60 protein-coding genes and 1 tRNA gene (2 of these 61 cut by a window edge) are annotated in these 115,343 nt (G+C 60.6%); 31 read left to right on the plus strand and 30 right to left on the minus strand.

The window, feature by feature from the left end; translation table 11 throughout:
• The 3 genes from mrdA to KRZ98_RS18770 all read left to right on the plus strand — a co-directional run.
• A protein-coding gene (gene mrdA, locus KRZ98_RS18760) for a penicillin-binding protein 2 (RefSeq protein WP_217674951.1) crosses the window boundary here: on the plus strand, positions 1 to 1,279 show its 3' portion. 800 nt of this gene lie to the left of the window's left edge; only the last 1,279 of its 2,079 coding nucleotides appear in the window; the start codon falls outside the window, past its left edge; its stop codon occupies positions 1,277 to 1,279.
• Positions 1,276 to 2,388, plus strand: coding sequence for a rod shape-determining protein RodA (gene rodA / locus KRZ98_RS18765; protein ID WP_217674952.1), 1,113 nt, complete (start codon positions 1,276 to 1,278; stop codon positions 2,386 to 2,388). The genes mrdA and rodA overlap by 4 nt, the downstream gene beginning before the upstream one ends.
• 123 nt (positions 2,389 to 2,511) lie before the next feature.
• Positions 2,512 to 2,587 (plus strand) — tRNA-Lys (locus tag KRZ98_RS18770).
• Between the two features lie 71 nt (positions 2,588 to 2,658).
• On the opposite strand, the gene KRZ98_RS18775 is transcribed toward KRZ98_RS18770, so the two are convergent.
• The 7 genes from KRZ98_RS18775 to KRZ98_RS18805 form a co-directional block, all read right to left on the minus strand.
• Positions 2,659 to 3,738 (minus strand): tyrosine-type recombinase/integrase, encoded by a 1,080-nt coding sequence (locus tag KRZ98_RS18775; protein WP_066764613.1) that lies wholly within the window; start codon positions 3,736 to 3,738, stop codon positions 2,659 to 2,661.
• The gene (locus tag KRZ98_RS18780) at positions 3,722 to 3,928 is read right to left on the minus strand and encodes a hypothetical protein (protein WP_197421498.1); all 207 of its coding nucleotides are present in this window, start codon (positions 3,926 to 3,928) and stop codon (positions 3,722 to 3,724) included. The genes KRZ98_RS18775 and KRZ98_RS18780 overlap by 17 nt, the downstream gene beginning before the upstream one ends.
• Positions 3,929 to 4,275: 347 nt before the next feature.
• On the minus strand, positions 4,276 to 4,812 hold the full coding sequence (locus KRZ98_RS18785; protein ID WP_253204225.1) for a lytic transglycosylase domain-containing protein: 537 nt from the start codon (positions 4,810 to 4,812) through the stop codon (positions 4,276 to 4,278).
• A complete protein-coding gene (locus KRZ98_RS18790) occupies positions 4,809 to 5,279 on the minus strand; it encodes a restriction endonuclease (protein ID WP_231736535.1) in 471 nt (156 codons plus the stop codon). Before KRZ98_RS18790 ends, KRZ98_RS18785 begins: the two co-directional genes overlap by 4 nt.
• Positions 5,280 to 5,395: 116 nt before the next feature.
• Complete coding sequence (gene mobF, locus KRZ98_RS18795) at positions 5,396 to 8,350, minus strand: MobF family relaxase (protein ID WP_066764618.1); 2,955 nt, start codon at positions 8,348 to 8,350, stop codon at positions 5,396 to 5,398.
• Positions 8,347 to 10,437: a type IV secretion system DNA-binding domain-containing protein gene (locus tag KRZ98_RS18800; RefSeq protein ID WP_066764619.1), complete on the minus strand. Its 2,091-nt coding sequence runs from the start codon at positions 10,435 to 10,437 to the stop codon at positions 8,347 to 8,349. The genes mobF and KRZ98_RS18800 overlap by 4 nt, the downstream gene beginning before the upstream one ends.
• Positions 10,434 to 10,733 (minus strand): ribbon-helix-helix protein, CopG family, encoded by a 300-nt coding sequence (locus KRZ98_RS18805; protein WP_066764623.1) that lies wholly within the window; start codon positions 10,731 to 10,733, stop codon positions 10,434 to 10,436. The genes KRZ98_RS18800 and KRZ98_RS18805 overlap by 4 nt, the downstream gene beginning before the upstream one ends.
• 258 nt (positions 10,734 to 10,991) lie before the next feature.
• Here KRZ98_RS18805 and KRZ98_RS18810 point away from each other — a divergent pair, with 258 nt between their 5' ends.
• From KRZ98_RS18810 to KRZ98_RS18825, 4 genes are all read left to right on the plus strand, one after another.
• On the plus strand, positions 10,992 to 11,507 hold the full coding sequence (locus tag KRZ98_RS18810; protein WP_231736537.1) for a helix-turn-helix transcriptional regulator: 516 nt from the start codon (positions 10,992 to 10,994) through the stop codon (positions 11,505 to 11,507).
• Positions 11,508 to 11,568: 61 nt separating this feature from the next.
• Positions 11,569 to 11,895: a hypothetical protein gene (locus KRZ98_RS18815; protein ID WP_066764627.1), complete on the plus strand. Its 327-nt coding sequence runs from the start codon at positions 11,569 to 11,571 to the stop codon at positions 11,893 to 11,895.
• Positions 11,896 to 11,936: 41 nt separating this feature from the next.
• Entirely contained in the window at positions 11,937 to 12,413 is a 477-nt protein-coding gene (locus KRZ98_RS18820; RefSeq protein ID WP_066764634.1) for a hypothetical protein, read from the plus strand.
• 104 nt (positions 12,414 to 12,517) lie between these two features.
• On the plus strand, positions 12,518 to 13,360 hold the full coding sequence (locus KRZ98_RS18825) for a RadC family protein (protein WP_217674953.1): 843 nt from the start codon (positions 12,518 to 12,520) through the stop codon (positions 13,358 to 13,360).
• Positions 13,361 to 13,657: 297 nt separating this feature from the next.
• Here the strand turns inward: KRZ98_RS18825 and KRZ98_RS18830 are convergent, their stop codons facing one another.
• Positions 13,658 to 14,641 (minus strand): radical SAM protein, encoded by a 984-nt coding sequence (locus KRZ98_RS18830; protein ID WP_066768708.1) that lies wholly within the window; start codon positions 14,639 to 14,641, stop codon positions 13,658 to 13,660.
• The gene (locus KRZ98_RS18835) at positions 14,638 to 15,231 is read right to left on the minus strand and encodes a cysteine hydrolase family protein (protein ID WP_066768706.1); all 594 of its coding nucleotides are present in this window, start codon (positions 15,229 to 15,231) and stop codon (positions 14,638 to 14,640) included. Before KRZ98_RS18835 ends, KRZ98_RS18830 begins: the two co-directional genes overlap by 4 nt.
• A 62-nt stretch (positions 15,232 to 15,293) precedes the next feature.
• Here KRZ98_RS18835 and KRZ98_RS18840 point away from each other — a divergent pair, with 62 nt between their 5' ends.
• The 3 genes from KRZ98_RS18840 to KRZ98_RS18850 all read left to right on the plus strand — a co-directional run bounded on the left by KRZ98_RS18840 (position 15,294) and on the right by KRZ98_RS18850 (position 18,328).
• Positions 15,294 to 16,004, plus strand: coding sequence for an NUDIX domain-containing protein (locus KRZ98_RS18840; protein ID WP_066768703.1), 711 nt, complete (start codon positions 15,294 to 15,296; stop codon positions 16,002 to 16,004).
• A gap of 17 nt (positions 16,005 to 16,021) precedes the next feature.
• The gene (gene pncB, locus KRZ98_RS18845; protein WP_066768701.1) at positions 16,022 to 17,326 is read left to right on the plus strand and encodes a nicotinate phosphoribosyltransferase; all 1,305 of its coding nucleotides are present in this window, start codon (positions 16,022 to 16,024) and stop codon (positions 17,324 to 17,326) included.
• 213 nt (positions 17,327 to 17,539) lie between these two features.
• Positions 17,540 to 18,328: an SDR family oxidoreductase gene (locus tag KRZ98_RS18850; protein WP_066768699.1), complete on the plus strand. Its 789-nt coding sequence runs from the start codon at positions 17,540 to 17,542 to the stop codon at positions 18,326 to 18,328.
• A 54-nt stretch (positions 18,329 to 18,382) separates the two neighbouring features.
• On the opposite strand, the gene KRZ98_RS18855 is transcribed toward KRZ98_RS18850, so the two are convergent.
• Positions 18,383 to 18,808 carry a GFA family protein gene (locus KRZ98_RS18855; protein ID WP_082733583.1) on the minus strand — a complete coding sequence of 142 codons (426 nt, stop codon included), beginning with the start codon at positions 18,806 to 18,808 and terminating at the stop codon, positions 18,383 to 18,385.
• A gap of 181 nt (positions 18,809 to 18,989) precedes the next feature.
• Here KRZ98_RS18855 and KRZ98_RS18860 point away from each other — a divergent pair, with 181 nt between their 5' ends.
• A complete protein-coding gene (locus tag KRZ98_RS18860; protein WP_216313459.1) occupies positions 18,990 to 20,429 on the plus strand; it encodes an IS1182 family transposase in 1,440 nt (479 codons plus the stop codon).
• Between the two features lie 480 nt (positions 20,430 to 20,909).
• The gene (locus KRZ98_RS18865) at positions 20,910 to 21,896 is read left to right on the plus strand and encodes an alpha/beta hydrolase (RefSeq protein WP_216313461.1); all 987 of its coding nucleotides are present in this window, start codon (positions 20,910 to 20,912) and stop codon (positions 21,894 to 21,896) included.
• Positions 21,897 to 22,519: 623 nt separating this feature from the next.
• On the opposite strand, the gene KRZ98_RS18870 is transcribed toward KRZ98_RS18865, so the two are convergent.
• The gene (locus KRZ98_RS18870; protein WP_156448141.1) at positions 22,520 to 23,137 is read right to left on the minus strand and encodes a hypothetical protein; all 618 of its coding nucleotides are present in this window, start codon (positions 23,135 to 23,137) and stop codon (positions 22,520 to 22,522) included.
• Between the two features lie 158 nt (positions 23,138 to 23,295).
• Here KRZ98_RS18870 and KRZ98_RS18875 point away from each other — a divergent pair, with 158 nt between their 5' ends.
• Positions 23,296 to 23,907: a hypothetical protein gene (locus KRZ98_RS18875; RefSeq protein ID WP_156448140.1), complete on the plus strand. Its 612-nt coding sequence runs from the start codon at positions 23,296 to 23,298 to the stop codon at positions 23,905 to 23,907.
• A gap of 551 nt (positions 23,908 to 24,458) precedes the next feature.
• Here KRZ98_RS18875 and KRZ98_RS18880 read toward each other — a convergent pair.
• Together KRZ98_RS18880 and KRZ98_RS18885 are read right to left on the minus strand one after the other, a co-directional pair.
• The gene (locus tag KRZ98_RS18880) at positions 24,459 to 25,475 is read right to left on the minus strand and encodes a hypothetical protein (protein WP_066768691.1); all 1,017 of its coding nucleotides are present in this window, start codon (positions 25,473 to 25,475) and stop codon (positions 24,459 to 24,461) included.
• Positions 25,476 to 25,603: 128 nt separating this feature from the next.
• Positions 25,604 to 26,734 (minus strand): MFS transporter, encoded by a 1,131-nt coding sequence (locus KRZ98_RS18885; protein WP_254798695.1) that lies wholly within the window; start codon positions 26,732 to 26,734, stop codon positions 25,604 to 25,606.
• 278 nt (positions 26,735 to 27,012) lie between these two features.
• On the opposite strand from KRZ98_RS18885, the gene KRZ98_RS18890 reads away from it, so the two are divergent.
• On the plus strand, positions 27,013 to 27,525 hold the full coding sequence (locus KRZ98_RS18890) for a hypothetical protein (protein WP_156448139.1): 513 nt from the start codon (positions 27,013 to 27,015) through the stop codon (positions 27,523 to 27,525).
• Between the two features lie 412 nt (positions 27,526 to 27,937).
• Here KRZ98_RS18890 and KRZ98_RS18895 read toward each other — a convergent pair whose 3' ends face one another.
• From KRZ98_RS18895 to KRZ98_RS18935, 9 genes are all read right to left on the minus strand, one after another.
• Positions 27,938 to 29,725, minus strand: a complete 1,788-nt coding sequence (locus tag KRZ98_RS18895) for a hypothetical protein (RefSeq protein ID WP_066768688.1) — start codon at positions 29,723 to 29,725, stop codon at positions 27,938 to 27,940.
• Between the two features lie 235 nt (positions 29,726 to 29,960).
• On the minus strand, positions 29,961 to 32,426 hold the full coding sequence (locus KRZ98_RS18900) for a hypothetical protein (RefSeq protein WP_066768686.1): 2,466 nt from the start codon (positions 32,424 to 32,426) through the stop codon (positions 29,961 to 29,963).
• Positions 32,407 to 33,954: a hypothetical protein gene (locus KRZ98_RS18905; protein ID WP_066768676.1), complete on the minus strand. Its 1,548-nt coding sequence runs from the start codon at positions 33,952 to 33,954 to the stop codon at positions 32,407 to 32,409. Before KRZ98_RS18905 ends, KRZ98_RS18900 begins: the two co-directional genes overlap by 20 nt.
• Positions 33,955 to 34,153: 199 nt before the next feature.
• On the minus strand, positions 34,154 to 36,928 hold the full coding sequence (locus KRZ98_RS18910) for a phospholipase D-like domain-containing protein (protein WP_066768670.1): 2,775 nt from the start codon (positions 36,926 to 36,928) through the stop codon (positions 34,154 to 34,156).
• A gap of 1,356 nt (positions 36,929 to 38,284) precedes the next feature.
• The gene (locus KRZ98_RS18915; RefSeq protein ID WP_156448137.1) at positions 38,285 to 41,554 is read right to left on the minus strand and encodes a hypothetical protein; all 3,270 of its coding nucleotides are present in this window, start codon (positions 41,552 to 41,554) and stop codon (positions 38,285 to 38,287) included.
• On the minus strand, positions 41,551 to 43,506 hold the full coding sequence (locus KRZ98_RS18920) for a serine protease (RefSeq protein WP_066768663.1): 1,956 nt from the start codon (positions 43,504 to 43,506) through the stop codon (positions 41,551 to 41,553). The genes KRZ98_RS18915 and KRZ98_RS18920 overlap by 4 nt, the downstream gene beginning before the upstream one ends.
• Positions 43,499 to 44,707: a serine protease gene (locus tag KRZ98_RS18925; RefSeq protein WP_066768661.1), complete on the minus strand. Its 1,209-nt coding sequence runs from the start codon at positions 44,705 to 44,707 to the stop codon at positions 43,499 to 43,501. The genes KRZ98_RS18920 and KRZ98_RS18925 overlap by 8 nt, the downstream gene beginning before the upstream one ends.
• A gap of 12 nt (positions 44,708 to 44,719) precedes the next feature.
• Entirely contained in the window at positions 44,720 to 45,511 is a 792-nt protein-coding gene (locus KRZ98_RS18930; RefSeq protein ID WP_066768659.1) for a hypothetical protein, read from the minus strand.
• 195 nt (positions 45,512 to 45,706) lie between these two features.
• Entirely contained in the window at positions 45,707 to 46,306 is a 600-nt protein-coding gene (locus KRZ98_RS18935) for a toxin-activating lysine-acyltransferase (RefSeq protein WP_197421618.1), read from the minus strand.
• Positions 46,307 to 46,647: 341 nt separating this feature from the next.
• On the opposite strand from KRZ98_RS18935, the gene KRZ98_RS18940 reads away from it, so the two are divergent.
• From KRZ98_RS18940 to KRZ98_RS19180, 16 genes are all read left to right on the plus strand, one after another.
• Entirely contained in the window at positions 46,648 to 47,646 is a 999-nt protein-coding gene (locus KRZ98_RS18940) for a hypothetical protein (protein ID WP_156448136.1), read from the plus strand.
• On the plus strand, positions 47,643 to 48,125 hold the full coding sequence (locus KRZ98_RS18945; protein WP_156448135.1) for a hypothetical protein: 483 nt from the start codon (positions 47,643 to 47,645) through the stop codon (positions 48,123 to 48,125). The genes KRZ98_RS18940 and KRZ98_RS18945 overlap by 4 nt, the downstream gene beginning before the upstream one ends.
• Positions 48,126 to 48,952: 827 nt before the next feature.
• Positions 48,953 to 80,224: a tandem-95 repeat protein gene (locus KRZ98_RS24280; RefSeq protein WP_254798696.1), complete on the plus strand. Its 31,272-nt coding sequence runs from the start codon at positions 48,953 to 48,955 to the stop codon at positions 80,222 to 80,224.
• A gap of 671 nt (positions 80,225 to 80,895) precedes the next feature.
• Complete coding sequence (locus tag KRZ98_RS19120) at positions 80,896 to 82,581, plus strand: TolC family outer membrane protein (RefSeq protein ID WP_066768642.1); 1,686 nt, start codon at positions 80,896 to 80,898, stop codon at positions 82,579 to 82,581.
• Positions 82,578 to 84,767 (plus strand): type I secretion system permease/ATPase, encoded by a 2,190-nt coding sequence (locus KRZ98_RS19125; RefSeq protein ID WP_066768639.1) that lies wholly within the window; start codon positions 82,578 to 82,580, stop codon positions 84,765 to 84,767. Before KRZ98_RS19120 ends, KRZ98_RS19125 begins: the two co-directional genes overlap by 4 nt.
• Positions 84,764 to 86,158 carry an HlyD family type I secretion periplasmic adaptor subunit gene (locus tag KRZ98_RS19130; RefSeq protein ID WP_066768629.1) on the plus strand — a complete coding sequence of 465 codons (1,395 nt, stop codon included), beginning with the start codon at positions 84,764 to 84,766 and terminating at the stop codon, positions 86,156 to 86,158. The genes KRZ98_RS19125 and KRZ98_RS19130 overlap by 4 nt, the downstream gene beginning before the upstream one ends.
• Positions 86,159 to 86,387: 229 nt before the next feature.
• Complete coding sequence (locus tag KRZ98_RS19135; RefSeq protein ID WP_217674954.1) at positions 86,388 to 87,518, plus strand: SEL1-like repeat protein; 1,131 nt, start codon at positions 86,388 to 86,390, stop codon at positions 87,516 to 87,518.
• Complete coding sequence (locus KRZ98_RS19140) at positions 87,511 to 88,098, plus strand: hypothetical protein (RefSeq protein ID WP_156448133.1); 588 nt, start codon at positions 87,511 to 87,513, stop codon at positions 88,096 to 88,098. The genes KRZ98_RS19135 and KRZ98_RS19140 overlap by 8 nt, the downstream gene beginning before the upstream one ends.
• A 341-nt stretch (positions 88,099 to 88,439) precedes the next feature.
• Positions 88,440 to 88,766 carry an SEL1-like repeat protein gene (locus tag KRZ98_RS19145; RefSeq protein WP_156448132.1) on the plus strand — a complete coding sequence of 109 codons (327 nt, stop codon included), beginning with the start codon at positions 88,440 to 88,442 and terminating at the stop codon, positions 88,764 to 88,766.
• A 1-nt stretch (position 88,767) separates the two neighbouring features.
• The gene (locus tag KRZ98_RS19150; protein WP_066768616.1) at positions 88,768 to 89,286 is read left to right on the plus strand and encodes a hypothetical protein; all 519 of its coding nucleotides are present in this window, start codon (positions 88,768 to 88,770) and stop codon (positions 89,284 to 89,286) included.
• The gene (locus tag KRZ98_RS19155) at positions 89,283 to 104,357 is read left to right on the plus strand and encodes a Calx-beta domain-containing protein (RefSeq protein ID WP_082733579.1); all 15,075 of its coding nucleotides are present in this window, start codon (positions 89,283 to 89,285) and stop codon (positions 104,355 to 104,357) included. The genes KRZ98_RS19150 and KRZ98_RS19155 overlap by 4 nt, the downstream gene beginning before the upstream one ends.
• A 24-nt stretch (positions 104,358 to 104,381) precedes the next feature.
• Positions 104,382 to 104,891: a toxin-activating lysine-acyltransferase gene (locus KRZ98_RS19160; RefSeq protein ID WP_066768610.1), complete on the plus strand. Its 510-nt coding sequence runs from the start codon at positions 104,382 to 104,384 to the stop codon at positions 104,889 to 104,891.
• Positions 104,892 to 105,032: 141 nt separating this feature from the next.
• Positions 105,033 to 105,740: a hypothetical protein gene (locus KRZ98_RS19165; RefSeq protein WP_066768607.1), complete on the plus strand. Its 708-nt coding sequence runs from the start codon at positions 105,033 to 105,035 to the stop codon at positions 105,738 to 105,740.
• Positions 105,741 to 105,858: 118 nt separating this feature from the next.
• Positions 105,859 to 106,377, plus strand: coding sequence for a hypothetical protein (locus KRZ98_RS19170; RefSeq protein ID WP_066768604.1), 519 nt, complete (start codon positions 105,859 to 105,861; stop codon positions 106,375 to 106,377).
• A 122-nt stretch (positions 106,378 to 106,499) separates the two neighbouring features.
• Positions 106,500 to 108,155: an ATP-binding protein gene (locus tag KRZ98_RS19175; RefSeq protein WP_217674955.1), complete on the plus strand. Its 1,656-nt coding sequence runs from the start codon at positions 106,500 to 106,502 to the stop codon at positions 108,153 to 108,155.
• On the plus strand, positions 108,149 to 108,988 hold the full coding sequence (locus tag KRZ98_RS19180; protein WP_066768600.1) for a hypothetical protein: 840 nt from the start codon (positions 108,149 to 108,151) through the stop codon (positions 108,986 to 108,988). Before KRZ98_RS19175 ends, KRZ98_RS19180 begins: the two co-directional genes overlap by 7 nt.
• A 30-nt stretch (positions 108,989 to 109,018) precedes the next feature.
• Here the strand turns inward: KRZ98_RS19180 and KRZ98_RS19185 are convergent, their stop codons facing one another.
• Both KRZ98_RS19185 and KRZ98_RS19190 read right to left on the minus strand, forming a co-directional pair.
• On the minus strand, positions 109,019 to 109,345 hold the full coding sequence (locus KRZ98_RS19185; RefSeq protein ID WP_066768598.1) for a hypothetical protein: 327 nt from the start codon (positions 109,343 to 109,345) through the stop codon (positions 109,019 to 109,021).
• Between the two features lie 473 nt (positions 109,346 to 109,818).
• Positions 109,819 to 110,190 carry a hypothetical protein gene (locus KRZ98_RS19190; RefSeq protein WP_066768595.1) on the minus strand — a complete coding sequence of 124 codons (372 nt, stop codon included), beginning with the start codon at positions 110,188 to 110,190 and terminating at the stop codon, positions 109,819 to 109,821.
• A 184-nt stretch (positions 110,191 to 110,374) separates the two neighbouring features.
• Between KRZ98_RS19190 and KRZ98_RS19195 the strand changes: the two genes are divergently transcribed.
• Positions 110,375 to 110,611, plus strand: coding sequence for a hypothetical protein (locus tag KRZ98_RS19195; RefSeq protein WP_066768718.1), 237 nt, complete (start codon positions 110,375 to 110,377; stop codon positions 110,609 to 110,611).
• 17 nt (positions 110,612 to 110,628) lie between these two features.
• Here KRZ98_RS19195 and KRZ98_RS19200 read toward each other — a convergent pair whose 3' ends face one another.
• The 6 genes from KRZ98_RS19200 to KRZ98_RS19225 all read right to left on the minus strand — a co-directional run.
• Positions 110,629 to 111,132, minus strand: coding sequence for a hypothetical protein (locus KRZ98_RS19200; RefSeq protein WP_066768592.1), 504 nt, complete (start codon positions 111,130 to 111,132; stop codon positions 110,629 to 110,631).
• Between the two features lie 280 nt (positions 111,133 to 111,412).
• Positions 111,413 to 112,393: an SLOG family protein gene (locus tag KRZ98_RS19205; RefSeq protein WP_066768590.1), complete on the minus strand. Its 981-nt coding sequence runs from the start codon at positions 112,391 to 112,393 to the stop codon at positions 111,413 to 111,415.
• A 411-nt stretch (positions 112,394 to 112,804) separates the two neighbouring features.
• Positions 112,805 to 113,815 (minus strand): DUF2493 domain-containing protein, encoded by a 1,011-nt coding sequence (locus KRZ98_RS19210; protein ID WP_066768587.1) that lies wholly within the window; start codon positions 113,813 to 113,815, stop codon positions 112,805 to 112,807.
• A 73-nt stretch (positions 113,816 to 113,888) separates the two neighbouring features.
• Positions 113,889 to 114,170 carry a hypothetical protein gene (locus tag KRZ98_RS19215; protein WP_066768584.1) on the minus strand — a complete coding sequence of 94 codons (282 nt, stop codon included), beginning with the start codon at positions 114,168 to 114,170 and terminating at the stop codon, positions 113,889 to 113,891.
• Between the two features lie 88 nt (positions 114,171 to 114,258).
• Positions 114,259 to 114,729, minus strand: coding sequence for a DUF736 domain-containing protein (locus KRZ98_RS19220; protein ID WP_066768581.1), 471 nt, complete (start codon positions 114,727 to 114,729; stop codon positions 114,259 to 114,261).
• Positions 114,730 to 115,054: 325 nt separating this feature from the next.
• On the minus strand, positions 115,055 to 115,343 hold the 3' portion of the coding sequence (locus KRZ98_RS19225) for a hypothetical protein (RefSeq protein ID WP_279727753.1). Its footprint extends 149 nt past the window's final position; only the last 289 of its 438 coding nucleotides appear in the window; its start codon lies beyond the right edge, outside the window; the stop codon is at positions 115,055 to 115,057.

The following is a 115,343-nucleotide window of genomic DNA, read 5'->3' on the forward strand; positions in this document are numbered from 1 at the left end:
GACCCAGAGCGGCTCCGTCGTCGTCATCGATTGCACCAATGGCGACGTGCTGGCCATGGCGTCGATGCCCAGTTTCGACCCCAACAGCTTTTCCGACGGCATCAGCCAATTGGAATGGGCGATGCTGTCGCAGGACGACCATGTGCCGCTGCGCAACAAGACGTTGCAGGGGCTGTATCCGCCCGGTTCGACGGTGAAGCCGATGGTGGCGCTGGCACTGCTGGAGGCGGGGATCGGGCCGCAGGAGACGGTCGGGTGCGCCGGGGCGTTGCGGGTCGGCAATACGCTGTTCCACTGTCACAAGCGACGCGGCCATGGCGCGGTCAATATGCGCACGGCGATCGCCCAGAGCTGCGATATATATTTCTACCAGATGGCCCAGCGGATCGGCATGGACCGGATCGCGGCGATGGCGCGGCGGTGCGGCATGGGTCAGCGGTTCGACCTGCCCTTCCCCAGCCAGAGTTATGGCACGGTCCCTGACCCGGCGTGGAAGCTGAAGAAATATGACCAGAAATGGCAGGTTTACGACACGGTGAACGCCACCATCGGTCAGGGTTACATGCTGATCAACCCATTGCAGATGGCGGTGATGGCGGCGCGGCTGGCAACCGGCAAGCAGTTGATGCCCAATTTCCTGCATGGTGCGAAACGGCCTGCGCCTTCCTCCGTCGGTGCGTCGGAAGAGCATCTGGCGATCATCCGGGACGCGATGAGCGCGGTCGTCAATGGCGGCGGCACGGGCGGGGCTGCGCGCATGGCCATTCCCGATGTGCTGATCGCGGGCAAGACCGGCACCGCGCAGGTCCGGCGCATCACCATGGCGGAGCGCGCTGGCGGGGTGCGGCGCGATGCTTCACTGGCGTTCAAGCTGCGCGACCATGCGCTGTTCCAGGGGTTCGCGCCATTCGACAATCCGCGCTACGCGGTCGGCTGCATCATCGAACATGGCGGACATATGATCCGCAACGAGGATGCGCCGATGATCGCGAGCGATACGCTGTCCTATCTGTTCGATCCCAAAAAGGCGATGGAGAAGCTGGAGACGCTGGAGAAAGGCTGGGGCGGCACGCCGACCGAGCGGCAGGCGCGGCAGATGGGCGCGTTCCGCCTGGCCCGCGCGATCGAGAAGGGCGAAGTGCCGCCACCTGTCGCCGATAACGCAAGCAACGCGGCAGAGGCAGGCAACAGCGCTACGCCACAGCCTGCGCCCCCGACACCGGATGAGGCAGGCGATGTCCCGCCGCCGCCCGGCAGCAATGTGGCCGACGTCCCATGAGCATCATTCCCCAGCCCCTCACCCAATTTCCCTGGCGGGTGCTGGCGCTGCTGCTGGCCATCGCGATGTTCGGGACGTTGGTTCTCTACAGCGCGGCGGGTGGCAGTATCTTTCCGTGGGCGACCAATCAGGCGGTGCGTTTCTGCGTGTTCTCCGCAATGGCGCTGGTGCTGAGCCGTATTCCGCTGGAGACTTTCGCGCGCTTCGCCTTCCCGGCCTATGCCAGCGTTCTGATCGCGCTGTTTCTGGTCGAATTGATCGGCGGGGTGCGTGGCGGTAGCCAGCGCTGGATCAACCTGGGCTTCATGCAACTCCAGCCGTCCGAATTTATGAAGCCGATCATCGTGCTGGCAGTCGCACGATTTTACGCGCGATTGCCGGTGGGGGACATTCGCAGCTGGAACGCGATCTGGCCCGCGCTGGTGCTGATCGGCGTACCGTGGTCGTTGGTGTTGATCCAGCCCGATCTTGGCACCGCGACGATGATCCTGGCTGGCGGCGTGACCGTTATGTTCCTGGCCGGGTTGCCGCTGCGGCTGTTCATCGGATCAGGATTGACCCTAGCTGCCATCGTGCCGATCGCCTTCAGCTTCTTGCATGATTATCAGCAAAAACGCGTCCTCATCTTCATGGACCCGGAAAGCGATCCGCTGGGCGCGGGTTATCATATCAGCCAGTCGAAGATCGCAATCGGTTCGGGCGGCATCTGGGGCAAGGGCTTTCTCCAGGGCTCGCAGAGCCATCTCGACTATCTGCCCGAAGGCCATACCGATTTCGTCTTCGCCACCATGGCGGAGGAATGGGGCATGGCTGGAGGCATATTGCTGATCGGCGCGTTCATGCTGCTGTTCCGCTGGGGTCTGCGCGTGGCGATGCGCACGAGCGACCGTTTCGCCCGGCTGGTCGCGGCGGGGCTGACCACGACGATCTTCTTCTATGTAGCCATCAACCTGATGATGGTGATGGGGCTGGCCCCGGTGGTGGGCATCCCCCTACCCTTCATGTCCTATGGCGGATCATCGATGCTGACGGTGATGCTTTGCGTGGGCATCATCATGGCGATCGACCGTTCCAACAGCCGGGCCAGCAACCCCGGCAACTGGGGCTGAAGCCGCCCCGCGCAATATTTCTGCGCCGCAACGCAATTTAGGGTTTGCGAATCCCGATGACGCTGCTAATTGCCCGCCCACGCCAACGGGCACTGGTCATCCAGACCGCCCGATTGCCGGTGTGGACGCATAGCTCAGTTGGTAGAGCAGCTGACTCTTAATCAGCGGGTCCTTGGTTCGAGCCCAAGTGCGTCCACCATATCTTTCAAAGACTTAGGCGGTATTTTGAGGTCCAAAGCTGGACCCACCCCCTCCAGTTTACAGCTTGGTTTACAATTTCCTCCGGTTTTCGAGCTTCGAAATGGCCGTTTCCGCCATCTCGGAATCCCGCTTGAGATAGTGCGTATCGAGGATCGTCTCGACGTCCTTGAGGCTATGCCCGGTGATCGTCGCGATCTGCGGAACACTCGCTCCTGCGATCGCCAGGCGGGTCACGACAGTGCCCCGCAGGTCGTGGAAGGTGAGACCAGCGACACCGGCTTTCACACAGGCCTTGCGCCACGATGTCCGAAAGCCGTCGCTTGTCCAGGATTGCCCGCGTTCGGTGAGCAGTATCGTTGCCGGCAACGACTTCCCCTCGACGTCGTAGCGGGCCTTCAAAGCGTCCAGCGCAAGCTTGAGCGGTGCTCCCACAGGAACGATCACCCGCTTGGGCTTGCGGTTCTTCACTTTGCTCTTTGTCTTGCTCTGCGTGAGACGGATTTCCGCGCCGTCATACGCCGCCCAGGGCAGGTTGATGAGATCGCCCTGACGCTGCCCTGTCCACAAGGCGAGCGTCATGGCCAGGTGTAGGTGGGGCGGAGCGTGCTTATAGAAGGCTTCCTCGTCACCGTCTTTCCAGACGGAATCGACGCGGCCGGATTGATATAGACGGCCGGGCCGTTTGCAGGGGTTGGCGACGACCAGTCCGCGATCAAGCGCCCATGCAAGAATCCGCGCCAAAACCGCAAAGCGATAATCCGCCGTGCGTTCCGATGTGCCGGCAATTCGATCGCGCCAAGCCAGAAACTCGCCGCGCGTGCGCGGGTCACCCAGTGCGCCTATCGGAAAGTCTCCGAACTCCGTTTCGATGAATCTCAGATGCTTCCCATAGTCCTTGCGGGTGCGGGGAGCGAGACGGGTATAATCGGTGGATTGCTCGAAAGCCCGAAACACGCCGTTGAGCGTGTCGCTTGGTTTGGGCCTGCTTTTTCGCTCATCGTGCGCTGTGACATAAGCCTGATGGAATTCCGGTGTGCCGAATTTGGCCTCGATGCGGGGCCCTCCACGCCACGCATAATAGTAGGTTGCGTATAGGCCGCTTGCCAGTTTCTTGCGTACCCTGTGGACACCTTTAAGATTGACGCGCATCGCGCCGCGCCTTCCATTCGTCGAACGGGGTCGACGAAACCGCGGATGGTTCCGTTTCCAGATGCACGAGGATGATCCGCCCATCAGGGTGGATCTCGGTGCGCACGATCGTCAGTCCACCCTCGCAGGCCATACGGATGGCCTGGGCGAGACTGGGGCGTCGTGGTGAGGATTTACGCTGTTCGGCCACAGCACGCTGCCAAAGACCGCAGGACGCGAACCCAACTCGTGTTCCCCTGCCTGGCGCACTCCCCACTCCCTCCCTTGGCGAGCCGGTTGGTGAGATCTGACGTTATATCTGGCTGTGACGAAGAGCGCCGTATCCGGTTGGGCGCCGCTGTAGATGGATGGGCCTCAGCGTCCGGGAAGCGGACGATAGTGGCTGCAACTCCCACTGGGACAAGAGTCGGCCCCGAAGTCCGAAAGATGGCAAAACGCATTGTGCGCTCCTCACTGGAGCACCCACGCGATGTCACGAAGCAAAAGTAATAATATCATATTTTTTAGTAACTTGAAGACGGTTATTCGTTAGTGCTCTCATTTCAGTTGTACGGTAGCGGGCGAAGTTCCAGGCACGAACACATCGTTCCCGAACCTTCCGCTCAGGTGCATGGCCACAGAGGCGATATAGTTTCGCTGACGCCACGTTGTCGGGCTGTGGTAGACGCCAACGGCCTTCCAATAGTCCCCCGTCGTCCGCAGAGCGGACAGAAACACCCACCGTGCGGCCTCGGCGTTGAAACAGGGATCAAAACGGAGCCAATGACGCACATGGGCTTTCGGCCGGCCGATATGCGCTGCGATGCGTCCGACCCACCAACTGTTGATCTGCAAAGGCCCCAGGTCATGGGTGCCGTTGGTGTTGGCGACCTCGGCACCGATCCAGCCTGCCTCCTGGTCGCGTAAGCCCCATAGCGTCTTTTCGAGCCAGGGCCTGCCAAGTGAGGCCTGGCGGATGCACGCACCGATTAGACGTTCCTCATCCCGATTGCGCGTCCTGGCCTGCGCCAAGGACGGTGAAATTATCACTCCGCACAGCAATATACCGATGAGACAGGGAACGAAACGCATCATACAGCCCTCATCGCCTTTGACGCCGCTCGGTCATGGTGCCCTAAGCCGGTGAGGTCTGGAAACGGCCCATCCGTCAGCAAGGCCAGAAGCGCGCGACCGGAAATGATTTCGATAGTGCTGCCATGCGCGACGGCGGCCCGGCTTTGCAGCCCGGTCCGTCCCGTATGGATGAAGAGGCCGCGCCGCCCCTTCGTGCGACAGAGCGCCTCAAATGCCGGGACATGTTCCGGCCGGATCGTATCAGCATAGCGCTTGGCCTGGATCAGCCAGACTGCGCCATTGATGACCACCTGTCCGTCGATCCCGCCATCACCGGTGTAACGGCGGTTTCGAATGACCTTGTGACCACGGCGCTCGAAACTTTCGAGCAGAAGCTCCTCGAACGCGAGCGGGTCCATGGCGCGCAGGCGGGCATAGAGGAGTTGTGGCGGCTGCAACCGGTCCCGCCCGCGAAGTTGGGCCGCCATGGCCCTGGCCTGCCGCCTCCGCCAGCGATGCTTCACGGGCATCCGAAATCGACGGACGAAAAAAGCCAGAAGGATGAGCAGCAGCGCGGACAGGATAAACAGCATGGGAAAGGACCTTATCGCTCGGGACCGTGAGACGGCTCGGGGTGATGGACAGGAAATGGCGTTGGCCGCGTCGGCTGATTGTCTGGTGCCCCGCGATCGGTGCGGGCGCGGTCGAGAATGCCCTCGAGGAAGCGGTCCAGGACCTGTGCAATACTGCGCGCGCCCTCGGCGAGATGTTCGGCGGCGCCGCGCGGCGGACGCTCCCGGCGATCAAGATGCCGTTCGAGCATGCGATCGCGGCGTTGTGCGCGCAATTGCTCCTGTTCGGCCTTGAGATTGGCCAGATGCTGTCCATGGCGGTTAGAGAGTGCATCGACACGGTCTGCCTTCAGCCGCCCCAACCCTTCCGACGAAGATGTTTTCTCGCCCGACTGCCGCTCGAGCTTGGCGATCAACGCCTCGACGTCGTTGGTCCAAAGCCTCGCGCCGAAGGCCGCGCGGGTGATGGCCGTGTAGAAATTCTGGGCGTTGACCAGCGGCGATTCGACCGGGGCGAGCACGAAGACGCGCGGATAGGTCTTGGACTGGGCGGAATAGACGGTTTCGGCATAGCCATGATCCCAGGTCCTGTGCTCGGCGAGATCGACCTGTTGCACACGTCCGTCCCGGTCCCAGCGGATCGTTGCCACCTCCCCTCCCAGCTTCTGCACGGTTCCGCGCTCGGAATTGCGCAGATCCAGTTCACGGTTGACGAGACGCCACTGGATACGGTCTCCTTCGGCAAGATCGCGATATTCGGGATTGAATATGTTGATGTGCCGGGCCCCGGTGGTCTGCGGATCCCATCGGATTGTGCGTCCTTGCTCATCGACGAGGCGCACGACCTGCCGGCCATTGGGTTCACGCCCCAGTCCGATGACGTGATAGTCGGCATTGCGGGCGACACCGAGGCCGACGATGTCGCGGTCGAAGCGCACGATCTGACCAGAGCCGTAAAAACGCGCCATATGCTTTTCAATGTCGGTCAGGCCGGCGGGTGCGAGGATGGACAGCCGGCTATCCTGGGCGGCGAGACCATTCTCATCCTTCAGCGCATCGCGAATCTTGCTGTTGACGATGAGGCGGGTCGCATTGTCGAGGACGAGAATATTGGTGCCGACCCGCGAGTCCGGCTTGAGCCGTATCCAGGCATGGACGACCTGCTCGGCCATCCTCTCATTGTCGGTGACGGTGCTGACGCTATCGAGCTTTGCCAATGACTCGGTGAAGTTGCCCGAACGTGCGGCAGTGACGGCCGCCTTGATCGATTTGGTTTCCTGACGCACGGCCTCGGTAAGTTCGACCGTCGGCAGGCCCAGTTTGCGCATCAGCCAGAACGGCTTGCCCTGCTCGATGGCGCCAGTCTGTTTCTCGTCGCCCAGCAGCAGCAATCGTGCGCCCGTCGTCCTGCTGATTTCAAGCAGCCGCTGTGCCTGGCGGTTACTCAGTTGCCCCGCCTCGTCGAGGACCAGCACATGACGGTCGGTGATCCCCTGCCCGCCTCGCGCGACGAAGCCGGCAACAGTATAGGAGGCGATATCTGCCCTCTTGCCAAGTTCGGCGGCCGCCGAAGATGTGGGCGCCAGGGCGATCAAGGTCGTGCCGGGCTCAGCCGCCTCTCCCAACACTCTGACCAGCGTCGATTTGCCGGATCCCGCGACACCGTGGATGGCGGTGATGCGATCGGGTGTCAGCGCCGTCTCGACAAGGGCATTCTGCTGCTGTTTGTTGAGGCTGGTCCCCTCCAGCACGGTAAGTAATCGATCACTTGAGGCAATCGGGCGAGCATCATTCAGGCCGAGCGCGATATGCTGGGTGAGCGCCAGTTCCAGCCGCCAGGATTTGCGACTGGTTCTCCCGCGCGTCAGTATCTTGTCGCCGGTCTGCTCATGGGTCGGCAGCAGCTTGCGCACCAGTTCGTGGTTTTCAATCCGGGGACGGATATCCTCGAGCCGGACTTCGCCGACATGGGCGGCGAGACCAGTGCGCAGAATATCGCCCAGATTGTTGACCGCTTCCGTCGTCTCCAATTGCCGCAAGCCGAACAGCGCGGCACGCGATGCCTCCTTTTCGGTGGGTGGCAGGTGTCTGCCTTCTCGCTCATGCGTTTCGTCGGTGATCAACCGCAGCGCGTCGAGCCGTGGCCCGGTCCGCTGGTGCCACCGCGCGACAAGGTCTTCCTTGCCGATCTTCACCTTGGCCTTGCGCGTGGCGTAGAATGAGGCGCGCTGGGCCTTCTGTCCCACCAGCCCATGTTCGCGGGCATGTTCTTCGATCGCGTCGGCGCGCTGCGAGAATTGTTCAATCAGATCATCGGGAACACCGCGTATCTCGAAGAGGCCCGATCGCGGGTTGGTGTCAATCTCATAGCCAGCCTCGCGCAACCCGAAGGCCAGGGCATTGCGATAGATCTGACCCGCGACGCGCTGTTCGCCATACATGACCCTGCTTTCCAGGCTCGCCATGGGATCGCCGGCTTCACGGTTGGTCATGTTGAGGACGGCCAGATGGGTGTGGAGATGAGGATCGAGTTCGCGACTGCCATGTTCGGTAAAGCGCGCAACGAGGATGCGACCGGTGGTTTCGTGAACGATCTGGCCTTCGTTCCGGCGGCGCAACTGCGCCTGTTCCTCCAGATAGGCGATAGCGGCGGTCACCGCTCCCTCATGGGCGGCAAGTACGCGTTCGTCCCCGGCCACCAGCGCCATGATCGACACGGACTTTGGCGCGTTGACCGCGAAGTCCCAGCCGGGATGGTGTTGGATCTGCCCATCGGCGCGATGGCGCCCCAGCTGCTGGTCGCCAACCTTGCCAGCCAGAAGGTCGCGAAACAGCTTCGGATCGACCGCGCCTGACAGCCCAAGATCAGCCGCGAGCTTGCCGGCCCATTCCGAAGGCTCGTTCCCGCCCTTGGTGTAATAGTCGCCGACCGTATAATAGCGGGCAATGTTGGCGGGCCGACCATGGAGACGCTGGGGCTGGATCATGCCGGCCTCGCCTGCTCACGCGGCCCATCTTCATGGCCATGCTGGACAAGTTCGGAGCGGATTTCTCCCTGCTTGCCGGCAAGGATGGACCACAGGGATCGCGCGGGAGCCGGGAGCTCGGCATGCTCTTCATTCAGCAGGATGTCCTCGACCCGCTGCGGATCGATATCGGGCGCCGGAGGGCTGAACAGATCCGGCTGTGGTGAAGGCGGCGTTGGCGTCTCCTGGAATACCGGGGGCTTCTTCGACGGCTTTTCTCCGGCGTTGGGGGCTGGCGGCGTCTGCGCAGCCTCGCGCTCCATGGCTTCACGGACCCGCGATTCGGCGTGGGCAATGCGAACGAGTGTTTGCGCCTTGTCGATCTGGGCGGGCGGATCAGTACGTTCGGCGAAGGCCTCTCCCAGCGATGGAATGTTGTTGAACCGGCTATCGAACCGGACCACAGGCAAATTGCGGCCGAAGCGCAGGAAGCCCACCAGATTGGGCAGGTTGGTGACTTCGGTCGGCATGACCAGCGGCCGTGTCACCTGCATACGCGATAGGTTGACGCCATCGCGCATGTCGTTGACGCCATAGGACATGCCCTCATTGGCCTCCACCTGTTCGACCTGACCAAGGTTGATCGAGACATGATCGGCGGTATCCGTATCATTCGCCCGCAGCGCCACCCAGGTTGAGCAATAGCCGGTGATCGCCGCGGCATCTTCCTTGCCGTAGGTCGCCTTGAGCTGTGGATAGGACTGGAAGCCCAAAATGCCGCATCCGCCATATTTGCGCGCCCGCGCAAGAAAGTCCGAAAGCGACGGCAACTTATGCAGCGTCGGCAGTTCGTCGATCACGCAATAGAGCCGCCGGTCGCGATCTGGCGTCAGGCTCATGATGGCGCTGATTGCGATGTCGAGCCAGACGGTGATCAGCGGGCGCAGCGAGGGAAGCTGATCGGCTTTCACGGTGATGAAGAGCCAGCTTCCCTCGGCGCCTTTCTCTACCCAGTCGCGGATCGAGAAGCCGTCCTCGGTATCGTCGAGATAGCTGAAGCTGCGCATGACCGAGGCGAGTTCGGCCTGGATGCCGGCGGATGTCCGCTCGCCTTCCGTGCTGATGAAGGCGGCGGCGTCCGTGCCGGTGACGAAGGCGGCCAGATCCTTGAGCTTCGAACGCAAGAGCCGATCGAGCAGGACCGAGACATAGGTATGTTTCTGACGCGCGAGTTTGCGCATGACCGCGACCAGCGTGCCCCGCGCCGCCTTGGCCCAGAAGGGATCGCCATGCTTGTCAGGAATCGTCGACTCGGCGATTTGATCATAGTGATAGTCGCGCGGCACATCGACCCAGGGCGACCACCGCGCCGTCCGCTGGTCGAGCGGGTTGAGCAGCATGTCGGTGCCTTGCCGGTAGAATTTCTCGACGAAGGTGCCGGCGGTGTCATAGACGATCGCGCGACGGCCTGATTTACGGATACCTTCCAGCATGCCGACAATGAGATTGGTCTTGCCGGTACCCGGAGCGCCGCACAGCAGGATATGCTCGGGCTCGAAGGCTTCCGGAACTGGAACGGCTCCGATAACGAGCGGCCCTTTTTTCTGACCCCACAGCGCGCGTCGAACCTGGCGGATGGTGCCGAAGCGCGCGCCGCGCAAATATTCGTTGGAGCCGAGCCCCCTGCCCGTCCGCGTGAAATAGAACCACGCCCAGCCGAGCATGGCAAACGCGAACAGCCCGGAAATTAGCGCCCCATGCAGCAGATAGCCCTCGAAAGACCGCAGGGTCTTGTTCGCGAGCGCCGAGGCGACCAGCCAGTCCGCCGAAGTCCAGTAAGCCAGGCCTTCTGGCGTGCGAAACTGTACCGGGTCATTGGTTCCGGCAGCCGCGTCGACCTTGATCATCGCCTCGGCCAGCTTGAGCAGGACAAACCGCTCATATTCGGTCGATTTTTCGAACGCATACCAAAGCGTGCCGATGATCCAGATGATGAAGCCGGCTAATATCGTCTGGTAAAAGACCTGTGTGGTCATGCGGACGTTGTGGACGATCGCCTGCCCGCCGCGCGTCCATGAACCCAGCATATCGTTGCGGAAGATGCTCATGGGAGATCCTCTCCACCGAGCAGACCGCGTTCGGCGAGAATAACGCGGGCCTGCGACATCCCTTGCTCGAGCGCCTTGGGAGACTGCTGGCCGACGGACGTCGCGACGATCGATAATATCTGGATCGAAGTGGCGAGGATCTCATCCTGGGAGGAGAAGACGTAGCGCTTGCGTTCGTCGACCGCCTGCTCAAGCAGCTGCCGTATGAAGCCGGACAAGGACAGGTTCGCACCGCGAGCACGGCGCATCAAGGCAGCATGCAGCGACTCATCGAGACGGAAATTGAGCTTGGGCAAGCGAAGGGTCTCCTTGTCCGGAGACCTTCGCAGATGTCATGAAGCCTTGGCACGTTACCGAATCCGCATTCGTGGCGCAAGTTACGAAGATTCAAAAATCTATAGCCGGAAGAATTATAGGAACGCTTTTCGGCTGTTACCGACCGCGGGGTGTTTCAATCGAGGAGTATGGATATGCTTCTTCGCGGCGATTCGCCTTGATCGCGTGCGGAGATTGCGCATTGCCATATCGCGTGTTCGGGCAGGAGGAAGGCATCAGTGGAAGAATCAGACGGCCTCTCCCGCTGGTCACGCCTCACTGACAAGCATCGCGCCTGCCTCGATCTTGTTGTTGAACGCAAGAGTTCGAAGGAAATCGCACGGGTTCTTCAGATTTCCAAGCCCACCGTCGATCAGCGCATCACCGCCGCCCGAAAAATTCTCGATGCAGCCGACCGCGATCAGGCGGCAGTCATCTACGCCAGGTTGAAGAGTGTATATGATCGCGTCACATATGATCCAGTGCAGCTTCCCCCGCTGCCTGTCCTGGTGCCATCAGACTTCTCGGACGGCGACCCGTCATCGGTTCTTTTGCTGAGCGATAGTATCGCGCCCAGCATCAGGTCCGGGGACATAGGGAAGGATTTTCTGGCGCCGTTCCAGGAAGGGTGGAGACACGATTACGGCATCCCGGCGCGCATAATGATCATGGTGGCTATGCTCACCGCCCTGGTCATCGTCGTGTTTCTGGGCCTCGGCATTGCCGAGACGCTTACGCGCCTCGTTTCCAACTAATCCTGACAATCTGGCCCAACATTGCCCGGAAGCGCTTCGCGCTCCCGGCGAAGGAGAAACTATGTCCAATTCCGAATCGCTCGCGGTAGCTCGTCTCCAACGCGATGTGCCTGGTGCCGAAGCCCGGATCGACGACGCAATCATCGCCCTTTCCACGCTCATGACCAGCGTCGTGACTGCCCGGCGTGAGATAGGCGTTGCCGCGAAAACGGGGCAGGCGACCATCATACGTCTCGCAAAGGCGCAGATGTCGCTGATCGATATCAGCAACGACGTTCTACGGGCCCATGGCGAACTTGCCGATATCGGCAAGGAGACCGCAGGTCTCGATCTCCACGAATGTCCTTCGATGGCCGTAGCGCCCCCTCACCTCGCCGCCGTTGCCTAAAGTCGATTGACCAGGAGCCATCGACATGATTTGGAAACGGAATGTTACGCATTGCCCTGTTTCTGATATTCCTGTCGATGGCGATCGGATACGCCATCTGGAAGGGAGGAGTGCCGGAACGGGCTATGGCCGCTATCCTGATAGCCATGGCCTTGATGGATCAGGCTCTTCACCTCTTCATACCGGCCCACTTTGCGACGGTCGACACCGGTCATCTTACGATCGATCTCTTTGCGGCGGCATCGACGATCTCGCTGGCCATAGTGGCGCACAGGTTCTGGCCGATGGTGGCTGCCGTCCTTCAGATACTTCCACTTCTGGCGCATTTCAGCCGGGCGCTGGATCTGAGCATGCATCCGATCGCGTATCTGACGATGCAGGTTGCCTCATCCTGGCTTCTCCCGCCGCTTCTGGCCCTCGGAACCTGGCGACATCGGCTGCGCCTGCAACGCAACGGCAGCGATCCATCCTGGCAGACTTCATTGAAATCATCGAGCCGGTCGATGGAGACCAGCTAGCAAACGCCCTCTTCGACGAATTTCGTAGCCTCGGGCGCATCTTCGCTCAAAGCCCCCAGTCGCTGGAGCGTGTGCTTGGCGGTCATGCAGCCGTCGCCCGGATATTGCTGGGCTCCCGCCTGGTGCTCCTTGAAGGAATGCGGGAGGAATTTGCTTCTCTTCCGATCAGTCCAGACTGCCCCAATTTGCTTCAATATCTGATGGCTTCGATGGGCGCTCTGCCCGACGAGGTCTTGCGGGTCATATTTCTTGACAGCGCGGGGCATCTGATCGCCGATGAGCAACTGCAGGTTGGTTCTCTCCGGCAACTGGCACTTTATCCTCGCGCTATCTTTCGACGTGCTATGGAACTCGATGCTGCCGGATTGATCCTTGTACACAATCATCCAAGTGGAAATCCGAATCCCAGCGAAAGCGACATTGCCGTCACACAGACCTTGTCGGAAATCGGTCGTTCCCTCGACATCGATATCGTCGATCATATCGTGGTTACCGCGACCCGGACCATGAGAGTGTCATCCCTAAACATGTTCCAGCCCCATCGACCGACAGAAAGCTCCCATGTCATTAAGGACAGCGTAGGGCCGAAAGCCGGCTACCCCTATGATCGAGGTCCCGCAGCCCTTGAGAACGCAAGAGCCGTCCGCGAGCGCCGCAAGTTCCGAAGTGCGTTGATCGGGTCGCCGGAACTGTTTGGTGAGCCGTCCTGGGAGATGTTGATCGAGGTGTTCATCCAGGAAGCCGAAGGTGTAAAGATCGCGGTCAACACATTATGCCGTTCCTCCACCGCCACGCCCAGTACCGCGCTTCGTATCTTCAACAAGCTTTGCGAGGCGAGGCTGCTGGTAAAGGTAAGCGATCCCAATGATGGTCGCCGTCACTTTGTTCAGCTGACGCTTCGGGCCAGAAAATCGCTTTATGCCTATTTTTGCGTAGAGAAAAATTGACCCGCAGGCACGGATGCAAGTAGGTCATCAAGAGCAGAACGACTGTACCTAGCTGGGGCAACCAGACCGACTTGGCAGGGCAGGATTGCAATAATATCCTACAGCAGGACTACGTGGAGGACGCCGCCACGGCGCGATTCACCCGTCTGTCGCCATCCAACGTCGCCTGGCGATCTAATTGCTATTCCTGCTGTTCGTCGCGGATCCTACGGGGCTTCTCGAGACGATCTCGATCCTCTGGCAGTGTGACGATCCGCTATGGATTGGGAGCGAAGGCTGAATCGAGCGCACGCCGCCTCAGACGACCTGCGCCGCCAGCGGTTCGAATTTGGCGAATTGCTGGGTGCTCGGGCAATCGGCGCAGTCGCGGTGCGCGTTCCCGCTCTGATGCGATCGCAGGCGCTGCGGCAAGGCATCGAGATCGGCGGGGCTTTGTAGACCGTCTACCGTGATCTCGAAATGCTCGGGCGCGAAGCTGCACGGCGCGACCCGGCCCGCCTCGTCGATAAACAGGAAGGTCTCCGCGACCCGGCAATCGGTTATGGGAAGCGCCCGCCCCGCCACGCTATCCGCGAACCGTTCGAGATAGGCAGCACCACCTACCAAGGTCGTCCCCACCTGGCGGAGCTCGGAGCGCAGCCGCGGCACTTCGTCCGCAAGGCGCGCAACGTCATCAGAGCTCAGGCCATGGCTGGGATAGAATTCGGGCCGGTCGCGCCCGCCCAGCTGATTGAAGCTGATCTCGTCGACTCCCCAGTCGGCGAGCATGCGGCATAGCGAGGCGAAGCCCGCAATATTGTCGCGCATCAGCACGACATTGACCCGGACCTTGAGCCCCGCGCCCGCCGCGTCGCGTTCGGCCACCAGCGCGGGCACCGTCTGCGCGAGCTTGGCGAATGCGCCGCGCCAGCCGCGCATGGCATCGTGGAAATCGGCCATGCCATCGATGCTGATCGTCACCTCGCTGTAGCACCGTACCAGTTCTGCGCGGACCTGCGGCGCACCCAGGCGGGTGCCGTTGGTGGTCAGGCTGAGATCGACACCCTGTTCGGCGGCACGTGCGTCCAGTTCCGTGCGTGGTGCCCACAACAGGGGCTCGCCGCCGAGCCAGCTGAGCAGCACGGGCTGCCCTGTCGCACCGCGCCAGGCGCCGAGCAGGTCGATGAACCGCGCGACCCTGGCCGGATCGGCTTCCTCGCGCGGCAGGCCCAGGCGCTTGTCGTACGCGCAGAACGGGCACGCCAGATTGCAATGGTTCGATACGCGCCACAGGACGATCATGCCGCCGTCTCCAGCCGCAGCGGCGCATTCGCGAAATCCTCGGCAACGACTTGCTCAATCTGCCGCGCGATCCCGCGGGTCAGGCCCGCCGGCAGCTCGACCGCGAAGGCGCGCGCCACAAATCCCTCGATCGCCCAGCGCACGCAATAGTCGGCAGCGACGCCGATCACCGCCACCTCGCGCACGCCGCGCGCTATCAGCGCCGCGAAGAAGGCGTCGCGCGCCACGGTCTCGCCCGTGGCGACCGCCTCGATCGCGATATCGGCCTCGGCCCACATGTCGAACACGCCTTTCTCGAGCCGGTAGACCGGAATCGCCGCATTGACGACATTGGAATCGAGCATGTTTGCCCAGCCCGGCGTGCTGTGCACGCAGTGAAGGGGAAACTGTTCGGCCTCGGCAGAGGCGGGATAGGCCTCGGCCGAATGGGTGTCGAAGGTGAAAAGCACCCCGGCAGTTTCCGCCGGCCGGAGCAATGCGAGCCAGCGCTGCATCGGGGCGATCAGCGCCTCGGCTCCGGCGACCGGCAGCGCCCCGTCCGCGCACATGAAATCGGCCTGTGTATCCACCACGACGACGAAGCGTTGCATAGTCGCATCTCCCATGAATCAGGCTTGACATAAACCCATATTGCATATAAGTAAAGCGCATCATGAATATAAGTGGCGATAGCGAATTTCTCAGCGACTATGATCCGACGGCGTACGATTGCCCCTCGGTCACCGTCGATCTCGTGCTGCTTGGCCTGCACCGCCAGCGGCTGTCGGCGTTGCTGGTGCGGCGCGACCAGCCGCCGCAGGCGGGGCACTGGGCATTGCCCGGCGGATTCGTCGCGATCGACGAGAGCCTCGACGTCGCCGCCGCGCGGCTGCTCCGCGACAAGGTGGGTTTCGACGGCGCCCATCTCGAGCAGCTCTACAGTTTCGGCGCCGTCGATCGCGATCCGCGCATGCGCGTGATCACCATCGCCTATCTGGCATTGCTCCGCGAGGATCAGATGAATGCGGCCGTGCGCGCGGGCCGGGTCGCGGTCGCGGCGCTCGAAGGCGAGAGGTTGGCGGCGATCGGCGAGGACCAGGCGGCGCTTCCTTTGGCCTTCGATCACCAGGCGATCCTGGCGCTCGCTCGCGATCGGCTGCGCGGCAAGATCGACTATTCGGACCTGGCCTTCGCGTTCCTGCCCCCGCGCTTCACGCTGCGCGCGCTCCAGGACGTGCACGAGGCGGTGCTCGGCACGCCGCTCAACAAGCCCGCCTTTCGCCGCCGAATGCTCGATCGGGGCCGACTGGTGGCGACGGGCATGCGCGAGGACGAGGCATCGCATCGCCCCGCCGAACTGTTCACGCTCGGCAGCGCCCGCTGACCAGCCCGGAGCCATTGATGGTCTATACCGATATTGCCACGCGCACCTACAACCATGGCTGGCGGCTCGACCCGATCGTGCGCAGCCTGCTCGACACCGATTTCTACAAGTTGCTGATGCTCCAGCTGATCTGGCGGCTCCACCGCGACACCCAGGCGACCTTCGCGCTGATCAACCGCACCCGCTCGGTCCGCCTCGCCGAGGTGATCGACGAAGGCGAGCTGCGCGCGCAGCTCGATCATGCGCGCACGCTGCGGCTGGGCAAGAAGGAGCTGATTTGGCTCGCCGGCAACAGCTTCTATGGCAATGCGCGGATGTTCGACCCCGAATTCCTCGCCTGGCTCAAGGATTTCCGACTCCCCGAATATGAGCTGCGCGTCGTCGACGGCCAGTTCGAGCTGCACTTCGCCGGGCCATGGACGCACACCACGATGTGGGAGATCCCGGCGCTTTCGATCATCAACGAGCTACGCGCCCGCGCGGCCATGGCCGGCAAAGATCGCTTTGCGCTCGATATCCTCTACGCCCGCGCCAAGGCGAAGATGTGGGACAAGGTCGAGCGACTCCGGCATCTGCCCGATCTGGTTCTTTCCGACTTCGGCACGCGTCGAAGACACGGCTTCCTATGGCAGCGTTGGTGCGTCGAAGCGGTCAAGGAAGGGTTGGGCGACCGCTTCATTGGGACTTCGAACGTCTTGCTGGCGATGGACAGCGATCTCGAGGCGATCGGCACCAACGCGCACGAACTGCCGATGGTCGCCGCCGCACTGGCAGAGAACGATGGCGCGCTGGCCACAGCGCCCTATCGCGTGCTTGACGAATGGCGGCAAGCTTATGATGGTAATCTGCTGATTGCCTTGCCCGATGCGTTCGGCACCACCGCGTTCCTGCGCAACGCGCCTGAATGGGTTGCAGACTGGACCGGTTTCCGCCCCGACAGCGCTCCGCCGATCGCGGGCGGCGAGCAGATCCTTGACTGGTGGCGCGAACGGGGCCGAGATCCGCGCAGGAAGCTATTGATTTTTTCGGACGGCATGGACGTCGATTCGATCGAGGCTACCTATCGATATTTTCACGGACGTGTGCGCACGAGCTTTGGATGGGGCACCAACCTGACCAACGACTTCCGCGACTGCGATCCCGACGGTGGCGCCGGCCTCGCGCCGATCTCGCTAGTCTGCAAGGTCGTCAGCGCCAACGGCCGCCCGGCAGTCAAGCTCTCCGACAATCCCGCAAAGGCCACTGGCGAGCCGAAGGAGATCGAGCGCTACCTTCGCGTTTTCGGAGAGGCGGATCGCGGCGTGCAGCCGGTCCGCGTATGACCGCTCGGGGCGGTTGCCGCCGAGCTGGAGGGCAGAACCCGCGCATAACTCCCGGCGACATTCACAGGCGGGCGGCGGTTATCGCCTGATTTTCGGACATGGCAAATGGCTGGACGTGGTGATCCCGCTGGCGGCAGACCCCCGCCACGCCACAGAAGGAATGCGAATGTCGAGCAGGCTGGCAACCAGGCAGACGGGCGGCTATGAGAAAGCATGACGCCGTTGCCGATTAACAACTCGTGGGTGCTGGTAACTGGTGCCTCAACCGGCCTGGGCAGAGCGTCTGCCCTCCGCTTAGCGGAATCATACCAAGCCAAGCCGCTGATAGTTGGTCGACGACTAGATAGCTTGTTACAGTTACAGGCCGAAATTGGCGAGCGGTTCGATGTCGCTTGCGAGATCGTTGTCGCCGATCAACGTGAAAACGAGGGTCGGAAGAAAATCGCGGCCAAGGTTGCAGACCTTGAGGTGAACGCGGCTTTGTTAGCTGCTGGGCTGACCAGCGTCGGCTCATTCGATGTAGATCGGGCCGCTGCCTACGCCGAGGTAATTGAGACAAACATACTTGGGTTCACCGACCTACTGGCCCGCCTCGTTACGATATTCAGGCAGCGCCCCTCTGAAACATCGATCATCGCGGTTTCAAGCTTAGGGGGTGAAACATCTGTGCCATTCCAAGCGGTCTATGGCGCGTCCAAGGCCTATGTTAGCACCCTTGTACGTGGGGTTTCCGCCGAGCTTGCCGGCACGGGGGTCAGCGTTGGATCATTTGTACCAGGCGGCATCGACACCGGCATGGCTGCCCTTAGCGATCTGAGGTGGGGAAAGATGGGCTTGATGGATGTCGATCGGTGCGCCGCACACGCGGTCAAGGCTCTAATTTATCGGCAACCCTTCACCATACCGGGGCTGAGCAACCGGCTTACTTATATGGCCAGTAGGGCTCTGCCTCGATCACTGGTCAGTCGTATCGCGGCGCTGCCTTATCGGCAGCCGCAATAAACTGATTTTCGTTGGGCACCGAAATGTAGACAAACCGCTATTCGTTGGCCCAACCTATTGTGCAGGTATATAGCGAAGCGTGCCTACCTGGCGCGTATGCCCGCCAGTGTCGTTCGGGTGATTTACACCGTCTAAGACGGGCACTTCGAAGAAATCGAAGGGGCTTATTCCATCCAAACAGGCTACGTTCACCCCATACTGGTTCTGATTGGATCGGCGCTGATGGTGAGTATAGATTCCGCAACGAGAGCAGAAGAAGTGCTGGGCTGATTCCGTATTGAAACGATAACTTGTTAGGGTGCCTTCACCCTGAAGAAATCTGATCCCGCCCATCTGCGCCGAGACAACGACCGCACCTCGCATTCGACAATAGGAGCAAGTGCAACGGCGGATTGTATTGAGGCTATCACTGAGCGTCGCCTCAAAGCGGACTGCGCCACAATGGCACTGCCCATTTCGGATATTCGCCTCGTCTGCCATGATGCAAGCCTCTTGTGAGCCTCAAATCTATGTCTGCCGACACCGTAAAATCAAGGTGTCGCTAGCGGCTGCAAGTGAAACGACACGAGCGATCCGCTCCAACCCGACCGACAATCACATCAGTCTGTCCGAAAACTCCGTAGCGGATTCCCGGGTTGTTGCGGGTTTGGTATGATCGGGCATGGGCTACATCGAAGGACATTCGCGCGATCAGATGCTGCTGCTGCCAGCCTCGGTCAATGACGATGTTTCGGCGGACAACCCGGTACGCTTCATCGCTGCGTTCATCGATGATCTGGATCTTGGCGAGCTTGGCTTTGACCGCTCGCGGCCCAAGCGCACCGGCCGCCCCGGTTATGATCCGGCCGATCTGCTGAAGCTGTATCTCTATGGCTATCTCAATCGCGTCCGGTCGAGCCGGTGCCTGGCGGCCGAGACGGCACGCAACCTTGAAGTAATCTGGCTGCTTGGCGGGCTGCGCCCTGATTTCCGCACGATCGCTGACTTCCGCAAAACGAACCGCGCCGCGTTCAAGCCGCTGTTCCGATCCTTCGTACTGCTGTGCCGCCGCCTCGACCTGTTCGGGCGCGAGTTGGTGGCGGTGGACGGTACGCGGCTCAAGGCGGTGAACAGCCGCAAGCGCAACTTCACGCGTCAGAAGCTGGCCGGATGGATCAAGCTCGCGGACGAGCGGATCGAAGAGTATCTGGCCCGCCTTGATCTTGCCGATAGGGCCGAAGCCGAAGCAGAAGGTGCGGCCCGCCGTGCAGCGGCGCTGGAGGCAAAGATTGCACGGATGCGGAAACGGCGTGAACTGCACAGTGCGATGCTGGCCGATCTTGTCGCGAGTGGAGAAAGCCAATTGTCGCTTACCGACCCCGACGCACGTGGGATGGCAACCAGCCCCAAGGTCGGCGTGGGTTACAATGCGCAGGTCGCGGTCGATGCCAGGCACAAGCTCATCGTCGAACAATATGTCACCAACTCGGGCAGTGATCTGGGCTTTCTGGCGCAGACGGCCAGCGCCGCACGCGAGATACTGGGCGTCGAGCAGATCGATGCTGTTGCCGACAAGGGTTATTACAAAGGGGAAGATATCGCCACCTGCGAGGATGTCGGCGTCGTTCCCTATGTCGTGCGCCCGCAACGCGGCCCCGGCATCAATGAGGGCTATTTCGCGAAGAGCGAGTTTCGGTACGACGCCGACGAGGATTGCTACACCTGCCCCGGCGGACAACGCCTCGATCCCTATACGCGTTCACAAAAGCCGAACGGGCATGTCACGATCCGTTACGCAAACATGCGGGCCTGCGGGACCTGTGCGCTCAAACCCCAATGCGCGTCCGGCACACGGCGAAGCATCGACCGATGGGAAGGCGAGGCCGTGCTTGAGCGCATGGCGGAACGTCTTGCCGCACGGCCCGACATTACCGACCGGCGGCGCGAGACGGTCGAGCATCCCTTTGGCACCATAAAGCAGTGGATGAACCAGGGCGCGTTCCTGATGCGGGGCCTGGCCAACGTCAATGCCGAGTTCAGCCTGACAGCGCTCGCCTATAATCTCAGGCGGGCCATCAACATCCTCGGCATCCCGGCCCTGCTAGGCGCTGTGCGGGCCTGAAATGGCGCAGCGTCCGCCATCGATGCCACTACATCACGTTACATTGCCTGATACGGCCCATCAGGGCACCCTCTCGCGCTCTTGCCCCGAAAATCACCATAAATCGCAAACCGACTTGGCCCGCTCGACCGAATGACTATCCAATCCGGCGTTTTCGGACGGACTGACATGAAACGCGCCGGTCCATCTTGGCGGTAGCGGCTAGGTGCGAGATCAGCCCCGACGCCCCCTGACGGAAAACCCTGCCACCGGCGTTGTCGGACACTTTCTCAATCCGACAGTGATTTTCGGGCATTCCACGGGATCACAGGGCCGCGCAATTCCGTGCGCGCCGGATTTTCGCCGGAACCGCATGACGACTGCTTGAGATTCATGTGATTTCCGTGTAGGTGAAATCTCCTGTGCGGCATCGGTTCGTGGGCCTCACCGATAAGAGAGCAGTATATTGACCGCCAGCGTCGGGAGGGTACGCTCGCGGGCATGAACGGCTTGGTATTCTCTCGCACTAAATATTTGATTGCACTGGTAGCAGTCCTTTCCACGGCTGCCCTTGCGGAATCGCCTGTGCCTCCCGTCCAGACGTTTGTTGAAGCGCCAGGACCAAATGGTCCACTCAAGGGAACGATGCTTTCGGCGGGAAAGGATGCTCCAATTGTCCTGATGATACCCGGCTCAGGACCAACCGACCGCGACGGCAATAATGCTCACGGGTTGAAGGCGTCCACTTTGTCGCTGCTAGCTGACGGATTAGCCGCACGAAAGATCGCGTCGGTCCGTGTCGACAAACGCGGAATGTATGCGAGCGCCGAGGCAGTCCCAGATGCAAACGCGGTAACGATCAATGATTATGCGGCGGATGCTCACTCGTGGATCAGGTCCATCCGGGGCATGACGGGCAGCAAATGTGTTTGGGTTCTCGGACACAGCGAAGGCGGTCTCGTCGCCTTGGTGGCAGGGCAGGATAGTAGTGACATCTGTGGCCTGATCCTCGTTTCGACGGCAGGAAGACCGTTGGGCGACGTCTTAGAGGAACAACTGAAGTCCAACCCTGCAAATGCGCCCATACTCGATCAGGCTTTAACAGCGATTTCCGATCTCAAAGCTGGAAGGCACGTCGATGCCAAGGACTTGAGTCCTGCGCTGCTTCCGCTTTTCCATCCGGCTGTACAAAATTTCCTGATCAGCGAGTTCGCTATCGACCCGGCAAATTTGTTGGCAGGGTATAACAAACCCTTGCTGATTTTGCAGGGGGAGCGCGATATTCAGGTCAACGTCTCTGATGCACAATTACTGAAACGCGCGAACCCTGCCGCCAGGCTCGTGCTTCTGCCAAATACGAATCATATTCTTAAGCAAGTATCTTCTGACGATCGCGGCGCGAACGTGGCCACCTATTCAGACCCAAGCTTGCCTCTCGCTCCTGCCGTTGTCCCGGCAATCGCAGATTTTATTCTCTCTGCTCCATGAGCGGCCCGCCTTATGGCGATTGACCGACAATCAGGCTTTTGCCGCCGCCTGCCTGTGGTTTCCGTCAGGGAGAGCTGCCGATGTAGGGGCTGCCATTCTTTGCCGTCCTATACATGTTCCGATATGCTTGGAAGCTGCCGTTAACTCTCAGCGGATAGGTTGCGACGCATGGTAGAATTGCATGATCCGTACGGAAATCGAACGACACTAGGGTGGATGCTCAGCCTTTGTGCATTATTAGCGGCCGGAGTAGCAGGGGCCTTAATTGCCCCCGCGACGCTATGGGCACTATTTTCAGGAGTAATAGTCGGTCCAGAGATGCATCCTCGCGGCTACAACTGGAAACTGGCAATGCTCTTCGCCTGCCCGCCTATGTTGATTGTAACAACGGTATCAGGCTTAAGATCGTTCTTTCGTAATGTTTCCGCATGGTATCTCGCGTTTACCTTTCTCCCAGTATCCCTCAGTGCCACGATACTCGCAGTCGATTTGGGTTATGTCCGTTTTGAAAATTTGGCGCTTTAGAAACCGTCAGTCCGCAAACACCCATTGCTGTTTCAGCAAGCCGAACGACAACCGGGCCATAGCCGCTGCCCGCCATGTCATTGCCGTCGGCAGGACGCCTACAGCCCTTCGGGTAGCTGAACCCCGCTGGGAATGCGCATGGTCGTGGTGAACATTCGCAGCTTTGAATCGAGCGCGGGACTTGTGATCGTCATAAGGTTCATCAGGTAGGGATTTCCTTTTCCATCCCGCCTGAAAAATGCGCGTCGTTCGATGGCACCGCGCATAGCGGTCATGCTGGGCACCGGCTTCCAATCAGTCCGTGAAAGCTGGGTCGAGACGGCATCGGTGATGTTTAGGGTGGGTTCTGACAGCAAAATTACTCGACAGCCAGGCTGACGACCGCCAACGGCCAAAACGACTTCACCTTGGTCAAATGACTTTGATCCCATCGTTGCCTGCGAAATAAGTGTTAGGCCGGGCCTCCCCAAACCCTTCATCATGCTGTCGTTCACACCGTAATTCAGCCCCATACCTTCAATGACTTTTACCGATTTATCGAGGGCGTTGGGATCGGCGACGGTGGGCATTGCAATCGTACCGGCAGCAATACCATAACAATTTTTCCCGCTAAGGTCGGCGATCGAGCGAGCCAAACTTTCATCAGATGGCGGTGCGGCCACAAGAGGCCCGCTACTAATTGCGACTATAAGCGAAAGGGAAAACGCGAGGCGCATGAGAACTCCTAATTCCGGCATCACTTGCCTACGACCAAATTCTTTCTGAAAAACGAAGGGTATATATCTATCTACCGGCAAACAGGCGGTTCCCGCGTCAGTGAGGAGGCGGAAGGCCGTCGATTGGCGATAGATCGATAGCGTGTTATCCGCTGTTCGTGATAAAGAAAGCCATTCTTACGACGACATTCGCTTTGCTGGCGGGCACGCTCGCTGGTTGCGAAGACGCATCCGACAAGAGGGCTGGCGCGAGCGCAAGCGAACTCCAAACCGCGATGTCATTTCTGAATCATCCAGTGGAGGTGAATGAACAATGGCGGCTTACCTCGTCCGACGGTACGCGTTCTGAGTTCCTTTTACCTCTCGGTTCGGCCGAGGCAAAATTGCAATCGGAGCGCCAAGCACTCAAGGCTATTGTTCTTGCAGGATATGGCGGGATACCCAAGAAACATTATGATGAATTGCGTTCAGCAGTTGCGGACGGCAGAGTCCGTGCTGGCCCGCAGGATAAGCGCTCCGGGTTGATTGGTCTTGATCAAGGGAGAAATGTTTTCAGCGTGAACCTTCTTGGGCCAGAGGATGTTGCCCTATCCTGCGAAATCAACGGATTCCATACACCATCATTTGCGGCAACCTGTCAGTGGGCGCATGATGGAGCATCCTTCTCCATCGAAGGTAGCCCAACTGTGATTTCTCATGCCGTGATCCATCGCAAAGCGTTAGAAGGCGCATGGTCTAGGCGAGTGGGCGATGCCAATGGCGGCGGATGAAGCCGACAATCAGGCTTTTGCCGCCATGCCACGCCCCGTGTGGATTCGGACGGGGTTTATGCTATCGTCAGGGAGCGTTAGCACAATCAATGTCGCTGCCCTTGGGCACACGATTTCGAAATGCAACGAGCCAACTATTGGAAGGCCTTTCCGCCATCACGAAACGCGCTTGGCAACGACGGCCTGCGTATTGGAACGTACACACCGCCGTCCCTTTGGCTGCCCGGTGGCACAGAAGCCCCTCTACTGCCTCGGCGCGTACAGCAGGAATTCCGTCGCAAACATCGACCAATGCTCGACAAGCATTTTCCTCATACGAGACATAGGCACTTGCGGCTTCCAAGGGGGTCGGCAGTGGCGGCACGTGAGAATAGCGGGACATGGGGTGACTGCACCCAACAATGGAAATCGTGGCCGCTATCATCAGAGTCGTGCGCATTCGCAATCTATGCGGCGGTGAAGGGCGCACCTGCAACGAAAATCAGGCCATTCCCGACGCTGCCCCTCGACCCACGTTCCATTGGCCACTACCAGTCGGAAAAGCAGCGCGCCTAGCTACCGCGCTGCCCTAAGCGCCAGACAAGCAACCGGATGAACGGCTCAGGGTCATCAAGGCGGAATGCGACCCTGCTAAATGCAACACGCTTCTTCAGAAACGAACGACGCGGCAGCGAACGGTCCAACCGCAGCATGATGTTGGGCCAAGCCAACAGCGCTGCGTTCAGCGTCACGGTGTCGCGCACCTCCTCGCCGGTAAAACCGCTTTCGACGGCAACAATTGCTTCGAACGGAACCAGTTGGTCAATCAGGAAGCCAGCCCGGACACGGACTCCCTCCGGGGTCAGCAGCACCGGCCTGAACCGGAACGACTTGATGAGGCCGACCAGATAAACGAATCCTACATCGCTCAGGATGAACATGACGATCGAGGCGATGCGGCTCCAATGTCCGACCAGCAGATGGTAGACACCAATCTCGATCGCCGACAGGATCAGCAGCGTGGCGCATATCGGCGTCAGGTGCTTGTGACAAGCGAAGGCGCGTGCGCTCGTCGGCACGTCCGCTGGCCCTCCCCAGCGGAAACAGGCCATGTGGATCACGGTCAGTTCCGCTACAGCCAACCTCACAAGCGCAGGCGGGAATATTTCCGATACGGCAGAGAGCCACTGCTCCCTCCGATCGCTGGTCGGCCTGCTTAGCACTCGACCCGCTCGGGCCGTGGCCCCGGCAATATGGCTGAGAACGAAAACCACCATCATGAGCGCCAATATTGGCGTTTCGAAGAGCAAGCCACGCATCGACGAGGGTAATCCCAGCCATACGGTCAAGCTCGCTCCGGCTAGCACGCCCAAAACGGCGCGCCACTCCGGTTTTCCCGATGAACGGGCAACTAGCGCCAGCATGAGCGTGTCCGAGACAATCCAGAGAAAAAGCAGCAAGGCGACGAACGGATAGGATGCTGCCAGCGGTGTTCGTACCGCCATTCCGGCCAAGATTATGATGACGAAGGGTGCCGCCTTCGTAGCGATCTGCCGACCATAGAAGCCGTTGTTGGTCTGGGTTGTCATTAAAACCCCCTGTCCGCGTGCGTGAATGGCCGAGTGGTCAGTGCTATCGTTACTTCAACTCTGCTAACAGCCCCAAACGAGAAGTCGATGTGATAACGAAGATCAGGTCAATCTCGGAGCTTTGATCCTTAGATTGGTGCTGTGCGCCATCCACCATTGAATATGCGCCATCCTATTACGCCCGCTGCAACGCCCAGCAGGCCACCGACGAGGTAGGCGGTTGGCGCATCGTTCGGCACGAAGAAGCCACCGGCGACATAGCCGCCGATTACGGCCGTGCGCGTCACCGCGCCATAGATCGCGGCTACCTTTCCATGATCGGCGGGCGGGCATTCGGATTGAAGCAGGGTGCGGACAGCGACATTGTGGATGCTGTTCGCGCCGCCGCCCAGAATGAAGGCGACAGCGACGATCGCAAATCCAATCGGCGCGAGGCCGATCAGTAGCATTGTCACGCCCATGACGGTGGCAGTGCCGAACGCGGTCAGGCCGATCCTATGGCCAATGACCTTTTCGGCAAGCCCAGCGCCGATCAACATTCCGCCCGCCCATAGTGCCGTCAGCATTCCGAATGCGGTCGGCCCGCTCCCCAGTGTCACCATGACGAGGAACACGAAAGCAACGTCGGCAATGGCGGTCGCGAACACTTCGAGGCTGAGCGCGCCCGTCACCACCATCAAGCGTCGATTGCGAAGCAGCGGCAGATAGTCCGCGAACAGGGTTTGTTCCTCGTGATCGCCCCGTTGCGGCTTGCGGCGTAGACCGCTTCCCATCACGACGAGCGCCAGAAGGGCAAAACTGAAGGCATCGACCAAAAGCGTGTTGCGCGATCCGATCCATCCTACCAGCACGCCGCCAGCGACAGGACCAGCGAGCATTCCAAGGCTGCGGACCATTTCTAAAAGGGAGTTGGCGCGCGCGAGGGTCATACCCAACCCGCTTGCCAGCACTGGTATCAGCGCGAATGTCGCAGCGCTGCTGATCGTGAACAACACGCTCAACAGCGCGGCGCCTGCTAGCGTGAATGTAGGATAGTGGGCGATGAGCGAGATTATGCCCGCCTGCAACGCCGATGCCATGACCAGAATACGTGCCGCGTCCCGGCGGTCAATCAGGCGGCCCGCGTAGGGCGCGGCTATAAGGCCGGGCAGCAACTCCATGATAAGCAGCACAGGCACCGCATAGGCGGGCGCTTTCTCGGCGGTACGGAACATCAGCGCCAGCAGCGTGATTTCGTCGCCGATCGTCGAAACCGTCAAGGCGGCAAGAACTAACCATCCCCAGCCTTGCCGGAACTCAACGCCCACTCACTTGCCCTTCTACATTGGCCTGCTCTTTGCCGGATCGCTCTGCACAAACGGAACCACGGAGAAGCCGATAGCGGGTTACGTCAACGCACGCTGCAAATTCCTGCCAATCCGCAACCGACAATCAGGCCATAGGCGCCGCCGTCCATGTGGTTTGCGTCAGATCGGGAAGATCGCTGCCAGCAGCGTATCCATTGACTTGTCTTCACATCAAGGATCATCATCCAGTGATGGCTCGGTCGAAAAAATTTATGTGCCTGATGCTGGCGATGCTGTCCGCGCAAGTTCCGTCACCCTCAAGGTCGAACACTCCGCCACCAATTTATCCGCACGACTATGATGGGCCTTACATCGTGTGTCGTCCCGGCATCGCTGTGCCCGTAAAAGCCGGTGAAAGGCTGCACAATGTCGGTTCGACCGATATGCTGTATATTTCAGAAGGTGAGCTAGTAATAGATACCTTCACAGAAGACCCTGAGCGTGATGCTGATATCGTTCATTTCCGTGGAACATCAGATGTACCGGGCCTCGGCCTCGTCACGCGCTATGAATTGACGTCTAGAAATTCTGATTATCGTGCCATTGGCTACGTTTACGATACAGGGAAGCCATATTTCACAGGCCACTATCGAGTGCTGTTCCGCTCTCCGCAATTTACAGGTTCTGACTCAGATAAAGCCCTTTTGACACGCGCGGTAAGCGGGGAGGGAGCCATCGCAATGTGCCCGCGACGTGGTGACTAGGCACGCTTTCACGAAAATCAGGCGGTTTGCGACGCTCGCCATGCGTTTCGCTGTCAGGTTAAGGCGCTGCTCGCAATCCATGCCGAGAATATCGTTCTGCTTTTCTCCGACGTGGAAATGCCAAGGCGCGATGAACGGCTTTGCCCTTGCCCGTCACGCTGCCCAAGGATGAAAATGGATCGAGATCGTCATAGCCAGCAGTCTGGTGATGCCGTGCGATGGCGACATGCCCGAGAAGCCGACATTCATCCAGAAGCCATTCGATAACCAAATGCTCAGCGCCTGCCTGCGCGACACCCTCGCGGAAGGGAAAAAGCCCGAACCTCTAAAACGCTCCGTCTAGATTTTCGAAAGCTGCCAGCTTGCAGTTTGTGTAAACCGCACCAATTCGGAATGATCGCGTCCGGGCACTTCATCCCTCTGAGAGGCAGTCGTCCAAAAGGCGCACTACAGTGGCAAGCTGGTCGGCAAGCTGATCATAGAGGGTGTCCATGACATGACCCCAGCCACCCCTGGCGGCGGCAAGGTCGAGACCAAAGCGCTCCAATGCGCCGGCAATGAGCCCATCCATATCCTCCTTGCGATGACCGGCCACCTGCCGCAGATCGGACAAGGCGAAAAGCTTGTCGATGGGGCGCCCGACCGCCGTACCCGCGGCTTCGAAGCGCGAAACTATCTCCTCGGCCGAGTCCCACACCGATAGGCCCGCCTCATGCCCGATCTGACAGAAGCAGATTGTCCGATCGAGGAGCTTGAGTCCCCGCAGCTTGTCGATCTTGTCGGTCTGGGGGCCAAAGGCGCGCACGAAGAGCCGCAAGTAGCGCTCCGCCAGACATTCGACGACGAGCTTGTCGAGGTCGAGGCAGCGGGCAAGAAAGGCCGATCGCGTCATGTCGAGCGGAATGTGCCGGGCAACCGGTTCGACATGGAGCCCTTGCCACCAGCCATGATAGTCGAGCCAGGTTCGGTCAAGCTTGACGAATTCCTCACCGCTTACCTCGATCCCGAAACGTGCGGCCAGTGCGGACAGCCGCTCGCCGACATCGGCAATGCCGTGGGTCAGCGCCTTCGCCCGCGTGCCGACATTGGGAACCTTGCGTGCTTCTGCCGACAATTGTTCGGCGGTTGCTGCAACGGCGTAACCATGCCAATGCTGGACGACGCGGTGCGGCGTCCCACCGTAAAGCTTCCTGATCTCAAGTTGGATCAGATCTCGCCCGATCCGGCTGGCAGGCCCCACGTTCCACTGGTTCTGATAGCCGACCCCGCCGCTTTCAGGATGAACATGGAAGCCTGGCCGTCCCTCATAGGCGCCGAGCACTGTATCGCGGACGTAGATATAATCCCTTGGCCGAAATCGGTCTGCAATGCGCGACGTGACGGGCGTTGGATTGCCCGGCCAGACAAGCCCCTGCGTTTCAAGCGGATTGACCGAGATGGGGAAATCGCCAGGCCCCGCCACATGACGCGCGCCCCACACCTGCGCGCAATACCCCCCCTCGCGCCGACGTTGGACATCGATCTCGCGCGTCAGAAGATGTTCGTTCAGCTGCTGGCTTGTTCCCAGCGCCAACTCCGCCGCTTTGTCGGTAAGTCCATGGCGGATTTCGTAAAAGACCTGGACGAGTGCCATCTCGCGCAGCGAGAGGTAATCTTGCAGATAATCGCGCGATACGACGGCGCGCATGTCGTCATAACGCAGATCGGCATAGAGCGAGGGCTTATCGACCGAGGCGACATCGAACTCGGGTTCGGCGGGATTGTCCCAACGCGTGGCCCCATCGACATGGACGCGCGGCATCAATCCATAGGTCATGGCAAACCGCGGATCGAGGACCATGGCTGTCTGGTTATTGCTGGTCCACCCCAGGATCAGCGGTTCATAGTCCTCCCGCACCGAAGGCGCACCATCTTTGCCCTCCAGATAGGTCCCGATCCAGAATCGTGGATTAAGGCTCTGCGGGCCGTTCAATAGGGGCGATGGCCGTCCGCTCGATTCCACCTCATGGCCAAAGGCCCGGAGCCGCCCTCCCAGCGCTTCAAGCTGAGCGACGGGGACCAGCGCAGACCACATGAAACGGACACCCGGCACAGATGGGTCGTCGAAACCACGTATCTCGGCGACGACCACATCGGATGCAGCCCAGGGGCATTCCTCAGGGATGTGGGCGAGAAGGTCCGGCCACCAGTTTTCGTACATATAGTCCCGTCTTTTATCACGCAGTGCGCGCGTGCCCGCTTCGTCGAAGGGCTTCCTCAGGGTACGCCGTCGCGCCATCAGGTTTGCGCTCAGTAATCAAGTTCGAGCCCGTTCTGATGCCGGAAAACGCCGTTGGCAATGATCTATCGTAACGCCCCCTGAGGCGCAGTTTCTCAATGAATTGAGGCCCCAAGGGACCATCGGCTCAATGCCAATCAGGTGCATATAGTCGAATTCAAGGCATCACCTTTTCCAGTTCCGCCATGCCCTTCCTTACATTCTGGGCTTGCGCGGCAGACATTCCGATATGCCGGGCCATCTGGGTCACGGCCGCCTCAACCTGCGGCCCTTTGGTGAACGCGAAGGCCGAAGTCGATCGGTAGAATTCGGGTATCTGGGATTCGAGAATCGCAGCGAGCGATTTCGCGCCTGCGGCCGCTCTTGCCTCGACAAGGATGGCGGCAAGAATCCAGCGCGACAAGATCACGAGCGTGAGGATCGGTATGGGGACGTTCTCCAGTTCGCGGTCGAGGGGAATGCGGGCCATGAGTCCGTCGGTGAACCTGCGCCCCCAGATCAAGCTGATGAGACGGGCGCCACGCATGAGAAAGCCTTCGTCCTGCCTTCGGGTCCCAATGGCCGAGAAGGGCATCAGTACCCCGACCTCAGTTTCATCGACAGAATATCTGTGTGAGCAGCCGTGGAGCATGAGGTAGATCATAAAAAGGGCGCGCGTTACGAAGTCGAGATCGAGCTCTTGTCGGGATTTCGCGACCGTCCCGATATAGTCCTCGAATCGCTCGATCGCCCGCTCCAATGTCCTTTGGTTGCGCTCGAACGCTTCGCGGGGAACGGGCTGGGCAACAAGTCGTCTTTCCCTGACTCCGTTTGCCGGAGGAGCGTCCGCGGCATCTCCATCCTGGTCGTCGTCCGCCTCATCGCCCTCCTCATCGCTCCCCTCATCGTCCTGGTCCTCGCCGGTTTTTAGGGCGGCGGCCGACGCGGAGCTGTCGTGGTCGATCGTCTCGCTGTCCTCGAGCTGGACGATACCGCGCAGCACGATCTGCAGAAGGAGTTGGAGGGCCGGATTGTTCGCGTGCGAGAGTCCCCCTGCCATCAGATCGGCCTTGAGCCCCAGTGCCTCGCGAAATTCCTCGGGCGTGTCGAAATCCTCGCCAGCCACTGCGGCAACCGACGCGCCCCGTCGATCCGCGCGTAGCGCGGACCGTCTGATCGGATTGGCATCCCCAAAAAGCAAGTGGACGTCGCGGGCCAGGTCGATCAGGTCGCTTTCACCGTTCAGCACTGCGTCGAGCTTACGCTTTATTCCGCTTGCGAGCGGGCTCGGCGCCGCCGCCATCAGCCTGTTCGGCTCGTATACGATTACCGGGCGACTAATCCTGCCGTCGCACAGCGCTACTCTCGCGACGATCGTGGAACCGCTGCGCGCCCCTCCCAGTCGCGCGTGAGGCCTTACGTCGCCTCCGGCAATCAACGGATGGCGATCATCATCGATTAGCAGATCAGCCCCTGTGGGGTTGATGCCCGACGGGACGCTCCAGTAGAGCCTGTCGTCCTTGCGCTCAATCCGGCCGGGATTGAATCGCGGCGGCGCTGCGGATGGCTCGGGCTTCTCGGGGGCCGAGATGTCCTTGGGGCGAAGGATCTCCGAAAAGTCGAGCCACAGGGTCTTTTCAACCGTGCCTCGTGGGAGGCGCCGGAAGATCGCCGCCTCATGGTTGAGTCCGGGCATGCCAGAGCCGCCCAGGGCTCCGGCGGTGCAGTTCGTGCTACCAAAGAGCAGGAAGTCATATTTGCGCGTCTGCGCGACCAGAAGCTTGGCGTGCAGGAAGCGATGATTTCCGCTCGCGCCATGTGGATGGAAAGTCGGCTTCAGTTTCGAGCCGAGCGCCTGGATCGGGAATGTCGATTGCCGCGCCCCGGCAACATCGGACAGGGTCATGAATATGTGCAGAGGTGGTTTGCCCAGTTCAGCGTGCACCCGCCGCAGAGCCTTGAGGTCTGAATCCCAGTAGGGTGAAATCACTACAAGGCGTTCCACCTTGCCTTCGACGTTCGCGAGAAAGCGGTCGCCGATCGGTTCGTTTGCGTCCGGAGCGGACAGCATCAGATCGACGAGGCTTCCGTCGGCGAACACCTCTGCCCCCTCCCCCCGGTCGGTACATGCCAGCCAAGGTGCCTGAGAGTTCAGGAGATCGAACTTATAGGAGAGGTCGGGATTCCCTGTCGCAGAAACCTGCGCGATCAGCCAGTCATGGGCTCTGGCTATAAGCCTGCGGTGGACGGCGCTGTCCGGGGTTTCCGCTGATTGGGACCAATCGAGGCTTGAAACGAGTTCCCGGTTGCTGCCCCAACCCGCGGAGGTCGCGTTCGCCGAACCAAGGGTAAAGCTTGCCTTTGCCTTGCCGTAGCGGATCATCATCTTGGGATGGAAGCAGCCGGTCCCTTCGATCGGCTCGATCAGGTACTTCCGGCCAGCATGGCTGAACGCCTCCGGCAATTGCTCAAGTGCCTGCGAGAGCATCGCAGCGTCCGCAATCAGCAGGTTGTTCTGGCACCCGACCGCCCGGAGCCGGTACTGGACGTTGGCGTCGTAGAAAGCTGGGTCTACGCTGAAAGTAGTTGTAATCGAGCTGTGGAAGCCGGGTCTCTTGAGGTCGTCAAACAGGTTGAACGGCATCGAGCAGCGCCTTTCCTGCCTCGGCTACATCGCCCTCATCATCGAGCAGAGCGCCGTCATATGCGAACGTCAGAAGATTGACGATGCGGGGGTTGGTGAAAGTATATTCGGCCGGTTCGCCGTCGACGAGTCCGCTTTCATCGACGATAAAGCGATAGGTGTAGGTTCCTGCCGCAAGCTTCTGTCCAGCGATCAGCAGGTGGTTCCCGATGACGAACTTGCGCACCAGACCCGCGAGCCCCTCCATTGCAGGTCTATCGGCCATCTTGTCGAGATAGCGGAAGATGCCTTCCGCCGATCTATCGGCGACGGTGGCTTCAGCCAGTATCCCGTTGATCGCAGCATCATCGCTCCAGCGCCTCCACAACGACAGCAGGAGATCGATGGCTTTGCGCACCTGTTTGCTGCCGGGCTCACTTGTCCCGCCCGCGATGTCCGCGAGTTCAGATCCGGCCTTATGCTCGAGGGCCAGGCTGCCGAGATCCCGTGCTTCGGCGACTCTGGCGAGGGTGGATGCCGCGTCGCCGCGGCGAAGCGCGAGGGTGGCTATGGCGCGAGACAGTTCATCCGCGGTCGCGCCCGACGTCTCGTTGATGCGGTGGGTCAACGCGTTGAGCACAAGCTCGAGTGAGATGTGGCAGAGCTCGTTCACGAAATAGGCGCGCCAATGGGTCAGGTTCTGCGCTAGAAACTGGTTGGTGACGGTTCCGATGTTGTCTTGGACGTAAAGCTCGCGGCGAAGGTCGTTACCATCCTGACGACCGATGCGACTAATGATGTTGAGGACGTTCCATAGCGTCGCCCGACGTGCTGGCGCAGTATCATCGTCTGCCCTCTCGCCGCGCAGGTAACGCAGCAGCAGTTGCGTCTCCCCCGACTGCACATCAAGATAGGCCGGATGTGCCTCGTCCGATATGGCGACGCAGTCTGCATGGTCGATCCTGCCGGTCCTGATTGCCTTGAGGATTTTCTTGCAGGCTGTCGGACATGCTTCGGCGAAGGCTTCGGCAAGATCGAGGCCATGATCGGGCGACACTGCCTGGACGCGGATGTTGGTTTTCAGGAGCATGCCCATCTGCAGCATGCTGGCCACATAGAACTGCCCGAAATTGCCCCTCACCGCCTTAAGATACTGGTTTTCTTCCCCTGGGCCGTCCGTCCAGGGCGTGAAATCGAAGGCTTTGCCGATCCCGATGTTTTTACCTGCCCAAGCTGAACCGGCCATACCGTTGGCCTCGTCGCTGTCTCCGATCTGACATGCAAGCGCATATATCGCCTCCGCGCGGCGCACGAAGATGCGCCACTTTTTTTCGTCGAGGCTGTGCTGCGTCAGCTCGAACTGCCTGACTACCCAGCAATAGAATGAGAAGTAGCGCAGCCGGTTGGTAACGTTGGTCAGTCCGGGAAGGAGGTCGGTGTATAACCGAACCGATGCCGCCTGCAGTCCGAGCGGATCTCTTCCCGACGAAAATGAGCCGGGCTTGTTCCAGTCGGGAAGGACTTCGATGCCCCTGGTTTCATTCGGCATCTATAGCCCTCTAACGAAATTTTTCGAGTGTCGGACCTATCTCCCTCTTTAGTCTTGCAGAAGAGTTAGCGCGCCGAGGTTCGTCAAAAATCTATTCGAAAAATGGCGCCCTTTTCCTCCTTCAATCGCAGCCTGCTCAAAGGCCAGCCCAGCAAGGATGCCCCCAGTTTGGGAAGAAGATTATCCGCTTCAATTTGTTCTATCGACCGTAATATTCGGACAAGGGCATACGGACATAACCCGGCGGCGGGCCGGCGCCCTGCGCAATCAGCGCAGGCTTTTCGACGCCGAGGGCGACCGCAGGCCTGGCTCTTGCCCAGTCGATCTCGAAAGCCTTGAGAAAATAGGCAGCGATCTCAGCATCGTCGAACAACAGGCTTGCGTCGCGATTGGTCGATACCGCCTGGTCGCTCCAGTTCTGGCTGCCGACAAGTACTCGCTGCCCGTCAGCTATGATCCCCTTTGTATGAGTGTTGGTGATGATGCGGACGCACCGCGCTACGTCGAGACCGCGACGACGAAGCTCGGTAATATCATCATCGACATCGCCGGCCCGAAGGATGATCCGAAGGTCCGCAATCTCCTTCGATTTCGCGATCAGCGCCTCGACCAGTTCATCGAGATTCCCGGCCATGTCCTTGCGGATCTTGATATACTGATTCTGGAAGACGAGCTGCCGCCTGGCCGAATGGATCAAAGAGAGCACCGCGTCGGTATAGATCCGGCCGCGCCGATCTGGCGTCAGAACCGGCTGGACCTTAACGCTTCGTCCGGTAACACGCAGCGGCTGGAGCCGTTCGACGGGCGCTTCCAGAAAGATTTCCTCGGGCACGTCGACCATGATTTCGGCTGGAGCGATCGCCTCCTCTCCGCCGCCAAGCTCTCCACATTGATCGAAGTCCGCATTGATATGGGCTTCAAACATGTCGGCCAGCTTGCGGTTCTCAAGCACGATATGCCATTCACGGTTGCCGCGCGCGCCGCCATCGACAGGCTTTGGCTGGCTGCTCCTGGTCCAGTTGCCGCTGGATAGCCAGACCCACTGGCTGTCGGCTACGCTGACCTTGATATGGTAGGCTCTGGTGACCAGCTTGCCGTTGCCGACAGGCACATAAACATTCGTGAAGGCGAAGTCGTCACGCCATTTCTCGAAGGTGGTATCTCGACGAAATTCACCGTCCTTGGGCCCGCCATCGCCACTATCGCGGGTCGCGGGATCGAGTACGATCTTCATCGTCAGACCGCCTGCGTCAAGGCGCTCCTTTACGGCTTCCATTACATGGGCCGCGAAGAACTGGTACATCGAACTGGTGAGCGTCGTTTGGACCTTGCCCAGAAACTCCTGGAGCATGGGAAAGCTCTCTTCCGGTCCGACATGGGCGATGACGGTCATTTCCTCTTCCACCGGATCGAAGAGAAATGGGGCCTTCGCGCGGCGCGCGTCGTCATAGGCAATCGTACCGGGCACCTCCAGCTGATCCACCGTCAAACCCAGTTGTTCATCGATCGTCGCATAACGAACATCGACGGGATAGCCTGCGAATGCCGCTGGAGCGGACGCGCGAACGACCTCGAAGCGTTCCGGGCGAGCTGCCAGGACAAGGACATCCGTTCGTCCGTTGAAGCCCGGCTTCACCCTGACGACCCCATCCGGCAACGCTTGCGACAGCCGCGCAATTGCCTCGTCCAGAGATAGCGCTTCCACGGTCTGCGCTGCGGAGCCAGTATCCGGGACGCCAAGCGATACCGTAATTTGCAAAGGTATGCTGATCGTCACCGCGCCCCCATCTGGAACGTGCACTGCTGCGGGTGCCTGGACGGCTACTGCCGCGGGCGTGGACGGGACTCCGGCGGTTGTCGGCCTTTCGGGCGTCGCAACGTTGCGCCACCACTGCTCCCAGGGTCCGTCACTTCGATGCCCACCGCCCCGGATGTTGACCCCGGCATCGATAATCCGCCCGTCACGTGCGAGATCAACGGCGGGGACCGCAAAGTTCGAATCCTTGTATATTCCGGCAAAGTGCAGGCCGACGACATCGCCCGTTTCCGCCGAGAGGACGAGCGAACCCGAATTTCCGCCTAGCGTGGAGCTGTCATGGCAGCCCGCGCTCATCATCTTGCCGAAGCTGTCCACGTTCCTCCGCCCGGCGAGAAGACCGGGCTGGAAGCGCTTGATGTTATAGACGCCGCGGAAAACCTTATCCTGTACATCGGCCCGGTTGCGCGGATCAAATGCGGGATAGCCGACGACCGCGATGCGGCGGGGTCGCGCCGCATCCAGCTCGACCGGTTCCAGCCAGAGGGGGGCATGTCCTTCAAGCCCCTCGATCTCCACAAGCGCCATGTCGAAATATGGATGGATCATGCGGATCTTGCGAAACGCGAACGGCGTTCCCGCCTGATTGTCCAGCTCACGAAGAAAGTCCACGGCCGGATCTATGCCCGAAATGAACTGGAGGCCATCGACGCCGAGCCCGCTCGCGAACAACTGGGCGACATGTCGATTGGTCATCAGCAGGCCCTCGCCCACAACGAAGCCGGTACCGCCGTAAGGAACGCCGGGATTTCCCGGCAGTTCGATACGCCCTACTGATGGTATAGCCTGGACGAAATTGGCATGTGCCGGTGTATCAGCACCATAGTCGCGCCAGGCCGGATGGTCGATCGTGAAGTCCCCCCCGATGATGTCGATTGCGGGTCTCAGATCCGGCAGGATAATGGCCTCGGCGATAAAGCCTTCTCGCTCATCAAGCGGTTCGTCGGCCACTGCCTTGCGGGCAACGTTCGTGATTTCGTCTGCGGAAATGTCGGATGGTACATCATGAGGTTCGTATCGGCCGGCAACATGATACGCAGCTTCGGCAAGCGTAGCGGTCGATTCCGCCATCACCCCCGGAGTCCCGTCGACATTCTGAACCCTGCCAAGAAGCTGCCGCAAATGCGCGCCGATCGAGGGAGACTTTGCATTGGTCATGTCTTCGCCTTCCCTCATTACAGTTGCACATCGCCAGCATCGACCAGCGCACGCAGCATGACTGCCGCTCCGCACTGCTTCGATGTGGCGTTGGGATCGAATTTATGGTCCGCCACGAATTTGCCCTTCGTCCACTGGTCCGAAAAGCTCCACAGATAGGGTGAATTGATACCGAGCGCGTGATACCCATATCCATTAAAGCCCTCGAACCGATAAAGGACGCGCGCCAGGGTCCAGTCGGCCTGATGCAGAAAGCCTTCCTGCTCCAATGCATCTAGCGCGCTGCTGCTCCAGTCGCTTGGCGGGTTCCAGACTTTGGGACGTCCTTTGGGCACCTGAACCGTGCGGCTGCCCAAGGGATCGCCGTTATGAAGGTGACCCGTGAAGCTGAAGCTCGCTTCCATGCCATGCACAATGGCAATGAACCACCAGGGCACGCCGCTCTTTGCCGCGACCGCTTCATATTGCGCGCGCCCCTTGCGTATCTTCGCGACATACCAGGCGACGGTGCCTTTCCATTTATCGAGAACCTTCGCCTGGGCGAACAGCTTCTCATAGCCCTTCTTCAACGTCTCGAAACTGACCGCCGCCTCGGCGCCGACGCCCTCAAGCTCGGCTGGCGCCCAGACTGCATGATGATTGGCCTGAAGCTGCGTGATTGCATCTTGCAAAGTGTCGATCTGCGGCAGCGCCGGCGCATGTGTGATGATATTGGCCCCGAGCGCGGCCAGGGCCTGCAGGATGTCGGCGTCGGTATCAACGACCTCATCGACACCGAGGCTTTCTTCCATGCGCTGGATCGTCCAGGGTGCCTCGTCGTCATATAGCGCCTTGTCGGGCTTCACCGAGAGATGGAAATGATGATCATGCGGGTTTTTCCCGGTGTAGGATCGCCACGTCCAGGGCGCGACGCCCCCAATCACTGACGCATTGGCAATTCGACGGTTCCAGATGAGATATTTGATGCGTTTGTCGCGGCTCGCGCGAAGGGCCTCGACGATCCGGCCGGCATCACAGCCACTGGCAGGATCATGGGTGATGTCGATCGCCGTTACGACCCCTTTGGCGCCGTCGCTCACCCAGGGATTGTGGTCCGATGCGCGCGACTGGTGGGCTGCGTCTCCAACGATGCCGTCGCTCTTGGTCTTGCGATCAGGGTAGACCGCATCGATCCGTGCACGCAAGGCGAGGAGGGATTTTGCCGGCCGTGAGGGGCGCACCGCCTCCGCAGTAACCCCGGACTCCGGAGCATCGGGCTCGCGATGCTCACAAGGATCGGTATGACCGTCCTCGTCGTCGACGACAGGTTCATCATATTCAGGCTCGGTCATGATGTGTCTGCCCTTCTTCTCCCGCCTATGCGGATAGAGATGATTCGTTTCTCCAGTCGCTGCCGCCGCCCAAGGCTTCGTCCCATGCGAGGTAGGAACTCGCGACACGTGCGACGCTGGCGCCAGTGACATCGCTGGACGCCAGCGTCTCGGCCAGATCGGCGCACAGTCCGGGCAGAAGACGAGAGCGGTCGGCATAGCTGATGAAGGCGCTGAGCCAGGCGCGCGGATTAGCGCGTAGCCTTTCGTGGAAAGTCTCGGGTTCGAGTTCGGCGGGGCGAATGGTCATCCCTATCGTCGCCCTTTCAAGAATGGGACGGAGCCTCTCCGTCCCCCCTTCGGCGATCACGCGCGCCATCCCTTCGCGCAAGGGACGAAGAAACTCAGCCGTCATGCCGCGAAGCAGCAGCGTCCCCGCCGATATATCGCGGCCGTTCCAGTCGATCTCGATCGCCTCGCGCAGCTTCATAAACTGCTGGCTCACCATCGCGATCGGCTGACCATGCAAGTCGTCTATCTGGCGCTGCACCCAACTGAGGGCATCGACCGACGCGACGGCACGCGTGCGGCGAACCCGCGCCAGCCAGTCCCGCTGCGTCACGGCGAACTGACCGATCGCGAGTTCCGCGTTCAAGGGCTGTCGCCGGACCAGGTAAATCCGCCCCTCGCCTTCATTCCCCCTAACTCCGCCCATCATACGAGGAGACATGAGCCTCTCGTCACAGAAGGCCTCGGCAACCGCCAGCAGTGGCGGCAAGGTCGCGAGCCCCGGCCCCGTGAGATAATTGCAAACGGTCTGAAGCAGATCGATATGCGTCCGTTCCAGCTTGCCGGTGTCGCGCTGGAGGGCGAAGCGCGTGATCCAGTAGATGCGTTCGATATTGGCGTTGACCGAGCGTGGCGAAAGCTTGCTCGAGAGGTCCTCGACGACCGCCGATATGGCGATATCCTCACAATCCCACTCGCCAAGATCGGCCACCGCCTGAATCACGAAAGTCGGCGGCGCGCCTGGCTCACGCGTCGGCCGCTCGCGATACATGGCCAGCGCTTCAGCCGCACGGTCATCGCCGACCAGCAGTTCTCCCTGCCCCGGCTTGCCTTCGCGCCCTTCGAGATGAAAGCGCCAGTCGCGATCGTCCAACCGCCTATCGCTCGGTATGGCCTCAAACTGCGAGGAGATCGCCTCCGCCTTCGCACCGCCAGTTGCGTCCCCCCTTCCAACGGCAATGACGGGCGGCGCTCGCCCGAAGCGTTCGCGCACGGCGCTGAACTGGCGCGAGAGCAGCAGGGCATCGATCTCGGAGGCGACCTCCTCTTCCAAGGCTTCGGAAAACTGGTCGAGCAGTCCGCGCAAAATCTTCAAGCTCTTGTCGCCGCGCGGGAGTTTTGCAGGGCCCCCAAGTGCCCTTTGATGATAATAGGTGAGCGCCCGATCCAGCGGATCGCGCCGACGCTCATGATAGGTGAGGAGCGCCTTGTGTGCCCGGTTATGCAGCTTGCGATCGTCATCAACCGCCTGGACCAAAGTCATTACAAAACGCCGAAGGTCACGATTGAACGTGAACCGCTTTCCATCCAGCGAGGCCCGGCCAAGCCACGCCGTCCGCTCGATACCTGCAAATACCCTGCGCGGTTTGCGCCTTCCCGTTGCTTGGAGAGCTGCCCCGTCCCCCCCTTTCACCTGATCATCGACCAATGGGATGATCACCGTTCCCAGCATGGCCGATGTAAGGATCGGACTGGCCATCGCGGCGATTACATAAGGACGGACCATAGGGTCGGACACATGTGCGATCACGCGCCGCAACAGGTAGATGCGCGCGCTATGTGAATCGACCTGCGCTTGGCCGTGAACTGCATGAATATCCTGGACGAGCCGGGCGTCACCATCCCGCAGCGCATCGGCGGTGATGCGCAAAAGAAGGGGATTGCCTGGGACTGCGTCGGCCGCCGCCTGGCGCAACTTCTCGTCGTCGACACCGCAATTGGCAAGCAGTTCGGCCGCTTCGGAAGGGACAAGCTCGGGAAGGAAGATCGGTGGATCGAACTGGGCACCCATGCGCTCTAGTCGGGCAAAGAGGGACAATTCTCCAACCGGCAGGCTGTCTCCTCCGGGCGGTGGATCGCGCCCCGCGATGATCAGCCTGATATCGTGGGCTTGAGCTTCGGTGGCGAGAAAATTCAGCCAGTCGGCAATCCCGGCAGCGGCCCGGCTATCGCCTTCCATCACCAATTCCGCTGTATCGAGCACCAGCACCAAGGGGCCATGCAAGCTATCGGGCGACAGCAGGCCGAATAGAATCGAGCCCTGGTCGGACACGCTTTCCGAGATCTGACGCTGTCCGCCAAGCGAGCGTCGCCTACGTTGCCCGGACGACCATCCGGCAAGCGGGGTCCAACCGGCATAATCCGGCAACCGCAGCGCCGACGCTGCGCCGCGCAATTGCGGTAGAAAATCGGAAACCCGGGCACGTATCTGCGAGAGGTTACTTGCCAGTTGTTCGAACAGCGCCAGGTTGAGCGTGATCATGCGCGAGGGGTCGATGCCTGGTTCGTCGAAATCGATCCGCGCGATCGCGGCGCCGCCGGCCCTCTCTTGGAGCTTGCGTTGCAGATAGGCGAGCAAGGTGGTCTTGCCCCCGCCCCCCGCCGCCTGGACATAGATGGCTCGAAGTCGCGCGTCCTCGCCGGGCAGGACGAACCGTTCGAGAATGGCAAGGGCATCCCTATGGGCTTTGCCTACCAACTGCTGTGCCGTCATGCGTTCAAGATCGGCGGCAAGGACCTTGCCGGCGAGAGCCGCCCCAATCTCGTCCTTGTCGAAAGGCAGTCGCCAGCGATCCCCAAGCCAGTCCCGAACATTGGCAAGTGCCCGCAGTGCCTTATCCGACAAGGCGGCAAGATCGACGGGCTTGTCGTCCAACGCCAGGCGAAACGCGCTCAGGATCACATCTTGCCCATCGGAACCAAGATGCGGAGCCAGGGCACGGACGACTTCATCTCCGAACGCCGTTGCAATCGCTTGGCGTCGAGGTTCGACTTGCATGAACCACTGTCCCGACCGCGTCGCTGCGGTGGTCTCGACCTCTCCCGCAAGCGCAGCGAGCATGTCGCCGCCACCACCTCCCGCCAGATTGCGCACAAGGTTGGTCGGTGTCACCCATCCCCGGACGGCAAGGCAAAGCCGTGCGAAGGGAAGATCATCGCCGTAATGCCGGGTAGTTGGACCTGCAGCTTCCCGGGGCGCCGCGAACACGGCCTGGAGATTGACGTTCGCGGACGCTTTCATCTTCATGCCCATAGTCCCGCCTCCAGTGTCATGGCGGCCAGCGCGAAAAAGCTCGTTCGCAGCGCAGCATTGCCAGGAGGTGCATAGGGATAAGGTCCCAGGATCGGCGCAAGGCGCTGGCGAAGGTCCGACGTTCTGAGCTTTACACCACGCGCGTCGGCTAACGCACCCACATAGGCCTCAAATTCGTCAGGCGTTACATGCGTGAGCCAGATCGGTACGGCCCGTATGTCTTCTGTCGCAGGATTGTCGAGCAACAGATCGTGAAGCACAGTCTGTTCGTCCGGCGTAAGGCCGATCAGCACCAGCCTCACGGCTTCCTCGGCAAGCAGGCGCGTGATGAATTCCTGCCAACTGGAGCCTATCAGGCGGTCTGGTCCTCCATCCGGACCGAAGTCGATGACGAGCGTGCGCGGCCCCGTGCTATATTGCCCGCCTCCACGCAGTTGTGCGATCAGATCGTTCGCATCGTTATAGCGAAAATTGGCGGCGCCGGTACGGCTGGGTGAGGGAGTTGCGTCACTCCCTGCGGGAACGGCTTCACGCGGCGAAAAGGCCGCGACCTGGGTCGGACTGATCTCGATATAGTCGAGGCCCGACGGATCGAGCCGCGCTTTGAGGATCTGCTTGCAGAAGCTGGCGCCCGCGCCGCGCTCCCCGCTCACGAAGCACAGCCGCTCGCGCGGCATTGCGCGGCGAATCCACTCTTCGAAGCGATCGCGCGTAAACCAGGGATGGAAAGCAGGAAGCCCCGCGGACAGCGACGGATCGGCAGCGCCCAGCACCGCGCGGACGGCAGCTTCCCAGTTTGCCGAGAACGCCGGATCGGCAAGCCGCTGGCCGACACGATAGAGCTCACCGACCAGTTCGGCATCCTCGAACTCGACACCTTGCACAACGATCCGCGATAGCATCGGATCGCGGCCGGCGGCACTTTTCTGATGTTCCCGAATGGCGGCTATGCTGATGCCACGGTTGAAAGGCCTGTTCTCGCCTTCGACCGGTAAAGTGACGCTCCCCTCATGGATACCGGCCAGTTTCCCGAGGTCGTTTATGCAACATGCCCCCGACATGCCTTGAACGGCGTTCGCCTTATGGAGCCAGCGCCCTCCGCCCGCATTGGCATTGACCACCACGTCGATGTCGACGACGCCCGCCTTGCCGCCGGGATACCCTGTCGTCCAACATCTGCGTTCAGCATCTACGCCAGCCGGCGGGTCTACGGCGACCGGTTTGATATGCTCGACACGCTGCGCCAGTCTGATGAGGGCATAGTCGAGCGTGGGTTCGGGCGGTGAAGCAAGGCTGAGATTGAGCAGGTTCGGCCATCGTCCCCAGGGCTTCGATGACGCTACCAGAGCATCCTTCACTGCCGCGCGCACCTGGACGCGATCAGGCGTTGCTGCGCCGTCGCGGGGACTGAAACTGAAGATCAGGTCGTCGAAAATCCGATTGGACCATGTTCGCGCGTCGTCGTTTCCCTCACAGTCGAGAACGACATGTGCGGCGGTGAGCACCATGTCCGGGCGCACCAGGAAAGCGGTTCCCCGGGGACCTTGTGGCCCCATGACCATTGCGCATGCGCTATAGGCGTCATAGACGGCCAGCAACGACCTGGGATCAAGAAAGCCCGTAGCGTGGTTGATGATCGCCTGCATGATGCCGCCGCCGCTCGTCAGCGGCAGCATGGCGGCGACGTCCGCAGCGGGGCGCCCGTTGTCCACTTCCCATTTCCCGACGACATCGGCGAGCCGGTCGAGGAAGCCGATCGCACTCGCCTCCAGACAGGCGAAGCGGATCGGGTCCGCCCCACCGCCCGCGACCAGTTCCTCCCAGGACCGAGCGCTGCCACGCGGATAGGTGGATTTGTAGCAAATCTTGAAAACGTCGGGCGGCAGCGTCGTCCATCCCGCGAGATAGACGGCCGGATCGAAAGGCTGGTCGTCCCCGTCAGCCAAAGGGCACCCCCAGCGGCTCCAGAGCCGCCTGCGCTCTGGCGAAAGACAAGGCGTAATTGGACTCCACGGTCTCGCCGCCAAAATGCAGGGCAAAGCCTGGGGCGCCGTCATCGAGCCAAGCCACCACCAATGCGCCCGACGCGCCGCCGAACGTCGTCGCATCATGACTGATCGCCCGCTTGCCTGTGTCCAGCGGATGGGTGCCAAGCCCGTGACGGAAACGGCCCGGCGCCAACCGCTTTACCCCGAACCGCCTGCCGAACAGCTCTGCGATCACAAAATTCCAGTCGACCTTGTCGCCTTTGTTCTTGGCCGGCTCGCCTGGAAAACCGATGAGCGCCATCGAGGAGATTTCGCCTGTCGCATATTGCGCGCTCGGGCTGAGCGGCCTGACCGCATCGGGCAAGGTTACCCCATCATCGAGCGGCTCAAGCCGGCAAACGGCGGCGTCGATCCCGCCAAAGACCGCGCCCGCGCCCTCAGGCAGGCGAACCTCCGCGATCCTGAAACGCCGCGTGTCGAGAACGCCCGACTCCGCGGCGAAATCGATCTCGAAATCACCCTCGACGACGAGACGTCCGCCATCGTCGTGCATGGCGATGCCGTGCAAGGTGCGCGCCTGCTCGATGACATGGAAGTTGGTGATAACCAACCGCTCGGCTCGATCGACCAGGGTGCCGCTTCCGATATAGTAACTGGCATTGCCACCGGCCGGCTGGATGCGCCCGACAGCCTTCGCCACTCTCTCGACCGCGTCGCGCGACGCGACGAGGGATCCTTCCCATTCCCCAACGAACGGGTCGTCCATAGCGACACGCCCACCCGACAGCAGGAAGCTCGGGCGGCTTCCGTCGGCGATGATGATCGCCTCCATCGCGCAGAGTTCGTCAGGTCCAAGCGAGAAATCGCGGGATTTGATCTTCTGCAATGCCGGTTCAGCATGTGCGAGCAACAGGTCCAGTGCCCGTTTGCGCGCCGGTTCGACGGCGGCGCACGGGCCGGTGCCCGGAGGCACCGCATCGCCGCCGCCCGATCCCCCGGACAATGCCTCCAACTGTGCCGTCACCCGATCGAGAATAACGTTGGAATCGGAGGGCACGCCCGCGCCCTCCGCCATCGACAGACATTCGGCCCGTGGGCCGTCGGTCGTCTCGCTCGCCGCGAGAATCCCTGCGAGAAGCTTTGCCCGTTGTTCGTGCATGCGAGCCTCCCCTCAAGCGGACAAGAGGAGATCACTGTCCGCGGCGAGCGGTGCTTCCCCCATACCCTCGGCAATCACCCCGCCGCCATCCACGAGCTTCATCAACCTGTAGACGCCTTTGTCAAAGATCAACCGAACGGCCTGGAAGGCGAATACCAGCGGGATTTTGCCCTCGAATTTGACAGTGGTGCTGCCTGTGCCGGCCGAAGAGACTTTAAGATTGCCGCCGACTGCGTTAGAGAGCACGGGCACGTCGATGCCGACCGCGTTCTTCTTCTCGTCGGTCGCCGCAGCGCTGAGTGTCGTCGCTTTCAATGTGCTGGTGACGACATAGACCTGGTCGGCGTCGAGCATCTGCGCTGCCGCCTTCGCATAAGGGCTGACCTTTGCGCCGGCGAGGAACTGATCTATAAGCGCGAGCTCGGCTGCATTCTCCAGGGTGCCACCATATTCCATCTCGATCTTGGCAGCTTTCGCGTAAAAAAGGCTGAGCCCGAGCGTCGATCCGCCCAGAGCTGAAATCAGACCGCCCAAGATATTGAGCCCCACGCCGATGTCTAGCGATGCGGTCTTCGTGATTGCGATATTGGGCCCTGGCCGGTCGGCGCTGATCGCTGGGATCGCGGGGCCATCGCTTGCGGGCACGAACACTGAGGTCAAATCACCGAGGCGTTTCAACCGCTTGTTGCTAGAGACAAGAAGCTGGGTCGGATGCAAATCGACCCGCGGAAGCTGCACGACATTATAACCAATGGACTTCAGCGCGCTCAGCGCCGGGTCCTTGCAGTTCGGCAATATTCCCATAAATACCTCCCAAGTGGACATGCTGGCATGTGATACCGGCCATGTGCTGATGCGACCCGGGAGACCCTGTTCTTCTATCTTGTCATCAATTCGATCGATCTACTATAGAATTCTCGTCTTCGACTTCCATCTCCCGTCCCAAGGGGTGAGCCGGACGGGCAGGCCTCCCGCCCGCCCGGCTCTGGGGGAAAGCAATCAATTGACGGTCGCGTTTTCCGGCACAGACGGGGATGCGGGATGCGAGATCTTCTCGGCGCCCATCCTCTGCAGCGTGTCGGCATCGACCAAGCGCGTGACGATGGGATGCAGACGTAGGCTCCCCTCCTTCACGACCTGCTTGAAATTGGCGATCACATTCGCCGTAGTTCGTTGATCGGGTGCCACGACATCGAGCAGCCAGTTGATGTCGCCGGAATTCCAGTCTTCGGCCTTGAGGCGCACTGGGAACGTCCCGGCCTGGATCTGTTCGCGGATGCGCCCATCAGCCTCTTTGCTAACGCTTGCCCAGATTGCGAGCCCCGCCATGTCTGCGAGCGGCCCGGTCTTCTCGCCACCCGGATAGGCGATCGCCACACGGTCGCGCATCATCGGCTCAAGCACGAGGTGCTGGAGGTCGGCAAGCGTCTGGTTGCGGTAGCGCGGCAACATCATAAGCGCCATGACGGCCTTACCGAAGCTCTCGCGGATATGCGTGCGCACGGCCGAAATCTTTGCCGCAATTTCCGGGTCGATGCCGGTCGATGGTGCCGACGCTTCTCCTGCTTCGAGCTGCGATTCGTTCAACTTCTTCGCCACTATAATCCCTCCTTCGATGCTTTCCCTGCCGCGCGGGCGATGTGCAAACATTGCAGAAATATGGATTTCTTGCCAATAATCGTCAAATAATCGCCGTCAATAACGATGCGCTATTAGATCAAACCGTGAATTTACGAGATACATTCAATTTGGATGTAGTTTTTTCTTAACATCTCTCATGATTATTTCTTATATGATCCAATGTTACATAAATATTTAAGGACACGAACCAGATTTCATAATGATTAATTAGGCATTGCTGCGTTTCGTCAAAGCAGATTTCTATTGCATACTTACAGGCTTGTGGCATCTAGGCAAGGGCGAAAGGGGTATGCGGGGGCATGATCACAGATATTGGAGGAACAGCAAGCTCGCGCGGACTCCGGCTCCTATGCCGTGGGGCGACAGCTTTCCGATACGGTCGCCCCTCAACGATTTTCAAGGCGCTTTTCCACGCTAACGATATGGTACCCCGCTATGTGGGCGACTCTGGTAGCGGGGCGGGGCAATCTGTCTCTGCCATCAATGTCAAGGGTTTCCGCAATGTTGCTGACCTCTTGGGCAGTGTCCGTGGAATTACTGAGACGGAACTGTTTGACCCGATTCCTTACGCCATCGCCATATGGCAATCGGTGATCTCCGACGAACTGATCTCCAATGCCGCCGCGACGTCCCGCTTTTCCAATTCGCTGGCGTGGGTCGTCGGCGGCGATCCGCTGACCATCGATCTTGATGGCGACGGCATCGAAACCATCAGCCTGGACAATAGCACCGCTTATTTCGATGTCGATGGCGACCTGTTCGCTGAACGCACCGGGTGGGTGAAGGACGGCGATGGGTTCCCCATCCTCGACGCTAACGGCAATGGCCGCGTCGATGGCATCGGCGAGATGTTCGGCAGCCGCGAAGGCAGTGGGTTCGCGGAACTGGCGCTGTATGACTGCAATGGCGACGGCGCCATCACGGCCGCAGACCTGATCTGGTCCAGCCTGCAGATGTGGCAAGACCGCGACCGCGATGCCATCACCGATGCGAGCGAGATCAAGAGCCTCGCCCAGCTCGGCGTCGTGTCGATCAATCTGTCCGCGACGGCTCTTGGGGTGATGACACCTCAGAATGCGCATCTCGTTTCCATCAGCACCTTCACGTTCGATACCGGCCGGACCAGCCGTGTTTTCGAGGCGCTGTTTACCGCCAACGATACGGACACCAAATTTGCAGGCGAAGCCGACTTTGCCCCCTGGCAATCTAATTCCACGCTCAATGCCAAGGGCTTCGGCTCCATCACCGACCTCGCCATCGCGGTTAACGACGACTTTTCCATGGAGTGTGCGGCATGAGTGCAAGTGAATTTCAGATGCCGCGCAAATTCACCTTTGATGAATTCTATGAGATGTTGAAGGAATATGTAAGCAATCCTCGCGCGCAAGAAGCACTTGCCGTTTACGATTCCGAATACGTGGCGGGTCGCGGCAATCTCCTGGACAATTCTCAATGCTCTGAGGTCGCTCACGAAGCATATGGAAACTTCAAAGCCATCGGCTGGTCGATTTTAGCTCGGCATGGATGGCCAACCTATGCCCAGATCATAAAATCCTCAGAACACGACGCCGAGCTGCGTCATAAGGTTGAATCTGCAGGCACGACTTTCATCAACGTTGCTCGGCGATTGATACGAAATGAGCCTGATGGATGGGGATGGCCTTTCCAAGATGAAGATTTCCACATTGGCGATCCCGACAGCGTCCTCAAATTATTGAGAATGTGGAGCGCAATCCATCCAAATAACTTGCCTTATGTATTAGTGGGAGACGAATAATGGCGGGCGAGTTTATTGTTCTCGATACTAATGCCATTCAGAACCTGTATGCGGGCGGAGGTGCTGCTGCATGGGATCAACTTCTGACCGGGGGCAAGAAAGTTGTTCTGTCGTCGGTCATTAATGCCGAAATGCGCGGAGCCCCCGCGGATATCGTAGAAGCATTCGATACTTGGAGATTATCGAAGGGCATTCCCTTGGTAAATTTCGAAATCGAAGGTATCAGGTTTCCGGATGATCACCCGCGCGTTGGACAATTGAGACCAGACGCAGGAGACAATGTTCTCCGTGCGCTCATGGATCATCAAAACAATCCCGTCGCAGCAGCCGCGCTCCAAAATGCGGGTATCGACACGAACGGAAGTTTACGACTCTTAACTGACGATGCAGATTTCCTGCGGAAAGTTTGGAACGAAACCGGCAGTTTCAGCAACGACGGCCTGAAAGCAAAGGGCCATGGGACTGAACCGTATCGTGGAACAGCCGAGTTCATGGCAGAGCGATACTCCGTCGGTGATATCGACAAGGCAGGCTTCAGAGCTTGGTTGGACGGCTTCAAAGCATCAGGTCGCGAGCTATCCGATGGTTTAAACGATGGAACGGGCGGCAAGCGGTTCAAGTTGCAGGCGCAATTTGACATGCTTCATGGCAATCCGGATATTCTGGACGGAGGAATCCTCGACGACCTTCGTGATCTACGTCGGCGCCTGTTGTTGGATTCAGCGGGATCTGTCTCGCCTTCTTTCGCCCTTAAAGGCGGAATCCTTGCGGGTGCTGGGTATGTTCTTGCCAAGTTTGGGATTATCGGGGACGTATTGGCGTTTTCGATGGTTGCATCGACTGCGGATGAGCTACGCAAGACAGGCGATGCCGAAAACATTAAGAAGGCAAACAAGCTCTGGGTATCCTATTTCTTCGAGACGGCGGGGGGACTCGCTGGCGCTGCAGTTGGGGGCTACGTCGCTGTAGCGACTTTGAAGGGCTTTGGCGGATTCTGGGGACCGCTGGTTGGCGCGGTGGCGGGGAGTGTTGCCGGATCGTATGCCGGATCGGAGCTCGGTGAATATATCTATGATCAGTATCCGGATATCTTCGACGAACTGATCAATGGCGTATATGATGGCTTTGACGTCAGCGTGGCTCTTGGTGACGGTATCGATATCGATGGTTATGCTACCCAGCTCTTCAAGAAACTCGGTTTCACGATTGACCCGAATGACACCAGCGACGGCGAAGATTGGGTACTCGGTACTAAGTGGGCAAACGCCGCAGGCGGCAACGGTGACGACTTCCTTGTCGGCTGGAAGCCCGAATACCTCGAAGCGGGAAAGACGTTCGACGAAAATGTGAAGGCTCAAGCAGCAGCCGCTTGGGCAGCATACGATGCTCTGGTGGCATTGGGCCAGGCCCCCGAACCACCAACGCTCGAACGTACTGCAGGGGTTGCCCAGACCAACCTACAGATGATCCTTAACGGCGGTGCTGGCAATGATTGGGTGATTTCGATCCTTGGCGAGGGCGCGATCACTGCGGGCGGTCTTGGCCGTGACTGGATTTTCAACACTTCGCGGAACGGCGAGATCTATGGCGACACGATAGACGGGCTCGACCCGGAAACGGGCCTCGCCGTCGAGGACAACGCCGCCAACTCTGACAATATCTGGTTCTTTGCCGACACAACGCTGATGGACGCGCAGCATCATGACGTGCTGAAATATTTCGGCATCCCCATGACCGGAGGCGACGCCAATGGCGGCCTCGCGGGCCTTGCGATCATGAACGGCTTGCTCGGTAGCGCAACCGGCATGGCCAACATCACGCGCTACATGACAGGGCAAGCGAGCGACTGGACCGGTGAGGTCTATGTCGATCACATCCAGCCATGGATTCTCTACACCTTCCAGCATGACGAGGATGGCAACCTCGACATGTATGTGACGAATGCATTCGAGCAGATCTTCCGTGGCATGATGGCCGCCACGGGCAATGAGGCGGGCTCGTCGGAAGGCATCCACAAAGGCTGGATGAAGATCGAGAATGTCGACGTCGTCGGTTCACGCCTCGGCGCGCTGCAAGGCGAGCTGGCTGGCCAGGGCGACCTCAATATGGTGTTCCGCGCGGTCAATCCGCTGCAGGCACTACTGCCCCTACTCAATCTCGTTCCCGGCGCCATTGGCGCGGCACTTTATTATTCGGTATTTGCAGACTCGCTCCTATCGACGGTGGCGGCGACCCAGCGTTTCACCAAGGCGCTCAAATGGGCCGACGGAATGGACCCGCTCATCATCGACCTCGACGGCGATGGCATCGAGACGACCAGTCTCAGCGACAGCAAAGCCTATTTCGATGTCGATGGCGACCTGTTTGCCGAACGTACCGGTTGGCTCAAGGGTGACGATGGTTTCCTTGTCCTCGATAGCAATGGTAACGCCCGTATCGACGGTATCGGCGAGATGTTCGGTAGCCGCGCAGGCGGTGGCTTTGCCGAATTGTCCCAATATGACAGCAATGGCGACGGCAAGATCACGGCTTCCGATCTGATCTGGTCGAGCCTCCAGGTCTGGCAAGACCGCAATCGCGACGGCGTAACCGATACTGGCGAGCTAAAGTCTCTTGATCAGCTCGGTATCATTTCGATCAACCTCTCTTCGACCGCTCTTGGCGTGACGACGCCGCAAAACGCCCATCTGGTTTCAAGCAGTACGGTCACATTCAACAACGGCCGGACCAGCAACATCTTCGAAGCGCTGTTCACCGCCAACGAAGTCGACACCAAATTTGCCGGTGAAGCCGGCCTCGCGCCCTGGCAGTCCAGCTCCGAGCTTAATGCGAAGGGCTTCGGCTCTATCACCGATCTCGCCGTAGCGGCCGCCAACGACGTAGGCTTTGCTGAACTGGCGCAGGATCGTGCCGCGGCGATGACCACGCCCAAGATGAAGGACCTTGTCGCCAAGGTCGGCGATGTCTTGGGCGATTGGGGCATGACGCTCGAAACCAGCCAGGAGCTGGTGGCCGTCAAGCTCGGCAGCGATGGCGCCTTCGTCGACCGTGCAGTCTATGCCGAGGATGCGACCGGTGGCTACTGGACGCTCGAATCTGGGAATCCGGTTCTCGACGCGCAAGGTGCGACGATCGCACGCCCGACGCTGGAACAAGTGCTCGACCAAGGCTCCGGCTGGAGGCTCGAGCAAGCCTGGTCACCTTCCTCGCGTGAGAGCGCCCTCGCCTTCCGCGACGAAGCACCATATCTCATGAGCCAGGTGAATGGCCGTGCGGTCATTCTCGACTATGGCATCAAGCAGACCGACGGAAGCTGGGCGCTCGCATCCAATCCGTCTGTCTCCTACGCTTCCATCGACGCTATCTTCGCCCTCCCCCACGCGATCGGGACCGAATGGCGCCGAGAGGACATCCAGTTCAATCCGCTCGCAAACCTTCCTGTCGAGAAGATCGGCGTCAATTTCATCAACGGCGTCGCCGTCGACTATACGGTCCAGATCACCGACAATGACGGCAGCTTCTATGTCTGGGCGCGCAATCTCGATCGGGCGCTTCAGCTTCAAGCCAAGTCGGGCAACGCGTTCGAATTCAACCTGCGTAACTACCAGATCGATTTCGAGACCCTCGATGAAGTCGGTTCGACCGACGACAGCGTCTATCGCGTGGAGCTGCTGACACCGCAGCAGTTCCATTTCGCGACCAGCCTCGGCGGCGTCGATTTCCGCCCCGAAATGCTGTCCGCCACTTACAATAATGTGACCGGTCAACTCAGCTACAGCGTGAACGGCGTCGAAGGCGCGGGGCGTTACGTCAATCAGGTGGACGCCAACGGCAACCCCGTCCTGGTAACCTATTCCGATGGGACGACCGCACCGGCGACCAGCTATCAGAGCGACGTCAAAACGATGATCGCCATGCTCCAGCCGGTGATGGAGCAATATGTCATCACGTCGCGTCGTCTGGCGGTGCGCCTCGCCCTGCAAGGGGGCCTCAAGCCCTTTGCCCAAGGTCTGTCCTATGATGCATCGCGCGATGTGTTCGTCACGACCACCGATCGCCAGATGGCGCCGATGTTCGAGGCCATCTTCGCGGCAGCACCAGCATCAAACGCAAATGACGCAGTTCTCGACTATCTGACCGACTGGAACGAGATCCTCTGGCAGATCTATCCGGACTTTGCGCCGGATGACACCGGCGGCGTCCTTGAGGCGAAGGTGGGCGTCGATCAGGCCTACATCATGCAGATGCTGATCCAGGCGTACGAGAATGTGGGCGTGGACCTTGATATCCGCGGCGTCGCCCATGCGCTCTCGGTCGATGAGACCCGCATCATCACCCACGCGAGCGGCGACACGCTCGTCGAAGGCACGAACGGCACCGACTATTTCTACATGACCACCGGCGACCAGACGCTGCGTGGCGGCATGAGCTCGGATTATTACTTCGTTGGCAAGAATAGCGGCGATGACGTCATCTTCGATCAGGATCTGGGCGGAAATGACGAACTGCGCTTCACCGATCTCGATTCCGGCGATGTGATCGCCATTCGGGATGGCGAAGATCTTATCCTTCAAATCCGCGGGCAGACGAATTTCGTTCGGTTGACCGATCAGTTCCTGGGCGAACTCAATCCCTATCTGTCCAACGGTAAGCAGTTCCAGTCCGGCGTCGAGCAGATCGTCTTCTCCGACGGTGTCATCTGGGATCGCTTCCGCATGGCCGTGGAAGTAGCCGATCCCCGCGATACAGGCGACGTCTACGCGGGTTCCGGCTCGGGCGACGTGCTCTGGGGCGGCAAGGGCAATGACGTTCTCACCGGTGGCCTGGGCGGCGACATCTACATCTTCGCGCGCGGCGACGGCCAGGATGTCATCAGCGAACGCGGTGGTTTCTCGTTCGGCCCGATCAAGGCAGGCATCGACTTCCTCAAATTCACCGGCGATATCAGTGCCAGCGATCTGCGGCTGACGCGCAGCGGCACGGATACGACGCTGCATATCACTCTGCTCGACAAGCAGGGCAACCCGACCAGCGACACGATCGAGATCGAGGATTATTTCGGTGGGTTGTCGCTTGGCCTAGGCTTGTTTTCCGAGGTGTTCGGCAGCAGCGACGGGCTCGACTATGTGTCACCCAACCAGGTCGAACGCTTCATTTTTGACGACGGCACGAGCCTTGAATTCACCCAGGTTGCCGAGCGGGTCCTCGCAAACGCGAAGACCGCAGGCGATGACGCGATCTACGGCTTCCTCAACGACAACACACTCGACGGCGGGGCTGGCGATGATTATCTCCAGGGCGGCCGCGGCGACGACACATATATTTTCGGCCGCAACTATGGTCATGACGTCATCGAGGATAACGGCCCTAAATATGGCCTGTTCGATCCGCCGTCGAAGGACGTCCTGAAGTTCGTCGACGACATTCGCTGGACCGACCTCGATTATCTGCGCACCGGCAAGAGCGACACGCTGACATTGCGCGTTTCCGGCACCGATGATCAGGTGACCATGGTCGATTTCCTCGAGGAAATCATCTTCCTCGGTTATGTGAATGCGCTCGAGACAATCGCGTTCGCGGACGGGACCGAGTGGAGCTACCTTCAACTCCTCCAGCATTTCGTGGACGTCGGCCAGACTGGCGGAAACGATATCATATACGGGTTCGAGGGCATTGCCGACATCTTCTACGTTGGCGCCGGCAACGATCGCCTGGAAGGCCTGTCGGGTAACGATATTTATTATTTCGCTCAAGGGAGCGGCAATGACACGATCTTCGATGAGGAAGGTGCGGACCGGCTCATCTTCGCAAACCTCAATTTCTCCGACGTCGCCATCACGCGTACGGCGCTCGACCTTGTCTTCACGATCAAAGCAACCGGCGAGCGGCTGATCGTCGAAGGCCAGTATATCCGCGAGGGCCTTCAGCACGCAGCGGTCGAACTGTTCGTCTTTGGCGATCGCCTGGTTTCTTTCACTGATCTCAACCCGGAGGACATTGCGCTCGACCGCTTCACCGGCGGCGCGACAAGCGGCGCAGATACCCTCACTGGTTCGGACTTCGGCGAAATCATCGATGGTCGGGGCGGCGACGACGAACTGATCGGTGCCGACGGCGGCGACACATATATTTTCGATGTAGGCTACGGCAACGACGTCATCGTAGACCGCCGCACCCGCGCGCACTGGAGCGATCGCGACGGCATATCCGTTCCGGTCGACGACACCGTCGAGTTCGCCGCCGACATCCGTTATCAGACGGACCGGAACGTCGTCTTCACCAAGTCGGGCGATGATCTCCTTATCACCATCACCGGTCGCCCTGATAGTTCCCTGCGCATCCGCAACCAGTTCCGCAGCATCGATGACGCCATTGAAATCTTCCGCTTCGACGACGGCACCGTACTCAGCGCGGGCGATATCGAGCAGGAACTGCAGATCGAGGGCGGCAATCGCGGAGACAATATCATCGAGGTCAGCGACCTCCTTATCGACGTTCCCAACACGCTCGACGGTCGCCAGGGCGACGATACGCTGAAAGGCGGCAACGCCGGCGACACCTACGCCTTCACCGCAGGCTATGATTTCGACACGATCGTCGAAAAGCAGGATCGGCCCGGCGCGATCGACCGTATCGTCTTTGGCGCCTCGGTACATCTGGAAGACCTGATCGTCACGCGCGACGGCAGCGACATGATCATCGATCTGGGCAATGGCGCCGACGTCCTGCGGATCGTCGGTGGCCTGGGTACCACCAGCATCGAGGAATATCATTTCGCGGACGGCGCCGTACTGACCCGCGACGCCATCATCGAGCGCATGCTCACCGGCGGCGCAGGTGATGACAGCATCGTTGGCTTCGACGGTCGGGCCGACGTGATGTCCGGAGGCGCAGGCTCTGACCTGCTCGCCGGTGGCACCGGCAACGACATCTATAAGTTCGGCATCGGCGATGGATATGACGCCGTCACCGACACGGGCGGCATCGACCAGATCGTCTTCGGCCCCGGTGTGACCAGAAACGAAGTGACGTTCAGCAACGTCAATGGCGATCTGCTCATCTCGCTGGCAACCGATACCGATCGTCTCGTGATCCTGGGCGGCTATAAGAACGCCCCCGTCGAATCCTTCGTCTTTGCCGACGGCGAGACGCTTACGCTCACGCAAGTGCGCAGCTTGATTCTGGCTGGCAGCGACTCCAGCGGTCAGGATATTATCGACCTGCGCGAGCTCGATGTCACCGATGCCGTTGAACCCGGGCGCGGCAATGACCGCGTGCTGCTGGCAAATGGGGGCACAGTCACGATCAACGCTGGAGACGGCGTCGACCGGATAGAAATGCCTGCGGGCGTCAACGCAGCCACCATCAACTTTGCCGATTATGGTGCGGCCGACGCACTTATCCGTCCGCTTGCACAAGGTAGCAACGACATTGCTATCCTGTTCTCCACCGGCGACCAGGTCATTCTCGTCGATGGTATGGGGGGTGGCGCCCTGCCCTCGCTCCTCTTCGCGGACGGTCAGTTGCTCGATGGCGCTGCAATCGTGCAGCGCCTGGTCACCGATCAGGCGAGCAGCGGCGACGACGTAATTCTTGGCTCGAACCGGGCCGAAACGCTCAACGGCGGCCATGGTGCCGACTATCTCGCCGGTGGCGGAGGGAACGACACCTATATCTTCACGCGCGGCGACGGTGCCGACGTCATCGAGGACAGCAACGGCTCGGACGATGTTTTGCGGATCAAGGGCTATGCCGCCGCCGACATGCGGGTCACCTTCACGCCCGATTTCCGCGAGACCGAGATTTCGTTCGGTGACGGTACCGATCGCATTACCCTACGCCACGCGTCTTCGACCAACTATACGATCGACCGCATTATCTTCGACGACGGGGCGAGCTTTACACTGGCCCAGCTCGAAGCTCTCTGGCGCGGCCAGGGCACCGACAATGATGATAATCTGGTCGGTACCAACCTGAGCGCTGGCGAAGTCTTTACGGGCGGCAAGGGCAACGACATCATCGCCGGCAACGGCGGCGCTGACGTCATCCGCTTCAGCCGCGGCGACGGCCAGGACCGCATCCAGAGCACTACAGGTTGGGATGGCCTCGCGGTCATCGAGTTCGGCTCGGGTATTACTCTTGGCGACATCACCGCGCGCCGCGACGCTTCCGGCAACATCATATTGCTGATCGCTGGCAGCGACGATCGCCTCACTCTAGTCGATCCAATCGGACGCGTTGACGGGATCATCGCGTCGATCAAATTCGCCGACGGGACGAGCGTAAAGCTTTCGACGCTTGCAGCGTCCATCCCGGGCACCGATGGCGACGACCATATCATCGTCCCGGCCGATGCTGCCAATAACGGCTCGGACATCTATGGCGGTGACGGCAACGACTATATCGAAACCGGCAACGGCAACGACATCCTGACCGGCGGCAGAGGCGATGACCGTCTCGAGGGCAACCGCGGCAGCGACACCTATTATTTCGGGCGCGGGGACGGACAGGATCGCATTCTCGATGCGAACGTCGACAATGATGGCGGTATCGACACGCTGCGCTTTGGCCCCGGCATCACCCCCGACGACATCATTTTCCTGGGCGTCGAGAACGGCGCGATCCGTCTCACCATCGCTGGATCTTCCGATCGCCTGACCATCGAGGGGATGGGCAACAACGAGAACAACTATATCGATCGCGTCGACAACGTGATCGAGCAGTTTGTTTTCGCGGATGGCACTATCTGGGATGCGGCCGAGATTTTCGCTCGTGCAACCCAAGGCACCGAGGGCAATGATCGCATTGAATTCGGTGTCTGGTTCGAACGCACGCTGACCATCAGCGGCGGCAAGGGCGACGACACGCTCATCACCGGCAATGGTGACGCGACCTTCGTCTTTGATCGCGGCGATGGCCGCGACACCATCGAGGTCCCCAACCCGTGGAACTCAGTCGACACTCTGCGGTTCGGCGCCGGCATCACCGCCGCTGACATAGCCCTCACTGTCAAGGGCGACGATCTTGTCATCCGCCTGCGCGGTAGTGAGGATGATCGTGTCACAATCAAAGGCGGCGGCAGCATCTACGGCGAAGATATCGATCAGATCCAATTCGCTGACGGAACGCTCTGGGATTATACGACCCTTCGAAGTCACATCGTTTCCGAGGCCGCAGCACAGGCGATCCTTTATCCCGAGCGCGACACCAGTCCCTTCGGTTCGGTCATCTTCGACGGCGGCACCGAGGAACCCGGCGGCGGCGGCGAAGAGCCCGGTGGCGAGGAGCCTGGTGGAGAGGAACCCGGCGGGACGTCGGGCGATACGATCGTCGGAACAGATGGCAGCGACAATCTGACAGGCACGGCCGGAGACGACGAAATCCTCGGCAAAGCCGGGGCTGACTCTCTATCGGGTGGCGATGGCGACGACCATCTGGTCGGCGATGCGCCCGCTGATCTGGGTGCAAGCGGCTGGATCGCCGTCCAGGCCGAGCTGCAAAGCTATTTCGGCGTTCAGACTAACGCGCTGCTCAATGGCCTGGGTGGAACCGCGGGATTTGGCGAGGAGGCTCTGGCGGCCGGGAATGATGATGAACTTGTCATCGATCTACCTGCCGCGCTCCTCGACGCGCTCGGCGGCGAACTCATGATCAACGGCGAAAGCGTCACCAGCATAACCGTCGGTATCAACGGCTACGCCGCGCTCGGGTCCAACTGGTTCGACGTCCTGCCCTGGGACGTGGACAATGGCGGCGGCGCCCTCACGCCGAGCACGGGTGGCACATCGCAAGGCACAAACCGGGTCTGGTACGACTTTGACGCGGCAAGCCAGACCATCACCATTACATGGGATGATGTAGGCGCCTCTCCATCGGGAACGGTGCCCAATGCCTTCCAGCTCCAGATCAAGCTGCTCGGAGACGGCTCACTCGACGTCACCTATCGCTACGAATCCATCGACTGGGCCCAGGACTATGTGCCTGGCCTCGGCACCAGCGACCGTTACCTCGACATCCGCGTCCTTTCCGGGGCTAATCTGGCCCTCGACACAACCGCCGGCAACCTGGGCGATGATGGCGTCTGGTCGTTCCAGATCAGGGGCACCGAGATCATCGGTCTTCCCCCGAGCCAGGACGACAGCCTCTCTGGCGGTGATGGCAATGACATCCTCGAGGGCGGCGCGGGTGACGACTATCTGTCAGGCGACGGCGGCGATGATATCCTGATCGGTGGCGACGGGAACGATAGTTTCTGGGACCTTCAGGGCACCAACACGATGTCCGGCGGCGCCGGCGACGATGTTTTCTACGTCAGCCGCTCCTGGGACACTCGCAACACGATCGAAGGGGGCAGCGGCCGCGACACCTTCATCATCTTCCTGCCCTCCGAGAATGAGACCTTGTTCGCCGGCGAAGCGTCCATCATCACCGACTTCACGCCGGGCGAAGGCGGCGATTTGCTCGGGTTCGGCGCCGGTGCAGTGGAGGGCGGCGACGCCCTCTACCCATGGGAGCGCGTACTCCTCGTACAGGACGGCGACGATGTCCTCGTCCTTTTCAAGCCGGACCGCGCCGATGCTCCAGCCATTCTTGAGCTGGCCAGGCTCGAGGGTGTAGATGGCACGCTCCTTACTCGCGACAATTTCCAGCAATTCGACGACCGCGCGGAGATTCTGTTCACCGGCGACAGCCTCAACGGAACCGGCGAAGCCGACCTTCTAACCGGCGGCGCCACGGACGATATCCTCGACGGTGGCTACGGCAACGATACCCTCGTTGGCGGCGACGGGAACGACACCTTCCTTGATGCGGAAGGTCAGAATATTCTCGACGGCGGCGCCGGAGACGACGTCTTCGACCTGTCACAGCCCGATGCCGTAGCAGTCGCCATAGGTGGCAGTGGCAGCGACACCTACCTCGTTCGGGTTCCTGCGCTCGATGGTCCCGTCCAGGGGAGTGCTGGCATCTCGACAATTACCGACTTCACCGCCGGCGCGGGCGGCGACGTCATCACCTTCCGGCCGAGCCGCAACTGGTCGGGCTATTTCGAGGTGATCGATTTCCAACGCATCCTCTTCGCCCAGCAGGGCGCAGATGTCGTCATTTTCTTCCGGACCGACAGTTCGGCCCTCGTCGAGCTCCTGCGTCTCGCCGATGTCGATGGCAGCCTCCTGACGCTCGACAATTTCACCGAGCTCGATAACCGGCCCACGATCCTCGCCCAGCCCCTCGACCTGACCGGCACCGAAGGCGACGACGAACTCGTGGGCGGCGTTCTCGACGACACCATCCAGGGCTTCGGTGGCGGCGATATCCTCTCGGGTGGACCGGGCGGCAATGACGTGATCGACGGCGGCGAGGGCGACGACACATTCCTGGATGTCGGCACCGGCAACGGAAGCGACACGCTGACGGGCGGTCAGGGTCGCGACTATTACGAAATTCTCGCCTCGCAGGCGCCGGGAGCCACCGGTGTCGATCTCATCACCGACTTCACGGCCGGCGACGAGGGCGACATCCTCGGCATTCTCATGGACTTCGACCTCCCCGGCATCGGCTCGATCATCGTCACCCAGGACGGCGACGATGCGGTTGTGTCACTTGCCGTCTTGGACGATGGCTCGGTCCGCTACACCCGCGCGCTGGTCCGCCTCCAGGGTATCGACGCCGCTGATCTCACGCTCGCGAACTTCGACGGCAATGACTTCGAACTGGTCGAGAACCAGGTTATCGTCGGCGACGAGAGCGACAATCTCCTCGAAGGCGGCCTCGGCAACGACCATATCTCCGGGCTCGACGGTAACGACGAAATCTACGGCGGCGGTGGCAACGATATCCTCCTGGGCGGGGATGGCGACGACCTGTTCGAGGACAGCGTCGGCGCTAACGAGATGGATGGTGGCGCCGGCGACGACATCTTCTGGAATCTCTCCTACGGCACCCAGTCCAACCGGATCACGGGTGGCGCTGGCCGCGACCGCTTCGTCATCGGCTATGGCGGCGTCGGCTCCGGCGGCGGCGGCGAAGTTGGCTTGAGTGCGTTCGACATCGGCGCTGCGGCAGGCGCCGGCGAGGGCGACATCATCACGGACTTCATGGTCGGCGCGCAGGGCGACGTCATTGAGCTGGATTATTCGTCCGCCTTTAACATCTCCTACAACATATATGGGGCACTTGTTCGACAGGACGGCGCCAACACGATCGTCACGGCCGAACGCTATGACGAATTTAGCGGCACCTACATCAGCACCACCATTCTGACCCTCGAGAACGTCAACGCGAATGATCTGGTCGCCGCGAATTTCAACGGCGCTCTTATCTATCGCACCGATGATGTTGTGCTCACGGGCACCTCGGTCGGCGACCGCCTCAACGGCGGGCGGGGGAACGATCTCATCGATGGCGGCTATGGCCCGGACACAATCTACGGCTACGACGGCGATGACCATCTGATCGGCGATCCCGGGCTCCCGCAGACCGACCTGCCCGATCTTGGCAGCTATTTCGGGACACTCTCCAGCGCACTCATCAACACGCTCGGCGGTCCGCTCGGCTTTGGCGAACAGGCCATGGCGCGCGCGGATAATACTTATTCCTACGTCGCCATCCCTGAAGACTTCAACGGCGGCTCAATTTCCGTCGACGGGTCGGCGATTGGCGAAATCGAGGTGGCCGATGGCAGAGTTTCGCTGGGCAGCTTCTCCTTCAATATCTGGCCACAGGACATCGATACGCGTGCCGGCGCTGTGTCACCGGGCGACGGGGGCAACTCTGCAGGCAGCAATCAGGTTTGGTGGGACTTTAACGCTGCAACCAACACCATCACCGTCACCTGGGATGATGTCGGCCGCTATTATTATGGCACCACGCCAAACGCCTTCCAGGTCCAGATAAAAATTCTTGGCGACGATCAGTTCGACATTATCTATCGTTACGAAGACCTGCGCTGGACAGATTCCCGGGTGCCTTATATTTGGACACCATCGGGGGAAATCTTCTACCTCCCACTGCCGTCTGAGGGAGCCGCCGGCCTCGACACCGCGCTCGGCAACACCGGTGAGCCCGGGGTATGGGCAGTACAAATCCGTGGCACCCAGCTCATCACCGGCATCGCACGCGACGCTGATGACCTTTACGGCGGCAACGGAAACGACACCCTCGAAGGCGGCCTGGGTGAAGATCGTCTGGATGGCGGCGCCGGGTCGGATGTGCTGACCGGCGGTGCGGGCCGCGACACATTCGTCCTCTCTGAAAGCAGCGCAACAATCGCCGGCGCTGACATCGTGACCGATTTCGAGGCTGGCGCGAACGGCGACTTCGTCGAAGTTCCCTACTGGGCCGCCATCGGCGGGCTGGAGCAGGAATCCGTTCTTCTCAAACAGGAAGGGTCCGACGTTCTCGTTCAGAGCATTCTGTCTACGAATAGCGACGGTAGCTATGTCTTCGGTACCGCGCTGGTGCTCCAAAACGTCAATATGGGTGACCTCACGACCGCCAACTTCGGCGGCATGACGTTCGCCTCCTCCGAGGATCGGACGCTCACCGGCACAGACGGCAACGACGTGCTGACAGGCAGCCTTGGTAATGACCTGATTGACGGCGGCTTTGGTGCCGATTTCCTGACCGGCGGTGGCGGCAACGACCACATCATCGGTGACAACGGTGGAAGCGATCCCTTTATCGCACAGGGCCTCGCAGCCTTCGGACCAGCCTCTAACGCCCTCGTCAATACGCTGGGAGGCCTGCGTGGCTTTGGCGAAACGGTGCTCGCGCGCAGCGACGACGGATCCGAGACGATCGGCATACCAGTGGGCTTCAATGGAGGCACGGTCAGCGTCGAGGGCACCGCGGTCTCCGCGATCCAGATCTCGACGAATGGCACGCTCACGATCGGCTCGATGAGCATTCTGGTCTGGCCGCAGGACGCCGACACGCGCGCAGGCGAGCTCGCCCCCAGCGAAGGAGGCAATTCGACCGGCAGCAACCAGGTTTGGGTCGATTTTGACGCCGCCAGCGGCACGATTACGGTCACTTGGGATGATGTCGGCGCCTATGGCAACAGCACCACGCCCAACGCCTTCCAGGCGCAGATCAAGGTCCTGGGCAATGGTGATTTCGATGTCGCCTATCGCTACGAGCAACTCACCTGGGGTGGCAGCAGCTATCCTGGTCTCTACACATCGCAGCAAACGCGCACCCTGCCCATGCCCGCAGGCGGCCTGGTTACACTCGACACAACAGATGGCAACCTCGGTGCTCCTGGGGTCTGGTACCTGCAGGTTCGCGGGTCGAATATCTCGACCTTCATCCGCAATGACGACACCCTGCGCGGGGGTGACGGCAACGACATTCTCGAAGGTGGCCTCGGCTCGGATTCGCTCGAAGGCGGCCAGGGCGCCGACACGCTCATCGGCGGGGATGGCGCGGACTTCTTCGAGGATGTCTCGTCGGACGATGCCATCGATGTCATGACGGGCGGCAGCGGCCGCGACACCTATCGCTACATCAACCGCTACGGCATGGGTTCAGGCGAAGACGTCATCACCGACTTCGAGGGCGGTCCGACGGGCGACGTCATCAAATTCCTCAACTACTATTCGGGTAACCCCTTCCAGCTCGGTCTCCTTGTTGTGAAGCAGGATGGCGCCGACACAATCATTCAAACCACTGAGAGCGGCTCCACGCCGCGCTCGATCCTGCGCCTGCAGGGTGTCAGCGCGGGCAGCCTGACGCTCGAAAATTTCGACGGCTATGCCTTCCCGCTCGATGGCGCCGTCGACCTCGACGACACCGACGATGGTCATGTCCTTGCCGGCAGCCCATCTGACGATCGCATCTACGGCTTTGGCGGCGATGACACGATCTACGGCTATGACGGCAACGACAAGCTCGCCGGGGGCACGGGCAACGACATCGTCGATGCGGGCAATGGCGATGACTGGGTTTCCGGTCAGGACGGCAACGATCGTCTGGCAGGCGGCGCGGGAAGCGATGTCGTTGCTGGCGGCACCGGCGACGATGTGATCTTCGGCGGCACGGAAACCCTGTCCCTCTCCGATGACGACGTCTTCGAAGGCGGTCGGGGCGATGACAATCTCACCGGCGGCAGTGGCAACGACCTCTATCGTTTCACCCGCGGCGATGGCCGCGATACCATAAGCGATGCCGGCGGCAACGACCGGATCGAGTTTGTCGACGGTATCGATCCCGCAGATGTCAGTGTCGTGCAGATCGGGACCGATCTCGAATTGCGCGTCAGCGACGGCGGCGGCCGGATCAAGCTTAACCAGGCGCTGGGTTCAGGCAACGCCAGCAAAATCGAGCAGGTCGCTTTTGCTGATGGAACGACGTGGAACTGGAGCGATGTCCTTGCCCGGTCGGTGGTCACGACCGCAGGTGACGATAGTGTCACCCTTGTCGGCGGCATCACGACGATCGATGGTCAGGGCGGCAACGACACCCTTACCGGCACGAGCGGCAACGACACGCTGGCGGGCGGCCGCGGGGACGACGTCCTCAACGGTGGTCTTGGTGACGACGTCTACCTTTTCCATCGCGGCGATGGGCAGGATCGCATCTCCGATAGCGGCGGCGTCAACCGTCTCCTGTTCGGGGCCGACATCGCGCCGGAGGATGTCCAGTTGGTTCGCGGGGCCTCCACGGTCATGCTGGCCATCGCCGGCACCGGCGACCGGATCAACCTCGGTCAAGCAGCATCGCTCGCCATGGCAATCCAGTCGGTCGAGTTTGCCAACGGTACCGTCTGGACAGCCTCCACGCTGCTGGCGATGGCGACCGATCCCACGGCTGGCGACGATATCCTCTATGGATCGGACTATGCCGACGATCTTGCAGGCGGGCTCGGCAATGACGAGATCTACGCGGGCGCAGGGAGTGATACACTGCGCGGCGGCGCAGGCGCCGACAGGCTCGTCGGTGGTCTGGGCGACGACATCTATCGCTTCGGACGCGGCGATGGGCAGGATCTCATCATGGAATCCGGCGGCATGGACACGATCCAGTTCGACGCCGGCATTGCACCAAGCGATATCATTGTCGAGCAAAGCGCCGACGGCGCGAACCTTATCCTCAAGATCCGCGAAACCAACGATCGCATCACGATCCAGGGCGCAATGACCAACAAGGTCGAAGCCATTCGCTTCGCTGACGGCACGGTTTGGAGTGACCAGACTCTCCTCGAAATGGCTACAACCGCCAGCACGACCATCAAGACCGGCGACGCCGATGCGAACATCCTCGTCAGCGGTCCGGGCAACAACCTGCTGATCGGCAATGGCGGTGACGATACATACCGTTATGCGCGCGGCGACGGTCGCGACACAATCCTCGATGCGGCCGAAACCGTCTATGATGTACTCGAAATCTCGGGCTATGATTTCGGCGACCTCAGCTTCGCGCGCCTCTCCCCGCAAAGCGACGACATCGTCGTCCGCCTGCCACAGGCGGGCGATGAGATCGTCATCCGTGGCGGCCTCGCTGGCTTCCAGGGCATTGAGCGGGTATTGCTCACCGACAGCAACGTCGTCATCGATCTGAATGCCATTCGCGCCGCGGCTCTCGCCTCGCAACAGAGCGATGGCGATGACGTCATCGCTGGTACATCGGGCAACGATACTCTGGCCGGCGGCCGTGGTAACGACATCATTAGTGGTGGCAGCGGTGCTGACACCTTCGTCTATCGCTCGGGCGACGGGGTAGACCGGATCGAAGGATTCAGCTTTGATACCGACGTCCTGCGTCTCGAGGACCTCACCCCCGCCGATATCGCGAATACTGCGCGCGGCGGTCCCGACAATCTCGACCTCGTCATCAATTTCGTTGGCGGGAAGGACCAGATCGTCCTGACAGGGGCGCTCGCTTCGTTCAACCTCTTCACCATCCGTTTCGCCAATGGCACGGTCTGGAACCTCGACACCATGCGCGCCCGCGCGCTGTCCGACATCGACGGGGCCGGTAACGACAAGGTTTACGGGTTCGACAGCACCGATAATTTCGCCGCTCGTGGCGGTGACGATCAGCTGTTCGGCGCGGAAGGATCGGACAGTTATGCGTTCGCTCGCGGCAGCGGCAATGACACCATCCAGGACAAGCAGACGCAGACGGGGCCGGTGGATGCAGTCTTTATCGCCGATTTCGCATCTACCGAAGCGTCGGTATCGCGTCTCTTCCGCGGCAGCGAGTCGGTCATCATCCGCTTCACCTCATCGACGGACGACAGCCTGACGATCATTGATGCGCTGGCCGCCGACGGCAAGGGCGTCGAGATCATCCGCTTCGCCGATGGCGTCGAATGGACCAAGGCGGCGATGCGGGATCTCGTCGACAACCGCGCGCCTGCGGCGCTCGACGACGGCTATTACACCCTGATCGCCGGCCAGACGATCACCATCCTTGCGAGCGAATTGCTGCAGAACGACCTCGATGCCGACGGGGACCCCATTCACATTGTCTCGGTCGATGGCAGCGCCAACGGTACCGCATCGCTTGATGCGAACGGCAATGTGCTCTTCACAGCCAGCAGCAGCTATTACGGTCCGACCACGCTGACCTACACGCTCACGGACGGACGCAACGCTTTCGATACAGCGCAAGTCGATATCCGCATTCGTCCTGTCGCAACGGCAATCGAGGATCGCGGCTTTACCGTCGCGGAAGATGGCACGCTCAATATTCGCGTAGAGCGCTTGCTCTCCAACGATCTCGACGGTGACCGGATGATCGTCGGACAGGTCAATGGTGCAGTTGGCGGCACCGTCTCGCTCTCCAGCGACGGCAACATCGCTTTTGATCCCACCGCAAATTTCAACGGCACCGCCGAATTCACCTATGTCGCGAACACGCCGGAAGGCGGCTCCGCGAGCGCCAAGGTCTATATCACCGTTACGCCCGTCAACGACGCGCCAGTCGCTCAGAATGACGGTACGATAGAGGGTGTAGAAGGCGAATCCCTCACCATCGATCCGCTTGCTCTGCTGGCGAACGACAGCGATGCCGATGGCGACATCCTTACCCTTCAGTCCGTTCTCTCCAATGCTGACGTCACAGTCAGCATTGATGCGGACGGATTGATCCAGGTCATCCCGCGCGATTATTTCTGGGGGAATGCTCACTTCGATTACATCGTCAAGGACCCGTCGGGCGCAACGTCGATCGGACGTGTTAATTTGAGCTTCGCATCGGTCAATGATGCGCCGGTTGCCAATAGCGATCTTATCGTGACGACCCAGAGCGGAGATCCGATCCTCGAAGATAATCCGATTATTCTCAACGCTCTTGCCCAGGAGGTGAACGGTGCCATCGTGCCCGGGCTGCTGTCGAACGATACGGACCCGGACAATGACCCGCTCGTCATCGATGCCATCGGAACAAGCCATGGCGGCATTGCTCAGCTTCTCGCCAACCAGACAATCCTCTTCACGCCGTCCGCCAACTTCAACGGCGATGCCTGGTTCGACTATCGCGTGAATGATAGCCAGGGCGGCATGTCCTGGGCCCGCGCGACCATCGCCTATCAACCGGTCAACGATCGCCCCGTGGCCGGCAACGACGGCTACACCGGGCCGGGCCTCCAGTTCCTGCGCGGACCGGAAGACGTGGCGATCGAGATCCCGATATTGGAGTTGCTCAAGAACGATTTCGATCCCGAAGGTTTTACCCTCACCTTCGCGACCGATCAGAGCAGCGTTCCGACCGCGGTCAACGGCGACATCACATTTACCGACCATGGAACGATTATCTTCACGCCCGACGAAAATTTCTGGGGCGAAGCAAGCTTCTACTATCTTGTCACCGATCTCGAAGGGGCGGTCGACGACGGCAGGGTCACGCTCTGGTTCGACAATGTGAGCGATGGCCCTCCGGTGGCCCGGAACGATTTTGTCGACGTCCTTGAAGACGTGCCGGCAACCATTCCGATCTCGGTGCTGCTCGCCAACGACAGCGACATGGACCGGGATCCGCTCCGGTTCCTGGGCTTCCGGCCCGACCATGATCTCAACGGCACGCTCGAATTCGACGCGGATGGCAATATCCTCTTCACGCCCAATCCGAATGCCACCCAATCGTCCGGTTTCTTCTACCAGATCACCGACGACACCGTCGAAGGCGGCATCGCCGAGGGCTATGTCGATCTCACGATCATCGCCCAGCCCGACGACCCGACCGTCGTCGACGATTATGACTTCGCCACGCCTCTCGATGTTCCGCTGGTTCTCCGCGTTTCCGATCTCATAGCCAATGACTACGACGTAGATGGCGGGCCCCTGCCCCATTTCGTGGGCATTGACGAAGTGCTCGACCCCGTTGCGCTGGCGCTGGGCAACCATGTCAGCATCGGCACGGCCGAGGTGGTCACTTTCTCTGGCGAGCAGTTTGTCGTCATACGCTTCAACCCCGGCTATTCGGGCGAAGCGACGATCCAGTATCGCATCGCCGACCCGACCGGCCTTGAGGATACCGGCTTCGTCCACGCCACGGTTGAGGCAGTGTATGACGGAACGCTGCGCGGCAGCCGCTATGTCGACTATATCGTCGGTAATGCGCAGGACGAACTGATCCAGGGCCTCGACAGCAACGACTTCATTCTCGCGCTCGGCGGCAACGACCGGATCGAGACCGGCGATGGTGACGATGTGATCGATGCGGGCGACGGCGACGACATCATCGACGCCGGCTTCGGCGCCGACCACATCACCGGCGGCGCGGGCTTCGACACCGTGCTCTTCGCCGGCTCCAACGTCGGTGTACGCGCCGATCTTGAATCGCGGGTCGGCCAGGGCGGTACAGCCGCAGGCGACACCTATGTCGGCATCGAAGCCCTTGTCGGCACCGACTATAACGACCAGCTCGGTGGCGACGCCGGCGACAACCGCCTGGAAGGCGGCGTCGGGAACGACAGGCTCGAAGGTCGTGCCGGCAACGACATGCTGATCGGCGGCCTTGGCAATGATACGCTCGACGGCGGCGTCGGCGCGGATATCCTGGATGGCGGCGACGGCATCGACACGGCCAGCTACTTCGACGCCACCGATAGTTCGCCTTCGACGCAAGGCGTAACCATCTCGCTGGCGAACGGCACAGCCTCGGGCGGCGACGCGACCGGTGATACGCTAACCAGCATCGAGAACGTCATCGGCACCGATTATGCCGACACCATCGAGGGCGATGCCGGCAACAACCGGCTCGAAGGCGGCCGCGGCGACGACATTCTCTCAGGGGGCGCGGGTAACGACGTCCTCATCGGTGGACGCGGCGCCGATACGCTGATCGGCGACGAAGGCGAGGACATTGCCGACTATTCGCTGTCGGCGGAAGGCATCACGATCGATCTTGCAGATAGCATGGCGGGCGGCGGCGATGCGCTCGGGGACACGCTCTCCAAGATCGAAATCGTCCAGGGCTCCTACCACGACGACATCATGCGTGGCGACGCGTCCGACAACCGTCTGCGCGGCGGACTCGGCGCCGACCTGATCGACGGGCGCGGTGGCTTCGACACCGCCGACTATAGCGCTGCCGACGAGGCGGTGACCGTTGACCTGTCTCTGGGCCAGGGCCTGACCGGCGAAGCCGACGGCGACACGCTCGTCAGCATCGAGATGCTGCTGGGGTCAGTGTTTGCGGACAGCTTCATCGGGTCCACCGGCAATGACATGTTCGATGGCGGCTACGGTGAGGATCTGCTCAAGGGCGGCTTTGGCTCCGATACTTATCTGCTCGGCTTCGACAGCGACAATGACCAGGTCATCGAACAGGGCGCTGCGAGCGATATCGATCGCGTGGCGATTAAGGAGGGCGCGCTGCCCAAGGATGTCTCGCTGGTCCGCCAGGGTGACGATCTCCTGATCGAGCTTGAGAATGTCGCTGGCGTGCTCACCTTCGATACGATGCTGATCAAGGATCACTTCCTCGGCAATGAGAGTGGCATCGAGGAAATCGCCTTCGCCAATGGTACGGTCTGGGATCGCGCGAAGATCGAGGATCTGGCACGCATCGGCCGCTTCAACGCGGAGGATGACGTCTATCTCTTCGGCGTCGAGGACGAGGTAGCCGTCGTTGATCCCGCGACGCTGCTCGCCAACGACGCCGAAGAAGGCGTCGATCAACTGGTGCTCAAATCAGTCAACGGAACCGGCGGGGCTAATGCCTGGATTCGCGAAGACGGCATGATTGCCTTCCAGGCCCCGGCGAACCTCAACGGCCAGGCCTATTTCGAATATACTGTCGCCGATCCCTATGGCCGCGAATCCACGGCCCGCGTGCGGGTCAATGTCGCAGCCGTCAACGACGCACCGGTCGCGGTGCCCGACACCAATGCGGCGCTCCACGGGGTCGAGGACGAAATCCTGCGCATTCGCATCGATACCGTCCTCAAGGACAACGACTATGATATCGACAACGATTGGGAAGATTTGCGCGTCGTGGGAATCACGCCGCTTGTCGACGCGGACGGAAACCCGATCGATCCGTTCGATTATGACGGCAATGGCAGCGAATGGACGGCCGGAACCAATTTGTCGGCGCGCGTAGCCGGCGACTATCTCGAAATCATCTCACGCACCGACTTTTACGGCTTCGCCGGGTTTAATTACGTCCTCGAAGACCCGTCGGGTGCACGCTCGGTGGCGCCGATCGAACTCTATTTCGACGCGGTCAACGATGCCCCGCGCGGCTCCGGCGAGTCTGAGCAAAATGTCCGCTTCGGGCGGACCACTAGCATTGCCGTCGCCGACCTCATGGCCACCGCCTACGACATCGAAGGCGATGCCATCACCTTCGTCGGCCTCCATGCAGCCGCCGATGGCGACGCCGCCTTCAATGGCACCGCGGTCCTCGACGGCGCGACAATCGCATTTACGCCCGACGGTGAAGGCACGGCGGCCATCTCGTTCGATGTGATCGACGAGCGCGGAGCCAGCGCTACGCTCACCTATTTCATTGATGTTCTTCCGGCGAATTATGCCCCGCAGGCGATCGGCGACCGGTTCACGATTCTGGAAGACCAGACGATCATCATTGATCCCGCGACACTGCTCGCAAACGACCGCGACGCGGACGGCGACAGCCTGACTTTCGTCGGCGTCGAGCGTTTTGCCGATAACGGAAAGGTCAGCGTTAACGAGCTGGGCCAGATCGTCTTCAAGGCGAGGCCCGACTTCAATGGCAATGCGGGCTTTGAATATACGATCAGCGACGGCCGCGGCGGCACCGCAACGGGTTATGTCGCGATCGGCATCCTGCCGCAAAACGACGGCGCTACCCTGCGCGACGATCTCGTGACCGGCCTGGAAGACCAGCCGCTGTTCGTCATCCCGGCCGAAGCCTTCGGCAACGATGTCGAACCCGAAGGCGATGTGCTGTTCTTCCGCAGCGCCGGTGTGCAGGGCGTGCTCGATACCCGCTATCTCTCGGCGGACTACACGGTCATCGCACGCCAAGCCAACGGCGAAGATCTACCCAGCTGGCTGAGCTTCGACGCCGCGACCATGACCTTCACCGGCGAGGCGCCTGCAGGCTCGACAGCGACCATCAGCGTGATCCTCAAGGACCCGACCGCAGGCAGCTACGTGCAGCGCTTCACTTTCAACAGCGGCAACAACCAGAGCCTCGCTAACGGCCTGTCCGTGCAGGACACCGTCCTGTCAGGCTTCACGGTCCGCCAGGCGCATCACAGCGAGATCGCCTTCGGCGCCGACAATCTCCCCTCGGGCGCAACCGTCACGGCAACACTGTCCAATGGCGATGCCCTGCCGTCCTGGCTGATCTTCGATCCCGCCACTCTGCGCTTCGCCGGCACACCGGAAGCCGGCGTCACTATGCCGCTCGATGTCGTGCTCCACTTCACCAAGCCCGGGGCGCAAGCCGGCGACCCGGCCAGCGTCTTCACCGACACGCTGGCGATCGACCCGGCCTCGCTGGGAACGGGCATTGCCTATGAAAGCGATTTGGCCCTCTTCGATGTGAGCCATGGCAGCTTCTCCGTAAGCCTGGAAGGCGGCCGACCGCTGCCTGAATGGCTGGAGTTCGACGTCGACACGATGACCCTGGCGCTGACGGGCGAAACGCCCGACGCCAATGAGCAGCCGGTTCGCCTCCAGCTGAGCTTCACGCCCGACGCCCCTGTCGTGCCGGAAGGCAGCTATTCAGCCGCGAAGCGCGGGTTCACCCTCGAATTCGTCATCGGCCCCGCCGCGCCGCTCGATCCGGCGATCAACGCGCTCCTCCAGCAGAGCGACTTCTTCAAGTCCCAGGGCCTCTTCGCGATCGACCTTGGCTCTGCTGCGGACATCGCGGCGAAACGCGAAAGCGAAGCGCCGCTACCAGACTGGCTTGCCTTCAACGAGGGAACGCTTGCGTTCGACGGCACCCCGCCGCCGGCCTATGTCGGTGCATTGGGCGTACGCCTCGACGTCGCCGGCAATAATGGCAGCCTGCCGAGCTTCTCGATCCTCACCGATGTGGTTGTCGATAGCGGCTTCACGCTGGCGGACGGCGGGACCAATGGCATCGGCATCCGCACGTCGAGCGAGCAGATCGACCTCTCCGCACCGGAGGACTTCAACGGGTCGATCGCGATCAGCTACACGACGATCGACGAAAAGGGCGGCATCTCGCACAATAGCGGGACCATCATCTTCAACGTGCTTCCGACCGCCGAGAAGCCCGATGCAGTTGCCGATACGCTGGCGACCATCGAGAACCAGCCTCTGACATTCGCGCTGATGGACCTCATCGCCAACGATCGCGAGGACGACGGCGACTATCTGCGCGTCAAGGCAGTTTCCGCGGCCGGCCATGGCACGCTCGTCATCCATGACGGCATCGTCACCTATGGCCCGCCCGCCGCGCTCTTAGCGCCTGGGGCGACCTGGACGGCGAAGCTGGCGGACGGATCCGACCTGCCCGTATGGATGAACGTCGACAGCGCCACCGGCCTTGTCACCGCCACGGTTCCCTTCGATCTGCGCCGAAGCTTCGACATCGTCTGGACCGCGACTACCGGCGGCGACAGCCACAGCGCATCGGGAACGCATCTGTTCGACGGCAAGCTGGCGGCGAGCGTCACCTACACGCCAGAGGCGGGGTGGTCAGGCGAGGACAGCTTCTCCTACGTCATCACCGACGATCTCCAGGGCGACAGCAGCGCGACCGTGCAGATCGCCGTCGAAGGGCGTCACGAAGCGCCCTATGCCGGCCCCGACAGCTTCTCGACGCTCGAGCAAACCCCGATCGTCATAACGCCAGCGCAGCTCCTGGCGAACGACCATGACGTCGATGGCGATCCTATCCGCCTCGTCGGAGTCCTCAATGCCGCTCACGGCACGCTGAACTTCGACGGCACGACGATCGTCTTCACACCCGACGCCGACTTCAGCGGGCAGGCCGGGTTCGACTATATCATCAACGACGATGTCGATGGCGCACGGACCGGCACCGTCACCATCAATGTGCAATCGACCAACCATGCACCGACCGCAGTGGCCGACCTGTTCAGCACGGACGAGGATACGCCGTTCGAATTCACAGCCGCCGACCTGATCGGCAACGACAGCGACCTTGACGGCGATACGGTCAGTCTCGTCTCGCTTGAGACAAGCGGCGACCTGGGCCGCATTCAGCGCCTGCCAGGTGGACGCTACAGCTTCGTGCCCAAGGAAAATGCCAGCGGGACCGCGACCTTCCGCTACACGATCACGGACGGCCGTCTGACAAGCACCGGGACCTTCTCGTTCGAGATCGCACCGGTCAACGATGCCCCCTACGCCAATTCCGATGGCGTGGGCACCGGCAACAATCCGCAAGGCGTGTTCGTCGGCGACCAGGACACGGCTCTCATCATCGACCTGGCTACGCTTCTTGCCAACGATCGTGACATCGAGGGCGACAGCTTTGCAATCGTCGAACTGCTCGATGGCGACAATGGCACCGTTGCCATGGTCGGAAACACCGCCGTCTTCACGCCCCGCGAGGGCTATTTTGGCAACGCCGCCTTCTCCTATCGCGTCACCGACGCGCATGGCGCAGATCGCATCGGCCGAGTGTCCCTCACCATCCTGCCGGAGTTCAACATTCCGATCGCAGTGTCCGACCATGGGTTCGGCACGCTCGAAGACACCTATATCGATATCGATCCGGCCCAGCTTCTTGCGAATGACTATGATCCTGAAGGCGAGACGATCACCTTCCTCGGCTTCATCGGCGCGCCGGCCGATGCTTCGATCGCGACACTCGAGAACGGACAGTATCGGATCACGCCCGCGGCAAACTTCCATGGCACGCTGCTGCTCAGCTATGCGATCACGAACGCCTCCGGATTCCCGGTCACGGCCACTGTCGAGATTGAGGTCCTGCCGGTCAACGACGCGCCGATCGCGGGCGACGACACCTTGTCGCTCAGCGAAGATCAGCCGCCGCTGACGCTGTTCATCTCCCAACTGCTTGAGAATGACATCGAGCCCGACAACCAGGCCCTTGTCTTCAGCCGCATCGTCGACACGCACGGCCTGACGGTTACCACCAATGGCATCGGCCAGCTCATCATCACGCCCGATGCCGATTTCAACGGCGATGCCTGGTTCGACTATGAAGTCACCGATTCCGCCAGCGTCACCGACATCGCCCGGGTCGCGGTCACGATCGCCGCGGTGAACGATGCGCCAGTGATCGGCGCGATCCCTGCCCTGCGTGGGACCGAGGACCAGCCGTTCACGGCGACCTTGCCCGACAATCTTGTTTCAGATGCCGATGGCGACACGGTTCTTGTCGAAGTCCGCGGTGTCGGCGGCGCGGCTCTGCCATCCTGGCTTGCCTATGATCGCCAGACCAGGACGTTCACCGGCACGCCGCCGGCCAATTTCAATGGTACAGTAACCCTGGAAATCCTGGCGGCGGACCAGACGGCTACGGTCATCCGTCAGTTTGCGATCGTCATCGATGCGGTCAACGATGCTCCGGTCCTGACGCAGGCGCTGGCCGACCTGTCGGGAACCGAAGACCAGCCTTTCAGCTTCGCCCTTCAGACCGGTGCGTTCACGGACAATGATGGCGATGCATTGACCTTCTCGGTCACTCTCGCCGACGGCAGCCCGCTGCCCGCCTGGCTTAGCGTCGCAAATGGTGTGCTCTCAGGACAGCCGCCGGCAAACTTCAATGGCATTCTGGGCCTGCGCATCACCGCGAGTGACGGCCAGGGCAGCGTCAGCGACGCGTTCGATCTGGTGATTGCAGGCACCAACGATGCGCCCATGGTGGCGCAACCGATCGCAGACATGGCCTCGAGCGAGGACAGCCCGGTCGACTTGCTGCTCCCGACCGGAATCTTTACGGATATCGATGGGGACGTGATCACGCTCGTGGCCCATCTGGGTGACGGTTCACCACTTCCGGCATGGCTATCATTCGATGGTGCCCGGTTCACCGGCACCCCACCTGCCAACTATCACGGGACCATCGAAATCGAGGTCCGGGCGAGTGATGGCAACGCAAGTGCCGCCGACACCTTCGCGCTCACAATCACGCCGCTCAACGATGCCCCGGTCGCGGCTCTTGCCCTGGTCGATCGACAGAACCTCGAAGACCAGGCCATCGACTTCACGATTCCGTCGGGCGCCTTCAGCGACGTTGATGGCGATGCATTGACCTTGTCCGCCACCCTTGCCTCGGGTGATCCGCTGCCGTCCTGGCTGCAGTTCGATGCCGGCCGCTTCACCGGTCAGCCGCCTGCCAACTTCAACGGCCTCCTCAATATCGTCGTCGCCGCATCGGACGGGTTACTCTCGACGAGCGCCACGTTCCGCCTGATCATCGATCCCGTCAACGATGCGCCTGTTGTGGTACAGACGCTGGCAGATGTGTCTGTCGCGGAAGACATGGCGATCGACATCGCCGTCCCGGCCAGCAGCTTCAGCGATATGGATGGCGATGTGCTCACTTTGAGCGCACGGCTTGGCGACGGCGCGCCGCTACCATCATGGCTGGTTTTCGCAGGCGGACGTATCACCGGAACGCCGCCTGCCAACTATAATGGGTCCATCGAGATCACGGTAGAGGCAAGCGATGGCAGTGCCAGCGTCACCGACAGCTTCCTGCTCACCGTCACGCCCGTCAACGATGCGCCCGTGGTGCTGACGCCTATCGCCGATCATGAGTACGCAGAGGACCAGGCCATCGACCTGCTCCTGCCTACCGGTAGCTTCGCCGATGTGGACGGCGATGCGCTTGCTCTCTCCGCCACGCTGGCCGGCGGCGACGCCCTGCCCTCCTGGCTCGCCTTCGATGCGGCAACCCGCCGCTTCACCGGCCAGCCTCCGGCTAATTTCCATGGCACGCTGGAGATCCGCGTTACCGCAAGCGATGGCACAATGAGCGTTGCAGACAGCTTCATGCTCGCGATAAGCCCGGTCAACGATGCGCCGGTCCTGATCGCTGCGCTGCCCGATGTGAGCCTCTCAGGCGCCAATGCGATCGATGTGGCCCTGCCCCTTGGCAGCTTCACCGATGTCGATGGCGATATGCTGTCTCTCACCGCGCGCCTCGCTGGCGGAAATCCCCTGCCCTCCTGGCTCGCCTTCGACGGCGCACGCTTCACTGGTACGCCGCCCGCAGGCTACACCGCGATCGACATCGAGGTCATCGCAAGTGACGGCAGCTTGTCCGTCTCTGATATCTTCCGCCTGACGCTCGATGCCTCCAGCGGGGAGAATGACGCCCCGGTGCTGCTGCAGCCACTTAGCGATGTCGCCACCATCCGCGGCGCGACGCTCGATGTAACGATACCTGCGGGCGCCTTCAGCGATCCCGATGGCGATGCACTTACCTATACGGCAAGCATGACCGATGGCTCGACACTGCCTTCCTGGCTGAGCTTGACAGATGGCCATCTGACCGGGACCGTGGGTGCGGGTGCGCTTGGCGACTACAGCATCCGCATCACCGCCAGCGACGGAAGTCTTTCGGCAAGCGACACGATCACACTAGTCGTCGGCATGCTGCCGACCGGTCCCGAGTACACGCCCTCGCAATGGAGCCAGTTTACCGAGGGCAACGACCGCATTGTCGGTCGCGGCGCGCAGAATGCTGGCATATGGGCGCTGGGCGGCGACGACTACATGACTGCCGACGCCTGGGCCGTTTCGCTGCACGGCGAGGACGGGAACGATATCCTTGAGTTCATGTACTATAGTGGCTCTGGCGAAGGCGGCGCAGGCGCGGATACCTTCATCTTCGACGGCTTCTCGCTCCTCGCCGGCGGTGAAGCGGAGACATGGGCGACCATCGCCGACTTCACAGATGGTGTAGATCGCATAGGCATCGTCAATGGCACGGGAGGCGTCGACGGTTTTGCCGAGCTCGCGGCGCACATGATCCAGAACGGCGCGAACGTCGACATTGTCCTCGCGGGCCTGCCCGCGATCGTCATTGAGGACATCACGCTTGCCGACCTTGATGCCTCGGACTTCATGTTCGGTAGCTGGGCAACATCGGGCGGCTTCGGACCGACTCCGACAACAGGGGCGGTTCCCTGGCCCACGACGACGGCCACGCGCATGCTGAGCGATTGGCAGAATATCGGCAGCGCGAGCGAACGGATCCTTGGCAACGGTGCGAGCGGCGCCTCTGTCGATGCCCTGGACGGCGACGACTATGTCACGGCCGACAACTGGTCAGTCAGCGTCTATGGCGGCCGCGGTAACGATGTTATCGAGTTGTTTGGTACCCAGAACTACGCCATGGGCGGCGCGGGCTACGACTATTTCGTGTTCGACTCGACCATGTTGGAGGCAGAGGCCTGGGAGGAGCTTTGGGCGACGATCGGCGACTTCCACGATGGCGCCGACAAGATCGTTTTCCTCAACGGCTCGGACGGTCTCACCAGCTTCGCGGACCTCGCTCCGTTCCTTTCGCAGGACGGGGACGACGTGAAGATCGCAATCAATGGCCGTCCGGCGATCGTCGTCGAGGATGTTGCACTCTCGAACTTTGGTGCTGACGACTTCCTGTTCGTCAATCAGCCCACCGCGCTGAACGCAGGCCTCAATGGCCAGGCGCTCCGGATCGGCACGACGGTCGGACTTCAGACGATTTCGGCAAACGGTTATTCGAACGTGACCGTCACGGGGACCAATCGTGCCAACACGCTCGATTTCACCAATGTCACGCTGACTGGGATCGTCGCGATAAACGGCCTTGACGGCGACGATGTCATCATGGGCTCCGCTGCCGCGGATACGATCCAGGGCGGCGCGGGCAATGACACGCTGAACGGTGGCTCCGGCAACGACACGCTGGTGGGCGGTATCGGCGACGATGCGCTCAGCGGCGGGCTCGGCGACGACCTGTTCAAGGCAACAGGGACCGGTGACGGGTATGACGGCGTGGACGGCGGCACTGGCAATGACACGATCGCTGCGCAGGCCAACAACACCGCCATCGGCCTTACGTCCCTGTCCGGCGTCGAAACAATCACCGCCGGCATTTACACCGGCGTCTATATCCGCGGCTCGGCAAATAACGATCTACTCGACTTTGGCGCGTCCACGCTCGTCAATATCACGCGGATCGATGGCGGAACGGGCGATGACACCATCTTTGGTTCCGCCGGAAACGACACCATCCTGGGGTCTGCCGGAAACGACAACTTGTCGGGCGGTATCGGAAACGACGTGTTCCAATTCACTGGAACCGCTGCCGGAAACGACACTATCGACGGCGGCGCAGGCACGGACAGCATCGTGGCTCTCGCCAACAATGCAATCATCCGTCTCGCCGCCTTCTCGAACATCGAGACGATCTCGGGTGGAACCTATAGCGGCGTCACGATTGCCGGCAGCGACAATGCCGACAGCTTCGATTTTACGAGCGTGACGTTGAGCGCCATCACGAAGATCTCCGGTAACGCGGGTGACGATCTGATCGTCGGCAATAGCGCGGCGAACGTAATCTCCGGCGGAGACGGTCAGGACACGCTCTATGGCGGAGACGGCAACGATACCATCACGGGCGACGCTGGCGACGATGTCCTGGTCGGGGGTGCCGGCAATGACAGCCTCAATGGCGGCGCGGGCATCGATTGGGTCGATTATTCGGCCTACACCACCAACCTCAGCATCAGCCTGGCCGTCACGACCGCGCAGGGCGTCGCAAGCGGCGAATCTGACACTATCACGAATGTCGAAAATGTGCGCGGCGGCGCGGGCAACGACACGCTGACCGGCTCGAGCGCAGCCAATATACTGGAAGGCGGGGCAGGAACCGACACACTGAACGGCGGCGGTGGAAACGATACCCTGCTGGGCGGTTCCGGGAATGACGGCCTCAATGGCGGTGACGGCACCGATATGCTCGATGGCGCAGATGGCGATGACATCCTCAACGGGGACGCCGGGAACGACACGATCCTTGGCGGGGCGGGCAACGACCAGCTCAATGGCGGCACCGGCGCGGACAATCTGAACGGAGGCGAAGGAGACGATACGCTCACTGGTGGCGACGCAAACGATATTCTCGCAGGCGGGGCAGGAACGGATCAAATCTATGCCGGAATTGGCGACGACATCATCGATGGCGGTGATGGCAACGATACGATCACCGGTGACGCAGGCGCCGATCAGATTGCTGGCGGCGCGGGCAATGACAGCATCTACGGCGGCGATGGCAATGACGTGATCTATGGCGATGGCGGCAACGACACCGTCACCGGCGACGCCGGCGACGACTTCATTGCCCCGGGAACCGGCAATGACATGGTCTATGCCGGAGGCGGGACAGATACCCTGTCCTACGCCACCGCAACGGCGGCCTGGGTCGTCAACCTTGGCGCCAATTCCGCGACTTCGGGCGCGGAGACCGATGGCGTGTATGATTTCGAGAATGTGGAGACGGGGTCAGGTAATGACGTCATCATCGGCAATGCGGCGGCCAATGCGATGAATGGCGGCGGCGGCAACGACCGGCTGACGGGCGGCGCAGGCAACGATGTGATCAACGGTGGCGCCGGATCGGACATTGGCGTGTTCGCCGGGATATCTACAACCTATTCGATCTCAACTGTGGGCGGCAACATACAGATCGTCGACAACGCCGCCTCCCAGGACGGCAATGACGGCACCGACACCTTGACCGGCGTCGAGATCGCCGAATTCAAGAACGGCGTGCAGATTGGCTTGGCTGCTCCCATCCTCCTCGATCTCGATGGTGGCGGGGTGACGACGGTATCCGCGTTGGCTAGCAGTGCTGCCTATGACATGGATGCCGACGGGATTGCCGACGACACCAGCTGGATGGGCGCCGGCGAGGGCATGTTGTTCCTCGACCGCGACGGCGACGGTACGCTCAGCAATGCCGGCGAGTTCAGCTTCGTGAACGACCTGCCCGGTGCGGCCAGCGACCTTGCAGGACTGCGCGCTTTCGACAGCAACGCCGATGGCATCCTATCGGGCACCGACGCTCGCTTCGCACAGTTCCGCATCTGGCAGGACCGGAACGGCGACGGAACGGTCGATGACGGCGAGATCACAACGCTCGACGGATCAGGTGTTCAGTCAATCAATCTCGCCGGCACCGCCGTTGAGGGCAAATTTGACCTCGGCGAGACCGTGATCGTCAATAAGGGCAGCTATACCCGCGCCGACGGTTCGGCGGCCGAGTTCGTCGATGCCGCCCTCACCTATTTCTCCAGCACCTCTCCTGCCGTGGTGAACGAGTTGCCAGACGGTGGCATACCGAACAAAGCCGATGCAGGGATTATCGACCCGTTTGCGGCGGCCGACCAACTCGCGACAGCCCTTGAAGATGGCTTTAGCAATTTTGCCGATCTCGCAACCAACTCCCCAGGCCGCGACCGTCTGATCCGGATATCCGAGTCACCCCCTGCCATCGTGAAGCTCTTCGCGGGCGAGGGAAGCGAGACTCTCGACAAAGTGGCGGATCAACAGCCCTTTGCGCCTTCAGACCCGACCCGGATCAACCAGACCGTTGCTTCCATGATCCAGAGCATGGTGACATTCGGAGCCCAACCGGCAGGCGACGGTCTTACGGGCTGGAAGCAGGAGGCGACAAAACCTGTCGACTTCTTCGCATAATGGGCGTGGAAACGCACAGACCGCAGCATATGGGAGCCGAAGTCCGAGAGGAGTTCGGCTCCTGTCGCGGATGCGGAAAATGCAAATCTCAGGCGCTTGATCAACGCTGGGGATATCAACGGTGGGGCAACGAGAACGAGCGCAGAAGATGGCCGAGCAGACCGCGCCGCTTGTCCATGTTGCGATCGAGACGATGGCCTGACGGAACAGGCCAGCTGATTGAAGAAAACCTACTGACAGTCTGAGCCGCCGACTACGTTGTCCGCGCCTAATTGCGTGACGCTTTATGACCCAATAAATCTTGATTAGTGCATTTGCAGTGCTCATTAAAGAAGCACGACCAATGATATTCTGTCATACCGAACAGAAAGATACTTTCATCGCCAAATGATGAGATAACACTTCAACGCGCCAAAACTTACATTCAAATTGATTGTTTTTTACTCGTAACAGAAGCAATTGACTTGGCCCCTTGACGGGATAATAGGTGATCCGGGGAATGAGGCGCAGCGTTTTTCCGCGCCGTTCGGGGGCTGGCAATTTCGATGTACAAGACTCTTGCTGTTGGCGTTATCGGCCGTCGGTCCGCGATCGCGACCTGCACGCAAAATTGTGCGGCTATGCCCCATCTTTTCGCTTTTGACCGCGTTTGATCCGATCGGGATCGAGCCATGGCGCGTTTTTGCTACCGGTATATCGGCGGCCTTGCCGTGACGGCGTCAGCCTTGTTGCTGACAGGCAACGCCACTGCCCAGGGTCCTTCGCAACGCCTGAACAAAGCGCATGATGCCTATCCAACCCCGCGCATTGCCTTTGACGAAGAGCCAGTGCCGCCGCCCGCCGACGATAGTCTCTCGGCCGCTATAGCGGACAGTTTTACATCCAATCCAGGGCTAGGTGCGCGCCGCTACGATTTGCGGGCAACCGACGACGAGGTCGGCATAGCGATGTCCCAGACGCGTCCGTCGGCACAGGTGCAACTGTCAGGTGGCTATGAACTGACATTGCCCGGTGCAATCACTCAGGCAAACCGCCCCCTCTCGGACCGTCTCAACGACCCGAATATCGAGCGCAACGATCTCGCATCCCAATTTGTCATAGACCAGCCGATTTACACGGGAGGCCGTGCAGCAAGTGCCTTGCGTGCGGCCCTTGCCGGCAGCGTAGCGGGAAGGGAAACCTTGCGCGGAGCCGAGGGTGATTTGCTCGTCGATCTGATCGCAGCTTATACCGATGTGCGCCGCGACGGCCGTTCGCTTGTAATCCGGCAGCGCAATCTACGAACTTTGGAAGCTACCCTCGACGAAATCGCCGCGCGGCGCGATGCCGGTGAACTCACCAGAACCGACATTGCGCAGGCTGAGACGCAAGTACAGGCGGCACGTGTGCAGCTCAATGCCGCCGAAACCCAGCTGGAATCCAGTCGCGCGGCGTTCACGGCCATCGTCGGCCGCGAGCCGGGCAATCTCGCGCAGGAGCCGGGGCTACCGGATTTGCCCCGTACGGCCGACGAAGCCTTCGCGATGGCCGAAGCGAGCAACCCGGATCTTGCCGCTGCCATTGCAACCGCCCATGCATCTCAGGCGCGGATCGCGGCTGCGCAAGCGGAAGGCCGTCCCGAACTATCGATCAGAGGCACGGCCGGCACGACCGGTCCGGCCGCGCATTTCGACCGCGCAGATCAGGACGTCACATTTACCGGACGCGCCACCCTGACGATCCCTCTGTTCGCGGGTGGTCGTATCCGCTCGGCCGTTGCCCAGGCTCGCAATCGCCAGACCGCCGATACGCTTCGTATCGAAGCAACCCGGCGGCAACTGGTCCAGGCGATCGTCAATGCCTGGAATCAGTGGGTGACGGCTGATCGAAATGCCTTGGCGCAGGATTTGCAGGTGCAGGCGGCCCGCATTTATTATGAGGGCACGCTCGAGGAGTATCGCGAAGGGCTGCGGTCCACTTTCGACGTACTCTACGCGCAGAATTCGCTCAATGAGACGCAGATTGCCCTGCTAGGCAGCAAGCGGGACCGCTATGTCGCGCAAGCCATCCTGTTGCGCCATCTGGGCCAACTTGAGACGAAGCGGCTGCTTGCCAACCCGCCCGTTTATGCCCCGGACGATTATCTCGAAAAAGTCGAACGGCGTAGCGCCGTCCCCTGGGGCGGCGTCATTCGCACGATTGACAGGCTCGGTGCTCCGAGCGGCAGGCCTCGCGCCCCTGAGATGCCCGAATCGCAGGCAAGCGCCCTTCCTGCGGCAGCTTCGCCCGCCCAGGCCCCCCTGGACCTCATGCGCGGCGGACCGACTGCCTCAGAAACCCGCTCTCCTTCAACCGCCACCCCGAGAACCAAGCCATGATCCCCGACCAGGCGACTGAACCTTCAGCCGAGACGGCGGGGCAAGACGACTCGGGCCTCATTGCCTATGCGACGCTCCTTGCGCTTCACCGCATCGCGGTGGACCCGGCACAGCTGCGTCATAGCCTTGGCCATGACCGCGGCGTAGACGCCGACGATCTCAAGCGCATTGCCAAGCGCCAGGACGACGTTCGGGCTAAATCCGTTCGCTCTTCCTATGACAAGCTGCGGCAAACACCCCTTCCCGCACTCGCCAACGGCCCGTCAGGATGGTTCATCATTGCCCGGATCAGCGACGATGAAGCCCTGATCCAGCCGCCATGCCACAGCTCGGAAGGCGTCCAGCCCCAGATCATGAAGGTCGACAGGGCGGCGCTCGAGGCCATGTGGTCGGGCGAACTTCTGCTGGTAACAACCCGTGAAGGCATTGGCGGCGTCACGCGCGCATTCGACGTTTCCTGGTTCATCCCCCAGATCGTCAAATATCGCCGCCTGATCGGTGAGGTGCTGCTGGTGACGCTCGGCATCAATCTTCTGGGCCTTGCTTCGCCGCTGTTCTTCCAGAATGTCATCGACAAGGTGCTTGTCCACAATACGCTCGACACGCTCACGATCCTGGTAATCGGCTTTGGCGTCGTCTCGGTGTGGGAAACTCTTTTCGGGTGGCTGCGCACCCGGCTCTATTCGGAAACCAGCCAGAAAATCGACGTCGAGCTGGGCGCCAAGCTCTTCCGTCACTTGCTTGGCCTTAACCTGGCGTATTTTGAAGCACGCCGGGTTGGTGACATCGCCATGCGGGTACGACAGCTCGAAACGATCCGCGAGTTCCTTACAAACTCATCGCTGACGGTGCTGATCGATCCCCTCTTCACGATCGTCTTCCTTGTGGTGATGTGGTTCTATTCCACGCAGCTCTTCCTGATCTCGATCCTGGCGATCCCTGCCTATGTCGCAGTCGCTGTTTTCGTCACGGGTCCCCTGCGCGCGCGCATCGAGGAAAAGTTCGAGCGCGCGGCAGCCAACAACGCGCTCCTGATCGAGAGCATCGGCGGAATCCAGACGGTCAAGGCCGGCGCTGTCGAACCGCAATGGCAGGATCGTTGGGAACGGCAGCTCGCCGGCTACAGCTTCGCCAGCCAGAAGGTCATCAATCTTGGCAATACCGGCAGCCAGCTGATCCAGCTCATCTCCAAGATCAATATGGTTCTGATCCTCTATTTTGGCGCCAGGGCGGTGATCGACAAGGACCTGACCGTAGGCGGCCTCGTCGCTTTCAACATGTTTGCGCAGCGCGTATCGGGCCCGGTGATCCGCATGGCGCAGCTGTGGCAGGATTTTCAACAGGTACGGATCGCGATCGAGCGCCTGGGCGACGTGCTCAACCAGCCGGTGGAACCTGGTACCGGTAGCCGCGTCGCCCTCCCCTCGCTCAAGGGCGAGGTTAAGTTCGAGGGCGTCAAGTTCCGCTATGGCCTCGATGGTCCCTGGACACTCGAAGACATCGACCTCACGGTAGCGGCGGGCACCTCGCTAGGCATCGTCGGCTCCTCGGGCTCGGGCAAGTCGACGCTGACCAAGCTGCTTCAACGCATGTATGTGCCCGCTGCCGGGCGCGTCCTCATCGACGGCGTCGATATTGCCCAGATCGACCCGGCATGGTTGCGGCGGCAGATCGGCGTCGTCCTTCAGGAAAATCTGCTGTTCAACCGTTCGATCCGCGAGAATATCGCGCTCGCAAACCCAGCCCTGCCGCTCGAAAAAGTGATGGCGGCGGCTGAACTGGCTGGCGCCCACGAGTTCATCGTGCGGCTGCCGCAAGGCTACGACACGCCGGTCGAAGAGCGTGGCACCAACCTGTCCGGCGGCCAACGTCAGCGCCTGGCCATCGCCCGGGCGCTGGTGACTGGGCCGCGCATTCTCATTCTCGACGAGGCGACCAGCGCGCTCGATGCCGAAAGCGAGGAGATCATCCAGAAAAACCTCAAGGCGATCTCCGCCGGCCGTACGGTGATCATCATCGCGCACCGCCTCTCTGCCGTACGGCAATGCGATAATCTTATCTCACTGGAAGCTGGCCATATCGTGGAACGCGGCAATCACGAAGAACTGTTGCGGAATAACGGGCGCTATGCAGATTTGCATCGCCGCCAGAGCGGTGCCGGTTTCGCACGAGGTGCCGACGTATGAGCGCGTGGCGTCACCATTGGGATGTGCTCAAGGAAGCACTTAGGGCGGATCGGGAATGGCGCCGGACCTTCGTCCCCTCCCGTGAGGCCGATTTTCTTCCTGCCGCGCTCGAGGTTGCCGAACGTCCTGTGTCTCCCACGGCGCGGATGGCCGCCTGGATTCTGACGATCGGTCTGCTTCTTACGATCCTGTGGACCGTGTTCGGAAGGATCGACGTCGTCGCTTCTGCGCCGGGCAGCGTGATTCCGACCGGCAACATCAAATTGGTCCAGTCACCTGGAGCAGGCGTTGTTCGGGCGATCTATGTACGCAACGGCGATTTTGTGCGGCGGGGCCAGGCCTTGCTAGATCTTGACCCAACGCTGGCCGGTGCCGACCTCGCCTCCGCGCAGAAGGCACTGGCGAGCACCGAACTCGACATCGCCCGCAACCGGGCAATTGCCGACGCTTTATCCGGCAAGGGTTTGCATTTCACGGCTCCCAGCGGAACGCGGCCGGAAATCGCGGACACCCAACGACGCCTGATCGCCGCGCAACTTGCTCAAATCGAGGCAAGCACCGCCAGCCTGGGCGACGCGCGTTCCTCCGCTCTTGCTGACGTGACTGCGGCACGAGCATCCGCAGCCCGCCTTGCCGACACGGTGCCAATACTCGATCGCCAGATCGCCCGCATGAACCGGTTGGACGCGAGAGGATATGCACCTGGACAGCGCTTGCTGGAACTGGAACGCCAACGGCGATCTGAAGCGGGGGATCGTGAGATCGCCCTCGCCCAGGTCGACCGAGGCCTGGCCGAGGCGCGAAAGCTCGACCAGCAGCGGCGCGAAGCCCGTGAGCAAGCCAGGCATACGGCACTCACCGACCTTGCAAAGGCAGAGGCCGACGCAATCCTGCGTCGTGAGGAAGTAACGAAGGCCACCCAGATGAACCGTTTCCAGCGGCTCGTTTCATCGGTTGATGGAACGGTACAAAGCCTCGAGGTCCACACTGTGGGCGGCGTTGTAGAAGCCGCCAAGCCGTTGATGACGGTGGTGCCCGCCCGCGGTGGGCTGGAGGTCGAAGTTCGCATCCTCAACAAGGACGTCGGCTTCGTGCGGGTCGGGCAGGAAGCGGCGGTGAAGCTCGAGGCATTTCCATTCACGCGTTACGGCACGATCCCTGGCCGTGTTCGCTCGATCAGCCGCGATGCAGTGCAGGATAAGGACCTCGGCCTGGTCTATATCGCCACCATCGCGTTGGCGCGGAGCTACATAGACACGGACGGTCGGCGGACCGGGCTGGCCCCGGGTCTTGCCGCAACTGTGGATGTGAAAACTGGGACCCGGCGTATCATCAGCTATCTGCTCAGCCCGCTGCAGACGAGCATAGCACAGGCCGGCCACGAGAAATGATGCAAGGAACCGCAGAGATCTACGGCAGAACAGGCGATTGCGAAAGGTCCCGGCTGTGTCGCGCTCAGTAGCATTTTCTCGGCTCATACCATCCGCAACGTTAAGGTCGGCGGCGACATTCGAGATTACAACCGAAACATCGAGCAATATTTCATATCAGTTTAGCCAGGTCTGGGAAAAGCCTACCTCAAGCAAGGCGAGAGCGATAAAGTCCATTCTTCAAATTCCTATGAATTCGCAACACTTCTCACCGTTCGTGAATCTAAAACAGACGTTATTCTATCAATCACGACGCAAGGTATGCGCACTCTGGAAATCATTCGCTATACAGACGCTAGTGCTTTCCATAACCGCGTGCAGCGGAACCAGCTACATGGGCATACCCTTACAACCTGATAGCGAATTATCCGCTCTCGCACGCGAAGCGAAAGCGGGTGAAAAGAATGCCCAGTATCAGCTTGGAATGAGGTTCGAGAATGGCGACCAAATTCCATCGAATCAGGAAAAAGCGCGGAAACTGTATTTCTTGGCGGCTACCCCCACCGGCGGGTCTCAAATCACCTACGTACCTACAAACAATGGCGTGAAGCCTCAGCTTATTAATCGTGGCCCACTCGTGGCGGGGATCGCAGCAGCGAGAGAAAAGCTAATCCAACGTAACGAATGGTCAGGGGATCGGACTCAAGACATATCACAGCTTGGTTCGAGCTCGGCGAGAGACTTTACTGTGCCCGACGCAGTGGACGCGCACAATCGCCCTCCTCGGAAAGTAGCCGTCGATATAATTCTAGACGATTTGGTCCGCATTGAACTTTTCTCTGATCGCTGCCTCAGTCGGCAAAAGGGTAATGAACCTAAAGACTATGACGCTTATGCTCTTGATGGATGGAATTGCCTTCTAGAATCAACGCTACCATCGGGTTGTGGTGAGTATCTCAACCGCCTTCCCGACATCGCACGGTCTGTGCGTTATTTTGATAAGTTTGCGCTATTGAGACGAAGACTTAATGCGGTGATTAATAACTGCCAGTCAGCAGGTGCTGATCATTCCTCGAAGTGGCCCGCCAAAATTCATCCGACATTCCTTGACATTGAGCTCGATGATCTTGGACAGGCAAGCAGAACGCAAAAATCGCTCGTCGCACAGTTTCGCTCGGCCCAATTTGTCCACTCGGACGGGCCAATCTTGCCAGGTTACGCATTCGAAACAGCCATGTGTCGCATGTTGACGAATGGCCAAGAAATTCGCGACTCAGTTTTTTGGCTGCTCGCCTGTCAAAATGATGAGTTTGTTGAACGACAAAGGGCCGCAACCGCAGTAATTGATGAGTTTATCGAAAAAGGGGGTAATAATGACTGATCCGACCAGAGCGATTGAAGCGCCTCGGCCCTCGGGCGTATCGTCGTATATATCGATCGGCACCCCCATTAGCAGCACGCCCCCTGCTCCTCCAACCAATGGACAGCCACTTGTAAAGGGAAATTTTAAATACGACTTCGATAGGGATGGCTGGGTTCTACGTGAGGACCTAGTAGCAAGGGCCGACTTGCCTGTGCTGATCATGGTTGGGGCGGACGACTATTACTTCAACTGCATCGACGGTCTCGTGAGCACCGTGATCGACGGCACAGCCGACCCATTTACGAAGGCCTTTTTCGCAACCGTTGGAACAGCCGAAACGCCAAAAGACGGATGGGGGCGGCGTCCTGAGCAGTACCGCGATGGGGCCGTTGTTGTCCTTGACTTCCAATATTACCAGATATCCGAAGGCGCCGCCACGATCCAGGACAGGACCGGCCAACGCCCGATATCGGGGATTGAAGGTATTGATAATGCAATTGCATCCGATAACTTCTGGTGGGGGACTACAAAGATGCTGATAGCAATACAGTTCATCAAAAATTCAATTAACGGCACCGGTAAGAGTGCGATCAATTAGTTGAGATACTGTGCAGGATAAAGATTTAGGGCTGGTCTATGTTGCTACCATCACTCTGGAGAAGAACGTTATTAACGCGAACAACTCTCAGTACGCGCCAACCCCTGGTCTGGCAGCAACGGTGGATGTCAAAACCGGTACTCGAAGAATCATATCGTACCTTTTCAGTCCGCTTCAAAGGAGCATCCAACAGGCAGGGCGAGAGCAGTGAGGCTAAGGTTAAGCTTGAGCGAGGTCGTATGGCATCACAAAACGCGGGCGTGAGACGCCGGCTCGTCGCCGGGATCGCCGCAGCCACAGCCCTTCTGACGCTGCAGGCCTGCGCGAGCAGAGCCAGCTTCATGAGCGTTCCCCTCGCTGCAGGCCAGACCAATCCTGAATTGCAGCGACTAGCTGCCCGCGCGCGCGCCGGAGACAAGCAGGCGCAACTCGAACTGGGAATCAGATTCGAGGAAGGGCTAGGTGTAGGGCGCGATATCGAGAAGGCCCGAGACATGTATCGCCTTGCGGCGTCTGACAGCGGTGGGTCTGTGTGGGTGTATGTCCCACCAATTGGAGATGGAAGCATGGGCCGGGTCATGCAGGCGGACAGAGGCCCGAAAACGCCCGGACTGGCCGAGGCGAAGGCAAGACTCCATTTGCTCGAAAGAATTCAGGGAAAGAACTAATATGGCGTTCATTTCCGACAACGCGAACTTCCATACCTACGAGGCGAAACCGCATCGTGGGCGCGTTCCATATTATCGACAATTAATGATCGTATCGATTTCGCTGATAGCCATCGCCACTCAAGGATGTTCAATGAACAATAACATGATTGAAGAGCATGAGCGGATATGCAAGCAGAACATGAAGGTCATTGTTCATGATAACGATCTGTGGCGTGAATATCGTGCTCAATCCGCCGCTGCGTATCAAAGAGAGATACAGGAAACCCCTCCAATGACGGGGCGCACCTATTATACGCCTGTTGGAGATTTCGATACATCATTTGGCAAGAATAAATCACATTTTAGGCCGAATGTAGACGACAAGATTGTTCGCGATGACATTTTTATTACGAAAGGCGATAAGGTCGTCGCTCAGATTGTTGACTATATATATCAATATCGGTCCATCGATGGACCAACGGGTTTCAATTGCTTAAAATTTTATAAAGACTTATCTGTTGGGGGTGTTGATCAATGAGCGATAATCCGCCCCCAACATTTGCACGTGACTACCTGACATCTGCTCAAGTCGCAGCTCTAGGCTACATCGCTCCGGCAGTTAATATGTCTTTGAACGATACTGGCCCTGTTCTTGCTTTGAAGATTAAAACAAATCCCGGTGCCAGTGGGATTTTCACTGAGTCGGAGCTTACCAATTTCACAAACAACTATCGTTTCGTCGGTTCGACGTCGCGCGGACCGGGCGTTGCTGGTGGTGACGCCGTCGCCTTTCAGAATATCCAAACGGGCACAATTATTGTCGGAGTTGCAGGCGTAAACGATCATTCGTTCGCTTACCAAGAGTTGCCGCAGACGGACATCCAGACTGCGCTAACTGGTGGCAACGGCGCGATGTATGCCGACATTCAGACTTTTGTGTTCGGCTTGATGAACCAATATTCTACCGCACGTTTTGACCTAAATGGCCATTCGGCCGGGGGCCAGATGGTGCAACTTTTGCGTGCCGATGCGTCCTTGCAAGGCTTGAGCTCTCGCATTGTCACATCAAATACCTTTGGCTCTTTTGGTATCGGCTTCAGTCATCTGTTCCCGAATGGTAATGTTACAGGCTTCTCCGACATTATTACCGAACTTGATCGTATTGAAGATTCTGCCGGTTTTGTTCATTTCCGTAATGATAGCGATGGAGTGCCACTGTATTCCGATTCATCGGGCTATAGGCTTGCGGGGCCTGCGGCGAAGTATCTCGATGACGGAATTGATTACAGGGATAATTTCGGTTTTGTAACGGCTCATGGGATGGATATTTACATCCGCTCATTGAGGGCAGGTATTAACAATCAGGCGGCAATTATTTCTGACCCAACCGCACGGCCAGATGCGATTGCGGCGATAGCGCAACATTTGGCCGTTACCGAAGATGAAGCTGAAGAAATTGTCGTCGAAGCCAAGCGGCAACCAGATGGATCGCTCATTGTGGGCACCAGAGCGAATCGGAGGCCGGCATCTCTGACGACCTATCGAGACCCAGAGACCGGGGCGTTTGTGCCAGAAGGTATTGACGTAACGATTATTCGCGGAAAGCCCTATTATACGGATCGAGACGGTCAAGAAACGCGCTTCATCATCAAGAAGGATGCTGAAGGGAATAGCTACATCGATGCGGCAATTTCGGGCAACGATGACATGAACGTCATCCGCCGCTTTTTGCCGGATGGCAGATTGATCGCTACAGATTTCAACGGCCGGACTTTCGTTGGCCTCGATTTCGCGAATGCGGGTGGAATAATCGGTTCGCAGCTCGGTTATCGTCTTGCCAACGGCGACGTTCTAACTGGCATCGTTGCATCGGCTGCCTTGAAAACGCTCGGCGACAATCTGGGAGACTCGCTTGATCGAGCTATTGGCGGCAAGTCCATAGGCGATGCCCTGGAAGGCGGTTTTGAGGCGTTTGGACAAGAGTTTGTCGCGAATCTCAAGTCGGCAGGCCTTGGCGCGATTTCATCATTCCTGACGGCGGAACTGGTCAACGCAATTGGGCTTGACGGTTTCGCGGGCGAACTTGCCAACAGTTCGGCCGGTTATGCGGTCGGTCAGATAATTGGCAACATTGCAGGCGGCGAGGCAATATTCGAAGGCCTTGAGTTCGCCGATCTTGGCAATGCTGTTGGTGGCTTCCTCGGCTCCTATTTAGCATCAAATATCGTGAGTTTTGACACCCTCGGTGGACAATTGGGTTCGGCGGTGGGTGCCGCCCTTGGCGGTATCGCTGTTGCTAGTTTGGTTGTCGGCACCGGAGCATCTGCAACGCTGGCGGGCGTACAACTTGGCGCGCTAGCAGGTCCCGTCGGTGCGGCGATTGGTGCGTTCGTCGGCTTCATTGCTGGTGGCCTTATCGGTTCCCTCTTCGGCGGTACGCCGCGTTCTGGGGCGGATTCTGCCTGGGATTCAGAGCAACAGAAATTTGTGGTGGCCAATGTATGGTCGAGGAAAGCCGGATCGAAGGATGCAGCCCGCAGCGTGGCGTTTGCGGTTTCCGACACGTTCAACGCCGTGCTGTCGGCGACAGGCGGCACATTACTCAACCCGGAGGCCGTGCAGTCGGGCAATTACGGGATGCGCAAGAGCGCCTTCGTCTACAGGCCCTCTTCGACGCGCGACAGCGATGCGATCACGCAGAAATTCTCGGGCAAGGATGCGGCGACACGGTTGATCGGCTATGGCGTGTATCAAGGGTTGACCGATCCCGACTTCCAGATCGCCGGAGGCGATATTTATGTGAAGCGCGCGCTTTACAACTCGTTGGAGATCGGCGGGCCTGATCCGCAAAACTTCGACAGTAGCGTGCTTCTGGGCAATATAACCTCGGCCCAGCAATATGAGAGCTACCTCGGCAATTCCAGCGTAATCAATGTGTTGGTGGCGGCCGAACCAGACAGCGCCTTTGCGATCGAGACGCTGATCACGCTCGCCCGCGCGCAAGAACTAGGGCTGACAAGACGTGCCGCAAGCGATTGGTTCGGCGGATTTGATTTCCTTATCAAGGAAGCCGAGAGCACCGCCGCCGATGTCGATTTCGGGTTCGATTACGATCCGGCAAGCGGCCAGGTAAGCCGCCAGATTGGCGTCGGCGACTATGTGCTCGGCGACGCGATCGATATCGCGGGCCAGACCACGATTGAAGCGGATAGCGCCAACAACACGATCGACCTTCGTAACGGCGACCTCGCCGACCAGCGCGGTTTTACAGTCAACAGACATTTCAACAACGATATTGCCGCAGGCGGCACGGATTTCACGGTGAAGACCGCAACACTCACGTTCGCTGCGACAACTTTGCGCTCCACGGTGCAAGTCAATGTCACGGTTGATGCGCTAGCAGAAGCCAGCGAGAATTTCCTCGCATCGCTTTCGAATGCTCCGGGCATGCAGATCATGGGCGGAGCAGCAACTGCAACGATCATTGATGGCACGGCAGCTTCTCCCACCCTGATGGTTGGCAACAGCTATGCCTGGGAAGGCGACGGCTACGCGGTATTCCGCCTCTCGCTTTCGAAAGCAGCCACAAGTGCGGTCACCGTTAATCTTGCCCTCGTCGCCGACAAGGCGACCGGCGGTGGCGTCGATTTCGGCAGCACTGGTGCGGCCAATATTCAGGTCTCCACCAACGGCACGACCTGGACGAACGCGACCAGCGCAACCTTCGCGGTTGGAGCGACGCAACTGTTCGTGCGGACCGCAGTGGTCGCCGACAACGTCGCCAATCCGGATTACGTGGCCCCGGTCGTAGTCAACGGCCAGGTCGTCACTCCGGGCAATGGCAAGCCGCAATTTCTCAACGTCGAGGGCAACGAGAAATTCAGCCTCCAGGCGACGGTGTCCGCAGGCGCGTCCGCTCTCGCCAATGGCACGCAGCCGGTGACGGGAACCGGAACGATCGTCGACGGCGCCGGAACCGAACCCCTCGTGTGGATCGACAGCGTCACTGTTGATGAAAGCTCGGGCAAGGCGATCTTCACCGTGTCGCGCTCCCGCACGATGGCGGCATCGACGACCGTTGGGTTTGCGACGAGCGACCGCCGCGTCCTCGATATCCCGATTGCCGCGACCGTCGATGGCGGCGCAGGCAACGACACCATCTACGCGTCGAACCTTGGCGACAATATCTTCGGTGGAACCGGAGACGACATCATCTACGGCGGCCGTCTCGATGACTGGCTGCTCGGCGGTGACGGCAACGATACGCTGAATGCGGGTTCGACCGCAGCCGGATCGCTCGGCGGCGATGGCAATTACCTCAACGGCGGAGCGGGCAACGACACGCTCACAGGCCGCGAAGGGTCCGATTGGCTCGAAGGCGGCGAAGGCACCGACACGCTGCTCGGCGGCGCCGGCGATGACATTCTCGTCGGCGGAGCCGGCAATGGCGACAGCCTCAAGGGCGGCACCGGCTCCGACCAATATGTCGTCCGGCGCGGAGATGGCGCGGACATCATCGACGAGGCCAGCACGGAATCGGCGCTGACCAACACCAGCGCCGATGGAATGGCTCAACGCCTAACTGCCATTGAGAATTGGAAGACCACTCCGGGGCAGGCAGGTGCCCTGCGTCCGGACTGGGTCGGCGCTTCGGCGGGTGTGGCATCTGGAACCGTGGAGGGCGGCGAGGACGCCATCGTATTCGGTGCCGGGATCGACATCGGCGACGTTCGCCTCAAGCGTTCGGGTACGGCGACCGCCCCCGGCAATGACCTGCTGATCACCCTCATGCAGACCGTCGGCACCGTCGAGAATGCGACCAGCACCGTTATCACAGTCAAGGACTGGTTCTCCAACCCCTACAAGCGTGTCGAATGGCTCAAATTTGCCGACGGCAACGAAATCCGCATCGGCGACACCACAAGCTTTATCGCGGGTGGGTCGGGCAACGATGTGCTGATCGGCACGCAAGGCAATGATTTCATTGCAGGCGATGCGGGCGATGACAAGATCTTCCTTCTTGCGGGTAACGACGTCGGAAATGGCGGCACCGGCAATGACATGATCCTTGGCGATGCCGGTAAGGATCTGCTCATCGGTGGCCTCGGCAACGATCAGTTGCTGGGCGGCGCCGGGATAGACGCGATCACCGGCGATGCCGGAGCCGACGACATCTATGGCGGCGCGGACAATGATATCGTCTCGGGCGGAACCGGCGATGGCGACGTCGTGGTTGGCGGTGCCGGTAACGACACCTTCAAGTTCGCGCGCGGCGACGGCCGCGATATGGTCTTCGACGATTTCGCCAATTACTGGCAGACCGTCTGGATCGCCGGCGAATGGAATTCCGCGTTCAGCTACAACGCCACGACCGGCATCGTTACGGGTCCTGGTGGAGCGGTGCTGCGCAAGAATGTCGGGACCGCTGACGAGCCCGATTTCCAATGGGTCGGGCGTTACGACTTCGACAGCGCAACCAGTACGCTCAAGGTCTTTGCACCTCCTGCGGACGCAGTCATCACCGCCAACTCGGGAACCGATACGATCGAGTTTGCACCTGGCATCAACCTGCAGGACGTGATCCTGCAGCGTCCTGCCGGATCGAACGATCTCGTCCTTGTCGTCAGCAAGGAGAGCGACGAGGTTTCGGATAGCTCGCTCGTTGCCGACAGTGTCACGATCAAGGACTGGTTCCTCGCGCCCGGCAGCATCGAAAAGCTGGCGTTCTACCAGACCGGCTTGCTCGACATTGATCCGGTGAAGATGGTCTTGAAGGCAGGCACCGACGCTGCGGATGGGACTGCCAGCGCGCCGCTCGCGGGCACGGCGATTGCCGACTGGATCACAGGCGCCGCAGGGGATGATGTGATCGCCGGCGGCGGAGGCAATGATATCCTCGCCGGCAATAGCGGTTTCGATACGCTTAAGGGCGAGGCCGGCGACGACGTGCTCTATGGCGGCACAGGTGATGACGCTCTCGACGGCGGTGCGGGCAAGGATATCCTGGTCGGCGGAGCCGGTCTGGATGCCGCGAGCTACGCGTCCACCTCGGCGGCGGTGCGTGTCCAACTCTCCGCATCGCACACCAACACAGGCGATGCGGCAGGTGACGAATATTATTCGATCGAGAATGTCATCGGTGGCGGCGGTGCCGACATCATCGGTGGCGATAGCGGCCAGAATGAACTGACCGGCGGCAAGGGCAACGATGAGCTTGCCGGCAATGCCGGCGACGACACCTATGTCTGGAACGCAGGCGACGGCGCCGACACCATCATCGAAGGCGGCTTTGTCATTGAAGAAGCGGTGACCGCGGCGGCTACGCTCGGCGCTGGTTTCTCTATCAAGTCCTGGGCCGCCACCGGGGCGGTCGAAGCGGCGTCGGGCAATCGCTATTGGCGCTTGCAGATTCAAGCTGCGGACGGGACCGTTGTCTATGACAACGCCACCTATCTTTATGCACCCGGGACCACCCCAGCTGCGCCGGCTCCGTCAGCCTATGCCCAGGCCGGATGGCTGGGCGGCTTTGCGCGCACCAACCTGCAACAGGTGACCCGCCAGCGCTTCGATGCCTCCGTCAACGGAGGCGATGACGAACTGGAGTTCGGCCCGAACATCAGCCTCAATGACCTCAGCTTCGCCTGGAGCGGCAATGATCTCATCATCAGCGTGGGCGGCCTTGCCACCTCGCAGGTGACGATCAAGGGGCAGAAGCTCGCGAACAGCGCGGTGGAAACGCTCAAGTTCGCCGATGGCATGTCGGTGTCTCTGGCCAGCATTCTCCTGGCGACAAGCGATGCCACGCTCGCAGGCACGGCAGCCGACAATCTGCTTGTCGGGCGATTTGGAGCTTTCAACGACAGTCTGAACGGGGGCGCTGGAGACGATGTCCTGGCCGGCTATGCGGGCGATGACACTCTGCTCGGCGGAGACGGCGACGATACACTGGAAGGCGGCCTCGGCGCGGATACGCTGAACGGCGGTGCCAACAGCTCCAGCGCGGCTTCGACCGATGCCGGCGACACGGCGCGATATGTGCGTTCTGCGGCGGCGGTCACGATCGACCTCAAGCTGGCTGGCGCCCAGACAAGCGTCGATGGTTCGGACGCGCTCGGCGACACGCTCATCGGCATCGAGAATGTCGTGGGTTCGGCCTACAACGACGCCATCACCGGCGACGCAGCGGATAACAAGCTCTTCGGCCTTGCCGGCACCGACACCCTGTATGGCGGCGCGGGCGACGATGTTCTGAGCGGGGACGACGGCAACGACAACCTCTACGGTGAGGATGGCGCGGATTCGATCTCGGGCGGTCTCGGAGCGGACAAGCTCTACGGCGGCGCACAGAATGATGTGCTCGACGGCGGTGACGGTGATGACCAGCTCTTTGGTCAAACCGAGGACGATACGCTCTCGGGCGGTCTCGGCAACGACGCCCTTAATGGCGGGGCCGGCAATGATATCCTTGTTGGCGGCGATGGGAACGACAGTTTCGTCGGGGATGCCGGCGACGATACGCTCGAGGGCGGGCGCGGTAATGACACCCTGAACGGAGGCGCCGGGAACGATACCTACGCCTTCGACCGGTATGCGGGCACGGACACCCTCACTGATACCAGCGGCATCAACACCATCACCTTCGATGAAAGCGTCGCGTACAACGAGTTGTGGCTGACCCGCGTCGGTAACGACATGCGCATCGCAGTGATCGGCTCGGACGCCAACATCACGGTCGTCGGTTTCTTCCTGACAAGCGGCCAGAGCAAGGTCCGGGCGATCCAGACCACGACACATGTGATCTTCCTCGATCATCCCGACAGCCTCAGCCTTGTTACGGCGATGACCGCCACGACCACAACTCCGGCCATCACCCCGACGGCGCTGCCGACAGACATCGCGGGAAAGCTGGCGACCTATTGGCATGCCGGTTCCAAGGCCGCACCAACCGGCCCCGCAGCGCCCCGAACTGTCACATTGGCCGAAGATGCCTCGATTGCCATCAACGGTAGCTACGGCGTGGTCGATCACGATCAGAATCTGACATCCTATGCGCTCGATCCGGCAAAGGGTCCCAGCAAGGGCGTGATCACCAGCTTCAACGCCGCGACCGGCGCCCTGACCTATACGCCATTTGCGGACGCCAATGGCGAGGATACCTTCGTCGTGATCGCTACAGATGCCGATGGGCAATCGGTGGCGCTTCCTGTCAACGTCACGATCACCGCCGTGAATGACGCGCCGCGGGCGATCGCAGTTGTCAATGGCACTGCGCTGCAAATCGCCGAGAGCGCGCCTGGAAGCACCACGGCAAATAACAGCCTTATCGGCGCCTTCACATCGGTCGATGTGGAAGGCGATCCTGTCGCTTATACACTCACCGACAATGCTGGCGGCCGGTTCGTCATTGCCTCAAACGGCGAATTGCGCGTCCTCAACGCGACTTTGCTCAACCGGGAAGCGGCCGCGTCCCACTCGATCCGCGTGCGTGCTACGGACAGCAAGGGCGCCTACACCGAGACGGCGTTCACTGTGACGGTGACCAACGTCAACGAGGCGCCCAATGCGCCTGTTCTGTCGACGTCGACTGGTATCGTTAGCGAATATGTCGCAGGAACGAACACGTCGAATGTCTCCGGACTGGTTGCACGCTTCACCACCAGCGATCCGGACGGCGCGCCCAATCCGTCCATCGTTTTTGTCGCCGATGGCACGGGCAACCCAGGCAACCGCTTCAAGATCTCCGGCACCGACGTTCAGTTCGCGGTGGAACCGGATTTCGAAGCGCTGGTAGGCGCCGGCTTTACGGTCACGGATAGCGACGGGGACGGTCTCGGCGAAGTGACGCTGACCGGAAAGGTCTATGCGTCGGACGGCGCCCTGTCTTCTGCAGCAGTCACCTTCACCGTCAGGCTAGAGGATGTGAACCAGCGCCAGACGGCGATCGCCCTTGCCGGCCCTGCTGCTTCGATCGCCGAGCGCGACCGCGTCGCTACCGGGGTCGCGCGTCCCGCCGTGGTGCTTGGCACGCTGAGCGCCACCGATCCCGACCTTGCAAGCCAGTTGGCCGGCCAGCAGACCTATGCTGTCTATGAGAACAGCGCGACGACCGTCAGTACGCGCTTTGCAGTCAACGCCAGCAACCAGCTGGTGCTCCTGGCCGACAAGAGCCTTGACTATGAAACCGACGGCGCCTCGATCATCCTCAAGGTCCGGGCAACGGACAAGTCCTCGGCGCCGCTCACGTTCGACCAGACCTTCACTTTCGCCATCACCAACGTCGATGACATAGTGGACGGCACCGCGAACGCCGATACTCGCACCGGCCAGCAGAACCGGGACATCCTGCGCGGTCTTGCCGGTAACGACACCCTGTCGGGGCTCGCCGGAAACGACCAGCTGGAAGGCGGCGACGGCAACGACACGCTCTATGGCGGCGATGGCAACGATACGCTGCTGGGTGATACCGGAGACGACAGGCTCTATGGCGAGGTCGGCGATGACAGCCTGACCGGCGGTGACGGTAACGACATGCTCGATGGCGGTCTAGGCAACGACACTCTGGCGGGCGGACTCGGCAATGAGGGTGTTCGTGCCAGCGGCACGGATGCCTGGCGCGGTTTCACGAGCGTTGGCCTTGCAGGCGGCGCCGGCGCGGACATCATCAATGGCGGCGATGGAGATGATTATCTCGAAGGCGGCGATGGTGCCGACCAACTGACCGGCGGCGCCGGTTTCGACGGCGTGACCTACGCGGCATCCACCACTGCGGTGAGCATCAACCTCGCTGCCGGCACGGGTACCGGCGGACAAGCCCAGGGCGATTTGCTGAGCGGAATCGAACTTGTCGAAGGTTCGAACCAGGCGGACACTCTGGTCGGCTCGACAGGCTCGGATGTCCTGAGGGGCGGGGCAGGCAACGACTCGATCAAGGGGGGCGCCGGCAACGACTATCTCATCGGCGGCGATGGCAACGACACACTCGATGCCGAGGCCGGTGACGACTATCTCGATGGGGGAGCAGGCGACGATGTCCTGATCGGGGGCGCCGACAACGACACCTACTTCATCGGCCGAAACCAGGGCAACGATCGCATCAAGAATTTCGATGCGAGCGGAGACAATTTCGATCATCTCGCCCTGGACAGTTCAGTGACCTACACGGACATCTGGTTCGACCGGGTGGACGATCAGGGCCAACCGAGCGGAACGGGCAATCACCTGCGCCTGACGCTGCTGGGACAAGCCGGCGCCGAGGGCACGGTGACGGTGGAGAACTGGTTCACGCTTCCCGACCGAACTCTGCCGGCAAACTATTTCAAGATCGATCTGATCTCCGACGGCACCGACAGGGCCACCGTGCCTGTGAATGTGGATGCGCTCGTTACGCTGATGGCAGGCATACCTGCCCTGAATCGTCCGACGACCCAGGACCAGATGGACACCCTTCGCGCGGCCAACATCGCCTTTGCCAACGGCATGGAGGATTATTGGGGACGCCTGAGCCCTCCAAAAATCAGCGATACCGTCTCGCTCAGCGCGACCGAAGCGCTCGACAATGGAACGACCACGATCAGCTTTGCCACGCGGGCCTGGTACGAGGATCTGCAGGGGCTCGGCATCGCCATCCCGGCAAGCAGCATCGATCTCACGCTGACCGCGCTGGGTGGCTATAACCTTGCCAGCTACGTGACCGGCGTCAATTACGGCACGCCTGACGCAGCAGGAAACCGTACCGTGACCCTCACGCTGGCCCCTAACGCCAGCACGCATTTGTTGCCGGGGGGTACGCTTCCCCTGCAGTTGCAGGCAAAGATCCGGGGAACGACACGCACGGTCAATGACCTTGGCGGCATTGCGCTCAGTATCGCGCCGACGGCGGACAATGGCAGCTTCTCGACGCTTGCGAGCGCCGGCGGTACTGCCGGCGCGAACATCGCCATCTCCGTGGCGGCTGTCACGCCGGATACGGATGGTTCGGAGAGTGTCGATGTTCTCGTGAAAGGCCTGCCCAGCGGATACTCGCTGGTCAATGCTGCAGGCACAGCAGTTGGAATCTGGGAATCCGCCTCTGGCTGGTGGCGACTGACCTCCGCGCAGCTCAGCGGTCTGCGCATGGCCGTCCCTGCCGGACGTTTTGAAAACGCGGCCCTGAGCTTTGCCGTCCAGACAAAGGACGGCACCTCGACGCGGACATCGGCATGGTCGAACCTCGCCGTGGTCGTGAACGGCAAGCCTACGAATATCACGCTGAGCGGCTCCATCGCGGAGAACGCGGCAAACGGAACATTCGTCGGGGCGCTAACGGGCATCGATCCCGACACGGCCGAGGGGATGGCGGCGCCCACAAGCTTCCAACTCATCAACAATGCAGGTGGCCGCTACGTCCTCGACACGGCCAACACGAGCCGCTTACTCGTTGCCAACGGCGGCGCGAACCTCGACTATGAGGCTGCCGGCCGCGACGCGGCCAACACCATAACCGTTCGTGTGTTCGATGCGGCCGGACAATATTACGACAAACAAATCGTCGTACCGCTCACCAACGTCAATGAAACGCCCAATGCGCCCGGAGGAGGGGCGACGGTCTGGTCATTCTTTGACGAAACCGGGTTGGGTTCAAACCCAGCGGTGGCCGGCAAGACCGTCGCCACCCTGGCGCTGAGCGATCCCGATGGTACCACGCCTACGCTGCGCTTTGCGACCGACGGGAACCCCGGCAACTGGTTCACGATCGTCGGCAACCAGATTCGTTTCGCCGCAGGCGTTTCGTATGACTACGAGTCCCTGCGTGCGGCAGGTTACGGCATCAATGACTGGAGCGGCGATGGGCGCCTCGAAGCGCACATCGCGAATGTGTCGGTAGAGGCGGTCGACAGTGGCGGTGCGGTATCGGCGCCGACCCTCGTTCAGGTCTTCATCTCCGACGTGAACGAGAGGCCCAACAATCTTGTGCTGGAGGCATCGAACGTCTTTTCCGAGACAGTGGGCGGCGATTCTCCGCATGCCGGAAATCTGATCGCCCGCTTCACCATGGCCGACCCGGACGGCGTGGCACCCCAACTCTATATCGTTGGCGGTAACGAGAATGGCTGGTTCCAGACATTCTCCAACAACCACATCGCCTTCTCGCCCGGCGTGAATTTCACGTCCGATTGGCTGCGCGCCTATATGGGGCAGTTCGGGACCAGCGCGAACATGAACTTCGATACCGACGGCGATGGTATCAAGGAGGCCCGGGTTGCGACGCTCACGCTGGTCGCGCGCGATGCCTCCGGCGCCGAGTCCTCGCCGTTCAGCTACTCGGTCTACATCGAGGACAAGAATGAGCAGAACGCTCTGACTGGGCGTACTCTAAACGTCATCAATGAGAACACGGCAGTCGGAACCGTCTTCGACACCGTGAACGCGAGCGACCCTGACAGCGGCGCGACGGCGTTCAGCCAGCAGCGCTACTGGTTCTGGGACGGCACGAACTACTCGGCATCCACCTGGGATGGTCGCTACGCGATCGACAATGTGACTGGCGCGGTTCGCGTCAATGCGGCGCTCGACTTCGATACTGCAGGCGAGACCGGCCGCAACTACGTCATTCGGGCCAGGGACAATCAGAATAATGCTGGATTCCGCGAGACAGAGGCGAACTACTGGATCCAGATGGGCGACATCAACGAGCCGCATGCGCTGGTCAGCGCTTCCGGCGCAACTGACGAGGCGAGCGGATTGCCGCCTTTCCATGAGCAATTCAATCTTCGCAATCTGATGCTTCGGGACCCCGAGCAGAGAAACATGCAGTGGAGCTTCGCCGATGGCTCGACGCAATCTGGGATTTGGGAGATCACGTCCGACGGCAGTCTCGTATTCAAAACCGGTTCTGCCGATTATGAGGCGTTGACCACGCGCTACGAGACGGTGACGGAGTGGGTCGACTATGGCTGGGGCCCGGAACCGATCGAAACCACGGTTGCGGTTCGGGATACCTCGCTTGCAACGCAGGTGCTTCAGATCCGCGCCGTCGATCCCACGAACGGAAATTACAATTTCACCGCCAACTTCACGGCGACCATTCGCGACGCACCCGAACAGCCCGTGTTCCAGTCCTCCTACAAAACGTACAATGGGAGCGATGGCCCGGTCATCTTCATCGATAACACCACGTACCGGGTGTCCGCACAGCGCAATGGCGGCAGCATCATCCAGGTCATAGCTGCCGACCCAGAAGGCTCGCCGCTGACATATAGCATTACTGAGTGGAATCCCCGGCGGTTCAATACGACGTCAGGTGGGGGGTCGGAAATCGATGCTTCGGGTGCCCCGACAATTTCCGTCAACTCGGCCGGCAACATTTCCTTCTATACCCCGGGCGAGGGCGGCGGCGAATGGGAAGGCGGCACCAAGATCAATGGCGTTCGCGTAACAGAGAGCATCGAGGTCACCTTCAAGCTGAACATCACGGACAATACAGGGCGTACGACGGCTGTACCCTTCTCCGTCACGTTCATGCGGCGCAATTCCAGCGTGCCGCCAATCGTGCTCGACCTGGACGGGGACGGCATCGAACTGGTGGACTATGCCACATCGAGCATCTCGTTCGATATGGATAGCGACGGCGCTGCCGATCGGACTGGATGGGTGGCTGCGGATGACGGCTTCCTTGCGCTTGACCGCAATGCCAACGGCGCGATCGACGATATCTCGGAGATCAGCTTCATCAACGATGCCGCCAATGCGCTGACTGACCTTGAAGGTCTGCGCGCATTCGACAGCAACGAGAATGGATTGCTCGATGCCGGTGACGCGCGGTTTGGCGAGTTCCTCGTGTGGCAGGATGCGAACCAGAACGGCGTCAGCGATACAGGTGAACTCAAATCCCTGACCGAGGCAGGCATCGTACAGATCAACCTGACCATGCATGAAACGGGTAACGATCTTGGCCAAACCGGCAACATCGTCACGGCAACATCGGACTATCTGCTCGCCGACGGCACGTCACGCGATCTGGCCGACGTGATTCTCTCCTTCGATCCGGTTGCCGATAGCGAAGATCCGGACGCCCCGCCTGAGGCGAGCCCGCCGGCACAGACCGAGACTGCTACGTCGCCGCCAGCGGACGATGGCCTGGAAAGTGGCCAGACTGCTGCCAGCGGAAGCCAGGACGTTCCGGCCGCCGTTTTGGGTGGGGACGATGTTGGCCAGCCCGGAAGCGATGCTGTTCAGGATGAGCCGGAACAACCGGTTCAACCCTCCAGCATTGCCGCCCCCATCGTCCTGGATTTCGATGGCGATGGAAAATCGCTTGTGTCGCTCGCCGAAAGCCTGACCCGCTTCGACATGAACGGTGATGGCGTCGCGGATAAGACCGGGTGGATCGAGAGCGATGATGCCTTCCTTGTCCTTGAGCGCAACGGAAACGGCGTCATCGACGACATCAAGGAAATCTCGTTCCTTCAGGACAAGCAGGGCGCAAAGACGGACCTGGAAGGTCTTGCGGCCTTCGACACCAACGCCAACGGTCTGCTCGATGCGGGAGATGCCCGGTTTGTCGAGTTCAAGCTCTGGTTCGACCGCAACAGCAACGGTACAAGCGATGCCGGTGAACTGCTGAGCCTCACTGAAGCAGGGATCACCTCGTTTGCACTGCAGGGCACGGCTACCGGCGAAACGACTGCCGCTGGGCAAAACATCACGTATAACCGTTCGGCGTACACCCTCGACAACGGTACTTCGGGAACGCTGCTCGACGTCGGCCTCGCGTTCAAGGCGCTCTCGGCGCTGGTCGATCCCGAATACAAGACCGGAGAATGGGCTGGAAAGGCAAAGCGCTTCCGGCTGTCAGGGAGCTCCGATGGCGCCCATGTTATTCCGCGTGACGCGGCAGGGCCCATCGCGGCGTCCGCAGGCCTCATCGGGCCGGCGGCTATCATTGAGCTCGACAACGCGAAGGTGGGCATGTTGTCCGCGATCCTCATCGATCTCGATGGCGACGGGCTCGAAGCGCGCAAGCGCAGCAAGACCGACGCTCGCTTCGACATGGATGGCGATGGAACCCTAGACGATACCGGGTGGGCCGCCGATGGTGATGGCATGCTCGTCCTTGATCGCAACGGCGACGGTGTGATCACCCATGCTTCCGAAATCTCGTTCCTTGCAGAGAAGGAGAATGCCAAGAGTGCCTGGGATGGACTGGGTGTGCTCGATGCCAACAAGGACGGAAAGATCAACGCGACGGACGCCCGGTTCGGCGATCTCAAAGTCTGGCAGGACGGAAATCATGACGGCGTCTCTGATCAAGGCGAACTTCATAGCCTTGGTGATCTCGGCATCAAGGAGATATCGCTGGCGAGCACGAACGTCGGTGAGACCGCGAAAATCGGTCGCAACCTTCCGCTCACGACCGCGATCTATACTAAGGACAATGGCGTCACTGCGACGATCGGCAACGTGGCCCTCGCGTTCGATCCTTCCTCGACGCATACCGAAGCGACACAGGCAGCGGCCCGACTTGCCCAGGCGATGAGCACCTTCGGCGCCAACCAAGGCGATGGTGCATTGACCGGGAAGCTCGTCGATCAATTCCACAGCTATGATATGCTCACGGCTTCGGCTGCCTGAGACCGATCGAGAAATGGACCTAAGATGACTACGAAACAGGATAACACCACTACCGCGCCACTGACCGTCAGCCATTTCCTTGGGGAAATGACCTGGCTCCTCACGCAGTCTCCCCTGCATCGGAGTTTCAGTATTGCCGACATCGAGTGGCTGCTCATGCCGGCGCTCCTGCATGAGCAATTCTACATGTTCCGTGACGGCCAGCAGCCGGTGGGACTTGCGCTGTGGGCGAAATGTTCGCCCACAGCAGCGGCCAAGCTCGACAAAGGCATGGTCGAACCGGAGAACCGGCTGAGCCTTGATGAATGGAAAGGCGGCGATCAGATCTGGCTCGTGGACCTGATTGCACCCTTCGCAAATACCGACAACAAGCAGCGGGAAATCATGATTGCCGATCTGATCACCGGCCCGCTCAAGGGGCAGGAATTCCGCTTCCATCAGACCGATCCAGCCACCGGCAAACGGTCGGTTCAGGTCGTGTCTGCGGACGCAGGGGACCGCTTGCGCCAGGCTGTCGAAGAGGCTGCGCGGTAGTCGGCAGGGTTGAGCACTCGACCTTCGGAGAGTGCTTGCCCTGTTTAACTCATATCTCCGGTCGCGACCCAAACGCTATCCTTAAATGGACGGCCAGAGAGGTGGGCGGAGCAATTTTTTCGTTTCATTTGGGGGTAGATCGTGAAGAAGTCTCTGCTTGCGGCGGCACTTGCCGTTGCTGTCGTCATGCCCGCGTCGTTTGATCCGGCCGTTGCCAGGCAGCGCACCGTTATCGAGCAATTACCGCTCGAGATCGTCGACAAGAACTATGTCGATCAGGTCGAAGTTATCCTCGCCGACACTGCCACCGCCAAAATGGCGGAACTGGACGCGAAGGCTGGCGAAAAGCGGAGCGAGGCAGGCCTTGCTGCCTATGATCCTTCGGGCACGGTGACTGTCCAGGACCAATATGCAACCGTGCCCTTCTCGTCGATGATGCCCTTTATCATGCGTGATGTTACCCGGAAATGGGGGCTCACGCAGGAGCGTGGTGGCAAGGCGGTCAACCTGCGTATCACGATCGAGAACATCAAGACCGCCAATGCGGGCATGGCCCTGCTGCTTGGGAGCAGCGACGAGCTTTCCGGAGAAGTCGTGGTGCTCGATCCCGTCACGCAGCAACAGATCGGCAACTTCTACGTCCAGGTCGTCAATGCCCATGGGGGCCTTGCCGGGTTGGCTATGCGGGGATCGGGTGTGCGAGAGAAGCTGGTCGAGGAATTCGCACTCGAAAGCTCGCGGATCCTGACCGGGAGCACTAAGAAGGACTGGAAGAAGCGGTTAAAAGCCAACGAGAAGGTTGCCAGCGAAAAGGCGAACGTGATCACTTCAACCAAAGTGGGCGCCTGATCGCATGCTGCCTCCCGCACGTCGTTTTGCCGTACCGCTTCGCGCGGTCAGCATAGCTGCGGTCGCCTTGCTGGGCGTCTGTTTGCCCAGTTCAGTCAGTTCTCGTACCGTTGAGTATTTGAGCGACCTCACAGCTATTGAGGCCGCCGCCGCCGATCAAGGCATTCCAGGACCGTTCTCGCAAGCACCCGCAGTCGGCGGTGCCACCATCGCTCTGGAGGGGGCATCGGCCGCGGATCATCGCGTCATCGTCGCCAGCAACTATTGCCAGGCGTATCACATCGAGAACCCGGTCTCCGCGTTGCTCCAAGATCTGGTGACGTCCGCGAACGGGGGAGCGGATGGAAAAATCAGGTCGATTGATAAACCATCGGTCACGCTGCGCCTCCTGTCGGGCTCGACCGTTCTGCGCTGCATGGGAAAGAGTGACCTGGCGACTATCTGCAAGAACAGGGTCCGGATCACGGCAGAGGCGAGCGTGATCCATGCAGACGGATCGATCGCGCAGGTCCCTCTGGTCGCGCAAGTTGAGCGCGAAGGGCGAGTGGGAGGGCTTTGCGGTAATATTGCGCGCTACACGGGGATCGTGACGAGAGAAGCCGCGATCGACCTGCTCCGACAGGCGTGGACCTTATAAGAGCGCTCCGGGCATAATGACTGGGTCGGATAAATCGATGCCTGAGATACTATGGGATGGGGCATGCAATGAAGACAGTATATCTCGGCCGCCAGAGCCGGCGAGTTACCCCCGCCCCCGACATGGAGGGCGATGTCCTGGAGTTGCTCGCGGACAACTGGGATGATTATGGCAACAAGACCACGTTCGCCACGACTTGCCGCATCGCGGGCAAAAGGGTCGAACTGGGATATCTGAAGTTGATGCTGGAGGACGCCGATTCCAGCGAACGCAAGCTGGATAAGCTGCGCGAAGAAGGGTGGAACGGAATTTTTCCGATCCCGGGCACACGGTATCTGTCACTGCCGGGCGAGATCAGCTTTTACGAGCAATTGCGCGACCGTCTTGGCGAGGCAGCGGCAAAGCAGGCAGCCCAGCAATTGCGAGATGCAAGCTATCTTGTTTATATCGAACAAGATCCCGATGCGCTTGCGTTGATCGATACCCAGGCCTTCCGTAAATCCCTCCAGCGTGAGCGCGGGGAGATCAAATCCTATCTGGATGGATGGAAGATTTTCGCGGCGGCCTCTATGGCGGTTCTCGACCTGGGCTTCCGCTTCAACGACGTGTATGGCGACCTCTCCACGCTCAATTTGAAGTTCAGCCAGCGCGGGTTGCTGCCCCATGGCGTCAACGTGCTGATCGGTCCAAACGGGGTCGGCAAATCACAGCTGCTGCATCAATTGGTGCGGGACTGGCTCGACGACAATCCCAAAAAGGACGAGCATGACGTCGGATTTGTCGAAAAGCCAAACCTCAGTCAGATCGTCGTCGTCTCCTACAGCCCTTTCGAGCGTTTCCCTGTGGACCTGGAGGCGCACGAGCTTCAGGACAAGGAAGTCTATCGGTATTTCGGTTTTCGCGGGCGTTCGGTCAGCAGGACGAAAGGGAAGCTTGGTGGAATATCGCTCACTCACCAGGCGCCCAAGAAGAACGCGGCCGCATCCCTGCTGGACTGCCTGACGGACGATCTACGCTACAAGGGCTTGCGCAACTGGGCGAACAAGTTGGCGACCGTTGAAAAGGTTCTTCGCACGGCCTTTGCGTTCGATTACGCCACCGTCAACATCGGCGTCCCGGACGGTAGAGCCAGCCGGCTTTACAGCGATGCGGGGCTTCTCGACGATCTCGCTTTCGACGTCGACGAGGAGCGATATGTGCCGATCAGTTCCGACCGGATCGAAGAACTGAAAATCGACAAAATCCGCGATGCACTCAATGCCGCCGATGGCGTGACCTTCTTCCATGACGGCGAGATCGTCGAACTGAGTTCAGGCCAGAAGCTGTTTTCCTTTATCGTCATCAATATCCTCGGGGCAATCCGCCGCGATAGCCTGATCCTCATCGACGAACCGGAGCTGTTTCTGCATCCGACGCTGGAAATCCAGTTCATCGATATGCTCAAGACGATCCTCGACCGGTTCAATTCCAAGGCGCTGCTGGCCACCCATTCGCTGGTTACCGTACGAGAAGTTCCCACCGACTGCGTGCACGTGATGGCGCGGACGAAGGACGGGTTGTCGATCCGGACGCCGCCCTTTCAGACCTTTGGTGGCGACATGCAAAGGATCAGTTCCTATGTGTTCGGCGACAGCGAAGCGTCGAAGCCTTTCGAGCGATGGATAACCGAGAAGCTCGAAGAACTGGGGTCCGCCGAAGCCCTGATCGAGGCCCTCGGCAAGGATATCAACGAGGAACTCGCCATCCAGATTCAAGGGATGGAGCGCGAAGGATGGTGATGCTTTTGCCCGTGCCGGGCGCCGACTGCCTCACGTTGATCGATGCTGTCGTGGCGGAGCGGACCAAGGAACCCAACAAGAGTTTCTTCCAATCGATCGCCGCCGAATGGAAGGTGCGGGTTGGCGTATATATCGCCCATGGAGGGTCCCCGGCGCAGGTGCAGACCTGGCCCGCCGCCGAAGCTAAGGGAGGGGCATTCAAGAACCTCTATAGCCACCCCGCCGAGAATTCGGCGCAAGGCGCGATGCTGGAGGCATTGCGGGGCCATGACCTTGACATCTGTCCGGCATGCGGCAGCCCCACCCCCCCGGAAACGCTGGACCATTATCTGCCGAAGGGGCGATATCCGCAATTCGCGATCACCCCGGTCAATCTGACCCCAATGTGCGATCCTTGCCAGCGACGGAAGAAGGAAAAAACGGGGAACGCTGTGTCGCCGCGCTTTTTCATTCATCCCTATTTCGACGCCTTCTCATTGCCCCAGATCGTGCAGTTGGACATTGCCGCGCCCTTTGTAGCACCGACTTTCAGCCTGACGCCGCATCCCGATCTGACCGTTGAAGAGACGGCACTGGTGACCACCCATATGCGGGAACTTCAGGTCGCCCGCCGCTATGTCCGCTTTTTTCGAAACGAGCATCGCCGCCTGCTGCGCAATGTCAGTAAGATGCGATCAACGGGGCTTGTCGTCATCGACAACATCGCGGCCTGGCAGGAGGGGCATGCACATCCCACCGCCAATAGCTGGCACCACCTCTTCTACGATGCGGTGACCCGCAACACACCGCTGGTCGATTATCTGACGAACGGCGACCTGCCAGCTTTCCTATAAACGGCAGAAAATCGGGCCGAATGATGAGGGTCAGTTGCCTCTGATGATGATCGACGGCAAAGGCTCTCCGCCCGTCTCCTGGCGGTGGCGCCGGATCTCGCCGATTCCCAACCTGATCTTCTTGGCCACGATGTCCGACATCCGCCGAACATCGCCGGGCGTATCGAGACCGGGGACTCCTTCCAGAAATTCAGTCAGCAGAATCGTGAGCATCTGACAGACTTCGGCCGAGCCGATATAGAGGGTGTCGCCCTTCCCCGCCGCATTGGATCGTTGCCTTTCCGCCGACACTTCGCAGATGGCCTTGACCACCGCCCGACGAAGGTCGCTGATATACTCCTCGTTCAATTCAGCCATGGGTGATGTCCTTCCTGCTGGAGCGAGGAGACCATGATTTCGGGCATGCAGCAGCGAGTCCAGCCCTTTTGATGAAGTGGCGCATCCTGAAGCCGCATATGACGCGTACCACAAGATATTTCAAGGTAACTCAAAGGGATAGGGCGGCCCTAGTCGGTCCCGTGGTTCACGTACGACGCTCCGCTGGAACTGGGCCATACGCGTATTACGGCCATATCACCTTGTTTTTACGGGCTAATGTGCCTGCAGCACCCGTGCGTAGGGTCCATTACAAAACGGCCTTGCGCCGTGCGTCCCGCCTTACGCAGCGCGCTCGCGCTGCGCAGCCTCGTGCCGGAAGGCGCGGGGCAACCTTGCTTCTGGAGATTGGTGTTCACCGCCGCAGCGGCTCGAGGGACAAAGGCCATGGGTGGGGGCTCCCTGCAAGCAAAAAAGGGGCCGGATTCGAGCCCGACCCCGGAAGTCATTCGCTACTATTCGCCCGGGCATGGAGGCTCCGGATCGCTGAGGAAAATATTATGATGGGCGTTGTAAACGATCTGCGCGGTCTCGTCGGTCCGCCCCTGTGCCTTGAGGATTAAATAGGCATTCGAGGTCGCGGCGATCAAGCCCAGATCATGGGCCTTGGTCGTCGCCTCATCATATTCAGCGTCGCATTCGCCGGTGATGACAAGGTCGTGGGTAACCGGGTCGGTATAGCCAGTGTAGCAACCGGCATAGTGATCTGCCCGTCTGACCTGTTCCTCGATCTGGCGAATGAGCGCGAAACCTCTGATCTGCGCAGCCCAGTAATCGGGGTCATTGGGTTCGACAAAGCGATCGAGGTGGGGTTCGGTGGTGGACATGACCGTCTCCTTGCCTCCCTTGCCTGCGCACGGGAGGAACGATGGGAAGATGAGATCTTGGGAAGGAGGGAACTGCAGATTGCAGTCGCCGGTGCCGTTAAAAGCGTCGATCGCCCCTTGCCTTGCACAGTGACTCTGGCAGAATGCGGCGCGACGGGCAGGCCATCGGGGAAGGACGATGGACATGCCAAAGATGACGGAAAGGGATCGGCTTGCCGATCTGGAAGCGCGTCAGCGCAAGCTGACGCAGGACCTGGAAAGTGCCCGCAGCGCCCTGCGCGGCAAATATGCTGCGATCGTGAATGGCCTGCCCGTCGAGAAACTCACGGAGCGGGAGTTCCGCGAGCTTCTGACGCACGCGATCCGGGTCGGTGGTGGCAGCGCGTTAACAGCGCTCAAGGGACTGTCGCCAGCCACCTGATGTACCGAAACGGATTGTCAAAGATGCCGGCAGGGGTGCGCTTCGAGGAACGCGCTCCTGTCGGAATCGGACCGGAGGGTGATGAACCGCTCTTCCGGCGTGAGCCAGATGAGAATGAAGCATCGCCGCGCCGCCAGTCGGTGAATGTTGGCAAGACTTCCCCGACTGCGACCGTCCCAGATCACGAGACCGCTGAAGGCATCCCGCGCCATCGACGCATCCTTCGGGGCATGGTAGGCGGCGGTCCCCTTTCTCCCGGAAGAGGGAATGTGCCGGACGGGCCAATCACGTAGATTGTTACGCGGTCCCTCGCCTGAGCAGTAGACCGTAACGCCACCGACATTCCGGTCGGAGAGATGGCGCTGGACCAACCGGTCCGCACCGCGCGCGTCCCCGATCAGGATAGGAAGCCGGCGATCGAGAATGCCACTGATACGCTCGATGACGGGTTCGGGAAGCGATGCGATCGAAAGTGATCCCGAAACGAAGACGCCGGCATGGGAGGGGGTGTGTTCGGTCATGGCTTTGATCTCCTCAATTGAGCCACCCTCCCCGTCCCTCCTCTCCTCTGATTGTAGGGCTGGACGTTGCAGGCACGACCATCCCCGCCGAAACGGCACCCGAAGGGTGTCCCTGCGACGAGCACGGCGGAGCCGCGCGCAGGAGGCCGGGACCGCGTAGGCGGTTCCGCATCGCGCCCGCGACGGGCCCGCTTGCGGGTCCCAGAGCGGGGGCGAGTGTGACGCTCGAAAAAGAAATGAGGACCGGCCCGGTGAACCGGACCGATCCTCTTGGGATAACTCACTGCGCCTCCCATCCCTGATCGCTGAGCGTGACGAACCGCGCCGGGATACGCTTCTCCCTGACGAGGCGCGCGAGGTGCGATTGCAGACCTGATCCTTCGCAGACCAGCGCCTCGATGGGCCGCAGTCCGACCATCTGCTCGTTGCGTACGAACCCTGCCCTCTTGCCCAGCTTCGCACTGAGGCGGAACGTGATGAGCTTCACCTTTCGGGAGGCTGCCCATGCTGCGGCCATGGCGTCGCACCCCTTGTCCTGCGCCGTCGTCGCCAGCACCATCTTCGGATTTCGGGATTTCGCCTCGTCGAGTTTGCCCCAGATGAGGCGGTCGTCGAACCAGCAGTCCGCCCCGCCGGAGAAGATCACGATGGGCCCCTGCGGATTGTGCGCGTCGGTTCGGCGCTGGCGGCGGGCGGCGAGGAAATCGGTGGCGGCTATGACCGAGGCAGTGCGCTTGCTTGACACCAGCGATCCTTTGGGCGCGGACCACGGCCGCCCGGTTTCGGTGTGGAAGACGTCGGCGGCGTGATCCCGCATGCACCGCAGGGCGTCGGTGGCTTCGTCGAGATATTCGAGTTCATCGCGTGCCTGCTCGAGTTCGACGCCGTGGATTTCGCTGCCGTCGGCGCGCCGCAGCAGGTCCTGAACATCACGCATCGCCTTGTCGGCCTGGCCCTGCCACTGGTCGGCGACGTGATGGAAACTGTTGACGATGCCCCATGCGAGGCGTTCGGCGGCGGGCTGTAACCGTGTGTCCCGCAGCACGTCGAAGAGTGTCGTGACAATGAGTTCGACGGCAAGCTGTGCTTCCCTCGGATCGGGCATGTCGGTTGCCATCTCCTCCTCGCCGCGCCCGATGCGGACGCCGTCGAGGTCGGAGGTGAAGGCGGCGTGGAAGTCGTCGGTGGTGGGCCTGGTCTCCTGCGCGATGAATTCGGCGATGTCGGAGAATGGGCGGACGCTGCGGTTGATCTTCGTCATGTGAACCTCCTTTGAAACGAAAGAGGTCCCCCCTTGGGCACGGGCTCCGAGCGGCGGGGTCAAGGATCGCGTAGCGACCGGCGCAGCCGGCGATGGGGGTCACGATTTTTTTGGGCGGCCACCGTCATCGCAGAGGAAACGCGCCGCTGGACCCGCCCAAAAAAATGGTGGGGCCCCGTCGTCCTTGAGGCCGACGCGGTCCCGTGCCACCATTGGAATTCTTGAGAGAGAGAAGAGGCTTTGCGAATCTGGGGCTCGATGCCCCTGATTCGCAAATGGGTGCCTCCAGGCGCCCGCCTCGCGGGGAGCACTGCCAACCCTTGACCTCATCGCCGCGACCAGCATCCCCCGCATAAAAACGGGGACAGCGCGCAGCGCCGCCCCCGACGGGATGATTGAAGTTTGCAGAAGTTACGCCGCCCGACGCAACCGACCTCGTTGCGGTGGAGCGACCTTTTCGACCGGAGCCTGATCGGCCTTGCGGAACGCATGGATCGGGACGCCTGCCTTACGCAGGGCCTGATAAAGGTTGGCCTGAATACCTGATCCCTCACCCAGCAGGGCTTCGACAGGCTTCAGGTCCACCAGCTTGCGATTGCGGGCAAAGGGTGCACCGCGCCCCGAACCCGTCAGCGAATAGGTCACGAGTTGTACGTCGCGACTGCCTGCCCATGAGGCCACGATCGCATCGAAACCCTTGCGCTGCGCGGTCGTCACCAGCGTCATGTGCGGGATGCGCTCGAGGATGGTATCGAGCCGGTCCCAGAGGAGTTGCCAGTCATGCCATTCCGCATGGCCCGAGGCGATGACGATCGGTCCTCTGGGGCGGTACCGCTCGCGTGTCGCAAGCTCGCGGGCGCGCAGGAAATCCTGTATCGAGACCTGCGTGGCGGTCGCCACCTTGGAGACGCGCGACCCACGTGCGGGTGACCATGGACGGCCCGATAGTGCATGAAAGGTCTCGGCGGCATAGTCGCGCATGCACTCGACCGCCTCGCGCTGTTCGGTCAGCGACTGGCACAGCAGCTGCTTCTCCTCCAGTTCGGTATTGAATACCTCCGAAGGCTCCGTCCGGCGGATCATGTCGCGCAACTCGTCGGCCAGCATGTCCTCCTGTCGCTCGAGCTTGCCGGCAACGAAATGGAAGCTGTTGACCATGCCCCATGCGATCTCGGGCGCGAGCGCGTCGAGGCGGGTATCGGTCAACAGATCAAAGATGGTGGCGATCACCCCGGCGCAATCGGCCTGCGCGTGAAGGGGTTCGGGCATGTCATGTTCGCCGGGTTCATCGCCAGGGCTGATGATCGAAAGCGGCATGGGATCGCCGAAGGCGCGCCTGAATTCCGGGGTCGCCGTCATCTGCGCGATCAGTGCCGGAAGGTCTGCGAAGCGGCTGATGCTGCGCGAACGGTCTTGGGTCATGGGACTTCTCCCTTTCATGCAAAAAAAGAAAATGGGGCGCAGACGCGCTGGCGTCCCGCCCCATGGCGTCGGATCAGTGCATGCTCGCCCGAGCGCGCGCGACGAATGTCGAGCGCGTCAGGACGGCATCGACGATGTGCGCCGCATGCGGCGCGAAGGGTGTGCCATCGAGCAGGTCGTAGATAGCCGCGATGACCTCGCCGCAGGTGACCCCGATCGGGATCGCTGGCGTGCGGGTCGTGGTGGAGATTTGCGGCGTGAGCAGCTCCGCAATGGCGGGACTGGCCATAATCGCGGCACAGAGCGCGGAGAGATCGGCGAACGGGGCGAGGTCATGCAAGGAAGAAAACGACATGGACTGTCTCCTCATGGACGAGAAAAAAGAATGGGCCGGGGAAGCCTGACGCCTCCCCGGCCCGGAACCTGTTCCGATCAACCGGTGATCAGAACGGGTCCTCCTCGCCGAACGGCGCGTCGGCACCGGTCAGTTCTCCGTCAGTACCTGCGGTACTGTCGCCGAAGCCGCCCTGATCGCGCGAGCCGCGATCGTCATAATTGGTGCGGCTGGTCCCCATGCCTCCGCCGAAGTCGGAGCGCATGTTCTCGCGCCGCCACGCGACCATGTAGCCGCCATGATCCGCCTGGAAGAGCGCGATCGGCAGCGGTTCGGGCAGGCTGGGGTCGTCGATGTTGCCGGCAAGGAACACCTCACCGGTACGCTTCGAGGCGGCCTCCCACAGTGCGCCGACCTGAACCCAGCGACGCGCGACATTAAGCGCTAGGATCTCGAAGACGGGGGCCTTCTCATTCTCGCTCATGACCTTGCGCAGCCCGATGCGGGGGAGATCGATCGTGCGGGTGGCGATCGAGCCCGTCAGGCGGCCGTTCTGATTGAAGATTTCACCGATGTTCATCGTCTTGACCTTTCGAATGTCGCTCGAAATCCATTTTCCGGCGACACCCTCCCCGGTCCTTCTCTCCTCTGTATCCCGCCCTCGCCCCGCGCGCCGCCCGCTCGCGGCCAGGCGCTCCCGTTCCCGCTGGCGCGACGCCGCCCCGCCTGCCCCACGCTCAACGCCGCGTCCCGCCCACAACTCTGCGTGACCACCGCGGAATGGCGCGGAGCCGGGATGGAAGGTGCGGGGCCGAAGATGGGTTGGGGAGCGAGGCTGGAGGCGCGGCGGTAGCCGCGCTGGCGCTACCGTCGCTGGAGTGCCTGTCGCGGGGCGCGTCGCAGGATCAGGCGGTTCCGGCCGGCGCTGCAGGTGTGACGGGAACCACCTGCACACACTGGTGCGTCCCCAGTATCGCGAGCAACTGGCTGATGGCGGCGGCCCGCGCGGCGGAATCCGGGAATATCTCGATGGTGTAGGCGTCGCGTGCGAACATATCGCCCTGATCTGCCGCCAGCGCGACATGATCGGCAGGCCAACGGCAGAGCAGAAGCCAGGGCCAGCCCGCGATGGTGGGATCGAAGAGCGCGAAGACGATATCGATGGTGGTGAGCGCGGACGCTCTGCGATCGAGC

The sequence above is a fragment of the Sphingobium sp. AS12 genome (assembly GCF_019097845.1).
Lineage (GTDB): Bacteria > Pseudomonadota > Alphaproteobacteria > Sphingomonadales > Sphingomonadaceae > Sphingobium.

Coding starts and splice junctions, on each gene's coding strand:
- rodA (WP_217674952.1), top strand. CDS start 1,276: ATGAGCATCATTCCCCAGCCCCTCACCCAATTTCCCTGGCGGGTGCTG.
- KRZ98_RS18775 (WP_066764613.1), bottom strand. CDS start 3,738: ATGCGCGTCAATCTTAAAGGTGTCCACAGGGTACGCAAGAAACTGGCA.
- KRZ98_RS18785 (WP_253204225.1), bottom strand. CDS start 4,812: ATGATGCGTTTCGTTCCCTGTCTCATCGGTATATTGCTGTGCGGAGTG.
- KRZ98_RS18790 (WP_231736535.1), bottom strand. CDS start 5,279: ATGGCGGCCCAACTTCGCGGGCGGGACCGGTTGCAGCCGCCACAACTC.
- mobF (WP_066764618.1), bottom strand. CDS start 8,350: ATGATCCAGCCCCAGCGTCTCCATGGTCGGCCCGCCAACATTGCCCGC.
- KRZ98_RS18800 (WP_066764619.1), bottom strand. CDS start 10,437: ATGAGCATCTTCCGCAACGATATGCTGGGTTCATGGACGCGCGGCGGG.
- KRZ98_RS18815 (WP_066764627.1), top strand. CDS start 11,569: ATGTCCAATTCCGAATCGCTCGCGGTAGCTCGTCTCCAACGCGATGTG.
- KRZ98_RS18820 (WP_066764634.1), top strand. CDS start 11,937: ATGTTACGCATTGCCCTGTTTCTGATATTCCTGTCGATGGCGATCGGA.
- KRZ98_RS18830 (WP_066768708.1), bottom strand. CDS start 14,641: ATGATCGTCCTGTGGCGCGTATCGAACCATTGCAATCTGGCGTGCCCG.
- KRZ98_RS18835 (WP_066768706.1), bottom strand. CDS start 15,231: ATGCAACGCTTCGTCGTCGTGGTGGATACACAGGCCGATTTCATGTGC.
- KRZ98_RS18840 (WP_066768703.1), top strand. CDS start 15,294: ATGAATATAAGTGGCGATAGCGAATTTCTCAGCGACTATGATCCGACG.
- pncB (WP_066768701.1), top strand. CDS start 16,022: ATGGTCTATACCGATATTGCCACGCGCACCTACAACCATGGCTGGCGG.
- KRZ98_RS18850 (WP_066768699.1), top strand. CDS start 17,540: ATGACGCCGTTGCCGATTAACAACTCGTGGGTGCTGGTAACTGGTGCC.
- KRZ98_RS18855 (WP_082733583.1), bottom strand. CDS start 18,808: ATGGCAGACGAGGCGAATATCCGAAATGGGCAGTGCCATTGTGGCGCA.
- KRZ98_RS18860 (WP_216313459.1), top strand. CDS start 18,990: ATGGGCTACATCGAAGGACATTCGCGCGATCAGATGCTGCTGCTGCCA.
- KRZ98_RS18865 (WP_216313461.1), top strand. CDS start 20,910: ATGAACGGCTTGGTATTCTCTCGCACTAAATATTTGATTGCACTGGTA.
- KRZ98_RS18870 (WP_156448141.1), bottom strand. CDS start 23,137: ATGCGCCTCGCGTTTTCCCTTTCGCTTATAGTCGCAATTAGTAGCGGG.
- KRZ98_RS18880 (WP_066768691.1), bottom strand. CDS start 25,475: ATGACAACCCAGACCAACAACGGCTTCTATGGTCGGCAGATCGCTACG.
- KRZ98_RS18890 (WP_156448139.1), top strand. CDS start 27,013: ATGGCTCGGTCGAAAAAATTTATGTGCCTGATGCTGGCGATGCTGTCC.
- KRZ98_RS18895 (WP_066768688.1), bottom strand. CDS start 29,725: ATGTACGAAAACTGGTGGCCGGACCTTCTCGCCCACATCCCTGAGGAA.
- KRZ98_RS18900 (WP_066768686.1), bottom strand. CDS start 32,426: ATGCCGTTCAACCTGTTTGACGACCTCAAGAGACCCGGCTTCCACAGC.
- KRZ98_RS18905 (WP_066768676.1), bottom strand. CDS start 33,954: ATGCCGAATGAAACCAGGGGCATCGAAGTCCTTCCCGACTGGAACAAG.
- KRZ98_RS18910 (WP_066768670.1), bottom strand. CDS start 36,928: ATGACCAATGCAAAGTCTCCCTCGATCGGCGCGCATTTGCGGCAGCTT.
- KRZ98_RS18915 (WP_156448137.1), bottom strand. CDS start 41,554: ATGAAGATGAAAGCGTCCGCGAACGTCAATCTCCAGGCCGTGTTCGCG.
- KRZ98_RS18925 (WP_066768661.1), bottom strand. CDS start 44,707: ATGCACGAACAACGGGCAAAGCTTCTCGCAGGGATTCTCGCGGCGAGC.
- KRZ98_RS18930 (WP_066768659.1), bottom strand. CDS start 45,511: ATGGGAATATTGCCGAACTGCAAGGACCCGGCGCTGAGCGCGCTGAAG.
- KRZ98_RS18940 (WP_156448136.1), top strand. CDS start 46,648: ATGATCACAGATATTGGAGGAACAGCAAGCTCGCGCGGACTCCGGCTC.
- KRZ98_RS18945 (WP_156448135.1), top strand. CDS start 47,643: ATGAGTGCAAGTGAATTTCAGATGCCGCGCAAATTCACCTTTGATGAA.
- KRZ98_RS24280 (WP_254798696.1), top strand. CDS start 48,953: ATGGTTGCATCGACTGCGGATGAGCTACGCAAGACAGGCGATGCCGAA.
- KRZ98_RS19120 (WP_066768642.1), top strand. CDS start 80,896: ATGGCGCGTTTTTGCTACCGGTATATCGGCGGCCTTGCCGTGACGGCG.
- KRZ98_RS19125 (WP_066768639.1), top strand. CDS start 82,578: ATGATCCCCGACCAGGCGACTGAACCTTCAGCCGAGACGGCGGGGCAA.
- KRZ98_RS19130 (WP_066768629.1), top strand. CDS start 84,764: ATGAGCGCGTGGCGTCACCATTGGGATGTGCTCAAGGAAGCACTTAGG.
- KRZ98_RS19135 (WP_217674954.1), top strand. CDS start 86,388: ATGAATTCGCAACACTTCTCACCGTTCGTGAATCTAAAACAGACGTTA.
- KRZ98_RS19140 (WP_156448133.1), top strand. CDS start 87,511: ATGACTGATCCGACCAGAGCGATTGAAGCGCCTCGGCCCTCGGGCGTA.
- KRZ98_RS19145 (WP_156448132.1), top strand. CDS start 88,440: ATGAGCGTTCCCCTCGCTGCAGGCCAGACCAATCCTGAATTGCAGCGA.
- KRZ98_RS19150 (WP_066768616.1), top strand. CDS start 88,768: ATGGCGTTCATTTCCGACAACGCGAACTTCCATACCTACGAGGCGAAA.
- KRZ98_RS19155 (WP_082733579.1), top strand. CDS start 89,283: ATGAGCGATAATCCGCCCCCAACATTTGCACGTGACTACCTGACATCT.
- KRZ98_RS19160 (WP_066768610.1), top strand. CDS start 104,382: ATGACTACGAAACAGGATAACACCACTACCGCGCCACTGACCGTCAGC.
- KRZ98_RS19175 (WP_217674955.1), top strand. CDS start 106,500: ATGGAGGGCGATGTCCTGGAGTTGCTCGCGGACAACTGGGATGATTAT.
- KRZ98_RS19180 (WP_066768600.1), top strand. CDS start 108,149: ATGGTGATGCTTTTGCCCGTGCCGGGCGCCGACTGCCTCACGTTGATC.
- KRZ98_RS19185 (WP_066768598.1), bottom strand. CDS start 109,345: ATGGCTGAATTGAACGAGGAGTATATCAGCGACCTTCGTCGGGCGGTG.
- KRZ98_RS19190 (WP_066768595.1), bottom strand. CDS start 110,190: ATGTCCACCACCGAACCCCACCTCGATCGCTTTGTCGAACCCAATGAC.
- KRZ98_RS19195 (WP_066768718.1), top strand. CDS start 110,375: ATGCCAAAGATGACGGAAAGGGATCGGCTTGCCGATCTGGAAGCGCGT.
- KRZ98_RS19200 (WP_066768592.1), bottom strand. CDS start 111,132: ATGACCGAACACACCCCCTCCCATGCCGGCGTCTTCGTTTCGGGATCA.
- KRZ98_RS19205 (WP_066768590.1), bottom strand. CDS start 112,393: ATGACGAAGATCAACCGCAGCGTCCGCCCATTCTCCGACATCGCCGAA.
- KRZ98_RS19210 (WP_066768587.1), bottom strand. CDS start 113,815: ATGACCCAAGACCGTTCGCGCAGCATCAGCCGCTTCGCAGACCTTCCG.
- KRZ98_RS19215 (WP_066768584.1), bottom strand. CDS start 114,170: ATGTCGTTTTCTTCCTTGCATGACCTCGCCCCGTTCGCCGATCTCTCC.
- KRZ98_RS19220 (WP_066768581.1), bottom strand. CDS start 114,729: ATGAACATCGGTGAAATCTTCAATCAGAACGGCCGCCTGACGGGCTCG.